At 68.5% G+C, this 112,932-nt stretch carries 101 protein-coding genes (2 of these 101 only partly in view); 35 read left to right on the forward strand and 66 right to left on the reverse strand.

Annotation, left to right across the window (positions count from 1 at the left end):
• From BOX17_RS06985 to BOX17_RS07045, 13 genes are all read right to left on the reverse strand, one after another.
• Positions 1-1,145, reverse strand: partial view of a D-alanyl-D-alanine carboxypeptidase gene (locus BOX17_RS06985; RefSeq protein ID WP_071943037.1) — the 5' portion only. It extends 244 nt beyond the left edge of the window; 1,145 of the gene's 1,389 nt are visible here — the first part of the coding sequence; the start codon lies at positions 1,143-1,145; its stop codon lies beyond the left edge, outside the window.
• A 345-nt stretch (positions 1,146-1,490) separates the two neighbouring features.
• Positions 1,491-2,255 (reverse strand): sulfite exporter TauE/SafE family protein, encoded by a 765-nt coding sequence (locus BOX17_RS06990; RefSeq protein ID WP_071943039.1) that lies wholly within the window; start codon positions 2,253-2,255, stop codon positions 1,491-1,493.
• Positions 2,256-2,324: 69 nt separating this feature from the next.
• Positions 2,325-3,086, reverse strand: coding sequence for a M15 family metallopeptidase (locus tag BOX17_RS06995; RefSeq protein WP_208858102.1), 762 nt, complete (start codon positions 3,084-3,086; stop codon positions 2,325-2,327).
• Between the two features lie 82 nt (positions 3,087-3,168).
• The gene (locus BOX17_RS07000) at positions 3,169-3,573 is read right to left on the reverse strand and encodes a putative zinc-binding protein (protein ID WP_071946724.1); all 405 of its coding nucleotides are present in this window, start codon (positions 3,571-3,573) and stop codon (positions 3,169-3,171) included.
• Positions 3,574-3,602: 29 nt separating this feature from the next.
• On the reverse strand, positions 3,603-4,346 hold the full coding sequence (locus BOX17_RS07005; RefSeq protein WP_071943041.1) for a Crp/Fnr family transcriptional regulator: 744 nt from the start codon (positions 4,344-4,346) through the stop codon (positions 3,603-3,605).
• Positions 4,306-5,562, reverse strand: a complete 1,257-nt coding sequence (locus tag BOX17_RS07010) for a molybdopterin molybdotransferase MoeA (protein WP_071943043.1) — start codon at positions 5,560-5,562, stop codon at positions 4,306-4,308. The genes BOX17_RS07005 and BOX17_RS07010 overlap by 41 nt, the downstream gene beginning before the upstream one ends.
• Positions 5,559-6,143 (reverse strand): molybdenum cofactor biosynthesis protein B, encoded by a 585-nt coding sequence (moaB, locus tag BOX17_RS07015; RefSeq protein WP_071943045.1) that lies wholly within the window; start codon positions 6,141-6,143, stop codon positions 5,559-5,561. The genes BOX17_RS07010 and moaB overlap by 4 nt, the downstream gene beginning before the upstream one ends.
• A gap of 73 nt (positions 6,144-6,216) precedes the next feature.
• Positions 6,217-7,038, reverse strand: a complete 822-nt coding sequence (locus BOX17_RS07020) for a peptidylprolyl isomerase (protein ID WP_071943047.1) — start codon at positions 7,036-7,038, stop codon at positions 6,217-6,219.
• Between the two features lie 22 nt (positions 7,039-7,060).
• Positions 7,061-7,738, reverse strand: coding sequence for a respiratory nitrate reductase subunit gamma (narI, locus tag BOX17_RS07025; RefSeq protein ID WP_071943049.1), 678 nt, complete (start codon positions 7,736-7,738; stop codon positions 7,061-7,063).
• Complete coding sequence (gene narJ, locus BOX17_RS07030; protein WP_071943051.1) at positions 7,735-8,523, reverse strand: nitrate reductase molybdenum cofactor assembly chaperone; 789 nt, start codon at positions 8,521-8,523, stop codon at positions 7,735-7,737. Before narJ ends, narI begins: the two co-directional genes overlap by 4 nt.
• On the reverse strand, positions 8,516-10,090 hold the full coding sequence (narH, locus tag BOX17_RS07035; RefSeq protein WP_071943053.1) for a nitrate reductase subunit beta: 1,575 nt from the start codon (positions 10,088-10,090) through the stop codon (positions 8,516-8,518). The genes narJ and narH overlap by 8 nt, the downstream gene beginning before the upstream one ends.
• A complete protein-coding gene (locus tag BOX17_RS07040; protein ID WP_071943055.1) occupies positions 10,087-13,863 on the reverse strand; it encodes a nitrate reductase subunit alpha in 3,777 nt (1,258 codons plus the stop codon). Before BOX17_RS07040 ends, narH begins: the two co-directional genes overlap by 4 nt.
• 199 nt (positions 13,864-14,062) lie before the next feature.
• Positions 14,063-15,388, reverse strand: a complete 1,326-nt coding sequence (locus tag BOX17_RS07045; RefSeq protein ID WP_071943057.1) for an MFS transporter — start codon at positions 15,386-15,388, stop codon at positions 14,063-14,065.
• A 145-nt stretch (positions 15,389-15,533) separates the two neighbouring features.
• Here BOX17_RS07045 and BOX17_RS07050 point away from each other — a divergent pair, with 145 nt between their 5' ends.
• The 10 genes from BOX17_RS07050 (at position 15,534) to iadA (ending at position 28,084) form a co-directional block, all read left to right on the forward strand.
• Positions 15,534-17,441, forward strand: a complete 1,908-nt coding sequence (locus BOX17_RS07050) for a type IV pili methyl-accepting chemotaxis transducer N-terminal domain-containing protein (protein WP_071943059.1) — start codon at positions 15,534-15,536, stop codon at positions 17,439-17,441.
• Positions 17,438-18,100: a two-component system response regulator NarL gene (narL, locus tag BOX17_RS07055; RefSeq protein ID WP_071943061.1), complete on the forward strand. Its 663-nt coding sequence runs from the start codon at positions 17,438-17,440 to the stop codon at positions 18,098-18,100. Before BOX17_RS07050 ends, narL begins: the two co-directional genes overlap by 4 nt.
• A gap of 277 nt (positions 18,101-18,377) precedes the next feature.
• The gene (locus BOX17_RS07060; protein WP_083582102.1) at positions 18,378-20,030 is read left to right on the forward strand and encodes an MFS transporter; all 1,653 of its coding nucleotides are present in this window, start codon (positions 18,378-18,380) and stop codon (positions 20,028-20,030) included.
• A 215-nt stretch (positions 20,031-20,245) separates the two neighbouring features.
• Positions 20,246-21,640 (forward strand): MFS transporter, encoded by a 1,395-nt coding sequence (locus BOX17_RS07065; protein WP_083582103.1) that lies wholly within the window; start codon positions 20,246-20,248, stop codon positions 21,638-21,640.
• 172 nt (positions 21,641-21,812) lie between these two features.
• On the forward strand, positions 21,813-22,271 hold the full coding sequence (locus BOX17_RS07070) for a DUF4870 family protein (RefSeq protein ID WP_071943063.1): 459 nt from the start codon (positions 21,813-21,815) through the stop codon (positions 22,269-22,271).
• Positions 22,268-22,849 (forward strand): cytochrome c oxidase subunit 3 family protein, encoded by a 582-nt coding sequence (locus BOX17_RS07075; RefSeq protein ID WP_071943065.1) that lies wholly within the window; start codon positions 22,268-22,270, stop codon positions 22,847-22,849. Before BOX17_RS07070 ends, BOX17_RS07075 begins: the two co-directional genes overlap by 4 nt.
• Positions 22,850-22,889: 40 nt before the next feature.
• On the forward strand, positions 22,890-23,183 hold the full coding sequence (locus tag BOX17_RS07080; protein ID WP_071943067.1) for a hypothetical protein: 294 nt from the start codon (positions 22,890-22,892) through the stop codon (positions 23,181-23,183).
• A gap of 247 nt (positions 23,184-23,430) precedes the next feature.
• Positions 23,431-24,279, forward strand: a complete 849-nt coding sequence (locus tag BOX17_RS07085; RefSeq protein WP_071943069.1) for a cyanophycinase — start codon at positions 23,431-23,433, stop codon at positions 24,277-24,279.
• Positions 24,276-26,912, forward strand: coding sequence for a cyanophycin synthetase (gene cphA / locus BOX17_RS07090; protein WP_071943071.1), 2,637 nt, complete (start codon positions 24,276-24,278; stop codon positions 26,910-26,912). The genes BOX17_RS07085 and cphA overlap by 4 nt, the downstream gene beginning before the upstream one ends.
• Positions 26,909-28,084 (forward strand): beta-aspartyl-peptidase, encoded by a 1,176-nt coding sequence (iadA, locus tag BOX17_RS07095; protein ID WP_083582104.1) that lies wholly within the window; start codon positions 26,909-26,911, stop codon positions 28,082-28,084. The genes cphA and iadA overlap by 4 nt, the downstream gene beginning before the upstream one ends.
• A gap of 13 nt (positions 28,085-28,097) precedes the next feature.
• Here the strand turns inward: iadA and BOX17_RS07100 are convergent, their stop codons facing one another.
• From BOX17_RS07100 to BOX17_RS07195, 20 genes are all read right to left on the reverse strand, one after another.
• The gene (locus BOX17_RS07100) at positions 28,098-28,319 is read right to left on the reverse strand and encodes a hypothetical protein (protein WP_071943073.1); all 222 of its coding nucleotides are present in this window, start codon (positions 28,317-28,319) and stop codon (positions 28,098-28,100) included.
• A 41-nt stretch (positions 28,320-28,360) separates the two neighbouring features.
• Positions 28,361-30,307: a nitric oxide reductase activation protein NorD gene (locus BOX17_RS07105; RefSeq protein ID WP_071943076.1), complete on the reverse strand. Its 1,947-nt coding sequence runs from the start codon at positions 30,305-30,307 to the stop codon at positions 28,361-28,363.
• Between the two features lie 265 nt (positions 30,308-30,572).
• A complete protein-coding gene (locus BOX17_RS07110; protein WP_071943078.1) occupies positions 30,573-31,382 on the reverse strand; it encodes a CbbQ/NirQ/NorQ/GpvN family protein in 810 nt (269 codons plus the stop codon).
• 58 nt (positions 31,383-31,440) lie between these two features.
• On the reverse strand, positions 31,441-32,796 hold the full coding sequence (locus tag BOX17_RS07115; RefSeq protein ID WP_071943080.1) for a cbb3-type cytochrome c oxidase subunit I: 1,356 nt from the start codon (positions 32,794-32,796) through the stop codon (positions 31,441-31,443).
• A gap of 38 nt (positions 32,797-32,834) precedes the next feature.
• Entirely contained in the window at positions 32,835-33,287 is a 453-nt protein-coding gene (locus BOX17_RS07120; protein ID WP_071943082.1) for a c-type cytochrome, read from the reverse strand.
• A 211-nt stretch (positions 33,288-33,498) separates the two neighbouring features.
• Positions 33,499-34,227: an amino acid ABC transporter ATP-binding protein gene (locus tag BOX17_RS07125; protein ID WP_071943084.1), complete on the reverse strand. Its 729-nt coding sequence runs from the start codon at positions 34,225-34,227 to the stop codon at positions 33,499-33,501.
• Positions 34,228-34,327: 100 nt separating this feature from the next.
• Positions 34,328-35,422 carry an amino acid ABC transporter permease gene (locus BOX17_RS07130; RefSeq protein WP_071946730.1) on the reverse strand — a complete coding sequence of 365 codons (1,095 nt, stop codon included), beginning with the start codon at positions 35,420-35,422 and terminating at the stop codon, positions 34,328-34,330.
• A gap of 9 nt (positions 35,423-35,431) precedes the next feature.
• The gene (locus BOX17_RS07135) at positions 35,432-36,622 is read right to left on the reverse strand and encodes an amino acid ABC transporter permease (RefSeq protein ID WP_071943086.1); all 1,191 of its coding nucleotides are present in this window, start codon (positions 36,620-36,622) and stop codon (positions 35,432-35,434) included.
• Positions 36,623-36,693: 71 nt separating this feature from the next.
• A complete protein-coding gene (locus BOX17_RS07140; RefSeq protein WP_071943088.1) occupies positions 36,694-37,719 on the reverse strand; it encodes an amino acid ABC transporter substrate-binding protein in 1,026 nt (341 codons plus the stop codon).
• Between the two features lie 138 nt (positions 37,720-37,857).
• On the reverse strand, positions 37,858-38,178 hold the full coding sequence (locus BOX17_RS07145) for a carboxymuconolactone decarboxylase family protein (protein ID WP_071943090.1): 321 nt from the start codon (positions 38,176-38,178) through the stop codon (positions 37,858-37,860).
• Positions 38,179-38,285: 107 nt separating this feature from the next.
• Positions 38,286-38,672: a SirB2 family protein gene (locus tag BOX17_RS07150; protein WP_071943092.1), complete on the reverse strand. Its 387-nt coding sequence runs from the start codon at positions 38,670-38,672 to the stop codon at positions 38,286-38,288.
• A 30-nt stretch (positions 38,673-38,702) separates the two neighbouring features.
• Positions 38,703-39,914: an NnrS family protein gene (locus tag BOX17_RS07155; RefSeq protein ID WP_071943094.1), complete on the reverse strand. Its 1,212-nt coding sequence runs from the start codon at positions 39,912-39,914 to the stop codon at positions 38,703-38,705.
• 97 nt (positions 39,915-40,011) lie between these two features.
• Positions 40,012-41,583 carry a nitrite reductase gene (locus BOX17_RS07160; RefSeq protein WP_279626239.1) on the reverse strand — a complete coding sequence of 524 codons (1,572 nt, stop codon included), beginning with the start codon at positions 41,581-41,583 and terminating at the stop codon, positions 40,012-40,014.
• On the reverse strand, positions 41,580-42,428 hold the full coding sequence (cobA, locus tag BOX17_RS07165; protein ID WP_071943097.1) for a uroporphyrinogen-III C-methyltransferase: 849 nt from the start codon (positions 42,426-42,428) through the stop codon (positions 41,580-41,582). The genes BOX17_RS07160 and cobA overlap by 4 nt, the downstream gene beginning before the upstream one ends.
• 20 nt (positions 42,429-42,448) lie before the next feature.
• Positions 42,449-43,666, reverse strand: a complete 1,218-nt coding sequence (nirJ, locus tag BOX17_RS07170) for a heme d1 biosynthesis radical SAM protein NirJ (RefSeq protein WP_071943099.1) — start codon at positions 43,664-43,666, stop codon at positions 42,449-42,451.
• An 18-nt stretch (positions 43,667-43,684) separates the two neighbouring features.
• Positions 43,685-44,227, reverse strand: a complete 543-nt coding sequence (gene ahbB, locus BOX17_RS07175) for a siroheme decarboxylase subunit beta (RefSeq protein WP_071943101.1) — start codon at positions 44,225-44,227, stop codon at positions 43,685-43,687.
• On the reverse strand, positions 44,202-44,660 hold the full coding sequence (locus BOX17_RS07180) for an Lrp/AsnC family transcriptional regulator (protein ID WP_071943104.1): 459 nt from the start codon (positions 44,658-44,660) through the stop codon (positions 44,202-44,204). The genes ahbB (BOX17_RS07175) and BOX17_RS07180 overlap by 26 nt, the downstream gene beginning before the upstream one ends.
• On the reverse strand, positions 44,657-45,190 hold the full coding sequence (gene ahbB / locus BOX17_RS07185; protein WP_071943106.1) for a siroheme decarboxylase subunit beta: 534 nt from the start codon (positions 45,188-45,190) through the stop codon (positions 44,657-44,659). The genes BOX17_RS07180 and ahbB (BOX17_RS07185) overlap by 4 nt, the downstream gene beginning before the upstream one ends.
• A complete protein-coding gene (locus BOX17_RS07190) occupies positions 45,187-45,687 on the reverse strand; it encodes an Lrp/AsnC family transcriptional regulator (RefSeq protein ID WP_071943108.1) in 501 nt (166 codons plus the stop codon). Before BOX17_RS07190 ends, ahbB (BOX17_RS07185) begins: the two co-directional genes overlap by 4 nt.
• Positions 45,688-45,754: 67 nt before the next feature.
• Positions 45,755-47,485, reverse strand: a complete 1,731-nt coding sequence (locus BOX17_RS07195) for a cytochrome D1 domain-containing protein (RefSeq protein WP_425268706.1) — start codon at positions 47,483-47,485, stop codon at positions 45,755-45,757.
• Between the two features lie 343 nt (positions 47,486-47,828).
• On the opposite strand from BOX17_RS07195, the gene BOX17_RS07200 reads away from it, so the two are divergent.
• The 3 genes from BOX17_RS07200 (at position 47,829) to BOX17_RS07210 (ending at position 50,720) form a co-directional block, all read left to right on the forward strand.
• The gene (locus BOX17_RS07200) at positions 47,829-48,179 is read left to right on the forward strand and encodes a c-type cytochrome (RefSeq protein ID WP_071943110.1); all 351 of its coding nucleotides are present in this window, start codon (positions 47,829-47,831) and stop codon (positions 48,177-48,179) included.
• 9 nt (positions 48,180-48,188) lie between these two features.
• Complete coding sequence (locus BOX17_RS07205; RefSeq protein WP_279626240.1) at positions 48,189-49,418, forward strand: cytochrome D1 domain-containing protein; 1,230 nt, start codon at positions 48,189-48,191, stop codon at positions 49,416-49,418.
• Positions 49,419-49,547: 129 nt separating this feature from the next.
• Complete coding sequence (locus tag BOX17_RS07210; RefSeq protein WP_071943114.1) at positions 49,548-50,720, forward strand: globin domain-containing protein; 1,173 nt, start codon at positions 49,548-49,550, stop codon at positions 50,718-50,720.
• Between the two features lie 5 nt (positions 50,721-50,725).
• Here BOX17_RS07210 and BOX17_RS07215 read toward each other — a convergent pair whose 3' ends face one another.
• Positions 50,726-51,208 carry a globin gene (locus BOX17_RS07215; RefSeq protein ID WP_071943117.1) on the reverse strand — a complete coding sequence of 161 codons (483 nt, stop codon included), beginning with the start codon at positions 51,206-51,208 and terminating at the stop codon, positions 50,726-50,728.
• 149 nt (positions 51,209-51,357) lie between these two features.
• Between BOX17_RS07215 and ubiU the strand changes: the two genes are divergently transcribed.
• From ubiU to BOX17_RS07235, 4 genes are all read left to right on the forward strand, one after another.
• Positions 51,358-52,353, forward strand: coding sequence for a ubiquinone anaerobic biosynthesis protein UbiU (gene ubiU, locus BOX17_RS07220; RefSeq protein ID WP_071943119.1), 996 nt, complete (start codon positions 51,358-51,360; stop codon positions 52,351-52,353).
• 10 nt (positions 52,354-52,363) lie between these two features.
• Positions 52,364-53,284 carry a U32 family peptidase gene (locus BOX17_RS07225; protein WP_071943121.1) on the forward strand — a complete coding sequence of 307 codons (921 nt, stop codon included), beginning with the start codon at positions 52,364-52,366 and terminating at the stop codon, positions 53,282-53,284.
• A gap of 51 nt (positions 53,285-53,335) precedes the next feature.
• Positions 53,336-54,469, forward strand: a complete 1,134-nt coding sequence (locus BOX17_RS07230) for a helix-turn-helix domain-containing protein (RefSeq protein ID WP_071943123.1) — start codon at positions 53,336-53,338, stop codon at positions 54,467-54,469.
• A 203-nt stretch (positions 54,470-54,672) separates the two neighbouring features.
• A complete protein-coding gene (locus tag BOX17_RS07235) occupies positions 54,673-55,260 on the forward strand; it encodes a DUF6448 family protein (protein ID WP_071943125.1) in 588 nt (195 codons plus the stop codon).
• A 124-nt stretch (positions 55,261-55,384) separates the two neighbouring features.
• On the opposite strand, the gene BOX17_RS07240 is transcribed toward BOX17_RS07235, so the two are convergent.
• From BOX17_RS07240 to BOX17_RS07260, 5 genes are all read right to left on the reverse strand, one after another.
• The gene (locus tag BOX17_RS07240; protein ID WP_071943127.1) at positions 55,385-56,128 is read right to left on the reverse strand and encodes a ribonucleoside-diphosphate reductase; all 744 of its coding nucleotides are present in this window, start codon (positions 56,126-56,128) and stop codon (positions 55,385-55,387) included.
• A gap of 54 nt (positions 56,129-56,182) precedes the next feature.
• Entirely contained in the window at positions 56,183-58,294 is a 2,112-nt protein-coding gene (locus BOX17_RS07245; RefSeq protein ID WP_071943129.1) for an adenosylcobalamin-dependent ribonucleoside-diphosphate reductase, read from the reverse strand.
• Positions 58,295-58,348: 54 nt separating this feature from the next.
• Entirely contained in the window at positions 58,349-58,834 is a 486-nt protein-coding gene (gene ubiT, locus BOX17_RS07250) for a ubiquinone anaerobic biosynthesis accessory factor UbiT (RefSeq protein ID WP_071943131.1), read from the reverse strand.
• A gap of 226 nt (positions 58,835-59,060) precedes the next feature.
• Complete coding sequence (hemN, locus tag BOX17_RS07255) at positions 59,061-60,446, reverse strand: oxygen-independent coproporphyrinogen III oxidase (protein WP_071943133.1); 1,386 nt, start codon at positions 60,444-60,446, stop codon at positions 59,061-59,063.
• A gap of 115 nt (positions 60,447-60,561) precedes the next feature.
• Positions 60,562-61,728: an NnrS family protein gene (locus BOX17_RS07260; RefSeq protein ID WP_083582105.1), complete on the reverse strand. Its 1,167-nt coding sequence runs from the start codon at positions 61,726-61,728 to the stop codon at positions 60,562-60,564.
• Between the two features lie 150 nt (positions 61,729-61,878).
• Here BOX17_RS07260 and BOX17_RS07265 point away from each other — a divergent pair, with 150 nt between their 5' ends.
• Complete coding sequence (locus tag BOX17_RS07265; RefSeq protein ID WP_071943135.1) at positions 61,879-62,361, forward strand: Rrf2 family transcriptional regulator; 483 nt, start codon at positions 61,879-61,881, stop codon at positions 62,359-62,361.
• Here the strand turns inward: BOX17_RS07265 and BOX17_RS07270 are convergent.
• Together BOX17_RS07270 and BOX17_RS07275 are read right to left on the reverse strand one after the other, a co-directional pair.
• Positions 62,337-63,830, reverse strand: a complete 1,494-nt coding sequence (locus BOX17_RS07270; RefSeq protein WP_071943137.1) for a sensor histidine kinase — start codon at positions 63,828-63,830, stop codon at positions 62,337-62,339. The two genes, BOX17_RS07265 and BOX17_RS07270, sit on opposite strands and share 25 nt — an antisense overlap.
• Positions 63,827-64,570: a response regulator transcription factor gene (locus tag BOX17_RS07275; RefSeq protein ID WP_071943140.1), complete on the reverse strand. Its 744-nt coding sequence runs from the start codon at positions 64,568-64,570 to the stop codon at positions 63,827-63,829. Before BOX17_RS07275 ends, BOX17_RS07270 begins: the two co-directional genes overlap by 4 nt.
• A gap of 188 nt (positions 64,571-64,758) precedes the next feature.
• Here BOX17_RS07275 and BOX17_RS07280 point away from each other — a divergent pair, with 188 nt between their 5' ends.
• The 12 genes from BOX17_RS07280 to BOX17_RS07335 all read left to right on the forward strand — a co-directional run bounded on the left by BOX17_RS07280 (position 64,759) and on the right by BOX17_RS07335 (position 76,138).
• Positions 64,759-65,055 (forward strand): hypothetical protein, encoded by a 297-nt coding sequence (locus tag BOX17_RS07280; RefSeq protein ID WP_071943142.1) that lies wholly within the window; start codon positions 64,759-64,761, stop codon positions 65,053-65,055.
• A 77-nt stretch (positions 65,056-65,132) separates the two neighbouring features.
• Positions 65,133-66,008, forward strand: a complete 876-nt coding sequence (locus BOX17_RS07285) for a cytochrome b/b6 domain-containing protein (protein WP_071943144.1) — start codon at positions 65,133-65,135, stop codon at positions 66,006-66,008.
• Positions 65,992-66,762: a molybdopterin-binding protein gene (locus BOX17_RS07290; protein WP_071943146.1), complete on the forward strand. Its 771-nt coding sequence runs from the start codon at positions 65,992-65,994 to the stop codon at positions 66,760-66,762. Before BOX17_RS07285 ends, BOX17_RS07290 begins: the two co-directional genes overlap by 17 nt.
• A 158-nt stretch (positions 66,763-66,920) precedes the next feature.
• Positions 66,921-67,238, forward strand: coding sequence for a c-type cytochrome (locus tag BOX17_RS07295; protein WP_071943148.1), 318 nt, complete (start codon positions 66,921-66,923; stop codon positions 67,236-67,238).
• Between the two features lie 76 nt (positions 67,239-67,314).
• Entirely contained in the window at positions 67,315-69,459 is a 2,145-nt protein-coding gene (gene nosR / locus BOX17_RS07300; protein WP_071943150.1) for a transcriptional regulator NosR, read from the forward strand.
• A 3-nt stretch (positions 69,460-69,462) separates the two neighbouring features.
• The gene (nosZ, locus tag BOX17_RS07305; RefSeq protein WP_071943152.1) at positions 69,463-71,349 is read left to right on the forward strand and encodes a TAT-dependent nitrous-oxide reductase; all 1,887 of its coding nucleotides are present in this window, start codon (positions 69,463-69,465) and stop codon (positions 71,347-71,349) included.
• Between the two features lie 121 nt (positions 71,350-71,470).
• A complete protein-coding gene (locus tag BOX17_RS07310) occupies positions 71,471-72,724 on the forward strand; it encodes a nitrous oxide reductase family maturation protein NosD (RefSeq protein ID WP_244272263.1) in 1,254 nt (417 codons plus the stop codon).
• Complete coding sequence (locus tag BOX17_RS07315; RefSeq protein ID WP_071943156.1) at positions 72,721-73,647, forward strand: ABC transporter ATP-binding protein; 927 nt, start codon at positions 72,721-72,723, stop codon at positions 73,645-73,647. The genes BOX17_RS07310 and BOX17_RS07315 overlap by 4 nt, the downstream gene beginning before the upstream one ends.
• Positions 73,644-74,468, forward strand: coding sequence for an ABC transporter permease (locus BOX17_RS07320; RefSeq protein WP_071943158.1), 825 nt, complete (start codon positions 73,644-73,646; stop codon positions 74,466-74,468). The genes BOX17_RS07315 and BOX17_RS07320 overlap by 4 nt, the downstream gene beginning before the upstream one ends.
• A 21-nt stretch (positions 74,469-74,489) precedes the next feature.
• Positions 74,490-75,074, forward strand: a complete 585-nt coding sequence (locus BOX17_RS07325; RefSeq protein WP_071943160.1) for a nitrous oxide reductase accessory protein NosL — start codon at positions 74,490-74,492, stop codon at positions 75,072-75,074.
• An 82-nt stretch (positions 75,075-75,156) separates the two neighbouring features.
• Entirely contained in the window at positions 75,157-75,711 is a 555-nt protein-coding gene (locus tag BOX17_RS07330; protein WP_071943162.1) for a hypothetical protein, read from the forward strand.
• A gap of 61 nt (positions 75,712-75,772) precedes the next feature.
• Complete coding sequence (locus BOX17_RS07335; RefSeq protein WP_071943164.1) at positions 75,773-76,138, forward strand: DUF6164 family protein; 366 nt, start codon at positions 75,773-75,775, stop codon at positions 76,136-76,138.
• Between the two features lie 106 nt (positions 76,139-76,244).
• On the opposite strand, the gene ahpF is transcribed toward BOX17_RS07335, so the two are convergent.
• The 4 genes from ahpF to BOX17_RS07355 form a co-directional block, all read right to left on the reverse strand.
• Positions 76,245-77,801 (reverse strand): alkyl hydroperoxide reductase subunit F, encoded by a 1,557-nt coding sequence (gene ahpF, locus BOX17_RS07340; protein ID WP_071943166.1) that lies wholly within the window; start codon positions 77,799-77,801, stop codon positions 76,245-76,247.
• A 171-nt stretch (positions 77,802-77,972) separates the two neighbouring features.
• Positions 77,973-78,536, reverse strand: a complete 564-nt coding sequence (gene ahpC / locus BOX17_RS07345) for an alkyl hydroperoxide reductase subunit C (RefSeq protein ID WP_071943168.1) — start codon at positions 78,534-78,536, stop codon at positions 77,973-77,975.
• A gap of 134 nt (positions 78,537-78,670) precedes the next feature.
• Positions 78,671-79,063, reverse strand: a complete 393-nt coding sequence (locus BOX17_RS07350) for a ribonucleotide reductase subunit alpha (protein ID WP_071943170.1) — start codon at positions 79,061-79,063, stop codon at positions 78,671-78,673.
• Between the two features lie 203 nt (positions 79,064-79,266).
• Complete coding sequence (locus BOX17_RS07355) at positions 79,267-81,228, reverse strand: sigma-54-dependent Fis family transcriptional regulator (protein ID WP_071943172.1); 1,962 nt, start codon at positions 81,226-81,228, stop codon at positions 79,267-79,269.
• A 360-nt stretch (positions 81,229-81,588) separates the two neighbouring features.
• On the opposite strand from BOX17_RS07355, the gene BOX17_RS07360 reads away from it, so the two are divergent.
• Positions 81,589-83,385: an NAD(P)/FAD-dependent oxidoreductase gene (locus BOX17_RS07360; RefSeq protein WP_071943174.1), complete on the forward strand. Its 1,797-nt coding sequence runs from the start codon at positions 81,589-81,591 to the stop codon at positions 83,383-83,385.
• Positions 83,386-83,451: 66 nt separating this feature from the next.
• On the forward strand, positions 83,452-84,228 hold the full coding sequence (locus tag BOX17_RS07365) for an SDR family NAD(P)-dependent oxidoreductase (protein WP_083582106.1): 777 nt from the start codon (positions 83,452-83,454) through the stop codon (positions 84,226-84,228).
• A 192-nt stretch (positions 84,229-84,420) separates the two neighbouring features.
• Here BOX17_RS07365 and BOX17_RS07370 read toward each other — a convergent pair whose 3' ends face one another.
• From BOX17_RS07370 to ltnD, 11 genes are all read right to left on the reverse strand, one after another.
• A complete protein-coding gene (locus BOX17_RS07370) occupies positions 84,421-85,320 on the reverse strand; it encodes a DMT family transporter (RefSeq protein WP_071943179.1) in 900 nt (299 codons plus the stop codon).
• A 33-nt stretch (positions 85,321-85,353) separates the two neighbouring features.
• Complete coding sequence (locus tag BOX17_RS07375; protein ID WP_071943181.1) at positions 85,354-86,232, reverse strand: NAD(P)-dependent oxidoreductase; 879 nt, start codon at positions 86,230-86,232, stop codon at positions 85,354-85,356.
• 40 nt (positions 86,233-86,272) lie between these two features.
• A complete protein-coding gene (locus BOX17_RS07380; RefSeq protein WP_086830717.1) occupies positions 86,273-87,733 on the reverse strand; it encodes an aldehyde dehydrogenase family protein in 1,461 nt (486 codons plus the stop codon).
• A 45-nt stretch (positions 87,734-87,778) separates the two neighbouring features.
• Positions 87,779-89,053, reverse strand: coding sequence for a TRAP transporter large permease (locus BOX17_RS07385; RefSeq protein ID WP_071943185.1), 1,275 nt, complete (start codon positions 89,051-89,053; stop codon positions 87,779-87,781).
• Positions 89,050-89,640 (reverse strand): TRAP transporter small permease, encoded by a 591-nt coding sequence (locus BOX17_RS07390; protein WP_083582107.1) that lies wholly within the window; start codon positions 89,638-89,640, stop codon positions 89,050-89,052. The genes BOX17_RS07385 and BOX17_RS07390 overlap by 4 nt, the downstream gene beginning before the upstream one ends.
• A gap of 68 nt (positions 89,641-89,708) precedes the next feature.
• Positions 89,709-90,710 carry a TRAP transporter substrate-binding protein gene (locus tag BOX17_RS07395; RefSeq protein WP_083582108.1) on the reverse strand — a complete coding sequence of 334 codons (1,002 nt, stop codon included), beginning with the start codon at positions 90,708-90,710 and terminating at the stop codon, positions 89,709-89,711.
• Between the two features lie 62 nt (positions 90,711-90,772).
• A complete protein-coding gene (denD, locus tag BOX17_RS07400; RefSeq protein WP_071943187.1) occupies positions 90,773-91,735 on the reverse strand; it encodes a D-erythronate dehydrogenase in 963 nt (320 codons plus the stop codon).
• 44 nt (positions 91,736-91,779) lie between these two features.
• Complete coding sequence (gene otnI / locus BOX17_RS07405) at positions 91,780-92,574, reverse strand: 2-oxo-tetronate isomerase (RefSeq protein WP_071943189.1); 795 nt, start codon at positions 92,572-92,574, stop codon at positions 91,780-91,782.
• A 20-nt stretch (positions 92,575-92,594) separates the two neighbouring features.
• Complete coding sequence (gene otnC, locus BOX17_RS07410) at positions 92,595-93,242, reverse strand: 3-oxo-tetronate 4-phosphate decarboxylase (RefSeq protein WP_071943191.1); 648 nt, start codon at positions 93,240-93,242, stop codon at positions 92,595-92,597.
• A complete protein-coding gene (otnK, locus tag BOX17_RS07415) occupies positions 93,239-94,519 on the reverse strand; it encodes a 3-oxo-tetronate kinase (RefSeq protein ID WP_071943193.1) in 1,281 nt (426 codons plus the stop codon). Before otnK ends, otnC begins: the two co-directional genes overlap by 4 nt.
• 2 nt (positions 94,520-94,521) lie before the next feature.
• Entirely contained in the window at positions 94,522-95,397 is an 876-nt protein-coding gene (gene ltnD / locus BOX17_RS07420; protein ID WP_244272302.1) for an L-threonate dehydrogenase, read from the reverse strand.
• Positions 95,398-95,684: 287 nt separating this feature from the next.
• Here ltnD and BOX17_RS07425 point away from each other — a divergent pair, with 287 nt between their 5' ends.
• Entirely contained in the window at positions 95,685-96,608 is a 924-nt protein-coding gene (locus BOX17_RS07425; protein WP_341853296.1) for a LacI family DNA-binding transcriptional regulator, read from the forward strand.
• A gap of 18 nt (positions 96,609-96,626) precedes the next feature.
• On the opposite strand, the gene BOX17_RS07430 is transcribed toward BOX17_RS07425, so the two are convergent.
• The 8 genes from BOX17_RS07430 to BOX17_RS07465 all read right to left on the reverse strand — a co-directional run bounded on the left by BOX17_RS07430 (position 96,627) and on the right by BOX17_RS07465 (position 108,411).
• Positions 96,627-99,503 (reverse strand): molybdopterin-dependent oxidoreductase, encoded by a 2,877-nt coding sequence (locus tag BOX17_RS07430; protein ID WP_071943199.1) that lies wholly within the window; start codon positions 99,501-99,503, stop codon positions 96,627-96,629.
• An 11-nt stretch (positions 99,504-99,514) separates the two neighbouring features.
• Positions 99,515-101,233 (reverse strand): NADH-ubiquinone oxidoreductase-F iron-sulfur binding region domain-containing protein, encoded by a 1,719-nt coding sequence (locus BOX17_RS07435; RefSeq protein ID WP_071943201.1) that lies wholly within the window; start codon positions 101,231-101,233, stop codon positions 99,515-99,517.
• Positions 101,234-101,391: 158 nt separating this feature from the next.
• On the reverse strand, positions 101,392-101,787 hold the full coding sequence (locus tag BOX17_RS07440) for a RidA family protein (protein WP_071946740.1): 396 nt from the start codon (positions 101,785-101,787) through the stop codon (positions 101,392-101,394).
• 10 nt (positions 101,788-101,797) lie between these two features.
• The gene (locus BOX17_RS07445) at positions 101,798-102,565 is read right to left on the reverse strand and encodes an Ldh family oxidoreductase (RefSeq protein WP_071943203.1); all 768 of its coding nucleotides are present in this window, start codon (positions 102,563-102,565) and stop codon (positions 101,798-101,800) included.
• Entirely contained in the window at positions 102,562-104,322 is a 1,761-nt protein-coding gene (locus BOX17_RS07450; protein WP_071943205.1) for a hypothetical protein, read from the reverse strand. Before BOX17_RS07450 ends, BOX17_RS07445 begins: the two co-directional genes overlap by 4 nt.
• Positions 104,315-105,901: a BCCT family transporter gene (locus BOX17_RS07455; protein WP_071943207.1), complete on the reverse strand. Its 1,587-nt coding sequence runs from the start codon at positions 105,899-105,901 to the stop codon at positions 104,315-104,317. The genes BOX17_RS07450 and BOX17_RS07455 overlap by 8 nt, the downstream gene beginning before the upstream one ends.
• Positions 105,902-105,953: 52 nt before the next feature.
• Positions 105,954-106,946 carry a dipeptidase gene (locus BOX17_RS07460; RefSeq protein ID WP_208858103.1) on the reverse strand — a complete coding sequence of 331 codons (993 nt, stop codon included), beginning with the start codon at positions 106,944-106,946 and terminating at the stop codon, positions 105,954-105,956.
• Positions 106,947-106,968: 22 nt separating this feature from the next.
• Positions 106,969-108,411 carry an aldehyde dehydrogenase family protein gene (locus BOX17_RS07465; RefSeq protein ID WP_071943209.1) on the reverse strand — a complete coding sequence of 481 codons (1,443 nt, stop codon included), beginning with the start codon at positions 108,409-108,411 and terminating at the stop codon, positions 106,969-106,971.
• Between the two features lie 94 nt (positions 108,412-108,505).
• On the opposite strand from BOX17_RS07465, the gene BOX17_RS07470 reads away from it, so the two are divergent.
• Both BOX17_RS07470 and BOX17_RS07475 read left to right on the forward strand, forming a co-directional pair.
• On the forward strand, positions 108,506-109,393 hold the full coding sequence (locus BOX17_RS07470; protein WP_071943211.1) for a LysR family transcriptional regulator: 888 nt from the start codon (positions 108,506-108,508) through the stop codon (positions 109,391-109,393).
• 191 nt (positions 109,394-109,584) lie between these two features.
• Entirely contained in the window at positions 109,585-110,118 is a 534-nt protein-coding gene (locus tag BOX17_RS07475) for an invasion associated locus B family protein (protein WP_071943213.1), read from the forward strand.
• Positions 110,119-110,232: 114 nt separating this feature from the next.
• Here the strand turns inward: BOX17_RS07475 and mntP are convergent, their stop codons facing one another.
• Positions 110,233-110,808, reverse strand: coding sequence for a manganese efflux pump MntP (mntP, locus tag BOX17_RS07480; protein ID WP_071943215.1), 576 nt, complete (start codon positions 110,806-110,808; stop codon positions 110,233-110,235).
• 294 nt (positions 110,809-111,102) lie between these two features.
• A protein-coding gene (locus BOX17_RS07485) for a heavy metal translocating P-type ATPase (protein WP_071943217.1) crosses the window boundary here: on the reverse strand, positions 111,103-112,932 show its 3' portion. 495 nt of this gene lie beyond the right edge of the window; only the last 1,830 of its 2,325 coding nucleotides appear in the window; its start codon lies beyond the right edge, outside the window; it ends in the stop codon at positions 111,103-111,105.

Consider the following 112,932-nt stretch of genomic DNA (forward strand, 5'->3'; position numbering starts at 1 on the left):
GGGCGGGTGGCGATCCCCGGGGTACCGCTCTCGGCGATCAGTTCACGAATGGGATCGTCGGCCGACCCCTGGGGCCGGTCCGCCGCGGCGGGCGCGGCGGGGCGCTCGACCCGGGCGACCCGCGGCTGCCCCGCAGGCGGGGCGACGACGCCAGGCATCGAGGTCGCCGCAAAGGCCGACGCCGCCGGGCTCGGGGCCGGGTTGCCGAGGCTGGCCAGACGCACCTCGCGACCGACCGGCTGCCCCGGCGCCTGGGGCTCGCCGGGCATCAGGCGTCCCCCGGAGATGTCCGCACTGGCCAGCCAGCCACGTCCATCGGCCAGCGAGGCACGCTGGAAGCCGCGGTCGAGCAGGTCGGCCGTGTGGGCATCCCGGGACGCGGCGGTGAAGCCGCCCATCACCACGGTGAGCAGGCGACGGCCGTCGCGCACCGCCGAGGTGGCCACGTTGAAGCCGGAGGCCCGGATGTAGCCCGTCTTGAGGCCATCCGCCCCGGGGTAGCTGTCGAGCAGGCGGTTGTGGCCGGAGATGGTCTTGCCCTTCCAGGTGAAGCTCGTCCGCGAGAAATGGGAATAGTACTGGGGGAAGTCCCGCATCAGATGACGGGACAACACCGCCATGTCGCGTGCCGTGGTGACCTGGCCGGGGTCGGGCAGGCCGTTGGGATTACGGAAGACGGTGTCCTCCATGCCCAGCGCGCGCGCCTTGTCGGTCATCATGCGGCTGAAGTTCTCCTCGCTGCCGCCCAGCGCCTCGGCCACCACCACGGCCACATCGTTGGCCGACTTGATCACCAGCGCATCGATGGCCTTCTCCAAGGGAATGCTGGAACCGGCCTTCACGTAGAGCTTCGAGGCCGGCTTGGCGGCCGCATTGGACGAGACCGGCAGCGGCTCGCCGAGGCCTAGCCTGCCCTCCTCCAGCGCCTCGAAGAGCAGGTAGAGCGTCATCATCTTGGTCAGTGAGGCGGGGTAGCGAAGCCTGTCGGCATTCTCCGCGTAGAGGATCTCCTGGCTGTCGGCGTCGATGACGATACCGGCATAGCGCGGATTCCCGGCCTGGGCGAAACCGGAGACCAGCAGCAGGCAGGCCAGCAGCAGGGCTCCCCCGACAAGGCGCCGGTTGATTGTTGTAGTGGGCACCATGATCCGTTCCCTCGAGGTTTATTCCAGTGACACCTAGACATTATGGCCAGCCGACGCGGCCTGTACAGGGCGTATGTCAGACTTTTTCTCGATTTTTCCGGGCACTAGCCCCCCGCCGGTCGAAAACCGACGCGGCCGCCGCCCGCGCGATTGACGCTGGCTATCACGATCGATCATTGAATAACCTTACTCCATGGATAAGACTTTCCCATGGCGCCCTTCAGCCCCCTGACCGGAGCCATCGCCATGGCGCAGCGCGTCACCTTCTCCGTGGCGCGCCCACGCGACCGGGCCGAGCAAAGGCGGCATGATCGCGCGGCGGGCGCCGGTCGTCGGCAAGGCCCGTCAGTGACCCGCCAGGCGCTGGGCGCCGAGCCAGACTAGGCGCAGGGCGAGCAGCGTCAGCGCCCAGCGGAAGAGGGCATCGAAATGGTGATCGGAGAGGCGGTGCAGCAGGTGCAGCCCCAGCCAGGTGCCGAGAAAGCCCGCCGCCACCATGACCAGCATCAGCGGCAGCCAGTCGCGGAAGACGAAGCCGGCCACGCCGAACACGAAGGCCTTGGTCAGGTGCTGGAGCAGCATGCAGGCGGAGAAGGTCGCCACCTTGGCCAGACGCCCGGCCTGTCGCTGCTTGATGAAGGCAGCGACCATGGGGCCGCTGGCGCCGACCAGGCTGGAGAGCAGGGTGGTGATCGCCCCGGCCACCATCACGCCGCCTCGCCCCAGGGCCCGGCTAGGCAGCCCCGGTCCCCAGCAGGTGAAGAGCACGAAGGCGGCGATGCACAGCTCCAGCACCCCGGCCGGCAGGCGCACCAGCAGCCAGGCGGCCGCCAGGGCCCCCAGGGCCACGCCGGGCAGGAAGGCGGCCAGCGTCGTGCGGTCGATGTGGCGCCAGGTCATCGCCGTGCGGCCGACATTGGAACCCAGCTGCACCATGCCGTGCACCGGGATCAGCGCCGCCGCCGGCATCACCTGGGCCAGCGCCATGATCATCAGCACGCCGCCCCCGACCCCCACTGCGGCGGTGAAGGCCGAGGTGAACACCGACAGCATCACCAGCAGCAGGTTGATCGCGCCCGACAGCGGCGACAGGCTCTCCAGCAGCAACATCGCGCCTCCTTCTCGCATGGGGCTGCCACTATAGCCGAGCCCGCCCTGCCCTGCGTCCCGGCCCCCTCGTCAGGGCGCCTGGAACTGGCGCTTCCAGCGCTGCTCGATGGTGTCCAGCTCCGCCGGCCCGTAATGCGCCGACGGCCTCCCCGTGTAGTGGGCCCATAGCTGGTCGCCATGGTCGTAGTGCCACCACTCGCTGGGCAGGTTGGTGAACCCCTGGGCGCACATGGCGTGGTAGAGCACGCGGCGCGCCTCCCGCGCCCGTCGCTGGCGGGTATCCGGGGCCTCGAGGCGTTCCAGGTAATCACTGTGGGAGGCCGAGCTCGCCTCGTCGAACAGCGAGCCCATGTCCAGCATCAGGCCGTCGGCATCGCACAGCGTCACGTCCACCGCGCCGCCGGTGAGGTGCGGGCTGGGGGCCCGGGGGTCGCGGCTCGGCATGGCCACGAACTCCCGGGTGCGGGCGAGCAGCGCGGCCTCGTCGAGGGCCGGGTGACGGGCACGCATCACCTCGAAGAGGGTGTCGAAGAGGTACTGCTGGACGCGCCAGGGGCGCCAGCCGTCCAGGACCACCAGGCCGAGGCCCGGCGGCAGGGAGCAGGCCACCGCGAGCAGCCGGCGATAGACGCCTTCCCGCACGAAGCACTCCGGCACCGCGCCGGGGATGCCCAGCCGGGCATAGGCGGGGAACACCTTGAGCGGCTCGGGCGCCAGGCTCATCGGCACCAGCGGCTCGTCGTCGGGGACGATGGCCAGGCGACTCGTCGCCTCCCAGCAGGGCTCGGGCCGGTGGGGAATCGGGGATGGGTCGATATCGGGCAGTGTCATGCGAAACGTCCAGGCCGGGCATGCCTAGAGCCTAGCGGACTCCCGCCTCCCGGCACACCGCGACACCTCGGGCTCGCACGACTCAGGTCGGCTCGAGGTGCGCCTCGGCCTCCATCGGCAGCCGTGCGATCAGCTCGCCGACCCGGCCGGTGACCCTCTCCACGGTGGCCTCGTCGTAGAGGCGTCCCTTGCGCTTCTTCATCCCCTGCTCATGGAGCCGGACGTGCTCGGTGGGCGTCACCCCGGCGTTGGCCAGGCAGTGACGGGCGCAGTGCATCTGGCAGCCGTCGATGGCCACCACGGGGCGGCCCGAGCGGGCGGTGCGCACCAGGCCGGGCACGCCGCCGCCCACGCCGGCGATGCAGGACATCTCTGCCACCCCGCCGTGATCCAGGCGCAGGGCGACCTCGTTGGCGAGCTGGGCCACGTCGGAGCAGCCCGAGCAGCTGTAGACCAGGGTGCGGGGCGTGTTGCGGGGTCGGGACATGAAGCCTCCCAGGGGTCGGTGCATGAACGTCAGTCGTCGGCCAGCATGAGGTCGCGCAGCCGCCGCTCGTCGAGGACGACCAGGCGCTGGCGGTCGATGTGGACGGCGCCCTCCTCGCGCAGTCTGGCCAGCAGGCGCGACAGGGTCTCCGGGGTCATCGCCAGCTGGGCGGCCAGCCAGCGCTTGGGGATGGTCAGGCGGATCACCTGCGGCCCCTTGGCGCGTCCGGCCGGCAGCTGGCGCAGGATGAAGCTGACCAGCCGCGACATGGCATCGGCCTGGGTGAGCAGGGCCATGTCCTCGAGGCGCTCGGTCAGTTCCATGGCCAGCCGGCTCATGAACTCCGCCCGGCAGGCGGGCTGGCGATCCATGAACGCCCGGCAGCGTGCCGCGGGGATGTCCAGCACCTGGGTACGGCGCAGCGCCTCCGAGGAGTAGAGGTAGACGCCCCGGTTCGAGACCATGCTCATCTCGCCGAGCGGGCCGCCCCGCTCGACGCAACGGATGGTCGCCATTCGCCCGTCGCCGGCACTGCGCACCAGGCGGACCACCCCGCTGATCACGATGTAGACCCGGCTGGCCGGCTCGTCCTGGCGAAACAGCCAGTCGCGACTCTTCAGGGTGCGCACCCCGGCGTCGGCCAGCAGGGCCTCGAGCTGGTCGTTCTCGAGGTCGCGCAGCCAGGGCACTCCCCGGACCAGCTCGCGCAGCTGGCGCGGCCGGCACAGCAGCTCAGTCGAGGAACTGAGCGCCGGGACAGTATCCGTAGACATGGCCTTCCTCCACTGGGGTATCGGCATCGATGATCAGGTAGCCATGGGCCTGGCTGGCGGCGCCGAGCATGTGAGAGCCCTGCCCCCCGGCCAGCCGGGCCACGGGGGCGCCGCCGGTCCAGTCCAGCACCACCCGCAGCAGCTCGCGCCGGCCGCGGGGGGCCCGGCGCGTGAACCCCGCGGTGACCGGAAAGCGCTGCAGCGGGGCCGGGGGGCGCCCCTGGCGGCCGTGCACGAAGGGCAGCGCCAGCAGCTGCCAGCCCACCAGCGAGGCCACGGGATTGCCGGGCAGGCCGATCAGCGGGGTGCCGGCCTCCCGGGAGGGGCCGAGCCAGCCCAGGGCCAGGGGCTTGCCGGGCTTCATGGCCACGCCGTGGAAATCGAGCCCACCGAGGCGCTCCAGCACCGGACGCACATGATCCTCCTCGCCCACCGAGACGCCGCCGGTGCACAGCACCAGGTCGGCGCCGTCGCGGGCCTCGGCGAGGACCGCGGCCAGGGCCTCGGGCGTGTCGAGCACCGGGCCCAGATCGAGCACCTCGCAGCCCTGGCCGGCCAGCAGGGTGCGCAGCATCGGCCCGCTGCTGTCGTAGACGGCCCCCGGACGCCAGGCCTGACCGGGGGCGATCAGCTCGTCGCCGGTGGTGACCAGCGCCACGCGGAGTCGCCGATGCACCGTCACGGCCTCGATGCCATGGCCGGCCAGCAGGGCGATGGCCGCGGCGTTCAGCCGGCTCCCCGCGCCGAGCAGCACGTCGCCGGCCCGGCTCTCCTCGCCGCGGCGTCGGATGTTGGCGCCCGGGGCCACCTCGCCCGACACCCGCATGCGCCCCTTGCCATCGAGGTGCACCCGCTCCTGGGGCACCACGGCATCGGCGCCCCTCGGCACGGGGGCCCCGGTGAAGATGCGTGCGCAGCCGCCCGCGGGCAGGTGGGCCACGCCGGCGCCGGCCGGGACGCGAAGCGTCACCGGCAGGCCCGACGGCGCGGCGGCCAGGTCGTCCAGGCGCAGGGCATAGCCGTCCATGGCGCTGTTGTCGACGCCGGGCATGTCGAGGGTCGCCAGGGCCGGGGCCGCCAGCACCCGGCCCGCGGCATCAACCAGGGCCAGCCGCTCGACACCGCTCACCGGCCGGGCGGCCTCCACCATCCTCGCCCGGGCCTCGAAGAGATCCAGCAGGCCCGGGGTGACGATCTCGGCACAGCCGCAGTTCATGCGCCGACTCCTTCCGCCACGTCCCGGTCGGGTGTCGCCTGGCGTGAGGCGCATGGCGAGGCCTGCGGCCGCACCATGGCGACGAAGTTGCAGGGCCGAGTGCGGGCGTCCAGCTGTTCGACGAGGATGTCGTCCCAGGCGGTGGCGCAGGCCCTGGGTGAGCCGGGCATGGCGAACACCAGGGTGCGGTCGATCAGCCCGGCCACGGCGCGGGACTGGATGGTGGAGGTGCCGATGGTGGCCAGGGAGCGCTGGCGGAACAGCTCGCCATAGCCGTCGATGGCCTTGTCGAACAACGGCGCCAGCGCCTCGGGGGTGGTGTCGCGCGGCGTGAAGCCGGTGCCGCCGTTGACCAGGATGGCCTGGATGTCGTCGCGCACCACCCAGGCCGAGACCACGGCCCGGATGCGATAGACGTCGTCGGGCACGATGCAACGCTCCACCAGGGTGTGGCCGGCACCGCTCAGGCGTTGCTCGAGCAGGTCACCGCTGCCGTCCTCCTCGAAGCCGCGGGTGTCGGAGACGGTGAGCACCGCCATGCCCAGGGGCACGAAGGGGGTATTGGCATGAACATGGGACATGAGGGTCCTCCTTGCCGCCCATGGTGAGACGACACTGAATGGAGCGGCATGCCGCGCGGGGCGGCATGCGGCGTCACTGCATCAGGGCGCTGCCGCCGTCGTCGTCCAGGGAGATGCCCTCGACGCCGATATCGGACTCCAGCGCCAGCAGGTAGTGGCGCAGTGCACGGCGGGTGGCCTGCTCGCGCAGGCTGTGGCGGACCCGCTCGGCCACCTGCTCGAAGGGCAGCTCGCGGCCCTCGAGCCGCTCGTCGATGCTGACCAGGTGCCAGCCATAGCGCGACGCCAGCGGCCGCTCGTGGAGCCCCACGGGCAGGTGCTGCAGCGCCCGGTCGAGCTCGGCGACGGTCTGGCCGGGCACCAGCCAGCCGAGCTCGCCGCCCTCGTCCAGGGAGGGACAGGCGGAGTGACGCTGGGCCAGCTCGGTGAAGCGCTCGGGGTGTTTGCCCAGCTGCCTGATGAGCTTCTCGCCCAGTCGGTAGCCGGCATCGCGGGCGGGCGCATCGTCCGGCGCCGCGGCCAGCAGAACGTGGCGCACCCTGAGGCGGGTCGGCTCGCTGAAGCGCTCGGGATGGGCGGCATGGAAGCGCCGGCAGTCCGCCTCGGCGGGCTCGGGCACGTCCAGCTCGTGCTCCAGCAGGGCGGCGATGGCGGCGTCGGCCTCGTCGATGGCCTCCTCGGACGACTCGGCCATCCCCAGGGCGGACGCCCGCTGGCGCAGCAGCTCGCGCACCACCAGGGCCCGGGCCGCCTTCAGCTGGGCGGTGCCGGCGCTGTCGGCCGGGTGATACTGCATCTCCCGGGCGATGGCCGCCTCGTCGATGGTGGCCTCGCCGACCCGGATGGGCGGGGGGCTCGCCCTGCCCGGGAGCTGTTCGATATCGATCTTCTGCATGGTCCTTGTCCTCGTTCAGCGGTCAGGCGCGGCGGCGCACGATCTGGTAACGACGGGTGACGTAGCCGAGCGGCACGCTCCAGACGTGGACCAGGCGGGTGAAGGGGAACACCAGCACGATGGTCAGCCCCACCAGGATGTGCAGCTTGTAGATCAGGCCGACCTCGTCGAGGTAGCCCGCGGCACCGCCCTGGAAGAAGACGATGGACTGGGCCCAGTGGGCGAGCTGGATCATCACGCCGCCGTCCAGGTGGCCGAGTGCGGGGATGATGGTCAGGAGACCCAGGGTCACCTGCACCACCAGGAGCACGATGATGACGGTGTCCATGGGGCTGGACGAGGCCCTCACTCGCGGGTTGGTGAGGCGACGATGGGCCAGCATGGCGCCTCCCACCAGGCACATGACGCCGGCGATGCCGCCCACCAGGATGGCGATCACCTGCTTGGTCCCGGCGCTCATGAAGGGCGCGTAGACCCAGTGAGGGGTCAGCAGGCCCACCAGGTGGCCGAAGAAGATCACCAGGATGCCGACATGGAAGAGGTTGCTGGCCATGCGCATGTTCCGGGAGGTCAGCATCTGGCTCGATCCGGTCTTCCAGGTGTACTGGCCGTGATCGAAGCGCAGCAGGCTGCCGACCAGAAAGACGGTGCCGGCGAGATAGGGATATAGCCCGAACAGCAGGGTATTGAAGTAGCTCATGACTGGTCTCCTTGATGCCTGGCGGCGATGGAGGCGGGATCGAGGACCCGCACCGCCTCGCTGTGCGTCACGTTCTTGCGCTCGGCGAGCCGGCGGCCTTCGGCGGACTGCAGGGCGCAGTCCTGGTCGGACTCGGCGGAGAAGCGCACCGCCTCCTCCTCCCAGACCTCGTCCAGGGCCTCGGGGGTGTCGTCGGGCGCCTCCTCCCGGACCGCCTCGCGGTGCGCGTCGACGTCGCCCTCGGCCCCGACCAGCGACAGCAGCGCCAGCGGCACCAGGGTCTGGTCGGCGTCACGCTCCTCGAGGCGCGCGGCGAGCAGGGCCAGGATGTGGCGGATCTCCCCCAGCCAGCGGCCGATCTCGGCCTCCGGCCGGGTGGAGAGGTACTCCAGGAACAGCGGCAGGTAGTCGGGCAGCTCCCGGGCGTCGAGCTCGAAGCCCGCGGCGCGGTACTCGGCCATCAGGTCGACCATGGCCTGGCCGCGGTCCCGGGACTCGCCGTGGACGTGTTCGAAGAGCAGCAGCGAGGTACTGCGCCCCCTGTCGAAGAGCGCCACGTACTCGGCCTGCAGGTCCATCAGGTCGGCCTCCAGCAGGCGCTGGCACCAGTCCATCAGGCGGGAGCGCAGCGCCGCCGGAAGCCGGCGCTCGGCATCGATGATCTCGATCATCTCCGGCGCGGCGGCCTGGAGCTCGGCAGTCGGGTAGTCGAGCAGCCGGGCCAGCACGCGCAGGCTCAGCATGTCCGGCGCCATCGCGGAATAGTGCATCGCTCCCTCAGCCATGACGCACCTCCTCGCTCTTGGACGTGCCCTGGGTGCCGGGATCGAACGTCTCCACCGGCTGCACCAGGGTGGTGGTGGTCTTGCGCCCGCCGAACAGGCTCTCGCTGCTGTCGCCGTGGCAGCCGTCGCCGAAGCTGAAGCCGCAGCCGCCGCGCTCGGGGAAGGCCTCGGTGGCCATCTCGCGATGGCTGGTCGGGATCACGAAGCGGTCCTCGTAGTTGGCGATGGCGAGGTAGCGATACATCTCCTCCACCTGGGCCGCAGTCAGCTCGACCTCCTCCAGCACCTCGGTGTTCGCCTGGCCGTCCACGTGCTTGCCGCGCATGTAGAGGCGCATGGCCATGAGGCGCTTGAGCGCCAGGACCACGGGGGCCTCCTCGCCGGCGGTGAGCATGTTGGCCAGGTACTTCACCGGGATGCGCAGCGACTCGATCTTCGGCATCACGCCGTCGAACTCGACCTTGCCGGCCTCGGCGGCGGACTGGATCGGCGACAGCGGCGGCACGTACCAGACCATGGGCAGGGTGCGGTACTCGGGGTGCAGCGGCAGCGCCAGGCCCCAGTCCATGGCCAGCTTGTAGACCGGCGAGGCCTGGGCGGCCTTGATGACGTTGTCGGGAATGCCGTCCTGCCTGGCCTGGGCGATCACCTCCGGGTCGTTGGGGTCCAGGAAGATCTCGCGCTGGCGATGGTAGAGGTCACGCTCGTCCGGCGAGCTCGCCACCTCCTCGATGCGGTCGGCATCGTAGAGCAGCACGCCGAGGTAGCGGATGCGGCCCACGCAGGTCTCGGAGCAGACGGTGGGCTGGCCGGCCTCGATGCGCGGGTAGCAGAAGATGCACTTCTCGGACTTGCCGGTCTTCCAGTTGTAGTAGATCTTCTTGTACGGGCAGCCGGAGATGCACATCCGCCAGCCGCGGCACTTGTCCTGGTCGATCAGGACGATGCCGTCCTCCTCGCGCTTGTAGATCGCCCCGCTCGGACACGACGCCACGCACGTCGGGTTCAGGCAGTGCTCGCACAGGCGCGGCAGGTACATCATGAAGGTGTTCTCGAACTGGCCGTAGATGTCGGCCTGGATCTGCTCGAAGTTCGCGTCCTTGCGCCGCTTGGCGAACTCGGTGCCGAGGATCTCCTCCCAGTTCGGGCCCCACTCGACCTTGTTCATGCGCTGACCGGAGATCAGCGAGCGCGGCCGTGCGGTGGGCTGGTGCTCGGCCTGCTTGGCGGTGTGCAGGTGCTGGTAGTCGAAGGTGAACGGCTCGTAGTAGTCGTCGATCTCCGGCAGGTCGGGGTTGGCGAAGATGTTCGCCAGCACCCGCCACTTGCCGCCGATGCGCGGCTCGATGTGGCCGTCCTTGCGGCGAAGCCAGCCGCCCTTCCACTTCTGCTGGTTCTCCCACTCCTTGGGATAGCCGATGCCGGGCTTGGTCTCGACGTTGTTGAACCAGGCGTATTCCACGCCCTCGCGGCTGGTCCAGACGTTCTTGCAGGTCACCGAGCAGGTGTGGCAGCCGATGCACTTGTCGAGGTTGAGGACCATGCCTACCTGGGAACGAATCTTCATTTCACGGCCTCCTGCTCGTAGTCATTGCCTTCGCCATCCAGCCAGTCGATCTTCTTCATCTTGCGCACGATGACGAACTCGTCGCGGTTGGAGCCGACGGTGCCGTAGTAGTTGAAGCTGTAGGAGAGCTGGGCGTAGCCGCCGATCATGTGGGTCGGCTTGGGGCACACCCGGGTCACCGAGTTGTGGATGCCGCCGCGGGTGCCGGTGACCTCGGAGCCCGGCATGTTCAGGATCCGCTCCTGGGCGTGGTACATCATCGCCATGCCGTTCTTGACCCGCTGGCTGACCACCGCCCGCGCCGCGATGGCGCCGTTGGCGTTGTAGAGTTCGATCCAGTCGTTGTCCTCGACGCCGATGGACTGCGCATCGTCCTCGGAGAGCCAGACGATGGGGCCGCCCCGGGACAGGGTCTGCATCAGCAGGTTGTCCGAGTAGGTGGAGTGGATGCCCCACTTCTGGTGCGGGGTGATCCAGTTCAGCGCGATCTCCGGGTTGCCGTTGCCCTTGGGCACCGCCACGCTGACCGCCGCCTTGGTGTCGATGGGCGGACGGTAGACCAGCAGGCTCTCGCCGAAGGCGCGCATCCAGGGGTGATCCTGGTAGAACTGCTGGCGACCGCTGACGGTGCGCCACGGGATCAACTCATGGACGTTGGTGTAGCCGGCGTTGTAGGAGACGTGCTCGTCCTCGAGGCCGGACCAGGTGGGGCTGGAGATGATCTTGCGCGGCTGGGCGACGATGTCGCGGAAGCGGATCTTCTCCTCCTCCTTGGGATGCGCCAGGTGGGTGTGGTCCCGACCGGTGATCTTCGACAGCGCGCCCCAGGCCTTCACCGCCACCTGGCCGTTGGTCTCCGGCGCCAGGGTCAGGATCATCTCGGCGGCGTCGATGGCCGACTCGATCTGCGGGCGCCCCTTGTGCGGGCCGTCCGTCTTGCGGTGGTTGAGCTTGCCGAGCAGGTCCACCTCCTTCTCGGTGTTCCAGCTGATGCCCTTGCCGCCGTTGCCGATGCTCTCGAGCAGCGGGCCCACGGAGGTGAAGCGCTCATAGGTCTCGGGGTAGTTGCGCTTGACCTCGATCAGCGCCGGCATGGTCTTGCCGGGGATCGGCTCGCACTCGCCCTTCTTCCAGTCGCGCACCTCGACCTGGGCCAGCTCGGCCGGGGAGTCGTGCTGGTGCGGCAGGGTGACCAGGTCGGTCTCCTCGCCCAGGTGCCCCACGCAGACCTTCGAGAAGGCCCTGGCGATGCCCTTGTAGATATCCCAGTCGCTGCGCGACTCCCAGGCAGGGTCCGTCGCCGCGGTCAGCGGGTGGATGAAGGGGTGCATGTCGGAGGTGTTGAGGTCGTCCTTCTCGTACCAGGTCGCCGTGGGCAGCACGATATCCGAGTAGAGGCAGGTGGTGGACATGCGGAAGTCCAGGGTCACCAGCAGGTCGAGCTTGCCCTCGGGCGCCTCGTCGTGCCACTTGACCTCCTCGGGCTTCTGGCCGCCGACCTCGCCCAGGTCCTTGCCCTGGATGCCGTGGCGGGTGCCCAGCAGGTACTTGAGCATGTACTCGTGACCCTTGCCGGAGCTGCCCAGCAGGTTGGAGCGCCAGATGAACATGTTGCGCGGGAAGTTCCGGGGGTCGTCCGGGTCTTCCGCGGCGAAGGCCAGCTCGCCCTTCTTCAGCTGGTCCACGGCATAGTCCTTGGTGGACATGCCGGCGGCCTCGGCCGCCTTGGCCAGGCGCAGCGGGTTGGTGGAAAGTTGCGGCGCGGAGGGCAGCCAGCCCATTCGCTCGGAGCGCACATTGAAGTCGATCAGGCTGCCGGGATAGTCCTCGGCCTTGGCCAGCGGCGAGAGGATCTCCTTGATCTCGAGCTTCTCGTAGCGCCACTGGGAGGAGTGGTTGTAGAAGAAGGAGGTGGAGTTCATGTGACGCGGCGGGCGCTGCCAGTCGAGGCCGAAGGCCAGCGGGGTCCAGCCGGTCTGCGGGCGCAGCTTCTCCTGGCCCACGTAGTGGGACCAGCCGCCGCCGCTCTGGCCGATGCAGCCGCACATGACCAGCATGTTGATCAGGCCGCGGTAGTTCATGTCCATGTGGTACCAGTGGTTCATGCCGGCACCGACGATGATCATGCTGCGCCCCCGGGTCCGGTCGGCGTTGTCGGCGAACTCGCGGGCGATGCGGGTGGCCTGCTCGGCCGGCACGCCGGTGATCTTCTCCTGCCAGGCCGGGGTGTAGGGCTTGATCTGGTCGTAGGAGGTGGCGCCGTCGTCCTCGCCCTCTTTACCAAACCCGCGGTCGATGCCGTAGTTGGCACACATCAGGTCGAACACGGTCACCGCCAGCACGTCGTTGCCGTCGGCCTTCTTGAGGCGCTTGACCGGCAGGCTGTGGAACAGCAGCTCGTCGCTGGCGCCGCCGCTCTTGACGTGGTCGAAGTGCTCGTGGGCGATGCCGCCGAAGTAGGGGAAGGCGACCTTCGCCACCTCGTCATGATGCTCGGCCAGGGTCAGCAGCGGCATGATCTCGGTGCCCTCGGCGTCCAGCGACTCGAGGTTCCACTTGCCGACCTCGTCGCCGGTCTCGCCCCAGCGGAAGCCGATCGAGCCGCGCGGCACCACCAGCTGGTCGCGGGTCTCGTCCCAGGCGACGGTCTTCCACTCCGGGTTGTTGCCCTGGCCCAGGCTCGCCTCGAAGTCGCTGGCGCGCATCTGGCGGCCCGGCGCGTAGCTGCCGTCCTCGCGGGCCTCGAGCTCGACCAGGAAGGGCATGTCGCTGTAGCGGCGCACGTAGTCGGTGAAGTAGCCGCTGGGCCGGTCGAGGTGGAACTCCTTGAGGATGACGTGCCCCATGGCCATGGCCAGGGCGGCGTCGGTGCCCTGCTTGGCGGAGAGCCACTCGTCGGTGAGCTTGGAGACCTCGGCATAGTCCGGGGTGACCGAGACGGTCTTGGTGCCCTTGTAGCGCACCTCGGTGAAGAAGTGGGCGTCCGGGGTCCGGGTCTGGGGCACGTTGGAGCCCCAGGCGATGATGTAGCCGGAGTTGTACCAGTCGGCGGACTCGGGCACGTCGGTCTGCTCGCCCCAGGTCATGGGCGAGGCCGGCGGCAGGTCGCAGTACCAGTCGTAGAAGCTCATGCAGACGCCGCCGATCAGCGACAGGTAGCGGCTGCCCGCGGCGTAGCTGACCATGGACATGGCGGGGATCGGCGAGAAGCCGATGATGCGGTCCGGGCCGAACTGCTTGGCGGTGTAGACGTTGGAGGCGGCGATCAGCTCATTGAGCTCGTCCCAGTCGGCCCGCACGAAGCCGCCCATGCCCCGGGCGCGCTTGTACTGCTTGGTCCTGGCCGGGTCCTCGACGATGGAGGCCCAGGCGTCGACCGGGTCGCCCTTCTCCGCGAGGGCCTCGCGCCACAGGGCGAGCAGCGGCTTTCTGATCAGCGGGTGCTTGAGGCGGTTGGCGCTGTAGAGGTACCAGGAGTAGCTGGCGCCCCGCGGGCAGCCCCGCGGCTCGTGGTTCGGCAGGTCGGGCCGGGTGCGGGGGTAGTCGGTCTGCTGGGTCTCCCAGGTGACCAGGCCGTTCTTGACGTAGATCTTCCAGCTGCACGACCCGGTGCAGTTCACCCCATGGGTGGACCGCACGACCTTGTCGTGCTGCCAGCGCTGCCGGTAGCCGTTCTCCCACCCGCGGGACTCCTGACGGACCTCGCCATGCTCGTTGGCGAAGGGCTCGCGGGCCTTGCGGAAGAAGTTCAGCCGATCGATGAAGTGACTCATGGTCGCTCTCCAGGCTCCTGAAAAGATGCGTGGCCAGCCGAGGCCACTCTGGCTGCCGCACCCTGGCAGGGCTCAGGCAGGTTCCATGGGGAGGAGTCTGGGGGATCGAACGGCGGAATACTGCCCGGTTACCTCCATATACATGGCCCCTACCCCCAAGGGGATAGGCGGTGCCGATGGAAGGGTTAGGCCGGTGGTGTCAGTCCGTCCGACGGCGCTGTCGCGCATGGTCGGCGACCATCACCAGCATGCACACCACCAGGGCGGCATAGAGGAACATGAAGCCGGCGGTCCCCAGGCCCAGCCACTCGCTGCCCAGCACGAAGACCGGCGGCAGCAGGGCGGCGAAGAGGCCGCCCAGGGTCAGCGCCAGGCCGCCCACCAGCGCCATGTCGCGGCCGTGGTCGCCATGGATCAGGCGCATCAGGCTGCCCTGCCCCACCCCCATGGCCACGCCCATGGGCACCAGCAGTCCCAGGAAGACCCACAGCGGGGCCGAGTAGTGCAGCCGCAGTTCCCCGTGCACCCCCTCGATCTGCATGGAGAAGGGGGGATAGGAGAGCAGGAAGAGACAGACCAGCACGAAGGCGCTGACCCACCAGCGCAGGCTGCGGAAGTCCCGCCGGTCGGCCAGGATTCCGCCGAGCACCTGGCCCGCCCCGACGGCCAGGGTGAAGGGAATCGCCCGCAGCGCCGCGCCCTGCAGCGAGAACCCGAAGCGGGCCACCAGGTGGCCGGGCAGCCACAGCGCCAGGGCCAGGAAGGCGCCATAGAAGAAGCTGTAGGTGATGGCGAGACGCCACAGCTGCCAATCGGCGAGGCGCCGGGCCAGGCGCAGGGCTCGAGTCCGCCACGGGGGAGGCCGCGACTCGTCGTCCTCGTCGGCGGCGGTGGGCGGGGGAACGTCACCGTCCTCGGCGAAGAGCCACAGCAGCCCGGCGACCAGCAGCACCGGCAGCAGGTAGAGCAGGGGGGCCATTCGCCAGCCGTAGGCCTGGCTGATCAGCGGCAGCAGCAGGTAGCCGAGCCCGGCCCCGCCCATGCCGGCACCGTAGAGGCCCAGCGCCAGGCCGGCGTGGCGGGCCGGTCCCAGCGCCGCCACGTAGACCAGCCCGGCCGCCAGCGCCCCGGCCCCGAGCCCCAGCCCCAGGCCCGCCAGCAGGAACTCCGGATAGTGATGGGCCCGGCTGATCCACCACAGGAAGGGGCAGATCAGCAGCAGGCAGCCGAGCATGACGCAACGCCCGCCCAGCCGACGAGCCAGCAGCGCCATGGGCAGGCTCGACAGGGCGCCGGCCAGCATGGGCATGGAGAGCAGCACGGCGAATGCGACCTCGCCCAGGGCCAGGTCGCGACGCAGCTCCACGCCGAGCACGGCGAACAGGGTCCAGCAGGCGAAGACCAGGGAGAAGGCCAGCGGGGAGAGCACCACCACCACCAGCGAGCGATAGCCCGGGGGCGCCGATGCCCCGTCCGGGGGCGACGCGCGGGACTCGTCGGAGAGTGACGCGGGATCGGGAGACATGGGCCGACGCTCGAGGAGGATTGCCTGAAGTGTCGGGAGCCCGGGGGGACGCGTCAAAAGGGCATGGGAGGTATGCCTTTGAGGGAGCGCCGCCTACCTACTAGGGTATAGTGGCATCCGACGCACCACTTCCCTGGAGATCCCGATGAAACTGCTGCAGCGCTCCCTGGTGGCCCGCATCAGCGCCTCGCTGCTGGCGATCAGCGCCATGGCGCTGGTCAGCATCGCGGTGACCGTGAGCGTGGCGGGCAGCAGCCAGGGGGACGCCACCGCCATCAACGTGGCCGGCTCGCTGCGCATGAACACCTACCAGCTGGTAGCCGCCCTGCAGCGGTACGATCGCACCCCGGGCCCCGAGCAACGCGCCGAGGTCGAGGCCATCGCCGACCGCTTCGCCGAACGCCTGCAGAGCCCCGGCCTGACCGACACCCTGCCCGGGGCCGATGACCATGAGCTGCAGGTCCAGTATCGGCGGCTCACGACGCAGTGGCAGGAACAGCTGGCCCCTCGGGTCGCCGATGCGCTGGACGGGACCTCCGTGGCCATCGCCCCGCTGAACCGGGCGCTCGAGGAGCTGGTGGGCGAGATCGACCATCTGGTGACCCTGCTCGAGCAGAACAGCGAGGCCAAGATCCGCCTGCTCAGCGCCCTGCAGATCCTGTTCCTGGTGCTGACCGCGGTGGTGGTGGCCATCGCCCTCTACGACATCCGCTACAACCTGGTGGCGCCGCTGCACCAGCTGGTGGTGCTGGCCCGGGAGGCCGGGCGTCGCAACTTCGGCTATCGCACCCGGCTCTCCGGCAGCGACGAGCTGGCCCTGCTCGGCCGGACCCTGGACACCATGGCCGGCGAGCTCGGTGCCAGCTATGCCGAGCTCGAGGAGCGGGTCTCGCAGAAGAAGCAGGAGCTGGCCCGCAGCAACGAGGCCATGCAGATCCTCCACGACGGCAGTCGCGCCCTCTACGGCGGGGGCAATGACCTCTGCGCCAGCGCCGCCCCCATGCTGCGCCGCCTCGAATCACTGCTCGACATCGGCCCCATCGGGCTGTCGCTGCACGACCCCTACGACCAGCGCGAGGTCTCGATCCTGGCCACCCACTCGCGGACCCGGCCGGCCTACTGCCGCAACCACGAGTGCCACGCCTGCCTGATCGACCCCCAGCCGCTGGAGCTCTCCGAGAACGGCGAGTCGGAGTGCCTGCTGCTGCCGGTGAGCATCGGCGAGACCCTGCTGGGCACCCTGGAGGTCTGGTACCCCGCCGCGGCGCCGCTCACCCACAGCACGAAGCGGCTGCTCTACACCCTCTCCGACCAGCTGGCCACGGCGGTCTACCTGCAGCGGCGCATCGAGGAGGAGCAGCAGGTGACGCTGATGAACGAGCGCACCATCATCGCCCGGGAGCTCCATGACTCCCTGGCCCAGTCGCTCTCCTACCTGAAGATGCAGGTCGCGAGGCTCGAGCGCATGCAGGACAGGGAGATGCCGCGGGAGACCCAGGCCCCGGTGTTCGACGAGCTGCGCACCGGGCTCGACAGCGCCTATCGCCAGCTGAGGGAGCTGCTCACCACCTTCCGGCTGCGCCTGGATGGCCCGGGCCTGCACAGCGCCCTGCGCCAGACCACCCTGGAATTCAGCGAGCGCCTGGGCTTCCCGGTGGAGCTGTTCTTCGACGTGCCGCCGCACCTGCTCAACCCCAACGAGGAGATCCACGTGCTGCAGGTGGTGCGCGAGGCCCTGGCCAACGTGCACAAGCACGCCCGGGCCCACTGGGCCGCGGTCACGGTGCGCTTCGCCGAGGCCCGCCTGCGCGTGATGATCGAGGACGACGGCATCGGCCTCGAGGACGACGGGTCGCCGCCCATGCACTACGGCCTGGTGATCATGCGCGACCGGGCCGAGACCCTGGGCGGCGAATTCGAGGTGCGCAATCGCGACGCCGGCGGTACCCTCGTGGCCATCGAGTTCACCCCGCAGACGGCACGGCTGATCGTCCAGCAGCCCGCCGAACCCGCCATCAGCCATCAACCAGCGAACAGGGACACCGCAGGATGACCCCGAATGCCCATGCCCCCGCCACGATCCTGATCATCGACGATCACCCGCTGCTGCGCCGGGGGGTGACCCAGCTGCTCGAGCTGGAGGACGACCTGGCCCTCGCCGGCGAGACCGGCGAGCCCGAGGACGGCATCCGCCTGGCCGGCGAGCTGGACCCGGACCTGATCCTGCTGGACCTCAACATGCCGGGGATGGACGGCATCGAGACGCTCAAGCGACTGCGCCAGAATGGCTTCGCCGGGCGCATCGTGATGTTCACGGTCTCCGACCACGAGGAGGACGTGGTCGCCGCCCTGCGCGCCGGCGCCGACGGCTACCTTCTAAAGGACATGGACCCGGACGACATGGTCCGCCAGCTCCACCAGGCGGCGCTGGGCCGCATGGTGATCAGCGAGAGCCTCACCGCCCTGCTCGCCGAGGCCCTGCGCAGCCAGCGCTCCCAGCCGGCCACCCCGGACATCCACAGCCTGACCCAGCGCGAGCGGGAGATCCTGCGCGAGCTGGCCGCGGGCCTCTCCAACAAGCTGATCGCCCGCCAGCTCGACATCACCGAGGGCACGGTGAAGGTCCACGTCAAGCACCTGCTCAAGAAGCTCAACCTGCGCTCCCGGGTGGAGGCCGCGGTGTGGGCCGTGCAGGAGGGTGTGGACAACTAGCCCGGCGGGACTCTCTGTGGATACCTCCAAATAATCCCGGTGCCCGTCCCCGCGCCCTCGCCGACCGCGTGACGGGCCTAACTCCCTGATATTGCGGTACAGTCCCCCGACTACCCCCCTACCCCCCAAGGGGTATCCCGCTGTTTTTCTGCCCTTTTTCGCCCGTTTCGCCGCCCTTTCCCCCGGCGTATCTTGCGCTGCAAGGCCCCAGGCTTGATGTCGGTCAACCGCCATCGCGCGACGGGGCGTCACCGAAAGACCGCAAGGGGGATACACCATGACCAGAGAGAGTGCCGATTCCACCCACTGGGAGGCCGAGCGCCAGCCGCTCCCGCCCGGGGGCCGGCGCAACGCCGACATCGAACACTGGGATGTCGAGAACGAGGAGTTCTGGAAGCGGCAGGGCAGGAAGATTGCCAGCCGCAACCTGTGGATCTCCATTCCCAGCCTGCTGATGGGCTTCGCCGTCTGGCTGATGTGGGGCATGATCACCACCCAGATGCGCAACCTCGGCTTCCCGTTCACGGTGGACCAGCTGTTCACCCTGACCGCCATCGCCGGGCTCTCCGGCGCCACCCTGCGCATTCCGGCCTCGTTCATGATCCGCATCGCCGGCGGACGCAACACCATCTTCCTGACCACCGCCCTGCTCATGCTCCCGGCGCTCGGCACCGGCATCGCGTTGATGAACCCGGGCACGCCCTTCTGGATCTTCCAGGCCCTGGCGCTGCTCTCGGGGATCGGCGGCGGCAACTTCGCCAACTCCATGAGCAACATCTCCAGCTTCTACCCGAAGAAGCAGCAGGGCTATGCCCTAGGCATGAACGCGGGCCTCGGCAACTTCGGCGTCACCACCATGCAGATCCTGATCCCGCTGGTGATGACCGTGGGGCTGTTCGGCGCGCTGGGTGGCGAACCGATGGAGCTGCAGAAGGCCAGCGGCACCCTGATCGGCCGCATCGAGGCCGGTACCGACACCTGGATCCAGAACGCCGGCTTCATCTGGCTGGTCTTCCTGATCCCGCTGGCCTTCGCCGGCTGGTTCGGCATGAACAACATTCGCGCCATCACCCCCAACCCGGGTACCCCGGTGCAGGCCTTCGGCAAGATCCTCGGCCTCTACGGCGTGGGCCTGATCACCTCGGTGATCGGCGTGGTCGCCCTGGGCTGGCTGAACATGTGGCTCGCCCTGCCGCTGACCATCGCCCTGACCCTGTTCCTGCTGCGCCTGATTCCCGGTGACATCAAGCCGAACATCCAGAAGCAGTTCGCGATCTTCTCCAACAAGCACACCTGGGCGATGACCGTGCTCTACATCGCCACCTTCGGCTCCTTCATCGGCTTCTCCGCCGCCCTGCCGCTCTCCATCAGCGTCATCTTCGGCAACATGATGGATGTGGCCGCCGACGGCACCATCACCCGCGTGGCCAATCCCGACGCCCCCAGCGCCCTGACCTGGGCCTGGATGGGACCCTTCGTCGGCGCCCTGATCCGCCCGGTGGGCGGCTGGATCTCCGACAAGGTGGGTGGCGCCATCGTCACCCAGATCATCTCGGTGGTCATGGTCGTCGCCTCCGCGGCGGTGGGCTACGTGATGATGCTGGCCTACAACGCCACCGACCCCAACCAGTACTTCTGGATGTTCCTGACGCTCTTCATCGTGCTCTTCGCCGCCAGCGGCATCGGCAACGGCTCCACCTTCCGCAGCATCGGCTTTATCTTCGACCTGCAGCAGAAGGGCCCGGTGCTCGGCTGGACCTCCGCCGTGGCCGCCTACGGCGCCTTCATCGCTCCGCGGGTGATGGGCGAGCAGATCAAGGCCGGCACCCCGGAGATGGCCATGTACGGGTTCGCGGTCTTCTACGCCCTCTGCCTGGTGGTCAACTGGTGGTTCTACCTGCGCGGCAACGCCTACGTGAAGAATCCCTGAGCCCCACAGGACACAGGGCCGAGGCCATCACGGATGGACGAGGCAAGGGACGCCGAGGCGTCCCGAGTCACGGCGACAGCCCTGTACCTCCAAGGGGATAGGCCCCGGAAATCAAGGAGTAGCGGCGGTGGCGTCTTGATGCAGGTCAAGGTGACCGGCGCCGCGACTGCCAGTCTGGAAGGCGACCATTCATGCATCGCCGAAGGAGGCACGACATGAAACATCTCGAGGGCGTGACCCGGCCCCAACAGGTCCGGGCACTTTCACTCAGCACCCTGGCATTCACCACCTGCTTCGCGGTGTGGACGATCTTTTCCATCATCGGCATCAAGATCAAGCAGGACCTCGGCCTCAACGAGACCCAGTTCGGCATCCTGGTGGCCACCCCGATCCTCACCGGCTCCATCAGCCGGATCTTCCTCGGCATCTGGACCGAGCAGTTCGGCGGCCGGCGCGTCTTCAGCCTGCTGATGCTGATCACGGCGGCCTGCGTCTTCCTGCTCTCCTTCGTCGAGTCCTATGCGATGTTCCTGGTCGCCGCCCTCGGGGTGGGCCTGGCCGGGGGCTCCTTCATCGTCGGCATCGCCTACACCTCCTACTGGTTCGAGAAGGAGCGCCAGGGCACGGCGCTGGGCATCTTCGGGGCCGGCAACGCCGGGGCCGCGGTGACCAACTTCGCCGCCCCCTTCCTGCTACTGGCGCTGGGCTGGGAGCAGACCGCGGTGGTCTACGCCATCGTGCTGGCGGCGGTGGCCGTGGGCTTCTGGGTCTTCTCCAAGGAGGATCCGCTGACCCTCTCCCGGCGTGGCCAGGGCGGCAAGCCCACCTCCGCCCGGGAGCAGCTCGAGCCGCTCCGGCACCTGCAGGTCTGGCGCTTCGCCCTCTACTACTTCTTCGTGTTCGGCGCCTTCGTCGCCCTGGCCTCCTACCTGCCGCGCTACTACGTCGGGGCCTACGACGTCAGCATCGCCGTGGCGGGCTCGCTGGCGGCCCTCTACACCCTGCCGGCCAGCGTCTTCCGGGCCCTCGGCGGCTGGCTGTCCGACCGCTACGGCGCCCGCTCGATCATGTACCTGACCTTCATCGCCTCGCTGGTCTGCCTGTTCCTGCTCGCCTATCCCGAGACCCACTACGTGGTGGAGGGCAAGGACGGCCAGATCGCCTTCTCCCTGGCCATGCCGCTGTGGGGCGTGGTGATGCTGACCGTGCTGCTGGGCTTCTTCATGTCCCTGGGCAAGGCCGCCGTCTACAAGCACATCCCGGTCTACTATCCGGAGAACGTCGGCTCGGTGGGTGGCCTGGTCGGCATGATCGGCGGCCTGGGGGGCTTCTTCCTGCCCATCCTGTTCGGCATCGTGCTCGACCTCACCGGGGTCTGGACCAGCTCCTACATGGTGCTCTTCGTGCTGGTGGCGGTGTCGCTGATCTGGATGCATGGCGCCATTCGCCGCATGGAGCGCGCCCGGGTGCCGGAACTCGGCGAGGAGCGCTATCGCTACCTGCCGGAGCTCCAGGAGCCGGCGGCCCGCCATGCCAGCCGGGAGGCGTCGCGTACCGACGCCCCCGCCCCGACCTCGTCCCATGCCCCCTCCGGCAACGCCGAGGCCTGAGCCCCGCGTGACCGCCGAATGCCGCCTCCGGGCGGCATTCGCGCGTCAGGCCCCCGACTTGATCCAGGCCAGGAAAAGCCGCGGCCTCCCGCGCTATAGTGGCATTTGAAATACATCATTGGCAGCCGGCCCCCTCGGGGTGCCCGACGCGCCGCCAGATGCGAGGTCGCCCATGTCCACCCTCTCCTCCCGTGTCGCCGCGGCACTCCACGACGACGCCTTTCCCCACCTCAAGGCCAGCCGCGGCCGCGGCGCCGCCATCGTCGTCTACCTGCTCTTCCTGGGCAGCGTGCTGGCCGTGGTCACGGCCCCGGTCGGCGTGCTGATCGCCCACTGGCAGCGTGGCCGCGCCGAGGCCTGGGTCGCCACCCACCTGCAGTTCCAGATCCGCACCTTCTGGCTGGGCATGCTGGGCGGGGGGCTCTTCGTGGCCGCCTGGCAGCTGCTGGGGCTGGTCGGCGCCCCCGCGGTGGCGCCCTGGGCGCTGGGCTACGTCTACTTCACCGCCTGCCTGATCTGGATGGTGGCCCGCTGCGGCGTGGGCATCAGCCGGCTGACCTCCAACGAGCCGGTGCGCGACCCGACGAGCCTGGCCTTCGGCGGCGCCCGGGTCACCCTGGCGGACGAATGAGCGAGCGCACCCTGACACGCGAGCTGCCCAACCCCGGCTGGGGACCGCTCTCGGCGCTGCCCGGCAACCCGCTGATGTGGGTGCTGATCTTGAGCGAGATGCTGGTCTTCAGTGCCTTCTTCGCGCTCTACGCCGCGGAGCGTGTCGGCGCGACGGCGCTGTTCGACGCCTCCCAGCGCGAGCTCGACCCCCTGGTCGGCGGGCTCAACACCCTGGTGCTGCTGACCAGCGGGCTCTGTGTGGCCCTGGCCGTGGAGGCGGTGAGCGCCGCGCGGCTCCGCCGTGCCCGCCAATGGCTGGGGGCCTCCATGGCGCTGGGCGTGCTGTTCGGCGTCATCAAGGGGATCGAGTATGCCGGCAAGTTCGCAGCCGGCATCACCCCGGAAACCAACGCCTTCTTCGGTTTCTACTACGGGCTCACCGCCTTCCACTTCGCCCACGTGCTGTTCGGCCTGGCGCTGCTGGCCCTGGTGACCTGGCGCACCTCCACCGAGAACGTGGAGACCGCCGCGGCCTTCTGGCACATGGTCGACCTGATCTGGATCCTGCTCTACCCGCTGCTCTATCTATTGCGCTGAAGGCTCTCCCTCAAGCTGAAGGCTCCCTCCCGAGGTGACCATGACCGCCCTGCCTGGCACCCGCCGCCTGCTCACCACCTGGGTCACGCTGATGGCCCTGACGCTGCTTTCGATGCTCTCGGCGCGGTTGAACCAGGGCAACTGGCAGGCGCTGCCGCTGTGGTCGGCGGGCCTGGTGGTCGTCGCCACCGGCTTCAAGGCCCAGCGGCTGCTGATGGTCTACCTCAACCTGCGCGCCGCCACGCCGGCCTGGAAGGGCACCTTCGTGGGCCTGGTGGTGCTGACGCTGGCGCTGATCGCCGGCGGCTACCTGGTGGCACGGCTGGCCGGCTGACGCCGACTCCGGCCAGCAAGCTTCCCTGCCGCGGTTCGTACGCTAGAGCCTCCCCCTGGCGCCTCCGCAGGACGCGGGATCCCGTCGCCGCTTGCCGTTACTCCCGAGCCAGCGAGAACGTGCCCCGCGCCGGGATGCCTGTTATAAGTGAAAGTGCAGGCGGCAAGCATCCTGCCATTCGGCAAGTGACTCACGCGAACGTGGCTTCTGCGTTGGCTCAAAAGCGTCGCTGGGCGACGAAAGGATTATGACCTCGCCACCCTGCTCGGCATCCGGCCCTCTCGTGGCCATCGGCGGTGCCGAGGACAGGAAATCCGACCTGGAGATCCTCAAACGGGTCTTTGCCCTGGCCCCCGAGGGTAACCTCGAGGTTGCGGTCATCGCCACCGCGAGCAGCATCCCCGACCAGATCCTGCCCGACTACGAAGCGGCCTTTGAACGCCTGGGGGCCAGCCACGTCCATTTGTTGGGTATCCGCGACCGCCGTCAGGCGGCCGAGAATGAAACCGTTCGCCTGATCGAGCAGAGCGGCGTCATCTTCTTCACCGGCGGAGACCAGCTTCGCCTGACCAATATCCTGGGTGGCTCCCCGGTGCTGAATGCCATCCGCAAACGCCTCGACAGCGGCGCAGTGGTGGCCGGGACCAGTGCCGGTGCTGCGGCCATGCCGGGCACCATGATCTATAACGGTGCTGCCACCGACGCCCTGCGCAAGGGTGGGGTCAACATGACCTTCGGCCTCGGCTTCGTCGACGGCCTGATCATCGACAGCCACTTCCTCGAGCGCGGGCGCTTGACGCGCCTGATGGAAGTCGGGGCGACCAACCCGGAATACCTCGGGGTGGGCCTGGGCGAGGATGCCGGTGTGATCATCCACCCCCACGGCATCCTCGAGGCCATCGGCTCGGGGCATGTCATCCTCATCGACAGCCGGGACCTGGCGAGCTCGAATATCGCCGATCTCTCCATGGGCGAACCGGTGGCCATCGAGAACATGATCCTCCATGCGATGGTCAGCAGCCATGGGTTCGACGTCGAGGCGCGGCGCTATCTCGTCCCCCACGAACTCGGCGCCATTCTCGCGGAGGGACGATGAACATTCTCGAGCACCGGGCCCTGCGTGGCCCGAACTACTACAGCCGCTACCCGGCCATCTTCTTGCGCCTGGACATCGGCAACCTCGAGGAGAAGCCAAGCGATCTCGTCCCCGGCATCGTCGAGCGGATTACCGCCCTGCTGCCGACCCTGCAGGAGCACCGCTGCTCGGTGGGCCGGCCCGGCGGCTTCCTGGAGCGACTAGAGCGCGGCACTTGGGCCGGTCATGTCGTCGAGCATGTCGCCATCGAGTTGCAGAACCTGATCGGCTTTTCGGTGGGCTACGGCAAGACCATCGACAGCTACGACACCGGCATCTACAACGTGGTCTACCGCTACCGGGATGAGGCCTGTGGGCTGGCCGCAGGCGTCGAAGCCGTCGACCTCGTCGAACGACTGTTCGCCGGCGAGGCGATCGACATGCCGGCGATCATCGACCGCCTCAAGCAGGTGCGCGACGCCCACATGCTGGGCCCCTCCACGGCCGCGATCGTTGCCGCGGCCAACCAGCGGGGCATTCCCCATACCCGCTTGAGCGAGGACAACAGCTACATCCAGTTCGGCCAGGGTCACCGGCAGCAACGCATCCAGGCGACGGTGACCAGCCATACTGACCTGATCGGCTTCGGCATCGCCGACGACAAGGAGTGGACCAAGCAGGTGCTCGGCGATGCCGGCATCCCGGTACCCCGGGGGCGGGTGTGCGGCTCCTTCGATGAGGCGCTCGACGCCGTCCGCGACATCGGCTATCCCGTCGCGGTGAAGCCGGTCATCGGCAACCATGGCCGAGGCGTGAGCACCAACATCGAGGACGACCCGTCGCTGCGTGAGGCCTTCGACATCGCCGCCCATCGCCACCCATCGGTGATCGTCGAGCAGTCCATTCGTGGCGAGGACCATCGCCTGCTGGTCATCGACAACAAGCTCGTGGCCGCGGCCCGCCGCCGCCCGGCGCATGTGGTCGGCGATGGGGTCGCCACCCTGCAGGCCCTGGTCGACGAGGAGAACCGGGACCCGCGGCGCGGCATCGGCCACGAGAACCTGCTGACCCAGATCCAGCTAGACGAGCAGTCGCTGCGACTCATCGGCCAGCAGGACCTGACCCTGCAGAGCGTCATCCCCGCCGGCCAGATGGTCTTCCTCAAGCCCACGGCGAACCTCAGCACCGGGGGCACGGCCACGGACATGACCGACGACGTCCATCCGGACGTGCGCTACATGGCGGAGCGCATCGCGCGGCTGGTGGGGCTGGACATCATCGGCATCGACCTGCTGGCTGAGACCCTGACCCGGCCGCTGGAGAAGCAGTCCGCCGCCGTGGTCGAGGTCAACGCCGGGCCCGGCTTTCGCATGCACCTCTCGCCCACCCACGGGGAGGGCCGGGATGTCGGTCGCCCGGTGATCGACATGCTGTTCCCCGACAGCGAGGCCACGGGGCGCATTCCCGTCGTGGGGGTCACCGGCACCAACGGCAAGACCACCACGGTGAGACTGCTGTCGCACCTGCTTCGCCAGTCGGGACGCAATGTCGGCATGGCCTGCACCGGGACCATCGAAGTCGACAATCATGTGATCCTGCGCGGTGACTACAGCGGTCCCCAGGCGGCCGCCATCGTGCTGCGCGAGCCGACGGTCGAGTGCGCCGTGCTCGAGGTCGCCCGCGGCGGCATCATGCGCCGCGGCCTGGGGTTCGACGAGTGCGACGTGGGGGTATTGCTGAATATCGCCAGCGACCACCTTGGCGAGCAGGACATTCATACCCTCGATGAACTGGCGCGGTGCAAGTTGGTGGTGATCGATGCCGTCCGCCAGGGCGGGACGGCGGTCCTCAACGCTGACGACCCCAGGGTGCTGGAGGGCCAGGAGTGGGCCCGGGGTGACATCATCTTCTTCACCCTGGACCCCGACTCGCGCCCCGTCCGCCGGCATGTCCGCGAACACGGCGTCGCCTTTACCGTCCACAGCGAACGCATCGTGATGCGCCAGGGCCATGTCGAGGCGGAGGTGATCCCGGTGGTGGACGCACCGATCACCTTCGAGGGACATGCCCGCTTCAACGTCGCCAATGCCCTGGCCGCCAGCGCCGCCGCCTATGCCCTGGGGCTCTCCATCGCCGATATCCAGAGGGGCCTGCAGACCTTCCACCCCACCCCGGGACAGAATCCCGGCCGCACCAACCTCATCGACGCCGACGGCATGAAGGTGCTGATCGACTACGGTCACAACGTGCCGGCGCTCGAGGCCTTGAGCGAGCTGGTGGGCTGCATTCCGGCCCGGCGGCGCATCAGCGTGGCCAGCGCGCCGGGGAATCGCCGTGACGAGGACCTGTTCACGCTGGGCACGCTGCTCGCCAGGATGCACGACGTCGTCTTCATCTACGAGACCGACGCCCGCGGACGCGCGCCCGGTGACGCCGCTCGCCTGCTGCGCGACGGTGCCCAGTCAGTGCCGGACGCCTGCCGGGTCGAGATCATCATGGAGGAGTCCCGGGCCGTCGACCGGGCCCTCGATGAGGCCAGCGAAGGCGACCTGCTGGTGCTGCTGATCGATGATGTCGAGGGCGCGATCGAGCGCCTGAAGGGCCGCCGTTTCTCGCCGCCGGCGGGGACTGACCCAGCGGATGAGTCGCCATGATGCCCCTCGATGATCTCCCTCCCCTGCTCACCCTGCTACGGGTCGGCCGCATCTTCGCGCCAGACCCCCTCGAGGCCACCGACATCCTGATCGCCGACGGCCGGATCGCGGCCCTGGGGCGGGATATCGAGGTCCCGGCGGGCTGGCCGATCCGGGTCGTGGAGGCGCGTGATCTCACCGCCGTTCCTGCCTTCATCGACCAGCATGTGCACGTGACCGGCGGCGGCGGCGAGGGAGGCGGCGGCACCCGCTGCCCGGAGATCACCGCCCGGGAGATCGCGTCCATGGGCATCGGCACCGTGGTGGGGGTGCTGGGCACCGACGGCATCAGCCGCTCGCCGGCGGACCTGCTGGCCAAGGTGCGCGGGCTGCGCGCCGAGGGCATCGCGGCCTACATGTACACGGGGTCGTATCGCGTGCCACCGCCGACCCTTACCGGCGACGTACAACGCGACCTGGCCTGGATCCCCGAGGTCATCGGCCTGGGCGAGATCGCCATCTCGGACCATCGTTCGAGCCAGCCGCGACAGGACGAGATCGCGCGACTGGTCAGCGAGGTGCGCGTCGGTGCCATGCTGGCCGGCAAGCGCGGCATCTGCCACTTCCATGTCGGTGATGGCAAGCGAGGACTGGAGCCGTTGCGCCGCCTGCTCAGCGAGACCGAGATCCCCGCCGAGCAGGTGATCCCGACGCATGTGAACCGCCATCGCGACCTGCTCGAGGAGGCCGCCGACTATGCGCTAACCTTCGGCGCCAGCGTGGATGTGACCGCCTTCGACGACGCCGACGAGGACGACCTGAGAGGCTTCGGTGCGGTATCGCGGCTACTCCGGCGGGGCGTCCCGGTCGAGCGCATCACCATGAGTTCGGACTGCAACGGCAGCCTGCCCGAGTTCGACGCCCAGGGTAATTACATCGGCATGCGGGTGGCGGGCAACACCACCCTGATCGCCGACTGGCAGCGCCTGGTGCGCGAGGAGGTGCTGCCCCTCGACCAGGCCCTGGGCCTGATCTCGGGCCATGTGGCCCGGGTGCTGGGGCTGCATGAACTCAAGGGCCGCTTGGCTGTGGGCTTTGATGCCGACGTGACCCTGCTCGACGGCGATCTCCAGCCACGACAGACCTTCGTGGCAGGGAAGCGACTCTATGCCAGGGACGGCTCGCCGACGTAGTGCAGTGGACGCTTCAGTCTCGAGAGCCTTCATGACTCGGTGGCGGCGTTGCCCGTGCCCAGCCTTCCAGGGCGCGGCCCAGGCGAAGCAGGCCGTAGACCGCGAAGGGCACGACCAGCATCAGCACCACCCCCCAGTCGCGGGTGTTGATCAGCCAGGCGAGCGGTAGCACCACCGCCACGGCGGCCATGCACCAGCTCGCCACGGCCAGCTCGAATCGGGAACGGGGGGACATGGCGGACCTCCTTGCGGGTCTGGGCGTCAGTGGACGAGGCCTCAGGTGGCGATGATCTGGCGATAGATCCCCGGCAGCGCCAGGGAGAGGTGCTCGGGGCGCTGCACGATGGCATAGCCGCCGCGGCCGAAGAGGTGGGGGATGTAGCGGCCCGCCTCGCGGTCGATGGTCACCCCGAAGACCCGCACCTCCTGGCGCCGCGCCTCGAGCACCGCCTTGCGGGTGTCCTCGATGCCGTAGCGGCCCTCGTAGTAGTCGTTGTCGTTGGGCTTGCCGTCGGTGAGCATCAGCAGCAGCCGGTGGCGATTGGGCCGCTCGGCGAGCTCGCCCGCCAGGTGGCGGATGGCTGGCCCCATGCGGGTGTAGGAACCGGGCTTGAGCGCGGCGATGCGTCGCGACACGCGCTCGCCCATGGGCTCGTCGAAGTCCTTCAGGGTATTCACCCAGACCTTGTGGCGCCGCCGGGAGGTGAAGCTGTGGATGGCGAAGTCGTCGCCGCACCCCGCCAGGCCATGGCCCAGCACCAGCAGCGCCTCCTTCGCCACGTCCAGCACCCGACGATCCTCCAGCCAGGCCTCGGTGGAGAGCGACACGTCCACCAGGATCGATACCGCCAGGTCGCGGGCCTGGGTGCGGCTGTCCAGGTAGAGCCGGTCGCTGGCCTGGCCGGTGGCCGCCAGGTCGCAGCGTGAGCGGATCACCGCGTCCATGTCGAGCTCGCTGCCGTCGAGCTGGCCCCGCAGGATCTCGCGTCGCGGCCGCAGCGCCTCGAACTCGCGTCGCACGCGGCGGATGCGCCGTCGGGTGGCCTCGTCCGGCTCCCACGCCTCGCCCTCCTCGCTCTGCACGTCGCTCACCACCACGCAGTGGTCGGGCAGGTAGGCCTGCTTGCGGTGGTTCCACTCGGGGTAGGTGTGGCGGCCCGTGAGGCGGCGGCCCGCCGCCTCGTCCGGGGCCAGGTCGAGGTCGAGCTTGAGCTTCGAGGCCGCCTTCTTGCGGTTGGAGCTGAGCACGATCTCGTCCATCTGGTCGGCCGCCTGGCGCGCCTCCTCCTCTTCCTCGTCCTCCACGTGGCGGTTGAGGTTCACCATCTCCGCCCAGGAGAGCATCTTCTCCATGTTGTTGAGCATCAGCGGGTCATCACGATCGGCCTGGTCCTGCTCGCGACGGTCGGCCTTGCGCTTGCCGTGGTCATCGTCGGGCGAGGCGGCGGCGCTGGCCAGTTCCTCGTCGTCGTCCACGCTCTCCTCGCGAGCGCCGTCGCGGGTGCCCAGGGTGACTGCCTGTCCCCATAGCGGCACCGGCAGCGGCGGGCGGTAGCCGCGCGGGGCGCGGAACTCCTCCAGCGGGAAGTCCAGTTCACGGATGGCGCGCTGCATGGCCAGAGCCCAGGCTTCCTCGGGGTCGGGGGCCCCCAACTCGGCCCGCACGGCGGCCTCCAGGTCCGCCTCGCGGGGCGGCAGGCGCCTGCGCTGGGGGCGGATGGCCAGCAGCTCGCCACACAGCCGCGCATGGCGCTCGGCGAGCCCCGGGAAGCGGGCCAGCGCCGCCTGCACAGTCCGCCGCGCCTCGCGCAGACGCACCAGGTCGGCCTGCAGGGGGTCGGTCGGCAGGCCGATCGTCGACGCCTCGGCCAGGAAGGCGGTCAGCCACAGGTAGAGGTCGCGATTGAGAGCGGCCTCGGGGAAGAGCGCCAGGCGCGGCGGCAGCAGCAGGTGCTCCTCGTCGCGGCGGGCCTGGTCCAGGTCCTCCTCGTCGAGGCCCAGCCGCTGGCGCAGGCTCAGCCGGTGGGCCGAGGCGCGCCGGGCGATGGCCGCCACCTCGATGCCCGCCTCGCCGCCACCGGCCCGGAAGAAGACCCCGAGCATGGGACGCAGCGACTCGAGCGTCACCGCCGCCTCGGGGTGGTCCGGGTAGCTCGCCGCCCCCGAGGCCCAGCGATGCCAGAAACGGCCGACGGTCTCCTCGACCTCAAGAAAGTCCAGCATGATCAAGCTCCCGAGTAGCACAACGGATGCTGACGACGCGGGGCTGATCCGATGGCAAGCCCCGGAGCGCCGGACCGACGAGGAGGCGCTTTAAATACCTCCCTGTACGCTACCGACGCCCTGCGGCGCTCTCGCATCCTGCGCCGCTTGCAGGGCCGGTGCGGGCCATCCATGGCCCGCCCGTTCGGAGCAGTGCTCCTCACCCCTGACGCAGGACCTCCTCTTCGGCTTGCCCCCGGCGCCCCTTCCACAATGAAGTGTTCCATTAACCGAAGGTGGCCTGGATGGCTTCCATCAGGCCCTCCTGAACATCGGCGTCGTCGGAGAGCGGCTCCACCAGGGTGGCCCGGGCGGCGTCCAGGATCGGCATGCCGGCGCGGATCAGGGTCGCGCAGTAGACCAGCAGCCGGGTGGAGACGCCCTCCTCCAGGTCCTGGCCCTTCATGGCGCGCAGGCTGGCCGCCAGGTTGACCAGGGCCGCGCACCGCTCGGGCGGCAGGCCGCTCTCGCGGGCGACGATCTCGCGCTCCACCGCCGGCGGCGGGAAGTCGAAGGACATCGCCACGAAGCGCTGCCGGGTGCTGGGCTTGAGGGACTTGAGGATGTGCTGGTAGCCCGGGTTGTAGGAGACCACCAGCATGAAGTCGTCCGGCGCCTCGAGCAGCTCGCCGGTGCGTTCCAGCGGCAGCAGTCGACGGTCGTCGGTGAGGGGGTGCAGCACCACGGTGACGTCCTTGCGGGCCTCCACCACCTCGTCGAGGTAGCAGATGCCGCCCTCGCGCACGGCGCGGGTCAGGGGGCCGTCGACCCAGCGGGTCTCGCCCCCCTGGAGCAGGTAGCGGCCCGTGAGGTCGGCGGCGGTCAGGTCGTCGTGGCAGGAGACCGTGAACAGCGGCTTGCCGAGTCTCGCCGCCATGTGGCTGACGAAACGGGTCTTGCCGCAGCCGGTCGGCCCCTTGAGCAGCATGGGGAGGCGCTGCGCGAACGCCTGCTCGAACATGGCGCACTCATTGCCGACGCTGTGGTAGTAGGGCGTCGCCTGCTCGCTGACGTTGGCCACGGAGGAAAGGGGCATGTCGAGGTCACTCCCGTCTGGGTGAACGGACGAGGGCCCCGATGGGGCCCTCTTGTGGTCAGGCACGCTGGGGGCCTGCGGTCAGCTGGGTGCCGCCGGCCGGCACCTGCTCGCGGGCGGGACCGAAGAAGGCATAGATCAGCATGATTGCCCCCGCGGCCACGGCCACGCCTGCGCCCAGGCGCATGAGGTAGAAGAGGCCAAGCTGGTCCTGCACCTCCATGTAGTTCATGCCCAGGACGCGCTGCAGGTGGGTCTGGACGACGCCCGCGAAGGTCAGGGTGAAGGTCATGAAGCACATGGCGCCGGTCATGATCCAGAAGCCCCACATGTTCAGCACCTGGTTGTAGGGCTGCACGCGACGCAGCTGCGGCATGGCGAAGCTGATCACGCCGAGGATCAGCATCACGTAGGCGCCGTAGAAGGCCAGGTGGCCGTGGGCGGCGGTGACCTGGGTGCCGTGGCTGTAGTAGTTGATCCACGACAGGGTGTGCATGAAGCCCCACACGCCGGCGCCGAAGAAGGCCACGGTCGGACAGCCCAGGGCCCAGAGCATGGCCGCCTTGTTGGGATGGTTGCGGCTGCCCTTCCAGAACATGTAGAAGGCGAACACCACCATGGCGAAGAAGGGGATCACCTCCAGGGTGGAGAAGATGCTGCCGATGGGCTGCCAGTACCCGGGGGCGCCGATCCAGTAGTAGTGGTGCCCGGTGCCCAGCAGGCCGGAGAACAGCGACAGGCCGACGATGACGTAGAGCCACTTCTCGATCACCTCGCGGTCGACCCCGGTCATCTTGATCAGCAGGTAGCCGAGCAGCGAGGCCATGATCAGCTCCCACACGCCCTCGACCCAGAGGTGCACGACCCACCACCAGTAGAGCTTGTCCACGGCGAGGTTGGAGGGGTTGTAGAAGGCGAACAGCCAGAATACCGCGGCCAGCCACAGGCCCAGCATCAGCACCAGGTTGATGGCGGTCTTGCGGCCCTTGGCCAGCGTCATGCTGGTGTTGAACAGGAACATCAGGAAGGAGATGGTGATCAGCACCTTGATCCAGAAGGGCTGCTCCAGGAACTCGCGCCCCTCGTGGATCCCGAACTGGTAGCCGACCAGGGCGGCGGCCCCGGCGAAGGCGAAGAGCGCCAGCTGGAGGTACGCGATGGTGGGGCTGTGGATCTCCTGCTCGGCCTCCTCGGGCATCAGGTAGTAGGTGCAGCCCATGAAGCCGATCAGCAGCCAGACGATCAGCAGGTTGGTGTGGCTGACACGCATGATGTTGAAGGGCATCAGCTCGGCCATGAAGTTGGGCCAGGCATAGACGGTGGCGGCCAGCAGCCCGAAGACGATCTGCAACGCGAAGAGCGCCATGGCCACCATGAAGAATGGCAGCGCCACCTTCTGGGTTTCGTATTTCATCGGTGTCGTTCTCCTTGAGTCATCCGCGGTCAGGCGGCTCAGCCGGCGGGCGTCGGCGGCCAGTCCTGGGCGTCGATGCTGTCGGTCCACTGGAGGAAGTCGATCAGCGCCTGCATCTCCTCCTCGGTGAAGTCGTAGGCGGGCATCTGGCGGCGCCCCTCGGCCCCCAGCGGCTGGGCGCGGATCCAGGCGGCGATGCCGGCCCGGGCGGCGTCCGGGTTCTGGTGGCCGCCGTAGCGCTCCCAGACATTGCCCAGCTCCGGCGCGAAGTAGGCCCCCTCGCCCATGATGCTGTGGCAGTTGATGCACATGTTCTTTTCCCACACCTCCTTGCCGTGCTTGACGGACTCGGTGAGCCCCTCGCGGTCGGTGGACGTGTTGACCATGTACCAGTGGCTGTGGGCCGTCAGTGCGGCGAACAGCAGAAAGAAGAACAGCGACCCGCCGTAGAAGATGTTGCGGGCCGCCGACTTGGTGAGACCCTCGGCCATGGACCATACCCCCTTGCTCGTGTGGCAGTGTCCATCCCCCTGCGAGGAGGAGCACCGCGCCCCTTTTAAGATGTATAAAAAATACATGTTAAGACTAGCAGGAGAGCACGCGGCAGGGCTTTGACGCGGGTCAAGTTACGGGGTGGCCGGGGGAAAGGAGGCGGGGATGGCGGTCAGGCGGCAGCCCGGGGCTGCCGCCTGACGGCGGGGCTCAGTGGCCGAGGATCTGGCTCAGGAAGAGCTGGGTGCGCTCGGACTGGGGGTTGTTGAAGAAGGGCTCCGGGGCGTTCTCCTCGATGATCTGGCCCTGGTCCATGAAGATCACGCGATCCGCCACGGTCTTGGCGAAGCCCATCTCGTGGGTCACGCAGAGCATGGTCATGCCCTCTTCGGCCAGCTCGACCATGACGTCCAGCACCTCCTTGATCATCTCCGGGTCCAGCGCCGAGGTCGGCTCGTCGAACAGCATCACCTCAGGGTGCATGCACAGCGAGCGGGCGATCGCCACGCGCTGCTGCTGGCCGCCGGAGAGCTGCCCGGGAAACTTGTGGGCCTGCTCGGCGATCCGCACCCGCTCCAGGTACTTCATCGCCAGCGCCTCGGCCTCGCGGCGCGGCTTCTTCTGCACCCAGATCGGCGCCAGGCTGCAGTTCTCCAGCACGCTCAGGTGCGGGAAGAGGTTGAAGTGCTGGAACACCATGCCGACGTGGTGGCGAATCTGCTCGATGCGCTTCACGTCCTGGGTCATGGGGATGCCGGCCACGAGGATCTCGCCCTGCTGGTGCTCCTCGAGGTGGTTGATGCAGCGGATCAGCGTCGACTTGCCGGACCCCGAGGGCCCGCAGATGACGATGCGCTCGCCGCGCCGGACGGTCAGGTCGATGTCGCGCAGCACGTGGAAGTCGCCATACCACTTGTTGAGGCCGCGTATCTCGACCATCGGGGTATCGGCCTTTGCTGTTTGGGTAGTCATGCAGATGTCCTTGTTCTAGTGGGCGACCGTCCCCCCGGGGACGGTCGCCAGCTGCGCCTCAGCGCGTCTAGTGGCCGGTGTGCAGCTTGCGTTCCAGGTACTGGCTGTAACGTGACATGCCGAAGCAGAAGACCCAGAACATCAGCGCCACGAAGACGTAGCCCTCGATGGAGTAGCCGAGCCAGTCGGAGTCGGCCAGCGCCGCCTGGACGATCGCCAGCAGGTCGAAGAGCCCGATGATCAGCACCAGCGAGGTGTCCTTGAACAGGGCGATGAAGGTATTGACGATCCCCGGGATCATCATCTTCAGCGCCTGGGGCAGCACGATCAGGCCCATGCGCTTCCAGTAGCCCATGCCGAGCGCCGCCGCCGCCTCTTCCTGGCCCCTGGGAATCGCCTGCAGGCCGCCGCGCACCACCTCCGCCATGTAGGCGCTCTGGAACAGCGTGATGCCGATCAGCGCCCGCACCAGCTTGTCCATGTCGACCCCGCTGGGCACGAACAGCGGCAGCATCACCGAGGCCATGAACAGCACCGTGATCAGGGGGACGCCACGCCAGAACTCGATGAACACCACCGAGACGCTCTTGATGATCGGCATCTTCGACTGGCGCCCCAGCGCCAGCACCACCCCGATCGGCAGGGCGGCGACAATGCCCACCACGGCCAGCACCAGAGTCAGCATCAGGCCCCCCCAGCGATGGGTCGGCACCGCCGGCATGCCGAAGCTTCCCCCGTGCAGCAGGAAGAAGGCCACCACCGGGAAGACCAGCAGGGTCACCACCGCGGCCAGCTTCTTGGCCGGCAGGCGAGGGATCGCCAGCCAGGCGATCAGGCCCGCGAACAGCACGAAGGTGAGATCGACCCGCCAGCGCAGTTCGGCGGGGTAGAAGCCGTAGATGAACTGCTCGAAGCGGGCCGAGATGAAGACCCAGCAGGCCCCGCCGGACGAGCAGGCCTCGCGGCTGGTGCCGATCCAGTCGGCATCGAGGAAGGCCCACTGGATCAGCGGGGCGAGCCCGGTGATCAGCGCCCAGAGCACCAGCAGCGTGATCACGCTGTTGATCGGGCCCTGGAAGAGATTGGCCCGCAGCCAGGCGATGGGTCCCAGGCTGTGCTTGGGCGCCGAGCGTGCGGCCACAGGTGTCTTGTTGACTGTCATCTTGGTCACCTATCGCTCCACGAGCGCCATGCGCGCGTTGAACCAGTTCATGAACATCGACACCAGCAGGCTCAGGGTCAGGTAGACCGCCATGGTCATCATGATCACCTCGATGGCCTGGCCGGTCTGGTTGAGCGTGGTGCCGGCGAAGACGGACACCAGGTCCGGATAGCCGATGGCGGTCGCCAGGGACGAGTTCTTGATCAGGTTGAGGTACTGGCTGGTGAGGGGCGGGATGATCACCCGCATCGCCTGGGGAATCACCACCAGTCGCAGCGTCATGCCGCCGGAGAGCGACAGCGCCCGGGCGGCCTCGGTCTGGCCATGGGAGACCGCCTGGATGCCCGAGCGCACGATCTCGGCGATGAAGGCGCCGGTATAGATCGACAGCGCCAGCCACAGGGCCAGCAGCTCCGGCAGCACGGTGATGCCACCCGAGAAGTTGAAGCCGGTGAGCTTCGGAACATCCCAGGTCAGCGGCATGCCGCTTCCGACGAACACCAGGGCGGGCAGGCCGATGATCAGCCCGAGGCTGATCCAGCCGGCCGGCAGCCGGACCCCGGTGGCCTCATGGCGGCGGCGGTTGAAGCGCACCAGCACGATGGAGGCGACCACCGCCACGGCCAGCGCCACCAGCGTCCAGCCGAAGCCCGGCCCCCCCACCGGGTCGGGCACCACCAGGCCGCGCACGTTGAGGAACGCGACCTCGCCGATGCTCATGCTCTGGCGCGGCGAGGGCAGCGAACGCAGCACCGCGAAGTACCAGAAGAAGATCTGCAGCAGCAGCGGGATGTTGCGAAAGATCTCGACGTAGGCGGAGGCCAGGCGGGAGAGCAGCCAGTTGGGCGAGAGTCGCGCGATGCCCATCAAAAAGCCGAGCACCGTGGCCAGCATGATGCCGAGTGCCGAGACCAGCAGGGTGTTGAGCAGCCCGACCAGGAAGGTGCGCCCGTAGGTGCTCTGGGGCGTGTAGTCGATCAGGCTCTGGACGATGCCGAAGCCGGCGGTGTTGTCGAGGAAGCCGAAACCGGTGGTGATGCCTCGGGCATCCAGGTTGGTCAGGGTGTTGTTGACGATGAAGCCGATGACCGCGAACAGGCCAGCCAGCATCAGCGCCTGAAACAGCAGCGCCCGCTTCGCCGGATCACGCCAGAAGGGCGGTTTCTCCGTGCGAGGCGGGGGCGAGGAAGGCGTTGCCATGGTAGGTCCTCTCCACTAGCGATGACACAACGACGGACCCCGCCCTCGAGGGGGCGGGGTCGGTGGAGGGGTTAGCGGATCGGCGGAGCGTACATGATGCCACCATCGGTCCACAGGGCATTGATGCCCCGCTCGATCTCCAGCGGCGAGTCCATGCCGACGTTGTGTTCGAAGACCTCGGCGTAGTTGCCGACCTCGCTGATGATGCTGTAGGCCCAGTCGTCCGGCAGGCCCATGGCTTCGCCGAAGTCAGCGTCCTGGCCCATGAAGCGTGCGACGCCCGGCTTGTCGGAGTTCTTCATCTCGTCGACGTTCTCGCTGGTGATGCCCATCTCCTCGGCATTGATCATCGCGAAGAGCGACCACTTGACGACGTTGAACCACTGGTCGTCACCCTGGCGGACCGCCGGGCCCAGCGGCTCCTTGGAAATCACCTGGGGCAGCACCTTGGCACCCGACGGATCGGCGAGCTTGATGCGCAGCGCGTTGAGCTGGGAGGTGTCGGAGGTGAGGACGTCACAGCGACCGGACTCGAAGCCGCGCACCGTCTGGTCGGAGGTGTCGAAGACCACCGGCTGGAAGGTCATGTCGTGGGCCTGGAAGTAGTCGGCCAGGTTGAGCTCGGTGGTGGTGCCGGACTGCACGCAGAAGGCCGCGCCGTTCAGCTGCTTGGCGTTGTCGACGCCCAGTGACTTCTTGACCAGGAAGCCCTGGCCGTCATAGAAGCTGGTGCCGGTGAAGTTGACCCCCAGGGTGGTATCGCGGGTGGCGGTCCAGGTGGTGTTGCGTGACAGCAGGTCGACCTCGCCCGACTGCAGCGCGGTGAATCGCTCCTTGGCGTTCAGCGGCACGAACTGGATCTTCGAGGCGTCACCGAACACCGCGGCGGCCACGCCACGACAGACGTCCACGTCGAGGCCTTCCCAGTTGCCTTGGTCATCGGGGGTGGAGAAGCCCGGCAGGCCGGTGCTCACGCCACAGACCACCTGACCGCGCTCCTTGACCTCGTCCAGGGTGGCCGCCGAGGCGGAGGCGGCCACACCCAGTGTCAGGGTGGCGAGGGACAGCGTCATCAGCATCTTGTTGTTGTTGCGCATGGGGTCAGATACTCCGGTAGAGAATAAAGTGATAGCGATGGGACATGAAATCGCAGAACTTCACCCTACCAAAGCCGCATACCACAAAATTAACGCTGAATTAACGTCGCCGTACGCCCCTGGACTGGACAGGCCGCCTCATGACGGGTCGGTGATGTCCTCGATCCAGGTGAGCGCCGCCACGCCGCTGGGCAGGCCCAGGGTAGGAATGGCCAGCATGGCCACCTGCTTGAGGGCCTCACCGGATTCGCCCTCCTCCAGGCCGCGACGCACATGGGAGTGCACCGCCCCCTCCGAGCGGGCGCCCACGGCCAGGGCCAGCTTGACCAGGCGTCGGGTCCGCGCGTCCAGGGGGCCGCTCTCGGCACAGGCCTTGCCCAGCGCCGCATAGGCCTCCCAGACCTCGGGATAGTCGTCCGCCACCTGTCCGGCACCGGAGGGAAGTTCCTGATTTGACATGAGATCGTCCTTCTGAAGATGAGTGGCCGAGTCAGTATAGGACAGCGGCCTCGGCCGTTGCCGCGCCCCCGCCCCACGATCGACGAGGGGCCAGCCCCACCGGGAGACTAGGCCCACCAGGAGAGCGGGCTGTGATGGATGGCCGCCCCGACCATGTAGGCGAACACCGCCACCGCGGCCAGCGCCGCCGTGCCGCGCACCGCCGGGGTTCGGCCACGCTTGATCGCCACCGTCCCGAGGACGATGTAGCCCAGCAGCGCGATCAGCTTGGCCGCGAGCCAGGGGTGCTGGTGGGGCCACAGCGACAGCATCACCATCAGCGTCACGCCCAGCGCCAGCAGGGTGGTGTCGATCAGGTGCGGCAGCACCCTCACCCAGCGGGCCCGGCGGATCGGCGCCTCGCGCACCGACCACCAGGCCCGCAGCGCGAAGAGGAGCAGGCTCAGGGTGGCGGCGGTGACGTGAAGCTGCTTGATCAGGGCGTAGTGTTCCATGGTGCTCGGCGCCAGGGTCGGTGACCGTCCTCATCCATCCTTGCCATCCACGCGGGGCGACAGCAGGGGCCCCGTATAGTGGAACAGGAAGATGCCGTAGGCCAGGCACCAGAAGAGGATGCCGATGCTGTAGGTCCAGTGGCTGACCTGCGGGAAGAGCGCCAGCACCGGCGAGCGCAGCACGGCGGCGGCGAGCATCAGGCCGAGCGCCACGCCGATGCCCGGCAGGGTGCGGATGGGGCGCGCGGTGTGGCCGAGCGAGACCCGCGACATCATCGCCAGCATCATGGTCCCCATGCCGCCGATGGTCAGGGCGTGCACGGCCAGCTCGACCCGGAACACGCCCAGCGCTGCCAGGGCCCACATCGCCAGGCCCACGGGGATGAAGGCATAGCTGCCGTGCAGGCCCCAGAGCAGCGGCTCGCGCCAGCCGTGGAGGCCACCCCAGCCGCCCAGGCGCACGGCGTTGGCCAGGGCGGCCAGCCCCATCAGGGCCGCCATCAGGACGCCGGGCAGCGTCACGCCCAGCATCACCAGCAGCTGGGCCGCCACCACGGCCATGACACTGCCCAGGGCCAGGCGCTCGAGGGCAGGACGCGGCGCCGGCCGCGGGCGCCCCAGGCCGTTGGCGGTGAACATGGCGATCACCCGGCCGCCCACCACCACCATCAGCAGGGTGACCAGCAGCACCGCCAGGTAGGCGGCCTGGCGAATCAGCGCGGCATCGCCGCGCATCACGCCCAGGTGCATGCCGAGGTTGGCGATGACCAGCAGGCCTAGGGCCGGCAGGAAGATCAGGTTACGCCAGCGCTTCGCGGCGATCACCAGCCGGGCCATGACGAACGCCACCGCCGGCAGGAACGCCAGGTCGACGAGCATCGGCAGCCAGGTCGGCAGCCCCAGCGGAAAGGCCATCGACAGGCGCCCCGCCAGCCAGACCCCGACCAGGGCCAGCAGCGGCCCGCCCTTGAGGCTGGGCAGCCCCGTCCAGTTCTGCACCGCGGTGAGCAGGAAGCCGGCCACCACCGCGGCGGCAAAGCCGAACAGCATCTCGTGCTGGTGCCAGAACATCAGCCCGCCGACGGGGCGCAGCAGGATGTCGCCGTGCCAGAAGGCCAGCCAGACGACCATCGCCACCACGCTGAACAGCGCGGCCAGCAGGAAGAAGGGACGGAAGGCCAGTCTCGCCACGGGCAGGCGCGACAGCGGCGAGGAGGGGTCGGAAGGGAGGGAGGACGGCATGGCTCGATACCCGACGAAAACGCTTGGATATATCCATTGTGCGCCACGCCCGCCCCCCACTTCCATGACAGGTATCAAGAATACTTCTTATAGCGTCTCAGTGGCTGGTGCCCTCCTCGTAGCGCGTCTTGTTCCAGACGTTGTACTTGCCGGAGGGCTTGCTCATGGGTATGCGCTGCTCCTCCTCGAGGGTCTCGGCGTCGTAGACGATCACCGCGCCGTCCTCCTCCCAGAGGCTCAGCAGCAGCTTCTCGCCATAACGGTCGAACTCCACGTGGGCGGCGGTCTTGCCGGGTTCAGGCGTCAGCGTCTCGACGATCTCCAGGGTGGCCTTGTCGATCACATGGACCCGGTCGCGGTGCGGGCCGAAGAAGACATCCACCCAGGCATAGGGCGAGTTGGCATGGCTGCGCATGAAGAAGCCGGGGCCGTCGGTCTCGAGGGTCTTGACCAGCGACCAGTCCTGCATGTCGATGATCGAGACCGCCGCCCTGGCGAGGTGCGGCAGCGCCATGACGCGGCGCCCCTCGTGCTCCCAGGTGATGCCCGAGCCGAGGTGCGGCATGCCCTCCAGGGGCAGGTCGGCCACCTTCTCGCCGCTGTCCAGGTCGATCACCATGCCGCCCTGGCCGCCCCGGGAGGCGCCGATCACGTGGCGGTAGTCCGGGTCGAAGAAGAAGTCGTCCAGGTAGTCCGGCACCGGTATGCGGCGCACCTGGAAGCTGGGCGTGTCGTGGGATCGCCGCGGCGCCAGCGGCGTCGCCATGTGCCCGGTGGACACCACCGGCTCGGTGGGCAGCGGCCAGGGGATCTCCCAGACCTCCTCGAGATCCTTGAGCGCGGCGATGAAGCTGCCCCGGGGCGGCGCGGCATAGATGGCGCTGACCCGGGAGCTCTCGCCCGCCTCACCCACTACGGGGTAGACCTTCATCAGGTCCAGGTTGTGGGCGTCGAAGAGCACCAGGGTATGGGGCAGGTAGTTGGCGGCCATCACGTAGCGCCCGTCGGCCGAGACGGCGATGTTGCGCATGTTGATGCCGGCGCGCACCTCGGCCACCACCTCGAGGTTGTAGAGGTCGTACTTGGTGATCCAGCCGTCCCGGGAGCCGAAGAAGACGTAGCGCCCGTCCGGGGTGTACTTGGGCCCGCCGTGCAGGGCGAAGCGGGTCTCGAAGCGGTGGATCCGCTCGAAGGTGTCGCCGTCGAGCAGGCTGGCGTGATGGTCGCCGGTCTCCACCACGATGAAGAGGTTGAGCGGGTCGGCATCGAAGCGCGGCGCGTCGGGCAGGCTGCCGTCGGGATGCGGGACGACCTGGCTCGCCAGGATGTCCGCCTTGTCCCATCGCGGCTCGACCGCCGGAGGGCGGTAGATCCACTCGGCCAGGGAGGCGATCGCCGCGTCGTCGAGGACCTCGCCGAAGGCCGGCATCTGGCTGGCCGCCCGACCGTCGCGGATCACCGCCTCGGCCGCCTCGGGCGTGAGCCGCGAGAGGTTGCCCGGCAGCAGCGCCGGGCCGATGCCGCCGAGGCGCGTCTCGCCATGGCAGGACGCGCACTGGGCCTGGTAGAGGGCACGAGTGTCGTCGGCACCGGCCGGCGCCATGACCGTGACCAGCACCGCCGCCGCCAGCGCCTGCAGGGACCGCCGAGGGGAAGTGACGCGTTTCACAGGGCGATCCGCTCCCGCGCCAGTTCCAGGGCCTCGCCCTCGATGAAGGTGGCCTCGACCGGGGCGGGCTGGGCCAGGGTATCGGCCAGGCGCACCACCTCGCCCACCACGATCAGCGTCGGCGGCTTCAGCCCCTCGCGGTCGATGGTCGCGACCAGCTCCCCCAGGCAGGTGGTCACCCGGCGCTGCTCGGGCGTGGTGCCGCGCTCCACCAAGGCCACGGGGTGGTCCGCGGGCAGGCCGTGGTCCTGCAGCTGCCGGCTGATCAGCTCGGCGTTGGCCAGCCCCATGTAGAAGACCGCCGTGTGGTGGGGCACCGCCAGGGAGGTCCAGTCCAGGGCGAGCTCGCCGTCGCCCTTGCAGTGGCCGGTGACGAAGGTGACGCTCTGGGCATAGTGACGGTGGGTCAGCGGGAAGCCGCCGTAGGCGGCGCAGCCCTGGGCGGAGGTGATGCCCGGGACCACCCGGAAATGGATGCCGTGCTCGATCAGCACCTCGGCCTCCTCGCCGCCGCGACCGAAGATGTAGGGATCGCCGCCCTTGAGCCGCACCACCCGCCGCCCCTCCCGGGCCAGGCGCACCAGCAGGGCGTTGGTCTCGTCCTGGGTCAGGGCATGGCAGCGCGCTGCCTTGCCCACGTAGAAGCGCCGGGCCCCGGGGCTCGCCAGGGCCAGGACCTCCCGGGAGACCAGGCGATCGAAGACCAGGCAGTCGGCCTGCTCGAGTAGCGACAGGGCCCGCAGGGTCAGCAGGCCCGGGTCGCCAGGCCCGGCGCCGACGATGGCCACCTCGCCGGGCGCCAGGGGGGCCTCGGCCAGGTCATAGGAAACGCGACGTGACGGCATGGCGGAGCTCCTCGCAAGCCTTACTGGATGTCGACGGCCGGGATGGCCTCGTAGGGGGCAGCAATGCGGCGCGCGGCGTCCTCCTCGACCCCGATCTCCCGGTTGGTCAGGTAGCAGCCGGGATCCTCCTCCCAGGGATCGCCGGTGACCTTCCAGGCCCGTACCCGGGTGTTGCCGTTGCAGATCGACAGGAATCGGCACTCGGCGCAGCGCCCCTTCAGGGGCCGCGGCCGCTGCCGGAAGCCCTGCATCAGCGGATCACGCGTGTCCCGCCAGATCTCGGAGAAGGGCGTCTCCCGCACGCTGCCCAGGTCGTGGTCCCACCAGAAGGTGTCCGGGTGGACGTGGCCCAGGTTGTCGATGTTGGCGATATGCTCGCCCGAGGCATTGCCGCCCCACTGGGTGAGGCGCCGCTCCAGGGCGTCGGCCCGGTCGGGGAAGTGCTCGTGGGCCCACATCAGCAGGAAGGGCCCGTCGGCGTCGTTGTTGCCGGTGACGTACTCGCGCTCGATGCCGCGCTCGAGCTCACGGCGGCAGTGGTCGAACAGCCGGGTCATGGCGTCGCGGGTCATGCGATGCCAGGCGTCCTGCTTGCTGTGGCGACGGCCGCGGCCGCCGTAGTTGAGGTGCGAGAGGTAGAACTTGTCGACGTCGTGCTCGTCGAGCAGCGCCAGGATGTCGTCGAGCTGCTCGACGTTCTCGCGGGTCAGGGTGAAGCGCAGTCCCACCTTGATGCCCCGCGCCTTGCACAGCTTCACCGCGTGCATCGACTCGCGGAAGGCGCCCTTCCGCTGGCGGATGGCGTCATGGGTGGCCTCGAGGCCATCGATGCTGATGCCCACGTAGTCGTAGCCGACGTCGGCGATCTCTTCGATGTTGGCCTCGGTGATCAGGGTGCCGTTGGTGGAGAGCCCGGTATAGAGGCCGAGCTCGCGGGCCCGGCGCGAGAGTTCGAAGATGTCGGGGCGCATCAGCGGCTCGCCGCCGGAGAGGATCAGCGCCGGCACCCGGAAGGCGTGGAGGTCATCGAGCACCGCGTGGGCCTCGGCGGTGGTGAGCTCCCCGGCGAAGTCGATGTCCGCCGAGGTCGTGTAGCAGTGCTTGCAGGTCAGGTTGCAGCGGCGGATCAGGTTCCAGATGACCACCGGCCCGGGCGGCTTGCCGGCTGGCGGGCCGGCAAGCCGCCCGGCGGGCCCCGGCTCGATCAGCGACTTGATGTAGCGGGTGACGCGGAACATGGCGTTCTCCTGCCTTCGTTACTCTTGCGGGGCGCGGCGCGACAGGCGCAGCCCGGTCTTCTTGAGGATGCGCGAGCTGTAGAGGATGCGGTGGTCACGACAGGCCTCGCCCAGGCGCTCGCGCAGCACCGCGGCCTGGCGCTCGACCTCCTCCCGACTTCGCCCGTGGAGCATGGCGAAGAGGTTGTAGGGCCAGTGGGGAAGGTGCCGCGGTCGGCGGTAGCAGTGGCTGACGCCCTCGATGGCGGCGACCTCCCGGCCCAGCCGGTCGATCTCGGCGTCGTCGACGTCCCACACGGTCATGCCGTTGGCCACGTAGCCCAGCCGATAGTGGTTGGGCACCGCGGCGATGCGCCGGATCACCCCGCGCTCGTGCATCGCCCGCATGCGCTCGAGCACCTCCTCGCCGCTCATGCCTACCCGCTGGCCCACCTCCCCCCAGGGGTCGGGGACCAGCGGCAGGCCGGCCTGGGTGGCCAGCACGATGGCGCGGTCGTGGGCGTCGAGACCCTGGTCATCGCGGACTGGGGCCTCCCTAGACCGGCAGGTGGAGACGGACATGGAACTCCTCCTCCTTGGGCATGTTGTAGACCGGCAGGCCGGTGGCCGCCTCGATGGCCTCGATCACCTCGGCGATCCGCGAGGGAGTCTCGGTGGCCAGCACGAACCACATGTTCAGCGTGTGCTCGCGGCGATAGTTGTGGGCCACCTCGGGGAAGGCGTTGACCGCCTCGCTGACCCGCTCGAAGTCGGCCTCCGGCACCGCCAGGGCCGCCAGGGTCAGGCCACCGCCCAGGCGCTCGGCGTGGTACATGGGACCGAAGCGGCTGAGCACGCCGGACGCCCGCAGGCGCGCGAGGCGCTCGAGCAGCGCGTCCTCGGCGACGCCCAGCTCCCCGGCCACCGCGGCAAAGGGCCGGGGCGAGAGCGGCAGCCCCTCCTGCAGCCGATTGATCAGGCGACGATCCAGGGCGTCCAGCTCGGCCAGGCTCATGCGTCGGGCTCCCGGACATACCGGCCGCCGCACTGGCGATAGGCGTGGGTGCTGAACAGCACCCGGTGCGGGATGTCGTCCAGGCCGAGACGCGCGATGGTCGACTCGAGCGTCGCGAGCACGCGCTCGCGGCGGGCGCCGTGGATCATGCAGAAGAGGTTGTAGGGCCAGTCGGGCAGCCGGCGGGGGCGCCGGTAGCAGAGCGTCACGGCGGCCTCCCGGGCCAGGCGCCGCCCCACCAGGGCCACGCGCTCGTCCGGCACGTCCCAGACCACCATGGCGTTGGCCTGGAGGCCGAGGCGACGGTGGCGGACCACCAGCCCGAGGCGCTTGATCAGCCCCTCGGCCTGCCAGCGACGCACGCAGGCCATCACCTCCTCCTCGGCGAGGCCGGCCTGATCGGCCAGGGCCTGCCAGGGGCGGGGCGTCAGCGGCAGGCCCCGCTCCAGCAGGGCGCGCAGCCGGCGGTGGGCCTCCGGCTCGCCGGACGGGCGGGCGGCCTCGGGGGATATCGGGGTCGCGGTGCTCATGCGCGCTCCAGTTCGGCCCAGGGAATGGGAAACGACAGGTCGATATGGAAGCCCTCCAGCATGGGAAGGCGCAGGATCGGCCGCCCCAGCTGGCGCTCCAGGTGGTCGAGCCGCGCCGCCAGGCTCGCCTCGTCCGGGGCGGTCATCACGAACCACAGGTTGTAGTCGTGCTCCCTCGCGTAGTTGTGGTTAACGCCGGGGGCGGCGTTGATGAGTTCTGCGAAGGCATCGCGCTCGACCTCGGGCACGGCCACGGCGGCGAGCAGGCTGGCGCCGGCTCGGGCGTGGTCGAAGACCGGTCCCACGCGGCTCAGCACGCCCAGCGCCTGCAGGCGCCCAAGGCGCGCGATCACCTCGTCCTCGACGGCACCCAGGCGCTCGGCGATCCGCGCGAAGGGTCGGGTACAGACCGGCAGGCCGCGCTGGTAGGCGTCGATCAGGCGACGGTCCAGCGCATCGAGCGCTTGAACCTGGTCATGCTGGGGTCGGCAATGCATCGGCACAGCTCACTCTTGGGTCGGGGGACGGCGGGCGGACCCCGCAGGGCCCGCCGCCGCTTCCCGCTCAGTAGATGTCGTGCTGGGTGTTGAGGACGTTGAACTTGCCGGTCGGGGTGACCAGGCGCTCGTCCTTGATCACCTTCTTCAGCTCGCGGGTCTCGTCGTCCACGACCACCAGCGCGGAGGTCTTGTCGGCGGTGTTCCACACCGAGAACCACACCTCGTCGCCGGCCTCGTTGTACTCGGGCTGCACGACGCGCTTGGGCCCCTCGCCCACGTCCGCCCAATCGGCGATGGGCAGCACCTCGTAGCCGGCCTCCAGGTCATTGACATCGAAGACCGCCACGCTCTGGCTGATCGCCTCGCCCGGGTTGAGGGCGGTGTCGACGTAGAGGTTGTCGGACTCGGGGTGGGTCTTGATGAACAGCGAGCCGCCGCCCTGGCCGTCGAGGGTGCGCACCACCTTCCAGGCGCTGTCGGGGTGGCCTTCCGGGTCGGTGCCGATCAGCTGGATGGTGGGGTCGCCCAGGTGGCTGGTGGCCCACACCGGCCCGAACTCGGGGTCGACGAAGTTGGCGCCGCGACCCGGGTGGGGAATCTTGCCCACGTCGACGATGGCCTCGAGCTCACGTTCCTGGGCGTCGATGACCACGATCTGGTTGGACTCGTTGGCCGCGGTCATGAAGTAGCGACCCGAGGCGTCCCAGCCGCCGTCGTGGAGGAAGCGGGAGGTGTCGATCTCCACGGTGGAGAGGGCATCGAGGTCCTCGTAGTTGACCAGCTGGACCTTGCCGGTCTCCTTGACGTTGACGATGAACTCGGGGTGCTGGTGAGAGGCCACGATGGCCGCGACCCGGGGCTCGGGGTGGTACTCCTGGGTGTCCACGGTCATCCCCCGGGTGCTGACGATCTTCAGCGGCTCCAGGGTCTCGCCGTCCATGATCACGTACTGGGGCGGCCAGTAGGCGCCGGCGATGGCATACTTGTCCTCGTAGCCCTCGTACTTGGAGGTCTCGACGGAGCGGGCCTCCATGCCGACCTTGATGGTGGCGACGATCCCCGGCTCCTCCATCCACAGGTCGACCATGTCGACCTTGGCATCGCGACCGATGACGAAGAGGTAGCGGCCGGAGGCGGAGAGGCGCGAGATGTGCACCGCGTAGCCGGTGTCGAGGACCTTGACGATCTCCTTGGTGCCCCCGTCGATCAGGGCCACCTGGCCGGCGTCGCGCAGGGTGACCGAGAAGAGGTTCTCGAGGTCCAGGTCGTTCATCTGCTCGGTGGGGCGGTCCTCCGGGGCCACCTTCACCTCCCAGGCCTCCTGCATCTGCGGCATGCCGAACTCCGGCGGCACCGGCGGCTCGTGCATGACGTACTTGGCCATCAGCTCGACCTCCTGTGCGGTGAGGTCGCCGGAGGTGCCCCAGTTGGGCATGCCGGCCGCGGAGCCGTAGGTGATGAAGGCCTTGAGGTACTCGAGCCCCCGCTCCTGGGTGATGTCGGTGGTCAGCGGCTTGCCGGTGGCCCCCTTGCGCAGCACGCCGTGGCAGCCCGCGCAGCGCTGGAAGTAGATCTGCTTGGCCTTCTCGAACTCCGCCTCGGTCAGGTCGGGGGCACCGGGGGTGCGCACGACCTTGGCGGAGCCGGGATCCACGGCCGACTCGGCGCCCTGGTAGGCCGCCTTGGACTTATCGACATCCTTGTGGCCATCCTGGGCCTGGGCCGCACTGATCCCCAGGGCGACGGTGGTCACCGCCACCGCCAGGGGCTTGAGATACCAGTGTTTCTTCATCATCGTTCCACCTCTGTCATGATCCTCGGATGCGCTGTCGCCAGGCCATGGCGTTATCGTTGTTCGACGGACGGCCACCGGCATCGAACCGGCCGATCGATGACCTTCCTGGGCCTGAGCGTGGCCCAATAACGCGCATAATTCATGCATCTTTAATGGATCCCGGCCCGCTTTCCCCGGCAAGGTTGACCTGCGTCAACGGCGCCCGGGCCTACCTCCAAAGGGGCGTTGCGGGCCCGGGAGGATCATGTTTGATGGGACCGGCAGGGCGACGCCTTGACCCGCGTCATGGCTCGACGGAGCACCTGCCACGAGACTGGGGCCAGCCCCGCCCGGAGGAGACGCCATGCCACTGCCCGCCCCCCACTCCCTGCTGCTGGCCCTCTGCTGGCTGCCGGTTGCGGCACTCGCCGACGAGGCCCTCGCCGACGCGGAACCTTCGCCGGCGCGACAGGCCGAGCTCGAGACCCTGCTCTACCAGGACTGCGGCTCCTGCCACGGCATGACCCTGCGCGGCGGGCTGGGTCCGGCGCTGCCCGAGTCGCGCATGAACGCCTATAGCCGCGACGGCCTGGCCGCGCTGATCCTCAGCGGCGTTCCCGGCACCGCCATGCCCGGCTGGGCGGGCCTGCTCAGCGAGCGGGATGCCCGCTGGCTCGCCGATCAGCTGCAGAACGACAACCCCCTGGATGAGTGAGCCTTCTCGATGACCCCACAAGGAATGGGCAAGACCCGGTATCTCCCGCCGCTTCGCCGGTCTCTCGCCGCCGTCTCGCTGCTCGCCCTGCTGGCCGGCTGCCAGGCCACCCCCTCCGACGCGCTGCACGGCACCGGCGACCTCGGCGTGGTGGTCGAGCGCGCCACCGGCAGCCTGGCGGTGGTGGACACCAGCGAGCGCCGGATCCTCGAGCGCGTCGAGGGGCTCGGCGACCTGTCCCATGCCTCGGTGAAATTCTCCCGCGACGCCCGCTACGCCTTGGTCTTCGGCCGCGACGGGGGGCTCACCCGGGTCGACCTGCTCACCGGCGAGATCACCCACCGGGTGATGCAGTCCGGCAACAGCATCGGCGGCGCCATCTCCCAGGACGGCTCGCTGGTGGCGGTGGCCAACTATGAACCGGGCGGGGTGCGGATCTTCGACAGCGCGACCCTCGCGCCGGTGGCCGACATTCCAGCCACCTACCGGGACGAGCACGGCGAGACCGTGCGCTCCAAGGTGGTGGGGCTGGTGGACGCGCCGCAGAACCGCTTCGTCTTCAGCCTGTTCGAGGCGGGCGAGATACGGATGATCGACATGAACGGCGAGACGCCCGAGGTGACGCGCTTCCCCGACATCGGCGACTCGCCCTACGACGCCTTGATCGGCCCCGACGGGCGCTACTACATCGCCGGGCTGTTCGGCGAGGACGGCCTGGCGCTGCTGGACCTGTGGCATCCGGAGGCGGGCGTCACGCGCATCCTGCCCGACTACGGTCGTGGCGAGGCGCGCCTGCCGGTGTACAAGATGCCGCACCTGGAGGGCTGGGCGATGGCCGGCGACGAGGCCTGGCTGCCGGCGGTGGGCCGACACGAGGTGCTGGTCGCCGACACCGACGACTGGTCGCTGGTGGGGCGCATCCCCGTCCACGGCCAGCCGGTCTTCGTGATGAGCCGCCCGGACGAGCGCCAGGTGTGGGTCAACTTCGCCCACCCCGACAACGACGTGGTGCAGGTGATCGATACCGAGACCCGGGAGGTCATCCGCACCCTCTCCCCGGGCGAGGCGGTGCTGCACATGGAATTCACGCCCAAGGGGGAGCATGCCTGGGTCTCGGCCCGGGACAGCGACCGGATCACCGTCTACGACACCCGCACCTTCGAGGTGCTGGCGGAACTCGACAGCGAATCGCCCAGCGGCATCTTCTTCACCGACCGGGCCCATCGCATCGGGCTCTAGCTCCTCTAGGCGAGCGCGGGCCGCTGGTCCTGCGACATTTTGCGTCAGCGGCGGTGGTGTCGGCGGCGCCATCAAAGGGGTATTTTACTTGCACCTTTAAAGACACCCCCCTGTCCACGGAGCCCTGCCATGCTGACGCCAGACCAGGAACGCCTGATCGAGGCCACCGCCCCGCTCGTCGCCGAGCACCTCGACGCCATCACCCGCTGCTTCTACCCGCTGATGTTCGACCGCTACCCCGAGGTGAAGCCGCTGTTCAACCAGGCCCACCAGGCCAGCGGCGGTCAGCCCCGAGCGCTGGCCGGCGCGGTGCTGGCCTATGTCCAGCTGCGCCGGGAGCCGCACAAGGCGCGCGACACCCTCGCCACCGTGGTCGGCAAGCACGTCTCCCTGGATATCCGTCCCGACCAGTATCCGATCGTCGGCGAATGCCTGATGGCCGCCATCGCCGAGGTGCTGGGCGAGGCGGTGACGCCGGAGATCGCCGCGGCCTGGAGCGGCCTCTACGAGGAGCTCGCCGGCCTGCTGATCGAGCTGGAGGACCATCGCTACCGGGAGTTCGAGCGGCGCCCCGGCGGCTGGCGCGGCACGCGCCGCTTTCGCATCGCCGACACCCGCCAGGAGAGCGTGGTGATCCGCTCGTTCGTGCTCGCGCCCGAGGACGGCGAGGCGGTGGCCGACTTCGTGCCGGGCCAGTACATCGGCGTGCGCCTGGTCGTCGACGGCGAGCCGGTCTACCGTCACTTCAGCCTCTCGACGCTGCCCAACGGCGAGAGCTATCGGATCTCGGTCAAGCGCGAGCCCCACGGCATCGCCAGCCGACACCTGCACGATGCCATGACGGTGGGCGACACCCTGGAACTGCTGCCGCCGGCCGGCGACCTGACCCTGGTGGAGGGCGAGGAGCCGCTGCTGCTGGCCAGCGGCGGCGTCGGCCAGACTCCCATGCTGCCGATCGCCCGTCAGGCGCTGGCCCAGGGGCGGCGAGTGGTCTACCTGCACGCCGCCCTGGACGCCGAGCATCATGCCTTCCGCGACGAGGTGGCGGCGCTGGCCGCCGAGCACCCGCAGCGGCTGAGGGCCGTGAGCGTCCACGAGCGTGGCGACGACGCCGTTCATATCGGGCGGGTCGACCGCGACCTGCTGGCCCGCTACCTGCCCGAGGGCGAACCCCGCTGCTACTTCGTCGGTCCCCAGGGCTTCATGACGGCCATCGACCGGGCCCTGACCACGCTGGGGGTGCCGGCCGAGCGGCGCCACTACGAGCACTTCGGGCCGTCGCGCCCCCTCGACGCGGCCTGATCATCTCAGGTCCCGTCATCGCCGGCCTCGGGCGTCGTGGAGGCGTCCGGGACACGCGGCCCGGGCGGGCCGGCCACCCGGTCGTAGTAGAAGGTGACGTAGACGATGCCGGGCGTCATCACCAGCCGCCAGGCCAGTTCGACGTCATCGTCGAAGCGGTCGTCGAAGCGACGCGCCGTCGCGACCAGCGCATCGAGCCACAGCGCATAGAGCCCGGGGCGGATGTCGAGGTGGGTGCGGCTATGGCTGATCGCCACCAGGTCCAGGTAGTAGTCGGCGTTGCTCGAGCCGTAGAAGGCCAGCAGGTGGTAGAAGGCCTTCTTGAGCATCGCCTGCTGGCGCGCCATGTCGGTGTGGCGGAACTTCTCGGCGACCTCTGGCGAGGCGGCGAGGAAGCGATCGTAGAAGGCCTCGAAGAAGCCTCGCCCCTCGACCTCATGGCCGAGCACCCGCGCGAAGCTGGCATTGAAGAGCGGCTCGATGTCCATGCGACCCCCGCGGGATGGCCCGTGTCGCTGAAGCCTAGGCCAGGCGCACACGGCCGGCCGCGCTGTCTCGACCCCGCATGACATGCATCAAGGGAGGGGCGCGAATAGTCGACTAGCATGGTCGGGTTTTCACCGAGAGGAGACTCGCCATGGAGCTCGTCTGCCCCGCCGGCAACCTGCCCGCCCTGAAGCGTGCCGTGGACGAGGGGGCCGATGCCGTCTACTTCGGCTTCCAGAACTCCACCAACGCACGCCAGTTCGCCGGCCTCAACTTCACCGACAGGCGCGCCCGGGAGGGCATCGACTACGCCCACGCCCGCGGCAGGCGGGTGTTCTGCGCCATCAACACCTACCCGCAGCCCGACGGCTGGGCGATGTGGACCCGCGCCGTGGACCAGGCCGCCGAGCTGGGCGTCGACGCCCTGATCATGGCCGACATGGGCCTGCTCGACTACGCCGCCCGCCGCCATCCGGCGCTCGCCCGCCATCTCTCGGTGCAGGGCTCGGCCACCAGCCATGAGGCGCTGCGCTTCTACCACGAGCAGTTCGGCATCAGGCGCGCCGTGCTGCCCCGCGTGCTCTCCATCACCCAGGTCCGCGACCTGGCCGGACAGAGCCCGGTGGAGCTCGAGGTCTTCGCCTTCGGCAGCCTGTGCATCATGGCCGAGGGACGCTGCTACCTCTCCTCCTACCTCACCGGCGAATCGCCCAACACCCGTGGCGTCTGCTCCCCGGCGGCCCACGTGCGCTGGGAGGAGACCCCGCAGGGCCTGGAGTCACGCCTCAACGGCGTGCTGATCGACCGCTACGGCGAAGGCGAGAATGCCGGCTACCCCACGCTGTGCAAGGGGCGCTTCGAGGTCGAGGGCGAGACCTACCACGCCATCGAGGAGCCCACCAGCCTCAACACCCTGGAGCTGCTGCCGGAACTCGCCGAGCTCGGCATCAGCGCGGTGAAGATCGAGGGGCGCCAGCGCAGCCCGGCCTACGTGTCGAAGGTCGCCGGCATCTGGCGCCAGGCCCTGGATCGCCTGGCGTCCGCTCCCGGGCGCTTCCATGCCGATCCCGCCTGGATGGCCGGCCTCGGCGAGGTCTCCGAGGGCCACACCACCACCCTGGGCGCCTATGAGCGCCGCTGGAAATAGGAGAGAGCCCATGTACGCCATCCCCACGCTCCAGCTGTCCCTGGGCCCGGTGCTCTTCTACTGGACCCGCGAGCGTTACGCCGATTTCTACCGCGAAGCCGCCGACTGGCCCGTGGAGATCGTCCACCTGGGCGAGACGGTCTGCTCGCGGCGACGCGACATGAAGCTCGACGACTGGATGGGTATCGGCCGCGAGCTGGCCCAGAGCGGCAAGCAGGTGGTGCTCGCCAGCCAGACCCTGATCGAGTCCGAGGCCGACCTGCGCGACCTGCGCAAGCTGTGCGACAACGGCGAGTTCATGGTCGAGGCCAACGACCAGAGCGCGGTGCAGCGCCTCTCGGCGGCAGGCCTGCCGTTCGTGGCCGGCGCCGCACTCAACCTCTACAACCCGGCCTCCCTCGCCGTGCTGGCCCGAGCCGGCATGCAGCGCTGGCAGGCGCCGGTGGAGATGTCAAAGGACGACTTGGCCCGGCTGCTGGCAGACTGCCGTGACCAAGGTCTCGACGCCCTCTGCGAGGTGTTCGCCTATGGCCACCTGCCGCTGGCCTGGTCGTCCCGATGCTTCACCGCGCGGCGCTATCAGAAGCCCAAGGACCGCTGCCGGTTCGTCTGCCAGAAGCATCCAGAAGGTCTCGCCCTGCGCTCCCAGGAGTCCCGGCAGGTGTTCACCCTGAACGGCATCCAGACCCTCTCCGGCGCCTGCCAGGACCTGCGCCACGAGATCCCGGGCATGGCCGAGATGGGCGTCGGGATCGCCCGACTGAGCCCACGCCCCGTGGGCATGGCCGAGGTGGTCACCGCCTTCGATGCGGCCCGGCGCGGCGCGCTGCCCGCCCCCGACCCGCTGGCGCTGGTGGAGGCCGAACTCTGCGACGGCTACTGGCACGGCCGGCCCGGCATGGACAACACTCGTGGAATGCCCGCGTCATGACCGGGCCGGTCCTGCGCCACTGAATCCGCAGGCTGAAGACGGGGCTCTGCCATGTATCTGACGCTTGCCGATATCCTGCTGGCCACCAGCATCCTGCAGTCCTTGGCCCTGGCCGCCTTCCTGCTGCTGCCCGAGACCTTTCGACAGGTCAGCAACCGCCTGCTGGCGGCCAGCCTCCTCGCCTTCGCGGCCGGCCTCGGCGAGGTCTTCCTCTATTCCACCGGAGTCGCCCTGCGGCACCCGAACCTGGCCTATCTGGGTACCCTGGTGGGCCTGCTCCAGGCGGGCCTGCTCTATCTCTATGCCCAGTCACTCATGTACCGGGAGTTCCGCCTCGTCCCCGGACACGCCATCCATACCCTGCTGTTCTGGGTGGTCTCGGCCATCTTCCTGGTGGAGTACTACCTGCAGCCCGGCGAGGTGAAGCTCCAGATACTGATGAGCCGTGACCATCCGGGCGTGCTGACCTCTCCCCTGCTGGCCGCGGCCATCCACCTGGTGTTCCTGGGCTACCTCTGGGCCACCATTCGCGCCCTCGGCCGCTTCGGCACCACGGTGCGCCAGCTCTTCTCGAACCCGGAGAACAAGCAGCTGGCCTGGCTACGCACGCTACTGATCGGCTACGCCTTCGTCTGGACCCTCAGCCTGCTCTACTGCCTCGCCGCGCATGTCTTCAAGAGCAATGCCAGCGCCCAGTGGGTCTCCGCCATCGGTGCCGTGACCGGCTTCCTGTTCATCAACTATCTGATCATTCACGCCCTGCGCCAGCCCATCATCTTCTCGGGGCTGAGCGCCGAGGAAGCACGCCTCGCCCAGAGCGACGGCGACCCGGACGCACCAGAGGAAGACGTGGATGATGAGCTTCTGCGTCGCCTCGCGACCCACATGACCGAGGCCAAGCCCTACCTGGATGCCAACCTTTCCGTGGCACAGCTGGCACGCCAGCTCGGTGTGCCTGCACGAGAACTGTCACGCACCATCAATCGGGGGCTCGAGAAGAGCTTCTTCGAATTCGTCAGCGACTACCGCATCGCCGAGGCTCGCCAGCGACTGCAGGAGGCCGATGCCAGCGCCACCATTCTGCAGGTGATGTACGATTCGGGCTTCAACTCCAAGTCGGTGTTCAACACGGCCTTCAAGAGGGCCACCGGCATGACCCCCAGCGCTTATCGCGCCCGCCACTGACACCACGACCGGCCATCAACCTTCCCCCTCGGCGTTCGATATTGCGAATCCCACGATAGAACCTTCAACAGGCTGATAAGAAAGGTTTTTTCCTGAGTTCGACTATGCGTGATCGAACGACCCGTGCGGCGCGGCTCCCTACCATGGAAATACAGTCGACATGCAGATCGGCTGACTCATCCACGACTCTGGAGCATGACGTCATGACACTGTCCCTTCGCAAGCACCTGCTGGCCATCATCACCGCCTCCGCCCTTGCCCTATCACTGGCGACGCCGGCGCTCGCCCACTGCGACGCCATGGACGGCCCGTTGATCACGGAAGCGCAGAAGGCCCTCGACTCGGGCGATATCACACCGATACTGAAATGGGTGCCGGCCTCGGACGAAGCCGCCCTGGCAGAGACCTTCGACAAGACACTGGAGGACCGGGAGCTCGGCGACGACGCCCGGGAACTGGCCGATCAGCAGTTCTTTGCCACTCTGGTGGAGATTCACCGTGCCTCGGAAGGCGCCCCCTTCACCGGGATCAAGCCGGCAGGAGCCATTGACCCAGCCGTTCGGGCGGCCGATCGCGCGCTGGAAGAGGGTGAGATCGATGCCTTCCTGGCGCGGGTGGTCGAGCAGTTCGAACAGCAGGCCCGCTCGCGCTTCGAGGCTACCCTCGCGGCAAGGCAGCGGGCCGACGAAAGCACCGAGCTGGGCCGGGAGTTCGTCGCTCATTACGTGGACTATGTGCACTACCTCGAGGAGGTGCACAACGTGGTCGCGGGTCTTGCCAGTGCCCACTGAGCATTGAGCCACTACTCATCCCGCAACAACGCATGGAGCAATAACGCCCCGGGCCACTCTCGTGACCCGGGGCGTTGCGTTCTAACGGCTGACGGTCAGCGGTGCACCATCCATCGCGCCGCTGTCAGCCGCACTTGGACCAGCCGCACCCGGAGTAGCAGGTGGGGCAGCCGTCCATCATGATCAGCTCGCCGTTGCACTCGGGGCAGTGGCCGACCACGGAGGGGCCGCCGCCGCTCTGGTCCTGAGCCTTGCGCTCGGCCTGCTCGATCTCCTCCGCCGTGGGCGGGTGCCAGGGATGGCCGTTCGCCAGGCGCTGGGCATAGCGGGTGACCAGCTCCTCCACCGGCACCTGGTTGCCGTCCTGGTCCAGGAAACCGCGGCGAAAGAGGATCTGCTGGATCGACCAGGCGATGGCCGCCACCTCGGAGTCATGGAACATCGGCTTGCCCCAGCGGTTCATGCCGCAGCGTACCAGGCCCTTGTCCCAGGCCACCTTGCGCAGGTCGGCGACCGCCTGGGTGACGTAGCCGCCCCGGGCGGCCAGCGACAGGCTGCGCATGGTCGCGGTGATCCACTGGTGCTCGCTGGAGAGCTGGCCCGAGGGGAAGAAGAACTCCACTGGACGCTCGATCACCACCCGCTTGCCGTTGAGCACGCCTTCCACGGGCATGAAGGAGACCAGCAGGTAGACCTTCTTGCGGCCCTCGGCCCCGACGTAGGAGATCTTCTCCGACACGGCCTCCAGGGTGCCCTCGGGGCGCGAGGGAATGCGCACCGTGAGCGGGTTCTCCTCGGGCAGCGGCGGCTCTTCCACCGCCTTCTTGACGCTATAGGAAACGATCTTGGAATTGATCTCGACGGCCATCAGCGGGCTCCTTCACTCGGTTGTTCGTTGACGCGGGGATGACGGACCGGCCGCTTACCACTTGCCATAGGTCCCCTCCTTGAGCGCGTCATAGAGGTTCGCCGCATTGTGCTCCTCGCCGTCGTAGATGACCTTCTCGTCGCCGGCCAGCTCGACGGTCTCGCCGTTCTCCAGCTCGAAGACGTAGGTGGTGTTCTTGAGGTCGTCCTCGCGCACCAGCACGCCCTGGAAGGCCTCGGGGTTGAAGCGGAAGGTGGTGCAGCCCTTGAGCTTGCTGGCGTAGGCGTCCAGGTAGAGGCCCTTGAACTCCTCGAAGGGGAACTCGGTGGGCACGTTGACCGTCTTGGAGATCGCCGAGTCGACCCACACCTGGGCCGCCGCCTGCACCGCCACGTGCTGCTTCGGGCTCACCGCGTCGGCGGTGATGAAGTAGTCGGGCAGGTCGCTCTCCACGGCGTCGGCGGCGATGAAGTGGCGGTAGGCAGCCAGTTCGAAGGAGACCACCTCGACCTGCTCCTTGGTCTTCTTGCCCGACTGGATGACGTTGCGGAAGTAGCGGTGCGAGAACGACGGCTCGATGCCGTTGGAGGCGTTGTTGCCCAGCGACAGGGAGATGGTGCCCGTGGGGGCGATCGAGCTGTGGTGGGTGAAGCGCGCACCGTGCTCGGCGAGCTGCGCCACCAGTTCCGGCTCCACCTCGGCGACCTTCTGCATGTAGCGGCTGTAGCGGGCGTGTAGGATGCGGCCCGGCACCTTGTCGCCCACCTCGTAGCCGTCCTGCTTGAGCTCGGGGCGCTCGCGCATCATCCGCGGGGTGATCTCGTAGTCCTCGGCCAGCGCCGGGGCCACGCCCTTCTCGCGGGAGAGCTCGAGGGCCTGCTTCCAGCCCTCCAGGGCCAGGTTGCGGCTCACCTCCTCGGTGAAGGCCAGCGACTCCGGTGAGCCATAGGGAATCTTGAGCATGGTCAGGGTGGAGCCCAGCCCCAGGAAGCCCATGCCGTGGCGACGCTTGGCCTCGATCTCGCGGCGCTGGCCGGGCAGCGGCAGGCCGCTGATCTCCACCACGTTGTCGAGCATGCGGGTGAAGATCGCCACCACCTGGCGGTAGCGCTCCCAGTCGAAGCGCGGCGCCTTGCCGAAGGGGTCGATGACGAAGCGGGTCAGGTTCACCGAGCCGAGCAGGCAGGCGCCCTCCGGCGGCAGCGGCTGCTCGCCGCAGGGGTTGGTCGCCCGGATCTCCTCGCAGAACCAGTTGTTGTTCATGCGGTTGACCTGGTCGATCAGGATGAAGCCCGGCTCGGCGAAGTCGTAGGTCGACGACATGATGGTGTCCCACAGCTCGCGGGCACGGATCACCTCGACGATGCGGCAGGCCACGCGGCCCTCGTCGTCCACCGTGTATCCCTCCTCGACCACCGGCCAGTCGCGGTAGATCAGCTCGCTCTCCTCGACGTCGTCCTTCTCGCCCTCGTGGAGGGGGAAGGCCAGGGGCCAGTCGGTGTCGTTCTTCACCGCCTCCATGAACTCGTCGGTGATCAGCAGGCTCAGGTTGAACTGGCGCAGGCGCCCCGCCTCGCGCTTGGCCTCGATGAACTGGCGCACGTCGGGATGGCCGACGTCGAAGGTGCCCATCTGGGCGCCGCGACGACCGCCCGCCGAGGCCACCGTGAAGCACATCTTGTCGTAGATATCCATGAACGCCAGGGGGCCGTTGGTCCCGGCCCCGGCGCCGAACACGAAGGCGCCCTTGTGGCGCAGGGTGGAGAACTCGTAGCCGATGCCGCAGCCCGCCTTGAGGGTCATGCCGGCATCCACCACCGAGTCGAGGATGTCGTGCATGGAGTCGCGGATTGTGCGCGACACGGTGCAGTTGATCAGGCTCACCGCCGGCTTGTAGGCCTCGGCCCCCGCGTTGGACATGATCCGCCCGGCCGGGATGGCGCCATTCTCCAGGGCCCAGCGGAACCTCGGCAGCCACTCCTTGGCCTTGTCGCCCTCAACCTCCGCCAGGGCACGCGCGACGCGGTCCCAGGTGGCGGTGACGTCCTCGTCCACGGGGTGGCCGTGACGATCCTTGAGGCGATACTTGGAATCCCAGATGTCGCGGGAGGGCGACTGCAGGGGCACCTCACTGGAGGTCTTGACGGCCTTGGCGGATGTGCTCATGCGGGGGTCTCCAGAGCGTTGTGGTCGGTGTCACGGTATCGATGATCGACGCGGTCAGCGTCCGCGGGCGGCCAGGCGCTCGAGGCGCACCAGCCATGCGCCGAGGCGGCCCTGGGCCAGGCCCTCCTCGCGCCCGTCGAGCAGGTTCTTGACCATCAGGCCAAGCTCAGTGTCGCCCTCGATCAGCAGGCGACGCTGGAAGAACAGGCTATCGGGATCCTCGCGCCGGGTGGCCAGGCAGAGGAACTCGCGCCAGCCGCCGCGGATGGTCGCCTCACCGGGCTCCCGGCAGAGGACCAGGCGCCGGTGCTCGAGGCCCAGCGTCAGGACCACGCCGAGGTCCTCGATGGCCAGGCTGATACGGCGATCCTCCAGGGCGTCGAACTCGCCCTCCGCGAGCGGCTCGGCGAAGGTGCGGTTGAACACCGGCTCCACCAGGCGGCGCTTGACGGCCAGGGGGACGCGAGGATCCAGAATGCGGATGAGACGCCCCGGGGCGGGCGGGCGCGCAAGCGACAGTGACGGAAGGGGCAGGGTCATGAAGGCTCTCCTGATGACGTCGACGCGGCTAGGCCGCCGGATCGCTCATCCTAGGGGCCATCTAACCCGCCTGCACTGACATGCGTCAAGGCGGTACCCGGACCGGGGACGGCGTCGGCTTCATACCATATATAGACCATTGCCCGGTCTCAAGCACAAGATGTGCAAAAAATGTCACGGCGCCCGCGAAGGGCGCCATGCCGGGGCTCGTGGCCGGGAGGGGGCGTCAGACGGTACGGGAGTAGCGTCCCGGGCTGTGGCTCAGGTAGGCATCGAAGGCCATGGCGGCGTTGCGCATCATCAGCCGCCCGGCGGGGCGCACCTCGATAGCGGTGTCGGAGATCGCCAGCAGGCCGTCGTCCGCCATCTCCTCGAGTTCCTCGAGGGCATCGGCGAAGGTCTCGCGGAAGTCGATGCCATGGGCCGCCTCGATCTCGGCGACGTCGATGCGTCCGTGGCACATCAGGGCGTTGATCACGTCCCGACGCAGCCGGTCGTCGGCGTTGAGGCGGTAGCCGCGCATCACCGGCAGCCGGCCCGCCTCGAGGCGCGCCTGGTACTGGGCGGTCTCCTTGACGTTCTGGCTGTAGGTGTCGCCCACCTTGCCGATGGCGGTATTGCCCAGGCCGATCAGGTCGCAGTCGGCATGCGTGGAGTAGCCCTGGAAGTTGCGCTGCAGGGTGCCGTTCTCGCGGGCCAGCGAGAGCTCGTCCTCGGGCAGGGCGAAGTGGTCCATGCCGATGTAGACATAACCCGCCGCGGTCAGGCGGCGGATGATCAGCTCCAGCAGCTCGACCTTGCGCTCCGGCGGCGGCATGTCCTCGGGACGGATCAGCCGCTGGGCCTTGAACAGCTCCGGCAGGTGGGCATAGCTGTAGGTGGCGATGCGGTCCGGGCGCAGGGCGATGATCTTGGTCAGGGTCTCGTCGAAGCTCGCCACGGTCTGCAGCGGCAGGCCGTAGATCAGGTCGACGCTCACCGACTGGAAGCCGGCCTCGCGGGCCGCCGCCACCAGCGCCACCACCTGGGCCTCGCTCTGCACCCGGTTGACCGCCTCCTGGACCCGCGGGTCGAAGTCCTGCACGCCGAAGCTCAGGCGATTGAAGCCCAGCGCTCGCAGCTCGTGGATCTGCTCGGGGGTCACGGTGCGCGGGTCCACCTCCAGGGAGAACTCCCGCGCCTCGGGCTCGGCGAAGTGGAAGGCCTCGTCGAGGGCCGCCATCAGCTCGCCGAGCTGGTCGTTGCTCAGGTAGGTCGGGGTGCCGCCGCCCAGGTGAAGCTGCGTCATGCGGCGCGACTCGTCGAACAGCGCCCCCTGGAGCTCGATCTCCCGCTTGAGCCAGGCGAGGTACTCCGCCGCCCGCTCACGGTTGTGGGTGATGATCTTGTTGCAGGCGCAGTAGTAGCAGAGGCTCTCGCAGAAGGGGATGTGCACGTAGGCCGACAGCGGCTTGGGCGTCTCGGCCCGGTTGCTGCGCTCGGCGGCGGCCCGGTAGTCGTCCTCGGCGAAGGCCGCCTGGAACTGCGGCGCCGTGGGATAGGAGGTATAGCGCGGACCGGGGCGATCGTACTTCTCGACCAGGGAGCGGATGAACGGCAGGGTGTCTTGCATGATCGAATCGAGCCTCTTGAACCGTAAGGCGGCGGCCGGGGCCGTCACCGATGGGGCGAATTATGCCAGCCGCGACCGGACCCGTCGGTACCCTTCAAGAGGTAGCTGACCCAGGTCAAGTCGAGACCGGAGACGGCATGGCAGCGGCGGTCCCCCGACGCCGCCAGTGCAGGAGTCGCCACGCCACCAGCAGCCAGGCCAGGCTCCAGCACCCCGCCGAACCCCACAGCACCGGCGGGCCGGCCAGGGGGAACGCGAGGCGCAGCCCCGCCGCCAGGCTGAAGAGCACGGCCAGCCACGGCAGCCAATGCTCCTCCCCGGGGCGACCCTTGGCCCTCAGGATCGCCTGGCGCAGCATGATGCCGCTGGCCAGGGTGCCGAGCGCTCCCACGGTGACCGCATGGAGCCGGCCCGACGGCGAGTTCCCCGCCAGGAGATCGCCCGCCACCAGCAGGGCCCCCACGCCCAGCCAGGCATAGCCAAGCAGCAGGCCGAGCAGGTCCGGCCGACCCCGAAGCCGCCAGGGCGCCCAGCGCCAGAGCCGCACCAGGATCACCGCCCCCGCCAGCGCCAGCATCACGCCGGCGACCGGCCACAGCAGCGGCCGGATCGCCAGGAGCCCGGCGGCGACCAGCAGGCCGATCAGGGCCGCCTCGACCCGCGGCTGGACACCGACCCCGGCCACCCGGTGGCGCGCCATCCGGTGGCCGTTCACCGCCGGGGCTATCACCCGTCCGCCCATGAAGGCCATGAGCAGCAGCACCCAGAGCACCCCCTGATGGAGCAGGGGCGAGGCCAGGCCCGGGAAGGCCAGGCGCACTACCAGGCTGGCCACCGCCAGCAGGCAGAGCAGACCGAGCAGCGGCGAGAGCAGGCGGTTGCGCCATTTCTTGGCCGCCAGGAAGCGCGGGACCAGCCGGGCAGCCAGCAGCAGGGCAAAGGCGGCATCGGCCAGCAGCATGGGCCAGGCCGGATCGCCCGCCAGCCCACCGAGACGCCCGACCAGCCACAATCCCGCCAGGAGGGCCAGACGGCGAGGCGGCAGGGGGCCCAGCAGATAGCCCGCCATCACCGCCAGGGCAAAGCCGAACAACAGTTCACGACCGTGGGCCGCTGGCGTTGCCAGGGCCGGCAGCCCACCGAACATCGCCGCCAGCGAGAACGGCACCGCCAGCGCCGCATGCAGGGCGGCGAGGGGAAAGAACAGCGCCCAGGCAGGACGCCGATCCAGCCGTCGCGGGCCGTCGGCTTGCCCTGGATCATTGGCAGGATTCTTTAACATGCATAAAAATTACATCTTACAAGGCGGCCTTGTCATACGACTGCCACACGACCGAATGCCACAGTCACGAATCAAACCTCAACGGCATGATGTTAGTATCGTTGGTTTACTCACCACGCCTTGCGAGGCGTCCGACGCGCCGGGACTCCCATGCATCTGACCCGATTCACCGACTACTCGCTGCGCGTGCTGATCTACCTGGCCATCAAGGGCGAGCAGCGCTCGACCATCACCGAGATCGCCGAGCGTTTCGATATCTCCCGCAACCACCTGATGAAGGTGGTGCAGGACCTCAACCATCAGGGCTACATCACCGCCATCCGTGGCAAGAACGGCGGCCTGCTGCTCAAGCGCGACCCTGAGACGATCCGGCTGGGCGAGCTGGTGCGCGACACCGAACGAGACCTGAGCCTGGTGGAGTGCTTCGGCGACGAAAACGAATGCGTGATCACGCCCGCCTGCCGGCTCAAGCCGATCCTGGCCGAGGCGCTCGCCGCCTTCCTCGCCGTGCTCGACCAGTACACCCTGGCCGACCTCCTCGGCCCGCAGCGTCCCGGGCTGGTGCAACTGCTGCACCTCGAGGACGCGACCTCGCCGATCGCCCCGCCTCAGGCCCCTCGCCCCGAGGCATAGGGCAGCAGCAGGCTGACCCGGGTGCCCACCCCCTGGCGGCTGTCGATGGACAGCGTCATGCCGTGCCGCTCGCAGATCTCGCGTACGATGGACAGACCCAGCCCAGAGCCCTCGCCCCGCGCCTGGCTGCCCCGGGTGCGATAGAACCGCTGCGTCACCAGCGGCACCTCCCCGGCCGCGATGCCGATCCCGTTGTCGACGACCGCCAGCCTGACGCCCTCCCGCGCCTGGTCGAGCTCGAGCCGGACCCAGCCCCCGGCGGGGGTCGCGTGCAGGGCATTCTCGACGAGGTTCGACAGGGCGCGATCGATCAGGCCGAGGTCCGCCTCGACCCAGGGCAGCGAGGGATCCCCGACCACCTGGAGCGAGACCCCCAGCTTGCCGGCCTGAGGCTGGAACTTGCCGACGATGTCGTGGGCGAGCTCCGCCAGCGAGAACGGCTCGCACGCCAGCGGCCTGTCATGGGCATCCAGCCGAGCCTGGGTCGACAGCTGCTCGGCCAGGCGCGTCAGGCGATCGGCATTGTCGAGGATCGCGCCCAGCGCCCGCTTCCGCTCCCCGGGGGACACCTCGTCACGCTCCAGCAGCTGCTCGGCGTAGCCGCGCAGCGAGGTCAGCGGAGTGCGAAAGTCATGGGACAGGTTGGCCACCAGCTCGCGGCGCTGACGATCGGTCTCCCGCAGGGCCGCGAGCTGGGCCTCGATGGTGCCCGCCATGTCGTTGAAGGCCCCCGCCAGACGGCCGATCTCGTCGTCCCGCGGCACGGCGACCCGCTCGCCATAGTCGCCCTCGGCGAAGCGTTGCACCGCCGTGGTCAGCTGCGAGAACCGCCGGGTCAGCAGGGCGAACCAGACCAGGCCGAAGATGCCGGAGATCAGCAGCGCCAGCAGGCCGGCCGCAACCAGGGTGCGGGTGATCGAGCTGGTGCGCAGCATGGCCACCATCGAGGCGCGGCTGGCACTGGTGAGATCGACATACAGGTAGCCGGGACGCTGCCCCTCACCATGGACGATCCGCGCCACGGAAAAGATCCCGGGCCGCCCTCCGCAGGGCGAGGCGGCCAGCACCGGCAGCATGGGGTCCTCGCCGAGCAGGGCCTCCAGCGAGTCGCGCTCCACCCGCCCCCCCAGGCCACAGGCCGACTCGGTGAAGTCGGCGATCACCGCTCCCTCGGCGTCGAGCACGTACAGCGACAGCGAGGGGTTGATCGAGGCGATGTGCCGGGCGATCTCGCGGGCGGCGTCACTGTCGGCCCCGGCGTCGAGCCCCGGCCGCATGACGCGCGCGAGGTTGTCGGCGAGGTCGATCTCCTGGCGCTGCAGGAACTCGCGTTCCAGCTGGTCGAACTGGCTGATGGCGATCCAGGCGGCGGCCACCGACAGCAGCAGCAGGCTGGTCAGATAGACCACGGCGATACGCGCATAGAGGCTGTGAACCAGGCGTCCGAGGCGCCGCAGCAAGGCGCTCATGCCTCGTCATCCTCCCCGGCCGGGGAGGGGCCGAGGAAGCGATAGCCCACGCCCCAGACGGTCTGGATGTAGCGCGGCCGCGCCGGATCGGCCTCGATCTTCTTGCGCAGTCGGTTGATATGGGTGTTCACGGTATGGTCATAGCCGTCGAATTCCTCTCCCCAGATCCGGTCGAGCAGCTCACCGCGAGTAAAGCCATGGCCGGGATGACGGGCGAACAGCGAGAGCAGCGCGAACTCCTTGCCGGTGAGCTGCACCGGCTGCCCGCCGAGGGTGACCCGGTGCTGGTCGGCATCGATGACCAGCGCCCCACAGACCAGCGGCGCCGTCTCGACGATACCGTCCTCTCCCTCCGCCTGGCGCTGCCCGCGGCGCAGCAGGGCCTGGACCCTGGCCATCAGGATCGGCATGTGGAAGGGCTTGGTGACGTAGTCGTCGGCCCCGAGCTCGAGCCCGACCACCACATCACGGATCGCGGCCTTGGCCGTCACCATCAGCACCGGCGTCCGGCTGTCGCGACGCCGCAGCCGGCGACACACCTCCAGGCCGTCGATGCCCGGCAGCATCAGGTCCAGCATCACCAGGTCATAGGCACTGCCCGGCGTCGCGCCCTCCAGGGCCGCCAGGGCCGCCTCGCCATCGGTGACCCAGTCACAGCGATGCCCGGCCTCGGCGAGGCGCTCGCTGAGCAGCTTGCCGATCTCGGGGTTGTCCTCGACGCAGAGGATCCGGCAGGGCATGGGAACGGACTCCGACGACGGGTTCGGTCTCTACTCTAGAACCACCGCCCGGTGGCTGCATCACGAAACCCTCTCAACCGCATCCCGCCCGTGATGATTTCGTGATGAATCGCCCACCGGGGCTGGCTAGCGTGACAGGTGCCGTCACGGCATTCCGCCGGCGGCCAGACCACCACTGGAGGTGCGAGATGTTCAAGCCGACCCATTCCAGGACTGCCCTGTTTGCCATCCTGCTCGGCGCCCTGCTGCTGCCGACCGCTGCCCTGGCGGACAACCACGAGGAGGCCATGTCGGAGGGTGGAGGCATGGAGCAGGATGCCATGGCCGGTGACGCCATGGGCGAAGGTGACGCCATGGCCGGCGATGCCATGTCATCGGAAAACGACGACGCGATGATGATGGAGGATGAGGACTCGATGATGGAAGGCGGCGACGGAATGATGGAGGAAGAGGACTCGATGATGGAAGACGACGACGAGATGTGAGGCTCGCCGCCCCCTGACCGGCCGGATCGACTTCCGGCCGGTCATGCTTCCCGCCTCACTTATGGAGGGTCCCTCCCATGCGACTCCTCGGCACCACACCCAACGCTCGCCGGCCGACGGTGATCAAGCGTCACTCGGCATTTACCCGATTCTGGCACTGGATCAACGTCGTCTGCCTGGCGATCCTGCTGATGAGCGGCCTGCAGATCTTCAATGCCCATCCGGCCCTGTACTGGGGCAAGGATTCCACCTTCGAGGCCCCGTCGCTGTCGATCGGCGCCATGCGCGACGAGGACGGCTCGCTACGCGGCATCACCCGTATCGGCGACTTCCGCTTCGACACCACCGGCGTGCTGGGCGTCTCGGGGCCAGGCACCGATCGCGAGCGTCGTGCCTTCCCCGCCTGGGCGACGCTGCCAGGCCCCCGCTGGCTGGCCATGGGGCGCCAGTGGCACTTCCTCGCCGGCTGGCTCTTCGCCCCGCTCCTCGCCGCCTACCTGCTCTATCTGGTGGCCAGCGGCCAGCTGCGACGGCGCCTGCTGCCGCGACGCCACGAGTGGTCACGCATCGGCCACGTCATCGGCAAGCATCTGCGGCTGCGCTTTCCGCGGGGCGAGGAGGCACGCCACTACAACCTGCTGCAGAAGCTGGCCTACCTGCTGGTGCTGTTCGTCGTCGCCCCGCTGGTGGTGCTCACCGGGCTGACCATGTCGCCGACAATGGATGCCGCCTGGCCCTGGCTGCTGGATCTCTTCGGGGGCCGGCAGAGCGCCCGGACTCTGCACTTCATCGCCGCCGCCACGCTGCTGGCCTTCTTCGTGGTGCATGTCCTGCTGGTGCTGGTCTCCGGCGTCGGCAACAACCTGCGCTCGATGATCACCGGGCGCTATGCCCTCCCTCCGGACCATATCCTGCCTCCGCAAAAGGAGACCCGCGATGACGCACCCCACTGATCCCGGCCGCCGCCGATTCCTGACCCGCGGCCTGCTGGCCGGCGGCACGCTGATGCTGGCGGGCTGCGACCGGCTCTCGCGCAGCGACGCCATGCAGCGCCTCTTCTCCGCCAGCGAGGGCCTGACCCAGCAGGCCCATCGCCTGCTGGCCTCCCGGGAGGCCCTGGCCCGGGAATACGGCCCCGATGACATCGCTCCGACCTTCCGCGCCAACGGCACGACCATGCCCCGGGAGGTCGACTACCTGCGCCTGGCCGCCAACGACTTCCGCGACTGGCGCCTCGAGGTCCAGGGCCTGGTCGAACGCCCCCAGGCCTTCTCCCTCGACGACCTGCGGGCGCTGCCCGCCCGCACCCAGATCACCCGCCACGACTGCGTCGAGGGCTGGAGCTGCATCGGCCAGTGGACCGGCGCGGTGCTGGGCGAAGTGCTGGCCCGGGTGGGAGTACGTGACGAGGCGCGTTTCGTGGTGTTCCACTGCGCCGACCGCTACCACGGGGGTGATCGCTACTACGAGAGCCTCGACCTGCGCGAGGCCTACCATCCGCAGACCCTGCTGGCCTATGAGCTCAACGGCGGCGACCTGCCCGTCGCCAACGGCGCGCCCTTGCGCCTGCGCGCCGAACGTCAGCTGGGCTACAAGATGGCCAAGTACGTCATGCGTATCGAACTGGTCGCAAGCTTCGCCCACCTCGGCCGTGGCCGAGGTGGCTACTGGGAAGATCGTGGCTACCGTTGGTGGGCGGGGATCTGAGCCGATTGTGCTAAATGCCCGCCGCCATCTAGCCTGAAATTGACTCACGTCAGTCACCGGCCGCCGGCCGGATGCCATGATGGTGTCATGCGCCTGGTTTGGCTCCTGCAGGAACCGGGCTTTTTCAACCAAATAAAGATGCATTCAGGAGATTGGTTATGAAGTCACTCCTCGCTGTAGCCCTGCTGGGCGGCGCCCTCCTGGCCATGGACGCCCAGGCCGCCGGCGATCCCGCCGCCGGGGAAGGCAAGGTCGCCGCCTGCGCCGCCTGTCACGGCAGCGACGGCAATGCCACCGCACCGATCTATCCGAACCTGGCCGGCCAGAATGTCGCCTACCTCGAGAACGCCCTCAAGGCCTACCGGGCCGGTGAACGGGGCGGTGGCATGTCCATGATGATGACCCCCCAGGCGCAGTCGCTGTCCGATGAGGACATCGCCGACATCGCCGCCTACTACGGCAGCCTCACGCCCTGACCTCCGGGCCGGCGCGCTGCGCGCCGGCCCCTTCGTCAGCCGCCGCCATCCTCACCTGATGATGCGGGATCTCCTCATGTCACCACGTCGGCCCCGACTTGTCTCGACGATCAGATGGCTGCTGTTGTGCCTGCTGAGCCTCTGCCTGACCTCCCCGGCCCTGGCGGTGACAACGAGCGAGTTGCAGGCCGGCTTCCCCGGGGCCAACCGGCTTGCGTCCGCCGACACCGAATGGCCGGTCAGCGAGGTCTATGCCGGCGACGAGTTGCTCGGCTACGTCTTCGAGACCGTGGATGTGGCACCGATTCCCGCTTACTCCGGCAAGCCGGTCAACCTGCTGGTCGGCATCGACACCACCGGTCAGCTGACGCTCGCCAAGGTGCTTGATCACTCCGAGCCGATCATGCTGGTGGGCATCCCCGAGGAGAAGCTGCAGAATTTCGCCGGCGCCCATACCAATTTCAGCGTCAACGATAACCCCAAGATCGGTGACAACCTGGACGCCATCTCCGGCGCCACGGTCACGGTGATCGTCGTCAACGACACCATCATGCGTGCCGCCCGCCAGGTCGCCGCCGGCCTGGGCATCATCGAGGACCCTTCCGCCCAGCCCGCCGCCACGGTCAAGCCGGATGTCTTCGCAGCGGCCGACTGGCAGACCCTGACCGGTGACGGCACCATCCGCCGCCTTCGACTGACTCACGGCCAGGTGGACGAGGCCTTCGTCGGCACGCCGGCGGAAGACTACCTGCGCACCCCGGCGCCCGCGGGCAAGACCTTCATCGATCTCTACTATACGTACCTGAACGCTCCCATGGCCGGGCGCAACCTGCTCGGCGAGTCCCGCTACGACGCCCTGATGGAGAGCCTCGCGCCTGGCGAGCACGCCGTCGCTCTGATGGCCAACGGCGACTACTCCTTCAAGGGCTCGGGGTACGTGCGCGGCGGCATCTTCGATCGCATCGAGGTGAGCCAGGACGGTCGCACCATCACCTTCCACGACCTGGACCATCAGCGGGTGGGCAGTTTCGATGTCGCGGGCATGCCGCGCATGGAGGAGAAGGACATCTTCATCATCCGCGAGCAGGCCGGCTTCGACCCCGGCCGGCCCTGGCAACTGGACCTGCTGGTGCGTCGCGCCTCGGGCCCGCTGGACAGCGAGTTCACGCGCTTCAGCGCCGACTACAGCATTCCCGACGCCTACGTCGAGCGCCCCGAGCCGTTGGTGGAGCGGCCCATCTGGGTGCAGGTCTGGTACGACAAGGCCTTCCAGATCGCCGTGTTGGGCCTGGGCCTCGCGGTGCTCACCGGGGTCATGCTGTTCCAGGACGTGCTGGTGCGCTATCCACGCATCCTCGAACCGCTGCGCATCGGCTTTCTGGTCTACACCCTGGTATTCATCGGCTGGTACGCCCTGGCCCAGCTCTCGGTGGTCAATATCCTGACCTTCGCCCATGCGCTGATCACCGACTTCAGCTGGAGCTCGTTCTTGATCGACCCGATGATGTTCATCCTCTGGGCGTTCGTGGCGGTCAGCCTGCTGCTGTGGGGACGCGGCGTGTTCTGCGGCTGGCTGTGCCCCTTCGGGGCCCTCCAGGATCTAGTCAACAAGGCGGCGCGCAAGCTGGGCGTCAAGCAGATCGAAGTCCCCTTCGGCCTGCACGAGCGGTTATGGGCGATCAAGTACATCATCCTGCTGGCGCTGTTCGCCCTCTCGCTGCACTCCCTGGGCACCGCCGAACGGTACGCCGAGGTCGAACCCTTCAAGACCGCTATCACCCTGCGCTTCCAGCGCGACTGGCCCTTCGTGCTCTACGCCTTGGGACTGGTGGTGGTCTCGGCGTTCAACCACAAGTTCTACTGCCGCTACGTCTGCCCGCTGGGCGCCGGCCTGGCGATTCCCTCGCGGCTGCGGCTGTTCGACTGGCTCAAGCGCCACCGTGGCAGCTGCGGCACGCCGTGTCAGATCTGCGCGCAGGAGTGCGAGGTCGGCGCCATCCACCCCGATGGGCGCATCAACGCCAACGAATGCCACTACTGTCTCGACTGCCAGGTCACCTACTGGGATGACCAGCGCTGCCCGCCGATGGTCAAGCGACGCAAGCGCTACGAGAAGGCGGCCCGGGTCTCCGGCAAGGGCTCCGCCGGGACCTTCGACCCCGCAGCCCCCGGCGCCGAGGGTGCCATGCTGCAGCGTATTCCGATCCATCACGAGGAGTGAACCATGAGTGACGACAAGAAGCGGGAACTGAAGGACATCGGCCGCCGCCACTTCCTGCGCAACAGCGCGGTGACCGGGGTGGCCGGCGCCGGGCTTGCCGGCGGTTTCGGCAGTGCGGCGGCACTGTTGCAGAGCCAGAAGGCCCGGGCAGCCAGCGAGAACGGCGAGGTCGCCATCGCGCCGGGAGAGCTCGACGAATACTATGGCTTCTGGAGCGGCGGCCATTCCGGCGAGGTGCGTATCCTCGGCGTCCCCTCGATGCGCGAACTGATGCGCATCCCGGTGTTCAACATCGATAGCGCCACCGGCTGGGGCATCACCAACGAATCCAGGCAGGTGCTAGGGGAGTCGGCGAAGTTCCTCAACGGCGACGCCCACCACCCGCATATCTCCATGACAGATGGCCGCTACGACGGCAAGTACCTGTTCATCAACGACAAGGCCAACACCCGGGTGGCGCGTATCCGTCTCGACATCATGAAGACGGACAAGATCACCACCATTCCCAACGTTCAGGCCATCCACGGTCTGCGCCTGCAGAAGGTGCCCAAGACCAAGTACGTGTTCGCCAACGCCGAGTACTTCATTCCCCATCCCAACGATGGGCAGAACATGGAGGACACCGCGAATCACTACACCATGTTCAGCGCCATCGATGCGGAGAGCATGGACGTGGCCTGGCAGGTGATCGTCGACGGCAACCTGGATAACACCGACGCGGACTACACTGGCCGCTTCGTCGCCTCCACCTGCTACAACTCGGAGAAGGCCACCCAGTTGGCCGGCACCATGCGCGAGGAGCGCGACTGGGCGGTGGTGTTCGACGTGGAAGCGATCGAGGCAGCGGTCGCCGCCGGCGACTACCAGACCCTGGGTGAATCCCAGGTGCCGGTGGTGGACGGTCGTCACGGCTCCAAGCTGACCCGCTACATCCCGGTGCCCAAGAACCCCCATGGCCTGAATACCTCGCCGGACGGCAAGTATTTCATCGCCAACGGCAAGCTCTCGCCGACCTGCTCGATCATCGCCATCGACAAGCTACCGGACTTGTTTGATGACAAGATCGAGCCCCGCGACGCCGTGGTTGGCGAGCCGGAGCTGGGGCTGGGACCACTGCATACCACCTTCGATGGTCGCGGCAACGCCTACACCACCCTGTTCATCGACAGCCAGGTGGCCAAGTGGAACATCGAGGACGCCATCCGCGCCTACAACGGCGAGGAGGTCAACTACCTGCGACAGAAGATCGATGTCCACTACCAGCCAGGCCACAACCACGCCAGCCTGACCGAATCCCGGGACGCCGACGGAAAGTGGCTGGTGGTGCTTTCCAAGTTCTCCAAGGATCGCTTCCTGCCGGTGGGCCCGCTGCGTCCCGAGAACGATCAGCTGATCGACATCTCCGGCGAACAGATGAAGCTGGTCCACGACGGCCCGACCTACGCCGAGCCCCACGACTGCATCCTGCTACGCGCCGATCAGATCAATCCGCGCAAGCTGTGGGATCGCAACGACCCCTTCTTCGCCGACACCCGGGCCCGGGCCGAGGCGGACGGCATCGACCTGATGAGCGACAACAAGGTCATCCGTGACGGCAACCAGGTACGGGTCTACATGACCTCGGTGGCACCGCAGTTCAACCTCACCGAATTCAGGGTCAAGCAGGGTGACGAGGTCACCGTGACCATCACCAACCTGGACCAGATCGAGGACCTGACCCACGGCTTCTGCATGGTCAACCATGGCGTGTCCATGGAGATCAGCCCACAGCAGACCTCCAGTGTGACCTTCACCGCGGACAAGCCCGGCGTTCACTGGTACTACTGCAACTGGTTCTGCCACGCCATGCATATGGAGATGACGGGGCGGATGCTGGTCGAACCCTCATAAGGGTAGGTAACTCTCCCCACATGTTGCTCGAAAACTAGGCCGGAGCATATTCCGGCCTTCTTTCGTTCACTGGTTCAGGAACGCCATGCGCACGCTTCTTTTGGCTCTCCTCCTTTCTGGCTTGTCCCCCACGAGTTGGGCGACCGACTTTCGGGCGAGCCTCGACGAGCCGCTGCAGGCCCAGATCGACCGCACCCAGGCCGGGGATCGCCTGATCCTCGTCCCGGGACGCTATCCAGGATCGATCACTATCGATCATCCGCTGGACCTTCGCGGCGATGGCCAGGCCATCATCGACGGCCTGGGCCAGGGCCATGCGGTGACCATCAACGCCCCCGGGGTGGCGCTCGAAGGGCTAGAGATCATCAACTGGGGCCAGAACCTCACCGAACTCGACGCCGGCATCTTCGTCACCGACCAGGGCGCCGACAGCATGATCCGCAACAACCGGATCGAAGGACCGGGCTTCGGCATCTGGCTGGATGCGGTCAGAGGCGTCCGGGTCATCGACAATGTCATTCGCGGCGATAACGCATTGCGTTCCCAGGATCGCGGCAACGGCGTTCACCTGTTCAACGTGCGTGACGTGCGGGTCGAGGGCAACGACATCGCCCGCACTCGGGATGGCATCTACATCGACAACAGCAGCCAGAGCACCCTGAGCGGCAACGAACTGTACGATCTGCGCTACGGCATCCATTACATGTATGCCTACGACAATCGCCTGGAGAACAACCTGACACACGACACCCGCACCGGCTACGCGCTGATGCAGTCCAAGCGCCTGACGGTGGTCGGCAACCGCTCCATCGACGACGACAACTACGGCATCCTGATGAACAACATCACCGGATCGAGGCTCGAAGGCAACCGCATCGAGGGCATTCGCCAGCCGGTGAACGCCCGGGGCGAGGGCAGGATCAGCGGCGGCGACGGCAAGGCCATCTTCGTCTACAACTCCCAGTTCAACGAGTTTCTCGACAATCGCTTCGCGGCCAGCGATATCGGCATCCACCTGACCGCCGGCTCCGAGGACAACGTCGTGCTCGGCAACGCCTTCGTCGACAACCGCCAGCAGGTCAAGTACGTGGCCACCCGCTCCCAGGAGTGGTCGGCAGACGGCCGCGGCAACTACTGGAGCGACTACCTGGGCTGGGACCTGGACGCCGATGGCATCGGCGACACCGCCTACGAACCCAACGACGCCATGGACCGCCTGCTGTGGCGCTATCCCGCCGCACGGCTGCTGATGCATAGCCCCGCAGTACTGGCGCTGCGCTGGGTACAGCGCCAGTTCCCGGTGTTCGACGCCGAGGGGGTCAAGGACAGCGCGCCGCTGATGACCGACCCCACCCGCGACGAGGCCGACACATGAATGACATCATCACCTTCAACGGCGTCACCAAGCGGCACGGCGACGTCACCAGCCTCGAGAATCTCCATCTCGAGGTGCAGGAAGGCGAGGTAATGGCCCTGCTGGGCCATAACGGCGCCGGCAAGACCACCACCATGAAGCTGATCCTCGGGCTGCTCGCGCCGAGCGAGGGTGAGGTGCGGGTGTTCGGCGTGGCGCCTCACGGTGGCGAGGCCGACCGGCTGCGCCGGCGGCTGGGCTTCCTGCCCGAGAACGTCGGCTTCTACGAGCAGCTGAGCGGCCGCGAGGTGCTCGACTACTTCGCCCGACTCAAGCGCGTCGACCGGCACCGGATCGACGACCGCCTCGAGCAGGTCGGTCTCGGCGGGGCGGCGAGGCGACGCGTCAAGACCTACTCGAAGGGCATGCGCCAACGCCTGGGACTGGCCCAGGCGCTGCTCGGCGAGCCGCGACTGTTGTTACTCGACGAACCCACCACCGGCCTCGACCCGGCGGCAACCCGGGACTTCTACGCCACGGTCCGGGTCCTGCGCGACCGGGGCTGCACGGTGCTGCTGTCGTCCCACGTGCTCCCCGGGGTCGAGCCTTACATCGACCGGGCGCTGATCCTCGGCGCCGGGCGCCGCCTGGCACTGGGCAGCCTCGACGAACTGCGCCGCCAGGCCGAGCTGCCGCTGACCATTCGCGCCAAGGGCCACTGGTCAGCGAGCGAGCCGCCGCTGGCGATCCCGGAGGCCGGGAGTACGCCGAGGCGACTCAACGGCCACGCCCAGGAGTTCAGCGTTCACCCCGCCGACAAGATGGCGGTGCTGCGTCGGCTGACGGCCACCCCCGGGGTCGAGGACATCGAGCTGCTGCCGCCGACCCTCGAGCACCTCTACGCGCACTTTTCCTCCTCCTTCACGCCGCGAGGTCTGTCATGAGTGCCATCCTCACCGTCGCCCGCAAGGAGTTCCGGGACGGCATGCGCAACCGCTGGGTGCTGGCCATCGCCCTGGTACTGGCGATGATGGCGGTGGGCATCGCCTACTTCGGTGCCGCCGCCAGTGGCGGCCTGGGCTTCACGTCGCTGGCCACCACCGTGGTCAGCCTGTCGACCCTGGCGGTGTTCCTGATCCCGCTGATCGCCCTGCTGCTGGCCTATGACGCCATCGTCGGCGAGCAGGAGGCCGGTACCCTGCTATTGCTGCTCACCTACCCCTTGAGCCGCTCGGCGCTGCTGCTGGGCAAGTTCCTCGGCCACGGGCTGATCCTGGCCGTCGCCACCGCATTGGGCTTCGGCGTCGCCGGCATCGCCATTGCCCTCGGCGCCAGCGATGTCGCCATTGGCGAGCTCGCCGCCAGCATCGGCCTGCTGATCACCAGCAGCGTGCTGCTGGGCTGGGTGTTCATCGCCTTCGCCTACCTGATCAGCGTCTGGGTCACAGAAAAGGCCCGGGCTGCGGGGCTCGCCCTGATCGTCTGGTTCCTGTTCGTGCTGGTCTTCGACCTGGCGCTGCTGGCGCTGCTGGTGGGTGCCCGGCACGGCGGCGACTGGCTGCCCTACCTGCTGCTGTTGAACCCCACCGACTGCTTCCGGCTGATCAACCTGGCGGGCATCGAGGCCGCCCAGGCCTTCTCCGGCCTGACCGTGCTGGCCCAAGACAACGCCTTTCAACCCGGCTGGCTGATGCTGATCCTGGTGGGCTGGATCATCGTGCCCCTGATCCTGGCACTGCTGCGCTTTCGTCACCGCTCCGTCTAGTCATCCGAGGCCTTTTCCCCCATGCCCCATTTCCTGATCCCGCTCATCGCCGCCCTGCTGCTGCCCCTCGCCGGCTGCGAGGGCGATGCCGAACAGGGCGCCCTGGCGGCGCCACAGGCCATTACCGAGGGTGATGCCTGCCACGTCTGCGGCATGACGATCTCGAGCTTCCCCGGCCCCAAGGGCCAGGCCTTTCTCGAAGGCCGAAGTGACGCGCTGAAGTTCTGCTCGACCATGGACCTCTTCGCCTTCCTCATGCAGCCGGAGAACGAGACCCAGGTCAGCCACGCCTACGTCCATGACATCGGCAAGACGGACTGGGCAGCGCCCGCCGACGATGCCTACATCCGCGCGATGGATGCCTGGTACGTGGTCGGCCATGACCAGCGCGGCGCCATGGGCCATACGCTGGCCTCCTTCGCCGAGCAGGCCGACGCCGAGGCATTTCGCGAGGCGCACGGCGGTGAGCTCGTCACCTACGCGGAGATTGACCTCGACCTGCTGGGCCGCCTGGGCCGCGGCGAGCTGGGAGACCATATCGGCGAAAGCATGGGCGACATGCACGGCCGCGGCGAAGGAGTGGACGAGATGCCGGGCCAGGAATGAGGCTCGAGGGGCGCCAAGGATAGGCTCGCCCTTCCCGCCATGCTAGCCTCGGGCGCGTCAACGGTCCGAGGAATGTCCCGCCATGCCCCGCCTCTTCCGGCTTCTGCCTCCCCTGCTGCTGCCGCTCTGCCTGCTCCTGAGCGGGCCGGCCGCCGCCACCGACTACAACACCGGCGACGTCCAGGCCCACGGGGGCTGGCACTCCCTGGTGCTGTCGCTGGGCGAGGAGCGTCACGTCCGCGCCATCGACCAGATCAGCTACAGTGACGCCATCCTCAGCGTCAACGCCAGCGCCTGGGCCTGCGACCTGCCGTGGCTGGAGCTGCGGGTGGAACTCGGCGAGAACCAGCCCGAGAGCGCCACCGTGAACCGAGTGCCCGCCGACCTGCGCGTCGATCACGAGACCATCCACAACGGCAGCGCCGCCTTCGTCACCGAGCGCGGCGACAGCGGCTTCTACGCCCGCTTCGCGGTACCCGAGCTTTCGCTGCTGCTCGACGAGATGGGGAATGGCGAGCTGCTGCGCCTGCGCATCATGCGCGGCGAGGACGACCCTTGGTTCATGATCTTCGGCCTGGAGGGGGCCGGCGAGGCGATCGCGCGCATGGAGCGCCTCTGCGGGCAGGTCGCGGACTGACCGCGTCGGCACGCGACCATGACCGGCTCCCCGGCCGGGGAGAGGAACCGAGGAGAACGACGTGGCCGAACTGCTGTTTCACCTGCGCAACGTGCCCGATGAGGAGGCCGAGGACGTTCGTCGACTGCTCGACGAGCACGGCATCGCGACCTTCGAGACCCGCGCCGGCTTCTGGGGGCTCGGCGTGGCCGCCATCTGGCTGAGCGATGACGACGAGAAGGAGCGGGCCCGCGCGCTGCTCGACGACTACCAGCAGACGCTCGGCGAGCGGGTGCGTCGCGAGCATGCCAGCCTGGTCGAGCGCGGCGAGGCCCCCACCCTGTGGCGACGCCTGAGGCGCCAGCCGATCCGCACGCTGCTGCTGGCCCTGCTGGTCATCGCGGTGCTCGCGATCACGCTGCTGCCCTTCCTGTGGCTGCACGACTGACGCTGTCTCTGGCATCTGTCCATGAACGACCCTGCCCCCGCCGGGCTCACCGACGGGGGCAGGGAGGGGAAGGCCAAGGGACGTCAGCGGCGCCCGGGCCGGCGGATCACTGGCGGATGAGGTAATCGAAGGCGCCGAGAGCGGCCTTGGACCCTTCGCCCATGGCGATGACGATCTGCTTGTAGGGCACCGTGGTCACGTCGCCGGCGGCGAAGATGCCCGGGACCGAGGTCATGCCGTGGGCGTCGACCACGATCTCGCCACGCTCGGAGAGCTCGATGGGCGAATCCTGCAGCCACTCGGTGTTGGGCACCAGGCCGATCTGCACGAAGACGCCTTCCAGGTCGACCTGGTGAAGCTCGCCGGTGGCACGCTCTTCAAAGGTCAGGCCGTTGACGCGCTTGCCGTCGCCGTTCACCTCGGTGGTGCGGGCGCCGAGGAGGATGTCGACGTTGGGCAGGCTCCGGAGCTTCTTCTGCAGCACCGCATCGGCGCGCAACTCGTCCATGAACTCGATCAGGGTCACGTGGCCCACGATGCCGGCCAGGTCGATGGCCGCCTCGACGCCGGAGTTGCCGCCACCGATCACCGCCACGCGCTTGCCCTTGAAGAGCGGGCCGTCGCAGTGGGGGCAGTAGGCCACGCCCTTGTTGCGATACTCGGCCTCGCCGGGCACGCCCATCTCGCGCCAGCGGGCGCCGGTGCCCAGCACCAGGGTCTTGGCGCGCAGGCTGGCGCCGGACTCGAACTGCACCTCGTGCTCGCCGCCGGGCCGGGTGGCCGGCACCAGCTTGACCGCACGCTGCAGGTTCATGATATCGACCTCGTACTCCTTGACGTGCTCCTCCAGGGCCGCGGCCAGCTTGGGCCCCTCGGTGCGGGGCACGGAGATGAGGTTCTCGATCCCCATGGTGTCGAGGACCTGGCCGCCGAAGCGCTCCGCGGCCACGCCGGTGCGGATGCCCTTGCGCGCGGCATAGACGGCCGCCGCGGCGCCGGCGGGCCCGCCGCCGATCATCAGGGTATCGAAGGCGTCCTTCTCGTTGAGCTTCGCGGCCTCGCGGCTGGCGGCGCCGGTGTCCACCTTGGCGAGTATCTGCTCCAGGCCCATGCGGCCCTGGTCGAAGGGCTCGCCGTTGAGGTAGACGCTGGGCACCGACATGATCTCGCGCTGCTTCACCTCGTCCTGGAAGAGCGCGCCGTCGATGGCGACGTGGTGAACGTTCGGGTTGAAGATCGCCATCAGGTTCAGCGCCTGGACCACGTCCGGGCAGTTCTGGCAGGAGAGCGAGAAGTAGGTCTCGAAGCGCATCTCGCCCTCGAGGCTCCTGATCTGCTCGAGCACCTCGTCGGAGGCCTTGGGCGGATGGCCGCCGACCTGCAGCAGCGCCAGCACCAGCGAGGTGAACTCGTGACCCATGGGGATGCCGGCGAAGACCACGCCGGTCTCCTCGCCGGGCCGGTTCAGAGCGAAGGAGGGCGTGCGGGCATCCTGGCCGTCGAGCTTCAGGGTGATCTTGTCGGTCAGGCCGACGATGTCGGTCAACAGACCGTGCAGTTCCCTGGACTTGTCGCCGTCATCGAGGGACGCGACGATCTCGAACGGCTGAGTGACCTTTTCCAGATAGGCTTTGAGCTGGCTTTTCAGATTGTCGTCCAACATGACAGCGGCATTCCTTCATGTTCGGGTGTCGAGTGGGAGGAATGAGGAAGCAGAGACTTCCCGCGGGGAAAGCCCGGTTCGCTCATGCTTCCGGAATCAGGGCCCGGGCAGGGGATACCCGGGCGGGGACAGGCGAGGCCAGGGTCGGCCTCGCCGGCAGGGGCAGATCGCTTAGATCTTGCCGACCAGGTCCAGAGAGGGAGAGAGGGTCTCTTCGCCTTCTTCCCACTTGGCCGGGCAGACTTCGTTCGGGTTGGCGCGCACGTACTGGGCGGCCTTGACCTTGCGCAGCAGCTCCTCGGCGTTGCGGCCGATGTTGCCGGCGTTCAGCTCGATGATCTGGATCTTGCCGTCCGGGTCGACCACGAAGGTGCCGCGCTCGGCGATGCCCGCGTCCTCGATCAGCACCTCGAAGTTGCGCGAGATGGCGTGGGTCGGGTCGGCGACCATCGGGTACTGCAGCTTGTTGATGGTCTCGGAGCTGTCGTGCCAGGCCTTGTGGGTGAAGTGAGTGTCGGTGGAGACGCTGTAGATCTCGACGCCCAGCTTCTTGAACGCTTCGTAGTTGTCTGCCAGGTCACCCAGCTCGGTGGGGCAGACGAAGGTGAAGTCGGCCGGATAGAAGAAGAAGACGCTCCACTGGCCCTTCAGGTTCTCGTCGGACACGTCGACGAACTCGCCATTGTGGTAGGCAGTGGCGTTGAACGGCTTGACTTCGGTGTTCAGCAGGGACATTCGATGAAGCTCCTTTCGACTTTCGTTTAATGGGTTGGCGGCGATACGGGACACACGTTAGCCCACATCTCCCAATAGCGTAAATTGAATGGTGTCATGGATCTGATAATTCAACCCTATGGTGGAGGCGCGCCTCAGCCGATGCTGACCGCCTCGCCCTGCCGGTCGAAGGCCAGGAACTGTGAGATGTTGCCCATCTTCAGCGACTCCACCATGCGCTCGAGGTGCTGCTCGGCCCGGGCCTCGGCGTCCTGGCCGGCGAGGGCCGCCACGAAGACGATGTCCCAGTCGATGCCGGTCTCCCGGGACTCCGCCACCAGCGCCGCCATGTCGCCGAGCTCGTCGGGCGCCTTGTCGACGCAGAGGGCCGGGGTCAGCACGCCCCCCTCGCCCTGCTCGAAGCGGCGACGCTGCTCCTCGCTGGGATGGTCGGGCAGTTCGGCCCGGGTGAAGACGAACAGCAGGCGCTGCGGATCGGGCTGGGCGCGAGCCTCGTCCAGCAGATCGGCATAACAGGAAATGGCCACGGGGCCTCCTCAGGATCGCAATGACGGGTAACGGGCAGCGTAACGGCCCAGCCACCGGGGCGTGAAGGGGGGATCGCGACCCATGCGACCCAGATCAGTTTCCGGGCGGGCGTGCCCACCACGTCATCGTGATGATGGGTGACCGGCCATGCATCGGCCGGAGCGGCCACGGCTGACGTCGGGCGCAGGACGACGCCTGGCGTTCAATGCCGGTGATTGGGCGGCACGAGGCCGTGGCGATGCATGCGACGGTAGACGGTGGGTCGCGATACCCCGAGCCGCCGGGCCACCAGGCTGATGTTCCATCGCGCCTGCGTCAGCAGGTCATGCAGGGCCCGGCCGTCGGCGTCCTCGACCCGAGAGGGCGCCTGCTCAAGGAGGGAGGGGCCCCGGGGCACGTCGACCAGGCACTCCTCGGGCAGGTCATGGACGGTGATCTCGTCACCCTCGACGGTGGCCAGCGCGAAGTTCAGCGCATTCTTCAGCTGCCGGATGTTGCCCGGCCAGTGGTAGGCCAGCAGGGCGCTCATGGCATCGGCCCGCAGGCGAGCGGCGTGCGCCCTCTCGGCCACCAGGGCCTCATGGACGCTGCGGATCACGTAATGCCGGTCGGCCCGTTCCCGCAATGCCGGCAGCCTCAGCTGGGCACCGTTGAGCCGGTAGTAGAGATCCTCCCGGAAATGGCCGTCGCAGATCATCTGGCTGAGGTCACGGTGGGTGGCGGTGATCACCCGGATATCGACCTTCACCGGCTGCTCGGCGCCCAGCGGCATCACCTCGCGCTCGGCGAGCACCCGTAACAGCCGGGTCTGCAGGGACAGCGGCATGTCGCCGATCTCGTCCAGGAACAGTGTGCCGCCATCGGCCTGCTGGATCAGCCCTCGCATGCCCTTGCGTTGGCCACCGGTGAAGGCGCCGGGCAGATAGCCGAAGAGCTCGCTCTCGATCAGCGACTCGGGAATGGCGGCGCAGTTGACCGCGACGAAGGGGCCACTGGCGCGCGCACCGGTGTCGTGGAGCGCCCGCGCCAGCACTTCCTTGCCGGTCCCGGTCTCGCCGGTGATCAGCACGCTCACCTCTTCCTGGCGCAGCCGCCGCGCCAGCTTGAGCACCCGGTGCATGGCCGGGTCATCGGAGGCGAGTCGGTCCAGCGCCGGCACCGGCTCCGGCGCCGACGATGCCGGCAAGGCGCGAGAGGCGCCCCCTCGCACCCGCGGCTCGATCAGGGTGACGAAGCAGGTGGTATCGCTCGCGCGGGCACGAAAGGCCCGGATCTGGTCATCGCTGGCCGTGTGGATGCCCAGGAAGTCGCTGATGTCGCCGTCCATCAGCTCGGTGATCGAGGGGACCCGACCCGGCGACCAGGGCGGCCAGCGGTGAAGATGCGCCTTGATCAGGGCCCGCCCGAGGCCATTGGCCGCGATGATCGTACCGTCCTCCTCGATGGCGATCAGCCCCCGGCCATTGACGTGGACGAACTCGCGCGCCGTGTCATAGCGCAGGACCAGGCAATCGCGGTAGCGATGCAGGAAGTAGGCATCCTCGATCATCCGCGCGTAGAGGGTCACCAGTGAGAGGGCGAAGTTCTGACTCTCCTGGGAGCGGGGGGACTGCAGCGCCGAGATGTCGAGGACGGCCATCACGTCACCCTGCGGATCGGTGATCGGCGCCGCCGTGCAGGTCAGGCCGATGTGGGTCGCGTCGAAGTGCTCGCTCTGATGGCAGGTGATGGCCTGACCGTCATGGATGCTGGTGCCCACGGCACAGGTGCCGGCGTAGCGCTCGTCCCAGTCGGCCCCAAGATAGAGGCCCGCCTGGCGCAGCGCCCGGTCCTGCTCCCGCTGGCCGCGGAATTCCACGGTGATGCCGCGCCGGTCGGTCAGCAGCAGCACGTAGCCCAGCCGGGCCACCTGGGAAAAGAGCTGATCGACCCCCGCCCTGGCCACGTGCAGGAGCTCGTCCACCGGTTCCCGGTGATCCAGCATCGCCTGCTGGGTCAGTACGCGGACGGATCGGGGCCTGCCGGGATCCAGCCGGTACTCGTCCACGCAGCGCCGCCAGGAGCGCTGAATCACCTCACGGCACCCGGACAGGTCCACGTCACGGCCTTCACTGAGGTGGACCAGGGTATCGATGTGCTGGCGTTGTTCGGTCCGCAGGCGCATGTCGCTGCCTCCCGGCCCCGCATCGTCGAGGGAACCGCCGCGGGACGCTTGTTGTTGTCATTTGACCAGACTCAAGCCTATGCCGACGCGAACGAGAGTCAATCGCCCGGGTCTTCGCCCTTGGTCGTGGGCGTTACAGGTGTAACGAGTGTAACGCTCATGCTGCCATCGGGCATGACAGGTGGCACGCCCCTCGCCGCTCGGCGACGGCGGCCTCCCCCCTCGGCACCGGGGCCCGGCACCGCGAAAAGCCAGCCCTGTCAGGTCGTTACCCAGGAGAAAGCCCGCATGCCCCGATCCTGGCACGGATACTGCTGGGGACAGGGTGCACGCCATCCAACAACAAAGCGGAACCCGACAATGACAACACTCACGCCAACCCAACAGGTCAGCCAGTGGCTGGACGCCTTCGAGACCGCCCTGAGGGAGCGCGACATCCCGCAGGTCATGACGCTGTTCGACGACGACTGCTACTGGCGGGACCTGGTCGCCTTCACCTGGAACCTGAAGACGCTGGAGGGCAAGGACGAGATCCGGTCCATGCTCGACGCCACCCTCGCCGAGGCGCGTCCCGCGAACTGGCAGCTGGAGGGCGAGGCCAGCGAGGCCGACGGGGTGACCGAGGCCTGGTTCACCTTCGAGACGGGAGTGGCCCGGGGACGAGGCCTGCTGCGCCTGAAGGACGGCAGATGCTGGACGCTGCTGACCACCATGAGCGAGCTCAAGGACCATCCGGAGCCGCGTGGCAAGCATCGCCCCAAGGGGGCCGAGCACGGCGCCAACAAGCATCGCGAGACCTGGCTGGAAGCGCATCAGCGTGAGCAGGAAGAGCTCGGCTACACCCGCCAGCCCTACTGCGTGATCATCGGCGGCGGCCAGGGAGGCATCGGGCTGGCCGCCCGCCTGAAGCAGCTCGACGTGCCGACCATCGTGATCGAGAAGAACCCGCGCGCGGGCGACTCCTGGCGCAACCGCTACAAGTCGCTGTGCCTGCACGACCCGGTCTGGTACGACCACATGCCCTACATCCCCTTCCCCGAGAACTGGCCGGTCTTCGCCCCCAAGGACAAGGTCGGCGACTGGCTGGAGATGTACACCAAGGTGATGGAGCTCAACTACTGGAGCTCCACCGAGTGCGAGGGCGCCACCTACGATGAGGCGTCCGGAGAATGGACGGTGACCGTGAACCGCAACGGCGAGCGGGTGACGCTGCGGCCGAAGCAGCTGGTGCTGGCCACCGGCATGTCCGGGGTGCCGAACGTCCCGCACTTTGCCGGCGCCGAGACCTTCGAGGGCGAGCAGCAGCACTCCAGCCAGCACCCGGGGCCTGACGCCTACCGCGGCAAGAAGGTCGTCGTCGTGGGCGCCAACAACTCCGCCCACGACATCTGCGGGGCCCTCTGGGAGCACGACGCCGACGTGACCATGCTACAGCGCTCGTCGACCCACATCGTGAAGTCCGACTCGCTGATGGAGGAGGTCCTCGGCCCGCTCTATTCCGAGGAGGCGGTGCAGAACGGCATCACCCATGACAAGGCCGACCTGATCTTCGCCTCGATCCCCTACAAGGTGCTGCCTGACATTCAGAAGCCGGCGTTCGACGCCATTCGCAAGCGGGATGCCGACTTCTACCAGCGGCTGGAGGACGCCGGCTTCATGCTGGACTTCGGCGCGGACGACTCCGGGCTGTTCCTGAAGTACCTGCGGCGGGGGTCCGGCTACTACATCGACGTGGGTGCCAGCGACCTGGTGGCCAACGGCGAGGTCAAGCTGCGCAGCGGCGTCAGCATCGAGCGGATCAATCCGCGCTCGGTGACGCTGACCGACGGCTCCGAGCTCCCTGCCGACCTCATCGTCTACGCCACCGGCTACGGCTCCATGAACGGCTGGGCGGCCCGTATCATCTCCCAGGAGGTGGCCGACAAGGTCGGCAAGTGCTGGGGGCTGGGCTCCGACACCCCCAAGGACCCGGGCCCCTGGGAGGGCGAACTGCGCAACATGTGGAAGCCCACCCAGCAGGAGGCACTGTGGTTCCACGGCGGCAACCTGCACCAGTCTCGCCACTACTCGCAGTACCTGGCACTGCAGCTCAAGGCGCGCCAGGAAGACATCCCGACCCCGGTGTACGGCCTGCAGGAAGTCCACCACCTGTCGTGATCCATCCTTGACGCTGCCGGCAAGCCAGGCTTGCCGGCACCTTTCCGCTTCATGGGAGCAGACCCTATGCAACTGAATGGCAAGAAGGCCCTGGTCACCGGCGGTGGTCGCGGCATCGGTCAGGGCATCGCCCTGGCACTGGCACGGGCCGGGGCAGACGTGGCCGTCGCGGACCTGGATATCGACATCGCCAGGGAAACGGCCAGCAAGGTCGAGGCACTGGGCCGGCAAAGCCTGGCCCTGGAGGTCGATGTGGCAGAGACCGGCTCGATCGCCCGGATGGTCGATGACGCGACGGCCGCCTTCGGCCACGTCGATATCGCCGTCAACAATGCAGGCATCATCAGCATCAAGTCGGTCGCCGAGCTCTCGGCCGAGGACTGGGACCAGATCATGGCGGTCAACGCCAGGGGGGTATTCCTTTGCACCCAGGCTGAACTGCGGGTGATGCGTCCGAGACGCTTCGGCCGGATCATCAACGTCGCCTCGATCGCGGGCAAGGTGGGCTTCCCGGACCTGTCCCACTACTCGGCATCGAAGTTTGCCGTCATCGGCTTCACCAATGCCGTGGCCAAGGAAGTCGCGGCGGAAGGGGTGACCGTGAACGCGCTGTGCCCGGGCATTGTCGGCACCGGGATGTGGCGAGGCGAAGAGGGACTGTCGGGACGCTGGCGCCAGGAGGGAGAGAGCGAGGAGGCATCATGGGAGCGTCACCAGAAGACGCTGCTGCCACAGGGGGTGGCCCAGACCCCTGAGGACATGGGCCAGCTGGCCGTCTATCTCGCCTGTGCGGAGCACGTGACGGGGCAGGCCATTGCCGTCGATGGCGGCTTTTCGCTGTGAGCGACAGGCCTCGATGACCCTCCCTCGATAACCCTCGGTCGGCCGTCCGAGGTCGTGTGAGAACGACGATCGCGGTGCGTCCTGCAGGCTGCAGGGCGCACCGCTCCAGCGGAAGGGCCACGTCCCGCGCCAGTGCCAGACACAGGCGATCCCGCAGCCTGGCCACCACCTCCGGATAGTTGGCCGGTCCTTCTACGTGTCGGTGGCCGGGCGCAGGCGCTGTTCCAGCCGCCGCTCGTAGAGCCCCTTGGTCACCAGGGTACCCAGGACCAGCCCTCCCCCGACCAGGGCGATCGGCGCCGGGGTCTCACCCAGCAGTCCCCAGGCCCAGAGGGTACCGAATACCACCTCCAGGAGCAGCAGCAGGCCCACCTCGGCGGCGGGCAGGTAGAGCGGGCCGCGCTGCAGCAGCGTCACCCCGGCCGGTACGATGAACAGGCAGAGCAAGGCCACCAGCAGCCAGCGGTCGATCGGCGGCATGGCGATCCCGCCCTTCCCCAGCAGCAGCACCATGGCCGCACTCCCGCCGACGATCAGGCCGTTGAAGACCAGCATGGGGCTCATGTCGACGCCGGGACGGCGGCGGCAGAGCGTGAAGTTGAGCGCCAGGGTCGTGGCCGCCATGAGGGCGAAGGCATTGCCCACCCAGGAGCCGGCCCCGGTATCGTCGAGCACGATCATCCCGATGCCCAGCATGCACAGCACGATCGCCAGCCAGGTACGCCGTGGCAGGCGCTCGCCTAGGATGGCACGGGAGAAGAGTGCGGCGATCAGCGGTGCCCCCGCCAGGATCAGCAGGACATTGCCCGCCTTGGTGTACTGGTTGCCCAGCACGAAGCCGCAGGTCGTGAGGCTGAAGAGCAGGGCCACGGCGATGCCCGTGCCCCCGCACCGCCGATAGGCCTCGAGGGTCCCGCGCCCGTGGCGCGCCAGCGCGATCAACAGGAACCCCAGCGCCGACAGAAGGCCCCGCCACATCAGGATCTCGGCATCCGGCAGGGCCGCCAGCTTGATCAGGAGGGCATCCGGCGACATGATCAGCGCGCCCCCGCCGGTCAGCAACAGGCCCTGCTGGCGGTGGGATAGGGACATGCCGTCATGCCTCCCGTCGATGAGGGGCCGCGATCACGGCCGGGCCGCCTGAAGGAGCGCAATGAGTTCCGGCACCATCCGGTCCTGCTCGACGATGCCCGCATAGAGCCCTTCGACCGCCTGGGCCAGGTCGCGGGAGGCCCCCAGCTCGTCGGTCATGGCGCGATAGTAGCCCAGGTCCTTGGTGGCATTGGCGACACTGAAGCGGAACCCGGACGGGTCTGCGGATTCGACGAAGGGACGCAGGCGCTCGAAGACCACCCCGCCACCACCGCCACGGCCCACGACCTCCAGGAAGGCCGCGTCGTCGATACCCGCCCGGCGTGATGCCGCCGCTGCCTCTGCCAGCACCGCCGAGAATCCCAGCGACACGAAGTTGTGCAGCAGCTTGAGGGTATGCCCCGCACTCACCTCACCGGCATGGGTGATGTTCTCGGCAAAGCTCTCGAGCAGCGGGAGAAGCTCGGCATAGAGCGCCTCCGGGGCCCCGACGATCAGGTTGAGTCGTCCCGCCTCGGCCTCCTTCGGCGTCCGGGTCATGGCCGCGTCCATGAAGCGCCCACCCGCCTCGTCGACCCGCCGGGCGACCTTCTCCGTCGAACTGGGCAGGGCGGTGGAACAGTCGATCACCACCGTGCCGGGCGCGAGCCCCTCCAGCACTCCGCCGGCCTCGAACAGGACCGCCTCGACCTGGGGGGAGCCGGTCACGCAGAGGATGACGACGTCAGCGGCCTCTGCCACCTCGCGTCCCGAGGTCCGCGCAGTGGCACCTGCGGCCAGCAGGTCGTCCACCGGCTGGTTGCCCGGGTGGTCGAGGAAGCACAGCCGATGACCGGACTGAAGCAGGTTGCGCGCGATGCCGTGGCCCATCAGGCCGACACCGACCAGCCCGACACGCACTGTCTCTGTCATAGGGATCTCCTTGTGCGACTGGATGCCGGCTGCCGAGGCGTCACCCATGCCGGATGGCCAGGGTCTTCAGCCGAGTGTAGCTACGCAGACCCTCGAAGCCTTTCTCGCGGCCGTGGCCGGAGCGCCCCACGCCACCGAAGGGAAGCTCGATGCCGCCGGCAGCCCCGTAGTTGTTGACGAACACCTGGCCGCTGCGGATGCCCTTGGCGAGTCGCAGCTGACGCCCGCCGTCCCGGGTCCAGATGCCCGCGCATAGCCCGAAGTCCGTGGCATTGGCCAGGGCCAGGGCCTCCGCCTCGTCCTCGAAGCACTGTACCGCCAGTACCGGCCCGAACAGCTCTTCCCTGACCACCTCGTGACCGGCAGGGATCTCGGTCAGGATCTGCGGCACCACGAAGTGGCCCCCGGCGGGCGCACTTTCGGCCAGCTGCCCCCGGGCCAGCACCCGGACGCCATCGGCCCGGGCGGCCTCGAGTCTCGCCTCGAGACCGGCCTTCTGTCGGGCATTGATCAGCGGGCCACAGTCGGCATCGGCCTCGCCAGCATCGCAGCGCAGCGACGAGAAGCGCTCGGCGAGGCGCGCCAGCAGGGGCTCGGCGACCTCACGCTGGACCAGCAGGCGACTGCCGGCCGAGCAGGTCTGGCCGGCATTCTGGATGATGCCCCGCACCACCGCTTCCAGCGCCGCCTCGAGATCGGCATCGGTGAAGATGATCTGTGGCGACTTGCCCCCCAGTTCCATGGTGACGGGCACGTGATGCACGGCCGCGGCCTGGGCCACCAGGGTGCCGGTTGCCGGGGAACCGGTGAAGGAAAGATGGTCGATGGCCGAGTGCGCGGACAGCGCGGCACCGGCCTCGCTGCCCAGGCCTGGCACGACATTGAGCACTCCCTCTGGCAGGCCCGCCTGCGTCGCCAGCTCGGCCAGGCGCAGCACGCTGAGGCAGGCCTCCTCCGCCGGCTTGAGCACCACGGTGTTCCCCGCCGCCAGGGCCGCGGCGACACAGCGACCGAAGATCTGGGCGGGATAGTTCCAGGGAATGATCTGGGCGCAGACCCCGTAGGGTTCGCGCCAGGTCATCACCGCGAAGTCGTTCTCGAAGGGAATCGTCTCGCCATGCAGCTTGTCGGCGGCCCCGCCATAGAAACGGAAGTAGCGGGCACAGGCGGTGATGTCACCACGGGCCTGGGTCATGGGCTTGCCGGTATCGGCACATTCCAGAGCGGCCAGGCGCTCGTGATCGGCCTCGATGGTGGCGGCGAAGGCCAGCAGCCACTCGCTGCGACGACGTGCGTTCCAGTCCGACCAGTTACCCAGACGACCGGCAAAGGCATCGCCGGCCGCCTTGACGGCCTCATCGATCTCCTCTGCCTGGCCCCGCGCGATGCGCGTGATGACCTTGCCCCGCGCAGGCGACTCGACCGCCAGGGACTCGCGGGTGGCGACCCATTCACCGCCGATCAGGGCCTGGTGTCGGGGCATCTCGGGTAATGCAGGCATCGGGTGGCCTCCGTGTCATGGTTGTCGTCACAGTCGTCGTTGTCATCAATAGAGCAGGTCGACCAGCCCCAGCGAGATCCAGGGCAGATAGGTGATGGCGATGAGGCAGGCCAGCACCACCAGCACGAACCTCATCAGCCAGGGCAGCAGCTGGTCGACGGACAGCTTGGCCACCGCGCAGGCCGCGAAGAGGTTGACGCCGAGTGGCGGCGTGAACATGCCGAGCGCCAGGTTCACCACGACGATCAGGCCGAAGTGCACCGGGTCGATGCCGTACTGGATGGCGATGGGCGTGAAGATCGGTGCCAGCACCAGGATCGCGGCGGAGGTCTCGATGAACATCCCGACCACCAGCAGCATGACGTTCACCGCCAGCAGGAAGGCGATGGGGCTGTCGAAGACCTGGGTCACCCAGGCCGCGACCTCGCCCGGCAGACCCGAGCGGCTGATCAGGAAGCTGAACAGCGCCGCGGCCGCGATGATCAGCATCACCGCCGTCGTCGAGATCACGCTTTCCTTGAAGATCGGGAACAGCTCGGACAGGGGGAGCTCACGGTAGATCAGCCCCCCGACGACCAGGGCATAGACCACCGCCACGGCCGAAGCCTCGGTGGGGGTGAAGACACCGCCGTAGATGCCGCCGATCACCACCACCGGCATCAGCAGGGCGGCCCAGGCCCGCTTGAAGGCAGTGGGGAAGTCGTGACGATCCTCCCGATCACGCAATCCGTAGCCGCGAACCTTGCAGAACAGGTAGAGGAACAGCAGCAGGGCACCGCCGATCAGCAGGCCCGGGCCGATACCGGCGATGAACAGCTTGCCGATCGAGGTATCGGTGCTCACCCCGTAGAGGATCAGCGGGATGGAGGGCGGGATCAGCACCCCCAGCTCCGCGGAGGAGGCCTGGATGGAGGCCGCCAGCGGGCGCGGGTAATCGTGCTTGACCATGGCGGGAATCAGGATCGAGCCGATGGCGAAGGTGGTCGCCACACTGGAGCCTGAGACCGCGGCGAACATCATGCAGGTCAGCACGCAGGTCATGGCCAGCCCGCCCTGGAGGCCGCCGACCAGGGACTTGGCGAGGTCCACCAGGCGACGGGAGATGCCGCCCGCGGCCATCAGGTTGCCCGCCAGGATGAAGAACGGGATCGCCATGAGGGGAAAATTGTCGATGCCCACGAACATCTGCTGGGGCACCAGCAGCAGGGGCAGCGGCGTGAAGAACTCGATGCCGATGATCGAGGCCAGCACGATCGAGACGGCAATGGGCACCCCGAGGCTGAACAGGATGATCAGCGAGAGGCCGATGGCGGCATTCATGGGTGTTCACTCCTGTCATGGGGGTTGCCGGGGGCAGCGGCACCGTCCGGGTCGTTGCCGGCCACCGCCGGCGAGCCAGGAAGCGACTCTTCCACGTCGGGCCCGATGATTTCCTGGCCGGCGGCCTGGGCGAGCAGGCGCGCCACCACTGCAATCAACGCGAAACTGGCGCCCACCGGCATGGCGGCATAGGCCCAGGCGATGGAGACCTCGAGACCGGAGAGCATCTGTGACTGGACGCGCAGCGTCATGGCGGTGCCGAAGTAGATCAGCACGAACAGCACCAATGTGCAGCACGCGGCGATGAGCCCTTCCAGCCAGATCAGGCGACGGCCCGGTACCAGCTTGTAGATGACCTCCACGGACATCATGAAGCCGCCCCGGAAGCCTGCCGCGGCCCCGAGGAAGACACACCAGATCATGGCAGAGCGGGAAATGACCTCCGACCAGGTCGAAGGGGCATCGAAGACGAATCGCGTCATCACCTGGTAGAAGCCCAGGGTGACCGAAACGATCAGCATGAGAATGGCGCCGAGCAGGGCCAGACGCGTGGTCTGGCGCTCGACGCTGAGAAAGAGTTGCAGCATCGTGGCCACCATCTAAGAAACGGGACCCCGGCACCCGGACGGGGGTGCCGGGGCGTCGATTCAGCGGATCAGCAATCGCTGCCCCGCACACGGTCGAGCATCTCGCTGCCGTACTGGTCGGTATAGATCTGGTAGGCGGGCTTGACGGCCTCCTGGAACGGGCCCTTGTCGATGTCCGTGTTCACGGTCATGCCCTTCTCACGCAGCAGCTCCACACCATCACGCTCGAGACGCGACACTTCCTCGCGGGTGGCCTCGGCGGAGGCCTGGGCGGCCTGCTCGAACCAGCCACGCTCCTCCTCGGAGAGCCCGTCGATCAGGATCGGCGAACCCAGCACCACGGCGGGCGAGTAGACGTGCCCGGTCAGCGAGAGGTGATCCTGCACTTCCCAGAACTTGGTGGCGACGATCACCGTGATGGGGTTCTCCTGACCGTCCACGGTGCCCTGCTGCAGGGCGGTGAACACCTCCGGGAAGGCCATCGGCGTGGGGTGCACGCCCATCTGCTCGAAGGCCTCCATGTGCACCTTGTTCTCCATGGTGCGGACCTTGAGGCCCTCGGCATCGGCGGGGGAGGTGACCGCCCGCTTGCTGTTGGTCATGTGGCGGAAGCCGTTCTCGGACCAGGCCAGGCCCACCAGGTTGTGCTCGCTCATCTCGTCGAGCAGGTCCTGGCCGACCTCACCGTCCAGCACGCAACGCGCCTGGTCGTAGTCCTTGAACAGGAACGGCAGGTCGAGCACATAGGTCCCCGGCACGAAGTTGCCGAGCGGGCCGGTGGAGGTGATCACCACGTCCACGGTGCCGATCTGCAGGCCCTCGATCATGGCGCGCTCGCCGCCCAGGGCACCGGAAGGATGCTCCACGACCTCGAACTCGCCGTCGCTGAGACGCTCCAGGGTCTCCTTGAAGGCGTCGGCACCGACCGAGTAGTGGGAGCTGTCGGAAAGGGTATGGCCCAGGTTGACGGTCTGGGCCGCCTGGGCACTCAGGGCCCCCATGGCCAGGGCGGCGGTCGTGACACTGGTAATGGCAGTAACCAGGCTGCGGCGTGTGAAGGTGGCGTTCATTGTTGTTACCTCATTTTGCTTTGACACGCTTGGGAAGGACCCCGGGACGCGTGGTTCCGGAGTCAGGCACGTTCGTCGAGGAAGGCCTCGACGATCTCTCGGAAATTATTGTCGCTTTCGAACCCCAGCTGGCGGGCGCGCTCGTTGGTGAAGCGCCCCGGCCAGCTGCCGACGATGGCCTCGATGCGGGGATCGGCTTCATGGCGGACCCGAGCCAGGGCCTCGTCCCCGGCGACCTCGCGCAGCGCCTCGAGCATCTCGGCGACGCTCACGGTGATCCCCGGCAACATGAAGGCACGGAAGGAACCCAGAGAGTCACCCGAAACCTCGGCGCCATGGATCAGGGCGTCGACCACCCTGCCCGGCGACATCACGAACAACTCGAGGTCGGTGGACACCGGGCAGACGGCCTCCTCGCCGTTCAGCGGTTCGCGCAGGATGCTGGAGGCGAAGCTCGATGCGGCGGCATTGGGACGGCCCGGTCGGATCACGATGGTAGGCAGACGCAGCACCAGACCATCGACCAGCCCACGACGACTGTAGTCGTTGACCAGCAGCTCGCTCATGGCCTTCTGGGTGCCGTAGGAATTCTGGGGATGCAGCGCCGTCATGTCGTCGAGCACCGACGGCAACTCCCCCCCGTAGGCCGCCACGGAACTGGCCATGATCAGCCGGGTCCGGGAAAGGCCGTAGGCTCGACAGCCCTCCAGCAGCGCGCGGGTTGAATCGAAGTTGACCCGCATGCCCAGGTCGAGGTCCGCCTCGGCCGCCGAGCTGACCACCGCGGCCAGGTGATAGATGACGTCGGGTCGGGCTTCCAGCACCGGATCCAGGGCCCCTGAGGCGCTGATGTCCAGCGCCAGGGACTGGACCTCGATGCCCTCCCGATCAATGGCAGGCGGCGCGGTCTGGTCGACCAGGGTCAGGCGGCGGATGGCGTCGCCATTGAGCTCACCGCGGTCCAGGAGCTGGGCCACGAGGCGCTGGCCGAGGAAACCGGCGGCGCCGGTGATCGCTATGTGCATGGTGCTCTCACTTGACGTTGGCGTTGGTGGAATGCATGGACGGCTCAGCTCACTAGACCGTAGGGCTTGCCCCAGCCCAGCCCGTCGCGCGTGCCGGCCGCCGGTCGGTACTCGCAGCCGACCCAGCCGCGGTAGCCCAGGGTCTCGAGTCGCTTGAGCACCGCGGGGTAATGGACCTCGCCGACATCAGGCTCGTGGCGCTCAGGCACCCCGGCGATCTGCACATGGCCGATATGGGGCAGCAGCCGCTCCAGGTGACGGATCAGGTCACCCTCCATGATCTGGCAGTGGTAGAGATCGAACTGCAGGCGCAGGTTGTCGGCCCCCACGCTCTCGAGCACTGCCACGGCCTGGTCCTGCCGGGACAGGAAATAGCCGGGCATGTCACGGGTGTTGATCGGCTCGATCAACAGCTCGCGCCCCGCGCTGGCCGCTTCACTCGCGGCGAAGCGCAGGTTTGCCAGGTAGGTGGCGTGGTGCGCCTCGCGGATCTCGTCATCGGCATCCTCGGGCAGCAGCCCGGCCATGGCATGCACCCGGGGACAGGCCAGGGCCTCGGCATAGCGCAGGGCCTCGACCACGGAACCCCGGAACTCGTCCTCGCGGCCCGGCAGGCTGGCCAGGCCGCGCTCACCAGCCTCCCAGTCACCGGGAGGCAGGTTGAACAGCACCTGCTCTAGCCCTGAGTCGCGCAGCGCCTCGGCCACGCGTTCCGGGGCATGGGCATAGGGAAACAGGTACTCGACGCCATGGAAGCCGGCGTCGGCCGCCGCCGCGAAGCGGTCGAGGAAATCATGCTCGGTGAACAGCATGCTGAGGTTGGCGGCCAGTCGGATCATGATGCGTCCTCGGTGTCGGCTCAGTCGCGCGGAAAGCGCGCTTCGAGTTCAGCGACCTGCTCGGGCGTCAGGCCGCGCGGATTCTGGCCTCGCAGCAGCAGGAACAGCCGGGCGGTCTCCTCCAGTTCCTCGGTCGCGTAGACGGCCGCCTCCAGCGACTTGCCGGCGACCACCGGGCCATGGTTGGCCAGCAGCACCGCGCTGTGTCGACCCGCCAGGCCCCGCACGGCGTCCCCCAGGCTCGGGTCGCCGGGGATGTGGTAGGGCACCAGCGGCAAGCGACCCACGCGCATCACATAATAGGCGGTCAACGGCGGGATGCAGTCGCAGGGATCGACATCGGGCAGGCAGGAGACGGCCACCGAATGGGTGGAATGGAGATGGACGATCGCGCCGGACTGGGGACGCTCCTCGTACATCGCCGTGTGCAGGAAGTGTTCCTTGGTCGGCCTGTCGCCATCGACCAGGTGACCGTCACGGTCGAGGCGCGAGATGCGCGCCGGATCGAGACGTCCCAGGCAGGCGTTGGTAGGCGTCATCAGCCAGCCGCCATCCTCCAGGCGCACGCTGATGTTGCCGCTGGAGCCCATGGTCAGGCCTCGGTCGAACAGGGACTGGCCGAGGGTGGCGATCTGGTCGCGCAGGGCATTGATGGCAGGGGCGCTCATGGCAGCACCTCGAAGGCACGGGTGAAGAAATCGGGGCCGCCGAAGTTGCCCGACTTGAGGGCCAGGGACAGGGGCGCCCGGTCACCCTCCAGCGGGACCTGGGTCCAGGGCACGCCGGGATCGATCTGCTCGCCGATGCGCAGGGTGCGAAGGCCCAGCGCCGAGACCACGGCCCCTGAGGTCTCGCCACCGGCCACCACCAGACGCCCCACCCCTTCGTCCACCAGACGGGTGGCCAGGTAACCCAGTGCCTCTTCCACCAGACGACCGGCATGCTCCGTGCCGAGGGCCGCCTGGGCGGCCTTGACCCGGTCGGGGTCGGCCGAGGCATAGACCAGCACCGGCCCCCCGTCGGCCAGCCGCTCGCGTGCGAAATCCAGGGCCGCCTGCAGGTGCGACGGACCCTCGTCGAGGGACAGCGGGTCCAGGGCGAAGCCGGAATGATGCGCGAGGAAGTGGTCGACCTGCCCGAGCGTCGCCCGTGAACAGCTCCCGGAGAGCACCAGGGCACTGCCGCCGGAAGGAGACAACCGTCCCGCCTCGGCCACCTCGGCCAGCCAGCCTCGACGCCGGTACTGCTCGGGCAGCGCCTGGCCGAGGCCCGACCCTCCGGTCACCAGCGGCATGTCGACCACGGCCTCGGCGATCACCTCGAGGTCCCGCTCATCGAGGGTGTCGCAGATCACGTGGCAGACACCCTCCGCGCGTAGCGCATCGAGATGCCGACGGGTCGCCTCGGGGCCCTGAGCCAGCACCTGCCGTGGGGCGAGCCCGACCGGCCTGCGGGTCTGACGCGACAGCACCCGAACGAGGTCGGCATCATGCATGGGATTGAGCGGGTGATGCTGCATGCCACTGTCGTTGAGCAACCGGTCCCCGACGAAGAGATGCCCCTGATAGACGGTACGGCCGTTGACGGGGAATGCCGGCACCATCACCGTCTGGGCGGCCGCCAGGCGCTCGAGCAGGGCGTCGCTGACCGGGCCGATGTTCCCCTTGTCGGTGGAGTCGAAGGTCGAGCAGTACTTGAAGAAGCACTGGCGCGCCCCCTGCGCCTGCAACCAGTCCAGGGCGGCGAGGGACTCGCTGACCGCCTGGGACGCGGGGCAGGAGCGGGACTTCAGGGCCACGACCACGGCGTCCACGTCCTCCAGCGCCAGCGGCGCCTCGGGTACGCCGATGACCTGAACGCAGCGCATGCCGCTGCGCACCAGGTTGTTGGCCAGGTCGGTGGCTCCGGTGAAGTCGTCGGCGATGGCGCCCAGCACGATCCCCATGCTCACACCTCACCGTCGTCGTTGGCCGCCTCGGGAAGGGTGATGCCCGACAGCCGTTCGTAGACCTTGATCACCGCCGAATCGTCCTCGCGACCGAAGCCGGCTCCCTTGGCGGCGGTGAACTGCTGCAGGGCGCTGGCCGCCACCGGGGTCGGCATCGCCAGTTCGCGCCCGGTCTCATGGACGATGTTGAGGTCCTTGACGAAGATATCGACGGCGGAGAGCGGCGTATAGTCGCCCTTGAGGATGTGAGGCACCCGGTTCTCGAACATCCAGGAGTTGCCCGCCGAGTGGGTGATCACTTCATAGACGGTCTCCGGGTCCAGCCCCAGGCGGATGCCAAGGGCCAGGGCCTCGGCGGCGGTGGCGATATGCACCCCGGCCAGCAGCTGGTTGACGAGCTTCATGCTCGAGCCGATGCCGACCTCTTCGCCCAGGCGATAGACGGTGGCGGCCATGCCGTCGAGGGCCGGCGAGGCCTTGTCGAACGCGGCCGAGGTGCCGGACGCCATCACCGACAGCTGACCGGCGCGCGCCTTGGCCGCCCCGCCGCTGATCGGCGCGTCGAGCATCGCGAGCCCGGCCTCGGCCAGCCGCTCGCCGAGCCGACGTGCGATGCTGGGGGCGACGGTGGCGCACTGCAGCACCACGCTGCCGGGGGCAAGGTGGCCCACGAGGCCCTGGTCACCGAACAGGACCTGCTCGACCTGGTCGGCATTGACGACCACCAGGAGCACGATGTCGCAGTGCGCCGCCAGCTCCGCAGGGGTGGCGGCGCACTGACCGCCCGCGTCCTCGAAGGCACGGCGAGCCGAAGGGGAGACGTCACAGCCCGTCACCGTCATGCCCTGCTCGAGCAGCGCGGTGGCCGTGCCCATGCCCATGGCCCCCAGGCCGATGACCCCGATGCGAGGCGTGATTGCGGAAATGTCGCTCACCTTTCGATCTCCCGATGGCCCTGTAAATCGTGATGGTAGCGCTGTCATGTTAGCGCTAACATAGTTCTATACGAGTGATTTCCCAGCGGCAAGCTCAGCGGACAAGGATGAGACCAATGTCTAATCAGGAAACCTCAAGATCACGACACAGGCGTGGCTCGGCAAAACCCACCCTGAAGGATGTCGCCGAGGCGGCCGGGGTCTCCTCCATCACGGTCTCCCGTGCCTTGAATACGCCCGAACGGGTCAACGAGGAGACACGCAAGCGGGTCCTCGAGGCGGTCGACCGGGTGGGCTACGTGCCCAACCTCGTCGCCGGCAGCCTGGCCTCCTCCAGTTCCCGCTTCATCGCGGTGATCGTCCCGTCCCTGGCCAATGCTGTCTTCATCGAGGTGATCAAGGGCCTTCAGGAAACCTTCGAGGCCCGGGGCTACCAGATCCTGCTCGGCAACACCGATTACGACCTCAAGCGCGAACAGCAGCTGATCCGAACGTTCCTCGGCTGGTCCTGCTCGGCGCTGGTCACCGCCGGGCTGCGTCACAGCGAGGGCTGCCGCACCCTGATGAGCAACTGGGACAAGCCGATCATGGAAGTGATGGAGCTGGGGGAGGCCCTGGACCTCAACGTCGGGCTCGACCATGAGGAGGCCGGGCGCTGCATGGCCCACCACCTGCTGGAGCGGGGCTATCGCTCGATCGTCTACGTGGGCGCCTGCATGGACCGGGACTACCGAGCCGGCATGCGCTTCTCGGGGCATCGCCATGTACTGGAAGCGGCCGGCCTGGAGGCTCCCCTGATCGAGCTCGACCAGCTGGGCAGCCTGGCGGCGGGGGCGGCCGGGCTCGACCGTGTCCTGGAGGACTTTCCCGACGCACGGGCCATCCATTTCGCCAACGACGACCTGGCGACCGGTGCCCTGCTCCATGCGCAGCGCCTTGGCCTGCGGGTGCCCGAGGATATGGCCATCGCGGGCTTCAACGGCCTGCCGCTCGGCCAGCACGTCACACCGCGCCTGACCACCATCCAGTCACCCCGTGAGGCCATGGGAAGGCGGGCGGCGGAACAGGTCCTGAGACGTCTGGACCATCAGCCGGTGACGCGACGCCAGCACGACGTGGGCTTCAAGCTCCTGGTCGGCCAGAGCACCTGAGGCCCCGGCGCCAGATCCTCATGAGGAATTGGACACCGAGGCCGATGCCGCCTCCACTCGACTCAGGCGGCAGGCGGCGTACTTGAACTCGGGGATCTTGCCGTAGGGGTCCAGGGCCGGGTTGGTCAGCAGGTTGGCCGCGGCCTCCGCGTAGCAGAAGGGCACGAACACCATGCCGTCTGGCATCCCCGGGTCCACCCGGCTCCTCAGGGTGATGGCCCCACGCCGGGTGGTGATGGTCAGCGGCGCGCCGGGCGCCACGCCCAGCCGGTCGAGCTCTCCCGCCGACAGGCTGGCCACCGCCTCCGGCTCCAGCGCGTCGAGCACCCGGCTGCGACGGGTCATCGAGCCGGTGTGCCAGTGCTCCAGCTGGCGGCCGGTGGTCAGCACCGTGGGATAGTCGGCATCGACGGGCTCGTCCGGCGGCAGCGGCCGGGTCGGCGAGAACCGTGCACGTCCGCCCTCGCGCGGGAAGGCCTCACCGAACACCACGTCCGCCCCGGGGGCATCCTCCGCCGGACAGGGGTAGGTCACCGAGCCCTCGCGTTCCAGGCGCGCCCAGGAGATGTGATCCAGCGAGGCCATCCCCTGCTTCATCTCGGCGAAGACCTCGCGGGGGTGGGCGTAGTCCCAGGCCAGCCCGAAGCGCCGGGCGATCTCCTGGAGGATCCACCAGTCGGGCCTGGCATCAAAGGGCAGCGCCACGGCGGCGCGACCGAGCTGTACCTGGCGGTTGGTGTTGGTCACCGTGCCGTCCTTCTCCGGCCAGGCGGAGGCCGGCAGGATGACGTCGGCGAACTGGGCGGTCTCGGTGACGAACAGGTCCTGGACCACCAGGTGCTCGAGCCTGGCCAGGGCCCCGCGGGCGTGGTGCAGGTCCGGGTCGGACATCGCCGGGTTCTCGCCCTGGATCAGCATGCCGCGCACCTCGCCGGCGTGGATGGCGTCCATGACCTCGACCACGGTGAGCCCCGGGCGCTCCTCCAGCGGGGTGTTCCAGAGCTCCTCGAAGGCGGCACGCAGCTGGGCGTCGCCCACCGGCTGGTAGTCCGGCAGCACCATGGGGATCAGGCCGGCATCGGAGGCGCCCTGGACGTTGTTCTGGCCGCGCAGCGGATGCAGGCCGGTGCCCGGTCGCCCGGTCTGGCCGCAGGCCAGCGCCAGGGAGATCAGGCAGCGGGCGTTGTCGGTGCCGTGGGTGTGCTGCGAGATGCCCATGCCCCAGAAGATCATCGCCCGCTCGGCGGTGGCATAGCGCCGGGCGATGTCGCGGATCGTCTCCGGGGCCACCCCGCACAGTCCGCTCATGGCCTCGGGCGTCATGTCCACGACGCTGGCCTTGAGGGCCTCGAAGCCCTCGGTGTGCGCGGCGATGTAGGCGTCGTCATACAGCGCCTCGCCGACGATCACGTTGAGCATGGCGTTGAACAGCGCCACGTCGGCCCCCGGCGTGAAGCGCACGCTGAGGCTGGCGTAGGCATCCAGCGCCTGGCCACGCGGGTCGAGGATGATCAGCTGGGTGCCCCGGCGCGCCGCCTGCTTGAAGTAGGTGGCCGCCACCGGGTGGTTCACCGCCGGGTTGCAGCCGGTGAGGATCACCACGTCGGCCTGGAGCGCCTGCATGAACGACGCCGTCACCGCCCCGGAGCCGAGGCACTCCATCAGCGCCGCGACCGAGCTCGCGTGGCAGAGCCGCGTGCAGTGGTCGACGTTGTTGCTGCCGAAGCCGGTCCGCACCAGCTTCTGGAACAGCCAGGCCTCCTCGTTGGAGCACTTGGCGCTGCCGAAGCCCGCCAGGGCCGCGGGGCCATGGGCGGCCTTCAGCGCAGTGAGCCCGCCGGCGGCGGCGTCCAGCGCCTCCTCCCAGCTGGCCTGGCGGAAATGGGTCTCGGGACGGGCCGGGTCGAAGTCGGGGTCGAGCCCCTTGGGCACGCCCGGCCGGCGGATCAGCGGCCGGGTGAGCCGCGCGGGATGGCGCGGGTAGTCGAAGCCGAAGCGGCCCTTCACGCACAGCCGGTTCTGGTTGGAAGGCCCGTCGCGGCCCTCGACGAACAGGATGCGCTCGTCCTGGGTCTGCTCGCCCGCGACATGGTAGGTGAGCTGGCAGCCGACCCCGCAGAAGGGGCAGACAGAGTCCACCCGGCGGTCGGCCACCGCCGAGTCGCCACGGCCGGCCTCGTCGACCAGGGTGGCCGGCATCAGCGCCCCGGTGGGACAGGCCTGGACGCACTCGCCGCAGGCCACGCAGGTGCTGTCGCCCATGGGATCGTCGAAGTCGAAGACGACCTTGGCCGCGGCGCCCCGATGGGCCAGGCCGATGACGTCGTTGCCCTGCACCTCGCGGCAGGCTCGCACGCAGAGGCCGCAGGTGATGCAGGCGTCGAGGTTGACGTGCATCGCCGAATGGCTGGCGTCGTGGCGGGGGGACGCCCGACGGGCGTGCTCGGGGGGATGCACGTGGTGCACCGTGGTGGCCGCTCGCGCCGGCCAGCGCTCGCGCGCCGCCGTGGCATCGATGGCAAGCTGATCGGCCATGGCCCAGAAGTGGCTCGCGCGGTCGGGGCCCTCGTCGCGGCCGGGCTGGTCGGCGGCCAGCAGCTCCATGACGCCCTCGCGGGCGACTCGGGCACGCTCGGAGCTGGCGCTTCTCACCACCATCCCCGGGCGGGCCTCGCGCAGGCAACTCGCCGCCAGCACGCGCTCGCCCTCGATCTCCACCATGCAGGCCCGGCAGTTGCCGTCGCTTCGATAGCCCGGGGCGTCCTTGAAGCAGAGGTGCGGGATGGTCTCGCCGGCGCGCTTCGCCACCTGCCAGAGCCTCTCGCCCGGGTGGGCGCTCACGTCCATGCCATCCAGGGTCAGGGTGAAGGTCTCGTTGACTCGCTCGTCACTCATGGTCCTCTCCCCTACCCCTTGACGATCACGTGCTGGTCGGCGAGCTCGTCGCGGAAGTCCTTGAGCAGTCCCAGCACCGGGTTGGGCGCCGCCTGGCCCAGCCCGCAGATGGAGGCGTCCATCATCACCCGGGAGAGCCGCTCGAGCTCCTCGACCCGCCATTCGTCGCGCTCGAGCAGCGCCAGCATCTTCTCGGTGCCGACCCGGCACGGGGTGCACTGGCCGCAGGACTCGTCCGCGAAGAAGGCCAGCAGGTTGGTGGCCACGGCACGCAGGTCATCCTGATCCGAAAGAACGATCACGGCCGCCGAGCCGATGAAGCAGCCCGCCTCCTGCAGGGTGTCGAAGTCCAGCGGGATATCGGCCTTGCTCGCCGGCAGGATGCCGCCGGACGCCCCGCCCGGCAGGTAGCCAGCGAGCCGGTGGCCCTCGGCCATGCCACCGGCGTACTCCTCGACGAGCTCGGCCAGGGTGATGCCGGCCGGGGCGAGGTGCACGCCGGGCCGGCGAACCCGCCCGGAGACCGAGAAGCTCCGCAGGCCCGTCCGGCCGTGCCGGCCGTGGCCGGCGAACCAGTCGGCGCCCTTCTCGTGGATCAGCGGGATCCAGTAGACCGTCTCGACGTTGTTGACCAGGGTCGGACGACCGAAGAGCCCCACCTGGGCCACCAGGGGGGGACGATGGCGGGGCTTGCCGGGCTTGCCCTCCAGCGACTCGATCATCGCGGACTCCTCGCCGCAGATGTAGGCGCCGGCGCCGCGACGCAGCACGATGTACCCCGGCGCCGCGAGGCCGACGCCCTCGAGTTCCTCGATCGCCGCGTGCAGCACCCGATGCAGGCCGGGGTACTCGTCGCGCAGGTAGAGGTAGAGGGCCTCGGCCTGAACCGCCCAGGCGCTGACCAGGGCGCCCTCGAGGAAGCGGTGCGGCGAGCGCTCGAGGTAGTGGCGATCCTTGAAGGTGCCGGGCTCGCCCTCGTCGGCGTTGATCGCGCAGTAGCGCGGGCCCGGCGCCTCGCGCACCGACCGCCACTTCCTGAAGGTCGGGAAGCCCGCGCCGCCCAGGCCGCGCAGCCCGGCCCGCTCGAGCTCGACGATCAGCGTCTCGACCGTGACGCGCCCCTCGCGGCAGTCGTCGAGCAGCCGATAGCCCCCCTCGGCGCGATAGTCGGCCAGTCGCTGCCAGACGATCGCCTCGGGATGGTAATGGCCGGTATCCACCACCGCCTCCACGCCCTCGGCGGTGGCGTAGCGCACGTGATGATGACCCACCTCGACGACCGGCGCGGTATCGCAGCGCCCCATGCAGGGCGCGCGCACCACCCGCACCGCCTGGAGGTCGAGGCCGGCCTCCAGTTGCGCCTGGAGCGTCGCCGCCCCGGCCAGCTGGCAGGAGAGCGAGTCACAGACCCGCACCGTCACCTCCGGCGGCGGCGACTGGTCGTCATGCACCACGTCGAAGTGGGCATAGAAGGTCGCCGTCTCGTAGACCGCCGCCATGGGCAGGTTCATGTAGGCCGCCAGCGCGCGCAGCGTCACCAGCGACAGATGGCCATGGGCATCCTGGAGGACATGCAGGTGCTCGATCAGCAGGTCGCGGCGTCGAAGTCCCGGGTCGCGGCGCTCGTCCCCGAGCAGCTGGCGCAGGGAGGCCAGGGCGACGGGGGGCAGGTCGCGGCCACGGGGCCTGCCGCGGAAACGGCGCGGGGGAGTGACGGTCTCTACGGTCATGGCAGGCTCGCTGTGGTGCGGTTGGGGTGGCGCGTTATCGACGGGCCCGCCTCTGCACGGGCGGTGACGGCCATCCTCGGCATGGTGTCACCGGCCCGTCGCCGGGACAACGGCCGGGCACCGGCGCGACGGGCCAGGCATCGGAGGCCTTGACTCCCTCACGCCTGGCTGTCGGCGGTCTCCTGCATGGCAGCATAGGCCACCATCTCGACGAGCATCTCCTCCCGGGCGAACCCCGAGACGATGATCGCGGCGCGGTTCGGGTAGGGCTCGCTCACGTACTCGGCATAGAGGCGATTGACCGTGGCCAGGTCCTCGCGACGCGTCACGTAGATCAGCACCTGGGTCAGGTTGGCCATGCCGCCGCCGGCACAGGTCAGGGTGTGACGCAGGTTGTCCAGGGTCTGGCGGGTCTGGGCCTCGATCCCGCCCTCCACCACGGCCCCATCGGCGCCGATGGGGATCTGGGCGGTGAAGAGGATACCGTGGCCGATCACGGCCCATTCCAGCGGGGCCTTGGCGGCATAGAGGTCGGTGGAAACGGGTTGGATCATCATGGGTCTCTCAGTCATTGTCGTGGTCGCCGGCACCGGCACCGCCCCGGGAGGCCTCGCTGGATTCCACCAGGATGCGATGGGCCAGGGTCTTGAGGCGCCCCCAGATGGCATCATCCACCTCGATGCCTTCCCTCAGGGCCTGCTGTCGGCAGGCCAGCAGTTCCGACTCGGGATGATGAGCCAGCAGGTCGAGGTCGTGGCCGGCGCCCAGGGACGGCAGCAGCTCCACGTGGTTGGCCATCACCAGGGTGATGCCGTCGTTGGGCTCGTTCTCCTCGGGCACCTCGCGCACGGAGTAGACGCGCACCTCCGGCGTGGCATGGCCCGCTCGGAAGCCCACCACCTGCTCGGTGAGCGGCACCTGGGCATTGCGCCAGAAGGCGGTGATGTTCATGCCGCGACCCGCCAGCCGCGCCAGATAGCCCATGATCAGCTGGCGATTGTGGCAGCGCCGGATCTTGACCACCGAGAGGCCGCGGGCGCGCGCCTTGGCAAACCCGAGCTCGGTGGCCAGGCTGATGCTTCGCAGCACGCTGTGGCCCTGGCCGTCGAGCACCGCCAGGTCCCCGTCCTGGTAGATCAGGCGCGGCCGCGACTCGGGTGCCTCCTCGAGCAGGTAGTCGAGGCCCCGGTTGAGCTGCTCGACCCCGTGCAGGCCGTGACACTGCATCCAGGCCACCATGTCGGCGGCATCGGCGGCATCACCGTCCTCGAAGCCGATCCCGCTGAACGCCTTGCGGCACAGGCCCTGGAGTTCGTTGTAGGACACGATCATTCGGCTACGCCTCCCGCTCGCTCATGGAAAGGTCTGGCCTCCCCCTCCCGGACGGGCTCCAGGGGAAAGCTCCAGTCGTCGAAGTCGGCGAGGTCTTCCGGCTCGGCGTTGAGCTCCTCGACCAGCGGCGCGCCCTGGAACAGGGTGATCCGCACCCAACGGTCCGACTTGGGATCGAAGCGACTGGCCCCGAAGAAGGAGAGCTTGGTGCGCAGCAGGTGCATCGGTTTCATGTCGCGATGCCAGAGGTTGGCGTGGATGTCGCCATAGGGCGCCTTGACCAGCGTCTGGACGCGACGCACGACCTCCTTGTGGCGGGGATGCTCGAGCAGGAAGTCGACCACCGTGGCGCGAGGATGGGACTCGAGGAACGCACAGACCGCCTGGTGGGTGTGCGCCACCCGGGGGCCGATGGCAATGGGCATCTGCTTCTCGGCGCCGGGTTCGGCGTGACGGACCCCCAGCCTCGGCTCCTCCTTCTCGGCGGAGCGGTACCAGAACCAGTAGGCGCCGTCGCGGCTCTCGTAGTCATGGAGCAGGGCCCAGCCGTAGTGGGTCTCGATCAGCTGGCGTAGGCGCATCAGCGGCATGTCCGGCTCGAGGTCGAGGTTCTCCTCCACGCCCATCTGGTCCTCCAGGGGGTCGACCTGATCCGGGTAGAGCTCGATCAGCAGGGTATTGATCAGTTCCTGGGCCTCGAGGGGCAGCGTCCGGGCACTCCACTCGACCAGCTGCTGCCAGATATCGTCCTCCAGCGGCACGCTGGCAAGCCAGGTCAGCACGTCGGGCAGCGCGGCCACCGTGGCCGCGTTGCGCTCGGCCTGCTCGGCGTCCTCGGTGACGGTCTGGTCGAGGTGATGCATGGCGCGTCGGGTCAGCGCAATCATCCTCGTGCGATCGGCTTCGTCCGGCACCTGGCGCAGGGCCAGCGTCAGGGCCGTCTCGCGCTGGGTGACCCACTGGGCAATCAGCTGGGGATGGTTGATCAGGAAGGGCGCCATGCCGAGTCCCGTGGAATTGCCGATGCCCAGGTAGCGCCGCAGCTCGGTGGAAAGGCGACTGGCAGTGTCCGGTGCCTGGCAGGCCGCGAGGTGCTCCACCTGCTCGATGGAGAAGTGGCGCAGCAGGTAGACGCCCGCCATCTGCGCCGAGAAGGGCCGCCGGAAGTCGGGGTTGTCCATCAGTCGGGCGAAGTCGGCGATGCCGAACTTGCCGTTGCCGTAGACCGCCGTCGTCCGGTACAGGTAGCCGACCCGGGTCAGCCAGGCGGGATCGGGCTGCTCGCCCCGGGCCAGCGCCTCGACGAAGTGGGCGAAGTTGCGCAGGCTCTTGTTGGCCCGGGACAGCACCAGCACCTTCGGGTGCTGGCGTCCGGCCTCCTGCAGGGGCACGTTGGCGGCCATCTGCGCCAGCAGGCTGTCGTCGACGTCGCCCTCCACCAGGCCGAAGGTCACGTCCCAGGCCTCAGCGATGACCCGGTCGGAGCGCCGGGCATCGTCCAGCGGCTGGGCAAACATCACGCCGTGATAGCGGCCATGAGGGGTCTGCAGGCGATAGATGGCCGTGCCGTGACCGTTGGCGTCCAGGTCGAAGCGCTCCCGGCTGATCTGCCAACGCTGGCGGGCCATCTGGCGTACCAGGCTGCGCACGAAGCTCAGCCGGGTGGCATGCAGGCTGCCGAGCCGCTCGAGTCGCATCACCTCATCGGCGGGACGCAGGCCGAGCGGCGCCGCTGCGACGAGTTCCACGCTAGTCATTGAGGATCACCTTGGGGCGGGTGGTGAGGCCCTGCTGCCGCGCCATGGCGTAGGCGGCCTGAGGGCCGGTCCACAGCGACGGCAGCAGGATCAGGGAGACCGGGATGGCGGTGATGACGATGAACTGCTGCAGCACGCCGATCTGGCCGGAGCCCATCTTCAGCAGGATGGCCGCCATCAGCGCCATGGCGATGCCCCAGAAGATGCGCACGCCCACGTGGGGCCGGTCATGCCCGGTGCAGACCACGGCGATGGCATAGCTCATGGAGTCACCGGTGGTGGCGACGAAGATGGTGGTCAGCAGCAGGATGGCCAGCGCCATCAGGGTGCCGCCCGGCAGCGCCTGGGCCACGGTGAGGGTCGCCACGTCGAACTGGAAGTTGTTGAGGGCCTCGGTCAGGTCGATCGCGCCGGTCAGCTGGAAGTGGACCCCCGACCCGCCCAACAGGGTGAACCAGACGGTGGTGGCGATGGGTGCCATGACCGCCACGGCGAGGATCATCTGGCGAATGGTGCGACCGCGTGAGATGCGCGCCACGAAGATGGCCATGAGGGGGCCGTAGCCGATGAACCAGGCGAAGAAGAACACCGTCCACCACTGCATCCACCAGGCGGGCGCGGTTTCCGAGGTCATGGTGGCCATGGCCAGGAAGGAGCTCATGTACTCGCCGAACCCCTGAAGGTAGGCATTGGTGAGGAAGAGCGTGGGACCGAACACGAAGATGATGGCGGCGATGGCCAGCGCCAGGAAGACATTGAAGCGGCTGAGCAGCTGGATGCCCTTGTTGATGCCGGTCGCGGCCGAGGTGACGTAGACCGCGCCCAGCACCACCAGGATCACCAGCTGGGTCGCATAGCCCTCGGCGACGCCCAGCAGCTCATGCAGGCCGAAACTGACCTGGGTGGCCAGGAAACCGATGGGGCCGACGGTCCCGGCCACCACGGCGATCACGCAGCAGGCATCGATCACACCACCGATCCAGCCCTTCAGCAGGCGCTCGCCGAAGACCGGGTAGAGGAGCGTGCGCGGCTGCAGCGGCAGGCCCTTGTCATAGTGCCAGTGGGCCAGGACCACGGCCGTCAGCGAGCCCAGCACGGCCCAGGCCAGGAAGCCCCAGTGCATGAACGATTGCGCCAGCGCCCCGGCCACCGCCTCCACGGTACCGGCCTCGGCGTCGAAGGCGGGCGGCGTGACCACGAAGTGGTAGATCGGCTCACCGGCGGCGAAGAACACGCCACCCCCGGCCAGCAGGGTGCACATGATGATCGACAGCCACTTGAAGGTGCTCAGCTCGGGCGTGTCGAGGTTGCCGACCTTGGCACTGGCCGCCGGCGAGACGGCAAGCCCCATGGCGATGAAGAACGTCAGCAGCAGCAGCAGCTGGAAATAGGAGCCGAGCATGGCGGCGGTCCAGGCAAAGCCGGCGCCGATGCTGCTGGCCACGGCTTCGGAGTCGTACAGCGAGAACGCCACGAACAGCACGATGAAGCCACCGCTCAGACCCAGCACGACGGGGTCGCCCAGGGAGTAGTGGCGCGTTGCGGCAAGGGCCGCAGGGGGGTGGGACTGTGAGCTCATGAGGGATGCCTCGTTATATCATTATTGTGTCGGTAAGCTGGCGTGATGCGGGTCAGGTCGTCAGCGGAACGGCGGCACGCTCAAGCAGTGCCACCCAGTTTCGGCCCATGATGCGCTGGACCTCGTCCTCGTCGAAGCCGCGCTGGCGGAGGCCGCCGATCAGGTTGGGAAAGTCCCGGCTGTCGCGCAGCCAGGCCAGCGGCCGCGGCCAGCCGGCATTGCCGGCGCTGCCCTCGCCGTAGTCCATCTCCTTTGACCAGCGTCCGTTACGCATCCATTCGAGCACCGAGACCGGCTGCGCCTGGCAGAGGTCGGTGCCCAGGCCCACATGGTCGATGCCCATCAGGTCGACGGTCCGCGCGATCATCTCGCAGTAAGCCTCGAGGGTGCAGTCCGGCCCATCCTTGAGGTGGAACGGATAGGCCGAGAAGCCCAGCAGGCCGTTCGATTCGGCGATCGCGGCGAGCACGCGGTTCGACTTGTTGCGCTTGGCCGGGTGGAAGAACGCGGGGTTGGCATGGGAGATGATCACCGGGCGCTCGGAAAGCTCGATGGCCTCGAGGGTGGAGCGCTCCGCGCTGTGGGACATGTCGATGACCATGCCGACCCGGTTCATCTCACGAATCACCTGGCGGCCGAAGCGCGTGATGCCGCTGTCCTCGGCCTCGTAGCAGCCGCAGGCCAGCAGACTCTGGTTGTTGTAGGTCAGCTGCATGATCAGCAGGCCCAGCCGGCGCATCACCGCCACCATGTCGATGTCGTCCTCGATCGGCGAGCAGTTCTGGGCGCCGAGGAAGATCCCCACCTTGCCGGCGGCACGGGCACGCTCGATGTCGCCCGGCTCCAGGACCGGCATGATCAGGTCATGGTGCTGCTCGAAACGGCGATTCCACTCGCCGATCCGCGACAGGGTCTCCCGGGTGTTCTCGTGATAGACCAGCGTGGCGTGGACGGCGTCGACGCCGCCCTCGCGCATCTGCTGGAAGATCTCCCGGGACCAGTTCGAGTACTGCAGGCCGTCGACGGTCAGCATTTGCTTGGACATGGAGCGCTCCTCGGGCCTGGACTCAGCGGGCCTTGACATAGCAGGTCTTGACCACGGTATAGAACTCGCGGGCGTAGCGACCCTGCTCGCGGGGGCCGAAGCTCGAGTCCTTTCGGCCGCCGAAGGGCACGTGGTAGTCGGTCCCGGCGGTCGCCAGGTTGACCATCACGCAGCCGGTCTCGGCGCGCGCCTTGAACTCGCTGGCAAGGGCGAGGGAGTCGGTGATGATGCCGGCGGTCAGGCCGAAGTTCGTGTCGTTGAGCGTCTCGATGGCCTCATCGGCATCGGCGACCTTGATCACGCAGGCAATGGGGCCGAAGACCTCCTCCCGGTTGATCGCCATGTCGTTGGTGGTGTCGACGAACAGCGTCGGCGTCATGTAGTACCCCGGGGTCTCGCGCTCGAGGCGCTCGCCGCCGTGCACCAGGATGGCGCCCTCGGCCTTCGCCCGCTCCACCCAGGCCAGGTTGGACTCGAGCTGGCGGGCATCCGCGACCGGACCGATCTGCACCCCGTCTTCCAGGGCATGACCGACCCGGACCGACTTGAGCCTGGCGATCAGCTTGTCGACGAAGGCGTCATGCACCGCCTCGGTGACGATCAGCCGCGAGGAGGCCGTGCACTTCTGTCCGGTGCCGGAATAGGCGCCGGCGAAGGCCGCCTCCACCGCCAGGTCGAGGTCCGCATCATCGGCCACGATCAGCGCGTTCTTGGAGCCCATCTCCAGCTGGCACTTCACCAGGTTGCCGGCGGTGGCGGCGGCCACGCGCCGCCCCACGTCCAGCGAACCGGTGAAGCTCAGGGCATGGATGGCGGGGCTCGAGATGAGGGCGTCGCCGACGCTGCTGCCCGGCCCCATCAGCAGGTTGAAGGTGCCGTGCGGCAGCGACTGACGACTGATGATCTCGGTCAGCGCCCAGGCACTGGCCGGCACCAGGTTGGCCGGCTTGAAGACCACCGCATTGCCGAAGGCCAGCGCCGGGGCGATCTTCCACACCGCCGTGGCCATGGGGAAGTTCCAGGGGCTGATCACGCCCACCACCCCGACCGGCTCGCGGCGGGTATCGATCTCGACGCCGGGGCGCACGGAGTCCACCCGCTCGTCGAGCTGGCGCAGCACCTCGGCGGCGTAGTAGTGGAAGAACTGGGCCGAGCGGTAGACCTCGCCCACCCCCTCGGCCAGCGGCTTGCCCTCCTCGCGCGCGAGCAGGCGACCCAGCTCGTCCTTGCGGGCGACCAGCTCGTCGCCGATGGCCATGAGCACGGCATAGCGCTGCTCCAGGCCACTCCTGGCCCACTCGCGCTGGCCCTGCCGGGCCGCGTCGATGGCCTCGCCCACCTGGGCGATGCCGGCCTGGGCGTAGTGGCCGATCAGGTCATGGGTGTCCGAGGGATTGTGGTTGGCGATGGTGCTCTCGCCCTCGCGCCACTGGCCAGCGATGAAAAGCGGATAGGCATTCGACATGGGGGACCTCCTGGATAGCGTTGACGGCATCCTAGGAGAGCGGCCATGATAAATATAATCAATAAATTCGATAAAACGATCAGGAAGTCTTACCGTGCTGCCCGAACTGAAGCTTCACCCGCTTCGCTGCGTGCTGGCCATCATCGACCAGGGGGGCTTCCATGCGGCGGCCAGGCACCTGCATCGCAGCCAGCCCGCGGTCTCCATGGCGGTGCGCGACCTCGAGGAGCGCCTCGGCCAGCCACTCTTCGAGAAGGGCCATGGCAAGGCCGGGCTGACCCCCTTCGGGCAGTGGTGCCTGCCGCGCTTTCGCGAGCTGGTGGCCCACCACGATCGGGTCAGCCGTGATGCCCTGGCCATGGCCTCTCACCAGGCCGGTCGGGTGGACATCGCGACGGTGCCCTCGGTGGCCAGCCGCCTGATGCCGGGCATCCTGGCGAGCTTCGTGAGCGACTACCCGGGCATCGAGATCAACCTGCAGGACGGCCACTCCGAGGGGGTCTGCCAGATGGTGCTGGCAGGCGCGGTGGAACTGGGCATCACCAGTCTCTGGCAGGACGAAGAGGGGCTCGACTTCATCCCGCTGCTGCACGACGACATCGGGGTGGTGTGTCGGGACGATCACCCGCTGGCCGGCCACGAGCGCCTGCACTGGCGCGAGCTGGCCGGGCATACCCTGATCCGCAACGGCACCTCGCGGCTGCTCGAGGGTTCACGGGCCAGCGCGCTGCTGAAGCACAGCGCGCTGTACATCTCCAACATGATCTCGCTGACCGCGATGCTCGAGGCGGGCATCGGCATCACGACCCTGCCGCGCCTGGCCTTCCCGGAGGAGCATGCGCGGCTGCGCTTCGTACCGCTGGCGGCGCCTCGCCTGGAGCGCCGGATCGGCCTGATCCAGCGGGCCGGCGTCAGCCTCTCGCCGGCGGCAGCGGCCATGCAGCGGCATGTGATGGCCTACCTGGCAGGCCCGGAAGCCTGACCGAAGGGGCCTGACTCGGGGTCCCCCATCGGCCCAGGCTCGACCTCGCGACGGCGAACAGGCATGGTTGTGAACTCGCTTCGGGATTGTCGCCGCTGCGAAGGGGCAACGACCTCGCCGCGGCGGCGACACTCCGGGAGCCACCACACCACCGAGCGTTCATGGCCCTCTAGGCCGAGGAGGAAACACCGATGTCGAACCGTCTGACCAGACGCCTGCGCCTGACCGCCCTGCTGTCGCTGCTGGCCTTCGCACCCATGGCCTTCGCCCAGCAGTCGACCTCGGGAGCGGCTGGCGCTAATGTCCAGACCGAGCAGTTCCGGGACTGGCAGGTACTCTGCCCGCCCGAGGGCCGCCAGGGCGCCTGCACCATGAGCCACCTGGTCACCAACCCGGACAGCAACGACCCCCTGATGCGGGTGATCGTGGGCTATCCCCCCGAGCTCAACGGGCGGCCGGCGATGACTTTCCTTCTGCCGCTGGGCGTGCGTCTCGCCGCGGGCCTGCAACTGAGCGTGGGGGGCGGCGAGCCGACCCAGTTCCCCTACCAGGTCTGCATGCAGCAGGGCTGCCGCGCCGACCTGCCGGTGCCGCCGTCGCTGCTGCGCGACCTGCGCAGCGGCAGCAGCGCGACCCTGAGCCTGGTCGACCCGCGCGGCAACCGCATGGACCTGGACATCTCCCTGATGGGGTTCACCGATGCCAGCGATCGCATCGCGCCCTGAGCGGGGACAGCCCTGAGCAGGTGATCGCCCCGACACGAGAAAGCCCCGGCATCAGCCGGGGCTTTCTCGTTGCGGCGGCGCCGACATGCATCCGGCGCCGCCCCGACCATGGGCCTACCAGATCCCCATGTGATCCTGCAGGATGGCGGCCCCGATCCCGATCAGGACGACGCCCCCGAGCAGTTCCGCCCGCTTCCCGATCAGCGCCCCCAGGCGGCGTCCCAGCATCACCCCCAGGGTGGCCATCAGGGTGGTGGCCAGGCCGATGGCCAGGGCGGTGACGAGGATGTTGGCCTCCATGAAGGCCAGGCCGATACCGACCGTCAGCGCATCGATACTGGTGGTCACGGCCGTGGCCACCAGCAGCCATCCGCCATGGCGGCGCGGGAGGTCAGTCGCCTGCGCCGCCGGCTCGGGCGCCGAGAGGCCGGCGAGAATCATGCGTCCCCCCAGCAGCAGCAGCAGGGCGAAGACCACCCAGTGGTCCCAGGCCTCGATATGGCGGGAGGCCCCGTAGCCCAGCACCCAGCCGATCAGCGGCGTCAAGCCCTCGATCACGCCGAAGATCAACCCGGTGCGCAGGGCCTCGCGGAAGCGGGGATGCTTCAGCACGGCTCCCTTGCCGATGGCGGCGGCGAAGGCATCGGTGGACATGGAGAAGGCCAGCAAGGTAGTGGAAAGCAGCGTCATCCTGAAGCGTATCCTGGCCGGGCAGTCACCACGACGGCGCGGAGCGCCCGGCCTGGGGCACCGCACCATCGATGGTCTCGCCAACCCGGAGGTACACCTGCCACGGCATCTGGCCGACTGTGTTGACAGGCATGCTCACGAGGGCCGTGAGCCGGCTACTCCCCAACGAGGGTAGTGAGGATCGGCGGAGCGTCCCGCCGTCCTCGAGGCGGGAGTATATCAAGAGTTGTTGTTGCCATGCAGCACGTCGGCACCGCCGATGGCGCGATATCGCCCCGCCTTGAGGCAGCAGGGTCAGCTCGCCCTCAGGTTCACCAGGCGCAGGCGCAGGGCATTGGCGATCACGCTGACCGAGGAGAGCGACATGGCCGCCGCCGCGATGATCGGCGACAGCAGCAGGCCGGTGAAGGGATAGAGGATGCCGGCGGCGATCGGCACCCCGGCGGCGTTGTAGACGAAGGCGAAGAAGAGGTTCTGGCGGATGTTGCGCATGGTGGCCCGGGAGAGGCGGTGCGCCTCGACGATGCCGGTCAGGTCGCCGCGCAGCAGGGTCACGCCGGCACTCTCGATGGCCACGTCGGTGCCGGTGCCCATGGCCATGCCCACGTCGGCGGTCGCCAGGGCGGGGGCGTCGTTGACGCCGTCGCCGGCCATCACCACCACGCGCCCCTCGTCGCGCAGCCGCTGCACCACCCGCCCCTTGTCCTCGGGCAGCACCTCGGCCTCCACCTCGTCGATGCCCAGCCGGCGGGCCACCGCCTCGGCGGAGGTGCGGTTGTCGCCGGTGAGCATGACGACCCGCAGCCCGTCGGCCTGCAGGGCGCGAATCGCCTCCTCCGTGGTCGCCTTGACCGGGTCGGCGATCGCCACCAGGCCGGCCAGGCGACCGTCCACGGCGGCGAAGATCACGGTGGCGCCATCGCCGCGCAGCCGCTCGGCCTCGTCCTCTAGCTCGGCCAGGTCCACCGCCTCGTCCTCCATCAACAGGCGATTGCCGAGGGCGACACGCCGCTCCTCGACCCGGCCCACCACGCCCTTGCCGTTGGGCGAATCGAAGTCCGTGGCCTCGGAGAGCGCGAGCCCTTCCTCCCTCGCCCTGTCGACGATCGCCTGCGCCAGGGGGTGCTCGCTGCCGCGCTCCAGCCCCGCGGCCAGCCTCAGCAGCTCGGCGTCGTCGCCGCCCGCGACCGGCCGCAGCTCGGTCACCCGCGGCTTGCCTTCGGTCAGGGTGCCGGTCTTGTCGACCACCACGGTGTCGACCTTCTCCAGGCGCTCCAGCGCCTCGGCGTCGCGTATCAGCACGCCGGCCTGGGCCCCGCGCCCTACGCCCACCATGATCGACATCGGCGTGGCGAGCCCCAGCGCACAGGGGCAGGCGATGATCAGCACGCTGACCGCGGCGATCAGGCCGAAGGCCATGGGCGGTGCCGGCCCCCACAGCGACCAGGCGATGAAGGCCAGCGCCGCGATCAGCATCACCACCGGCACGAAGACCCCGGCCACCTTGTCGGCCAGCCCCTGGATTGGCGCACGGCTGCGCTGGGCGTTGGCCACCATCTGCACGATCTGCGACAGCATGGTGTCGCGGCCCACCTTGTCGGCGCGCATGACGAAGGTGCCCTGGCCGTTGATGCTGCCGCCGATCACGCCGTCGCCGGCGGCCTTGCGCACCGCCAGCGGCTCGCCGGTGACCATCGACTCGTCGACGTTGGAGCGCCCCTCCAGCACCTCGCCGTCCAGCGGCACCTTGTCGCCGGGACGCACGCGCAGGCGGTCGCCGACCTGCACCCTGTCGAGGGAGACCTCCTCCTCCTGGCCGTCCTCGTCGAGGCGCCGCGCGGTGGCCGGGGCCAGGTCGAGCAGCGCGCGGATCGCCCCGGAGGTCTTCTCCCGGGCCCGCAGCTCGAGGACCTGGCCCAGCAGCACCAGCACCACGATCACCGCCGCCGCCTCGAAGTAGACCGCCACCGAGCCGTCGGCCTGGCGGAAGGTCGCGGGGAAGAGGCCCGGCACGATGGTCGCCAGCAGGCTGTACAGCAGCGCCGCCCCGGTGCCGATGGCGATCAGGGTGAACATGTTGAGGCGGCGCCGCACGATGGAGCGCCAACCGCGCACGAAGAAGGG

The organism is Halomonas aestuarii, assembly GCF_001886615.1.
Taxonomy (GTDB): Bacteria; Pseudomonadota; Gammaproteobacteria; order Pseudomonadales; family Halomonadaceae; genus Halomonas; species Halomonas aestuarii.

What these genes read in the sequence shown, in the direction of transcription:
- BOX17_RS07245 (WP_071943129.1), bottom strand. Translation starts at nt 58,294, where the DNA reads ATGAGCACATCCGCCAAGGCCGTCAAGACCTCCAGTGAGGTGCCCCTG.
- BOX17_RS07315 (WP_071943156.1), top strand. Translation starts at nt 72,721, where the DNA reads ATGAATGACATCATCACCTTCAACGGCGTCACCAAGCGGCACGGCGAC.
- iadA (WP_083582104.1), top strand. Translation starts at nt 26,909, where the DNA reads ATGATGCCCCTCGATGATCTCCCTCCCCTGCTCACCCTGCTACGGGTC.
- BOX17_RS07290 (WP_071943146.1), top strand. Translation starts at nt 65,992, where the DNA reads ATGACGCACCCCACTGATCCCGGCCGCCGCCGATTCCTGACCCGCGGC.
- nirJ (WP_071943099.1), bottom strand. Translation starts at nt 43,666, where the DNA reads ATGTTCCGCGTCACCCGCTACATCAAGTCGCTGATCGAGCCGGGGCCC.
- BOX17_RS07110 (WP_071943078.1), bottom strand. Translation starts at nt 31,382, where the DNA reads ATGCCCCTTTCCTCCGTGGCCAACGTCAGCGAGCAGGCGACGCCCTAC.
- BOX17_RS07180 (WP_071943104.1), bottom strand. Translation starts at nt 44,660, where the DNA reads ATGAGCCTGGCCGAGCTGGACGCCCTGGATCGTCGCCTGATCAATCGG.
- ahpF (WP_071943166.1), bottom strand. Translation starts at nt 77,801, where the DNA reads ATGTTGGACGACAATCTGAAAAGCCAGCTCAAAGCCTATCTGGAAAAG.
- BOX17_RS07280 (WP_071943142.1), top strand. Translation starts at nt 64,759, where the DNA reads ATGTTCAAGCCGACCCATTCCAGGACTGCCCTGTTTGCCATCCTGCTC.
- BOX17_RS07190 (WP_071943108.1), bottom strand. Translation starts at nt 45,687, where the DNA reads ATGCATTGCCGACCCCAGCATGACCAGGTTCAAGCGCTCGATGCGCTG.
- BOX17_RS07385 (WP_071943185.1), bottom strand. Translation starts at nt 89,053, where the DNA reads ATGAATGCCGCCATCGGCCTCTCGCTGATCATCCTGTTCAGCCTCGGG.
- narL (WP_071943061.1), top strand. Translation starts at nt 17,438, where the DNA reads ATGACCCCGAATGCCCATGCCCCCGCCACGATCCTGATCATCGACGAT.
- BOX17_RS07440 (WP_071946740.1), bottom strand. Translation starts at nt 101,787, where the DNA reads ATGATCCAACCCGTTTCCACCGACCTCTATGCCGCCAAGGCCCCGCTG.
- BOX17_RS07460 (WP_208858103.1), bottom strand. Translation starts at nt 106,946, where the DNA reads ATGTCCAAGCAAATGCTGACCGTCGACGGCCTGCAGTACTCGAACTGG.
- BOX17_RS07010 (WP_071943043.1), bottom strand. Translation starts at nt 5,562, where the DNA reads ATGAACTGCGGCTGTGCCGAGATCGTCACCCCGGGCCTGCTGGATCTC.
- BOX17_RS07100 (WP_071943073.1), bottom strand. Translation starts at nt 28,319, where the DNA reads ATGTCCCCCCGTTCCCGATTCGAGCTGGCCGTGGCGAGCTGGTGCATG.
- BOX17_RS07450 (WP_071943205.1), bottom strand. Translation starts at nt 104,322, where the DNA reads ATGACTAGCGTGGAACTCGTCGCAGCGGCGCCGCTCGGCCTGCGTCCC.
- BOX17_RS07135 (WP_071943086.1), bottom strand. Translation starts at nt 36,622, where the DNA reads ATGGCAACGCCTTCCTCGCCCCCGCCTCGCACGGAGAAACCGCCCTTC.
- BOX17_RS07230 (WP_071943123.1), top strand. Translation starts at nt 53,336, where the DNA reads ATGTATCTGACGCTTGCCGATATCCTGCTGGCCACCAGCATCCTGCAG.
- ubiU (WP_071943119.1), top strand. Translation starts at nt 51,358, where the DNA reads ATGGAGCTCGTCTGCCCCGCCGGCAACCTGCCCGCCCTGAAGCGTGCC.
- narH (WP_071943053.1), bottom strand. Translation starts at nt 10,090, where the DNA reads ATGAAGATTCGTTCCCAGGTAGGCATGGTCCTCAACCTCGACAAGTGC.
- BOX17_RS07235 (WP_071943125.1), top strand. Translation starts at nt 54,673, where the DNA reads ATGACACTGTCCCTTCGCAAGCACCTGCTGGCCATCATCACCGCCTCC.
- BOX17_RS07475 (WP_071943213.1), top strand. Translation starts at nt 109,585, where the DNA reads ATGTCGAACCGTCTGACCAGACGCCTGCGCCTGACCGCCCTGCTGTCG.
- ahpC (WP_071943168.1), bottom strand. Translation starts at nt 78,536, where the DNA reads ATGTCCCTGCTGAACACCGAAGTCAAGCCGTTCAACGCCACTGCCTAC.
- cobA (WP_071943097.1), bottom strand. Translation starts at nt 42,428, where the DNA reads ATGCCGTCACGTCGCGTTTCCTATGACCTGGCCGAGGCCCCCCTGGCG.
- BOX17_RS07130 (WP_071946730.1), bottom strand. Translation starts at nt 35,422, where the DNA reads ATGACAGTCAACAAGACACCTGTGGCCGCACGCTCGGCGCCCAAGCAC.
- BOX17_RS07360 (WP_071943174.1), top strand. Translation starts at nt 81,589, where the DNA reads ATGACAACACTCACGCCAACCCAACAGGTCAGCCAGTGGCTGGACGCC.
- narI (WP_071943049.1), bottom strand. Translation starts at nt 7,738, where the DNA reads ATGAGCTACTTCAATACCCTGCTGTTCGGGCTATATCCCTATCTCGCC.
- moaB (WP_071943045.1), bottom strand. Translation starts at nt 6,143, where the DNA reads ATGTCCCATGTTCATGCCAATACCCCCTTCGTGCCCCTGGGCATGGCG.
- BOX17_RS07020 (WP_071943047.1), bottom strand. Translation starts at nt 7,038, where the DNA reads ATGCAGAAGATCGATATCGAACAGCTCCCGGGCAGGGCGAGCCCCCCG.
- otnC (WP_071943191.1), bottom strand. Translation starts at nt 93,242, where the DNA reads ATGAGCGCCCCTGCCATCAATGCCCTGCGCGACCAGATCGCCACCCTC.
- BOX17_RS07285 (WP_071943144.1), top strand. Translation starts at nt 65,133, where the DNA reads ATGCGACTCCTCGGCACCACACCCAACGCTCGCCGGCCGACGGTGATC.
- BOX17_RS07225 (WP_071943121.1), top strand. Translation starts at nt 52,364, where the DNA reads ATGTACGCCATCCCCACGCTCCAGCTGTCCCTGGGCCCGGTGCTCTTC.
- nosR (WP_071943150.1), top strand. Translation starts at nt 67,315, where the DNA reads ATGTCACCACGTCGGCCCCGACTTGTCTCGACGATCAGATGGCTGCTG.
- nosZ (WP_071943152.1), top strand. Translation starts at nt 69,463, where the DNA reads ATGAGTGACGACAAGAAGCGGGAACTGAAGGACATCGGCCGCCGCCAC.
- BOX17_RS07060 (WP_083582102.1), top strand. Translation starts at nt 18,378, where the DNA reads ATGACCAGAGAGAGTGCCGATTCCACCCACTGGGAGGCCGAGCGCCAG.
- BOX17_RS07325 (WP_071943160.1), top strand. Translation starts at nt 74,490, where the DNA reads ATGCCCCATTTCCTGATCCCGCTCATCGCCGCCCTGCTGCTGCCCCTC.
- ahbB (WP_071943101.1), bottom strand. Translation starts at nt 44,227, where the DNA reads ATGTCCGTCTCCACCTGCCGGTCTAGGGAGGCCCCAGTCCGCGATGAC.
- cphA (WP_071943071.1), top strand. Translation starts at nt 24,276, where the DNA reads ATGAACATTCTCGAGCACCGGGCCCTGCGTGGCCCGAACTACTACAGC.
- narJ (WP_071943051.1), bottom strand. Translation starts at nt 8,523, where the DNA reads ATGGCTGAGGGAGCGATGCACTATTCCGCGATGGCGCCGGACATGCTG.
- BOX17_RS07265 (WP_071943135.1), top strand. Translation starts at nt 61,879, where the DNA reads ATGCATCTGACCCGATTCACCGACTACTCGCTGCGCGTGCTGATCTAC.
- ltnD (WP_244272302.1), bottom strand. Translation starts at nt 95,397, where the DNA reads ATGGGCACGGCCACCGCGCTGCTCGAGCAGGGCATGACGGTGACGGGC.
- BOX17_RS07050 (WP_071943059.1), top strand. Translation starts at nt 15,534, where the DNA reads ATGAAACTGCTGCAGCGCTCCCTGGTGGCCCGCATCAGCGCCTCGCTG.
- BOX17_RS07240 (WP_071943127.1), bottom strand. Translation starts at nt 56,128, where the DNA reads ATGGCCGTCGAGATCAATTCCAAGATCGTTTCCTATAGCGTCAAGAAG.
- BOX17_RS07390 (WP_083582107.1), bottom strand. Translation starts at nt 89,640, where the DNA reads ATGCTGCAACTCTTTCTCAGCGTCGAGCGCCAGACCACGCGTCTGGCC.
- BOX17_RS07115 (WP_071943080.1), bottom strand. Translation starts at nt 32,796, where the DNA reads ATGAAATACGAAACCCAGAAGGTGGCGCTGCCATTCTTCATGGTGGCC.
- BOX17_RS07070 (WP_071943063.1), top strand. Translation starts at nt 21,813, where the DNA reads ATGTCCACCCTCTCCTCCCGTGTCGCCGCGGCACTCCACGACGACGCC.
- BOX17_RS07085 (WP_071943069.1), top strand. Translation starts at nt 23,431, where the DNA reads ATGACCTCGCCACCCTGCTCGGCATCCGGCCCTCTCGTGGCCATCGGC.
- hemN (WP_071943133.1), bottom strand. Translation starts at nt 60,446, where the DNA reads ATGCAAGACACCCTGCCGTTCATCCGCTCCCTGGTCGAGAAGTACGAT.
- BOX17_RS07080 (WP_071943067.1), top strand. Translation starts at nt 22,890, where the DNA reads ATGACCGCCCTGCCTGGCACCCGCCGCCTGCTCACCACCTGGGTCACG.
- BOX17_RS07155 (WP_071943094.1), bottom strand. Translation starts at nt 39,914, where the DNA reads ATGCCGTCCTCCCTCCCTTCCGACCCCTCCTCGCCGCTGTCGCGCCTG.
- BOX17_RS07465 (WP_071943209.1), bottom strand. Translation starts at nt 108,411, where the DNA reads ATGTCGAATGCCTATCCGCTTTTCATCGCTGGCCAGTGGCGCGAGGGC.
- BOX17_RS07005 (WP_071943041.1), bottom strand. Translation starts at nt 4,346, where the DNA reads ATGTCTACGGATACTGTCCCGGCGCTCAGTTCCTCGACTGAGCTGCTG.
- BOX17_RS07445 (WP_071943203.1), bottom strand. Translation starts at nt 102,565, where the DNA reads ATGATCGTGTCCTACAACGAACTCCAGGGCCTGTGCCGCAAGGCGTTC.
- BOX17_RS07195 (WP_425268706.1), bottom strand. Translation starts at nt 47,485, where the DNA reads ATGATGAAGAAACACTGGTATCTCAAGCCCCTGGCGGTGGCGGTGACC.
- BOX17_RS07000 (WP_071946724.1), bottom strand. Translation starts at nt 3,573, where the DNA reads ATGTCCCGACCCCGCAACACGCCCCGCACCCTGGTCTACAGCTGCTCG.
- BOX17_RS07150 (WP_071943092.1), bottom strand. Translation starts at nt 38,672, where the DNA reads ATGGAACACTACGCCCTGATCAAGCAGCTTCACGTCACCGCCGCCACC.
- BOX17_RS07275 (WP_071943140.1), bottom strand. Translation starts at nt 64,570, where the DNA reads ATGCCCTGCCGGATCCTCTGCGTCGAGGACAACCCCGAGATCGGCAAG.
- BOX17_RS07435 (WP_071943201.1), bottom strand. Translation starts at nt 101,233, where the DNA reads ATGACCGTAGAGACCGTCACTCCCCCGCGCCGTTTCCGCGGCAGGCCC.
- BOX17_RS07260 (WP_083582105.1), bottom strand. Translation starts at nt 61,728, where the DNA reads ATGTTAAAGAATCCTGCCAATGATCCAGGGCAAGCCGACGGCCCGCGA.
- BOX17_RS07105 (WP_071943076.1), bottom strand. Translation starts at nt 30,307, where the DNA reads ATGCTGGACTTTCTTGAGGTCGAGGAGACCGTCGGCCGTTTCTGGCAT.
- BOX17_RS07065 (WP_083582103.1), top strand. Translation starts at nt 20,246, where the DNA reads ATGAAACATCTCGAGGGCGTGACCCGGCCCCAACAGGTCCGGGCACTT.
- BOX17_RS07455 (WP_071943207.1), bottom strand. Translation starts at nt 105,901, where the DNA reads ATGAGCTCACAGTCCCACCCCCCTGCGGCCCTTGCCGCAACGCGCCAC.
- BOX17_RS07140 (WP_071943088.1), bottom strand. Translation starts at nt 37,719, where the DNA reads ATGCGCAACAACAACAAGATGCTGATGACGCTGTCCCTCGCCACCCTG.
- BOX17_RS07430 (WP_071943199.1), bottom strand. Translation starts at nt 99,503, where the DNA reads ATGAGTGACGAGCGAGTCAACGAGACCTTCACCCTGACCCTGGATGGC.
- BOX17_RS07295 (WP_071943148.1), top strand. Translation starts at nt 66,921, where the DNA reads ATGAAGTCACTCCTCGCTGTAGCCCTGCTGGGCGGCGCCCTCCTGGCC.
- BOX17_RS07120 (WP_071943082.1), bottom strand. Translation starts at nt 33,287, where the DNA reads ATGGCCGAGGGTCTCACCAAGTCGGCGGCCCGCAACATCTTCTACGGC.
- BOX17_RS07200 (WP_071943110.1), top strand. Translation starts at nt 47,829, where the DNA reads ATGCCACTGCCCGCCCCCCACTCCCTGCTGCTGGCCCTCTGCTGGCTG.
- BOX17_RS07045 (WP_071943057.1), bottom strand. Translation starts at nt 15,388, where the DNA reads ATGTCTCCCGATCCCGCGTCACTCTCCGACGAGTCCCGCGCGTCGCCC.
- BOX17_RS06990 (WP_071943039.1), bottom strand. Translation starts at nt 2,255, where the DNA reads ATGTTGCTGCTGGAGAGCCTGTCGCCGCTGTCGGGCGCGATCAACCTG.
- BOX17_RS06995 (WP_208858102.1), bottom strand. Translation starts at nt 3,086, where the DNA reads ATGACACTGCCCGATATCGACCCATCCCCGATTCCCCACCGGCCCGAG.
- BOX17_RS07215 (WP_071943117.1), bottom strand. Translation starts at nt 51,208, where the DNA reads ATGGACATCGAGCCGCTCTTCAATGCCAGCTTCGCGCGGGTGCTCGGC.
- otnK (WP_071943193.1), bottom strand. Translation starts at nt 94,519, where the DNA reads ATGGGGATCGTGCTGGGCGCCATCGCCGACGACTTCACCGGAGCCACC.
- BOX17_RS07355 (WP_071943172.1), bottom strand. Translation starts at nt 81,228, where the DNA reads ATGCGCCTGCGGACCGAACAACGCCAGCACATCGATACCCTGGTCCAC.
- BOX17_RS07320 (WP_071943158.1), top strand. Translation starts at nt 73,644, where the DNA reads ATGAGTGCCATCCTCACCGTCGCCCGCAAGGAGTTCCGGGACGGCATG.
- BOX17_RS07365 (WP_083582106.1), top strand. Translation starts at nt 83,452, where the DNA reads ATGCAACTGAATGGCAAGAAGGCCCTGGTCACCGGCGGTGGTCGCGGC.
- BOX17_RS07395 (WP_083582108.1), bottom strand. Translation starts at nt 90,710, where the DNA reads ATGAACGCCACCTTCACACGCCGCAGCCTGGTTACTGCCATTACCAGT.
- BOX17_RS07210 (WP_071943114.1), top strand. Translation starts at nt 49,548, where the DNA reads ATGCTGACGCCAGACCAGGAACGCCTGATCGAGGCCACCGCCCCGCTC.
- BOX17_RS07375 (WP_071943181.1), bottom strand. Translation starts at nt 86,232, where the DNA reads ATGACAGAGACAGTGCGTGTCGGGCTGGTCGGTGTCGGCCTGATGGGC.
- mntP (WP_071943215.1), bottom strand. Translation starts at nt 110,808, where the DNA reads ATGACGCTGCTTTCCACTACCTTGCTGGCCTTCTCCATGTCCACCGAT.
- ubiT (WP_071943131.1), bottom strand. Translation starts at nt 58,834, where the DNA reads ATGACCCTGCCCCTTCCGTCACTGTCGCTTGCGCGCCCGCCCGCCCCG.
- BOX17_RS07040 (WP_071943055.1), bottom strand. Translation starts at nt 13,863, where the DNA reads ATGAGTCACTTCATCGATCGGCTGAACTTCTTCCGCAAGGCCCGCGAG.
- BOX17_RS07370 (WP_071943179.1), bottom strand. Translation starts at nt 85,320, where the DNA reads ATGTCCCTATCCCACCGCCAGCAGGGCCTGTTGCTGACCGGCGGGGGC.
- BOX17_RS07125 (WP_071943084.1), bottom strand. Translation starts at nt 34,227, where the DNA reads ATGGTCGAGATACGCGGCCTCAACAAGTGGTATGGCGACTTCCACGTG.
- BOX17_RS07330 (WP_071943162.1), top strand. Translation starts at nt 75,157, where the DNA reads ATGCCCCGCCTCTTCCGGCTTCTGCCTCCCCTGCTGCTGCCGCTCTGC.
- BOX17_RS07380 (WP_086830717.1), bottom strand. Translation starts at nt 87,733, where the DNA reads ATGCCTGCATTACCCGAGATGCCCCGACACCAGGCCCTGATCGGCGGT.
- ahbB (WP_071943106.1), bottom strand. Translation starts at nt 45,190, where the DNA reads ATGAGCACCGCGACCCCGATATCCCCCGAGGCCGCCCGCCCGTCCGGC.
- otnI (WP_071943189.1), bottom strand. Translation starts at nt 92,574, where the DNA reads ATGATCCGACTGGCCGCCAACCTCAGCATGCTGTTCACCGAGCATGAT.
- BOX17_RS07270 (WP_071943137.1), bottom strand. Translation starts at nt 63,830, where the DNA reads ATGAGCGCCTTGCTGCGGCGCCTCGGACGCCTGGTTCACAGCCTCTAT.
- denD (WP_071943187.1), bottom strand. Translation starts at nt 91,735, where the DNA reads ATGCACATAGCGATCACCGGCGCCGCCGGTTTCCTCGGCCAGCGCCTC.
- BOX17_RS07205 (WP_279626240.1), top strand. Translation starts at nt 48,189, where the DNA reads ATGACCCCACAAGGAATGGGCAAGACCCGGTATCTCCCGCCGCTTCGC.
- BOX17_RS07075 (WP_071943065.1), top strand. Translation starts at nt 22,268, where the DNA reads ATGAGCGAGCGCACCCTGACACGCGAGCTGCCCAACCCCGGCTGGGGA.
- BOX17_RS07145 (WP_071943090.1), bottom strand. Translation starts at nt 38,178, where the DNA reads ATGTCAAATCAGGAACTTCCCTCCGGTGCCGGACAGGTGGCGGACGAC.